Raw genomic sequence first — 115,343 nt, 5'->3', positions numbered from 1 at the left:
TCGTGAAGCCTGAACGGGCGGCTCAGCCTCCAGGAAGGCAGCGACACATGCGAACAGCGCCGTTCCTGGCGGGTGCCACCCGACAGGATCAGATGGCCTTCAGCGTGCCCTTGGGCAGGGTCGCTACGATGGCGGCCTTCTGGAACTTCAACTCGACGTTGTCGGCCACTTCCAGCACCACGAAGTCATCGGCAACCTTGACCACCTTGCCGGTCATGCCGCCGCCGGTGACCACTTCGTCGCCCTTCTGCAGGCCGGCCAGCAGGTTCTTGTGCTCCTTGGCACGCTTGGCCTGGGGGCGCCAGATCATCAGGTAGAAGATGACCACGAAGCCCACGAGCATCAGAATGCCCATCATGTCGGAACCCGGAGCTGCAGCGCCCGGTGCGGCCTGGGCGTAGGCGGCGGGAATGAAAAAGCTCATGTAACACTCCTGTTGCAGGGATGGTTTCTACGGTTTCAATACGGATTCATTCAGTCCAGCGGCGGGGTTGGCAGACCGCGCCGGGCATAGAAGGCATCGACAAAGGCGGCCAATGTACCTTGTTGGATGGCGTCGCGTAAACCGGCCATCAGACGCTGGTAATAGCGCAGATTGTGGATGGTATTCAGCATGCTTCCGAGCATTTCCCCGCATTTGTCCAGGTGATGCAGGTAGGCGCGAGAGAAGTGTTTGCAGGTGTAACAGTCGCAACCCGGATCCAGCGGCGAGTCGTCATGGCGATGCACGGCGTTGCGGATCTTGACGATCCCGCCAGTGACGAACAGGTGGCCGTTGCGTGCGTTGCGGGTCGGCATCACGCAATCGAACATGTCCACGCCACGGCGCACGCCCTCGACCAGGTCTTCAGGCTTGCCGACGCCCATCAGGTAACGCGGCTTGTCGGCCGGCATGTGCGGCGGCAGGAAGTCCAGCACACGGATCATCTCCTCCTTCGGCTCGCCCACCGACAAGCCGCCGATGGCCAGGCCATCGAAGCCGATCTCCATCAGGCCCTCCAGCGAGCGCAGTCGCAGGTCTTCGTGCATGCCGCCCTGCACGATGCCGAACAACGCCGAGGGATTGTCGCCATGCGCCACCTTCGAGCGCTTGGCCCAGCGCAGCGAAAGCTCCATGGAGCGGCGCGCGGTGTCATGGTCCGCCGGGTACGGCGTGCACTCGTCGAAGATCATCACGATGTCCGAACCCAGGTCGCGCTGCACCTGCATCGACTCCTCGGGCCCCATGAACACCTTGGCGCCGTCCACCGGCGAGGAGAAATACACCCCCTCCTCCTTGATCTTGCGCATCTCGCCGAGGCTGAAGACCTGGAAACCGCCGGAGTCGGTGAGGATCGGTCCCTGCCATTGCATGAAATTGTGCAGATCACCGTGTGCCTTGATGACCTCGGTACCCGGACGCAGCCAGAGGTGGAAGGTGTTGCCGAGAATGATCTGCGCGCCGATGGCCTCGATATCGCGCGGCAGCATACCCTTCACGGTGCCGTAGGTGCCCACCGGCATGAACGCCGGTGTTTCCACCGTGCCACGCGGGAAGGTCAGGCGCCCGCGCCGGGCCTTGCCCTCGGTGGCGAGCACGTCGAAGTTCATGTGACAGGTACGGGTCATGGGTGATCCTCGGGACCGCGCGGGGCGGGATTGCGGGTGATGAACATGGCATCACCGTAACTGAAGAAGCGATAGCCTTCTTCCACCGCCGCGCGGTAGGCCGTCATGGTTTCCGGATAGCCGGCAAAGGCGGAAACCAGCATCAGCAGGGTGGACTCCGGCAAGTGGAAATTGGTGACCAGGGCATCCACCACATGGAACGGCTTACCCGGGTACAGGAAGATGTCGGTGTCGCCACTGAACGGCTTGATCTTGCCCTCGCGCGCCGCGCTTTCCAGGGAACGCACGCTGGTGGTGCCCACGGCAATGACGCGACCGCCGCGCGCCTTGCAGGCGTTCACCGCGTCCACCACATCCTGACTGACTTCCAGCCATTCGCGGTGCATATGGTGCTCCTCGATGCGCTCGACGCGCACCGGCTGGAAGGTGCCGGCTCCGACGTGCAGGGTCACGAAGGCGGTTTCCACGCCTTTCTCGCGAATCGCATCGAGCAATGGCTCGTCGAAGTGCAGCCCGGCGGTCGGCGCGGCGACCGCGCCGGCACGCTCGGCGTACACCGTCTGGTAACGCTCGCGGTCGGCCGTGTCATCGGGCCGATCTATATAAGGAGGCAACGGCATGTGGCCGATCCGCTCCAGCAGCGGCAGCAGCGGCTGGTCGAAACGTAGCTCGAACAGCGCGTCATGGCGCGCGAGCATCTCGGCCTCGCCGCCACCCTCAAGCAGAATGCGACTGCCGGGCTTGGGGGACTTGCTGGCGCGCACATGGGCCAGCGCACGGTGCTCGTCGAGCACCCGCTCGATGAGGATCTCCAATTGACCGCCGGTCGCCTTGCGCCCGAACAGGCGTGCGGGAATCACCCGGGTATTGTTGAACACCATCAGGTCGCCGGGACGCAGATAGCCAAGCAGGTCTGCGAACTGGCGATGAGCCAGGGCTCCACTCGGGCCATCCAGCACCAACAGGCGACTGGCGCGGCGCTGCGCGAGCGGATGGCGGGCGATCAGAGCATCGGGAAGGTCGAAATGAAAGTCGGAAACGCGCATGGTGAGGCCGTCTTGCAGGGGCGCAAAGCTTAACGGAAATGCCTGGAGCTGGCCATGCGAGCCGATTGACCGGCTGGCTTGGCCTCCCTATACTGCGCGCCCATTGCCTTGGTGGCGGAATGGTAGACGCAGCGGATTCAAAATCCGCCGTTGGCGACAACGTGAGAGTTCGAGTCTCTCCCAAGGCACCAGTCCGATAAGAAAATGCCCTTTTTCTATCCCCCGGCCGGGCCTGCCCGACCGTCCTTCCGCGTCAAGTCTCGACCCCGATACGACCGCCTCGACGGCCCAGTTGTAGCTTTTTCCCCGGAGCATTCCGGCCGTCGTCATAAAGGTGCCGAGCGGGGGGGTTGGCATTTGCCCGAAACTTCCGTAGAGTGCGCTCACTGTTTGCATGGGTCGCTGTTGAATCGTGACCTGGTGCGGTAGATCTTGACGATTTGCTTCATCCCGCTCGACTTCTCTTATCTCCTGCAACCAGTTCCAGCTCCCTGTTGTCACAGGGACTGCCATCCACTCTAGTTTCAAGGAAATAAAGACATGTCGAATCGTCAAACCGGCACCGTCAAATGGTTCAACGATGAGAAGGGCTTCGGCTTCATCACCCCCGAAAGCGGTCCGGATCTGTTCGTGCACTTCCGTGCTATCGAAGGCAGCGGCTTCCGCAGCCTGAAGGAAGGCCAGAAGGTTACCTTCGAAGCCGTCCAGGGCCAGAAGGGCATGCAGGCTGACAAGGTCCAGGTTCTGGGCTAAGCAGCACGCAACACCCGAAGCCTCCGATGGAAACATCGGGGGCTTTTTTGTTCCCGCCGTAAACGCAGCCAAGCAGCCAGGCGACTCGCCACCGGGCGCCGACAGCCCCTAGAATGGCGGTCGTTTTTTCATCGACGAGCTTCCCATGGCAACTGCAAAACGCATGCTCCAGCCCAGCGGCGCGTTCCCGGCCGCCGGCTTCGGTCGCCGAATGGCCGCACTCTTCTACGATTTCCTGCTCTGCGTGGCCCTGGTGATGGTGGTCACCCTGCTCTACCAGCAAGGCGTGCTGCGCCTGATCCATGGCGGCGACCAGCTCAAGCTGCTGGCGGAAAGCGGCGGCTTGGACAACGATCCCCTGCTGGCCACGCTGCTGCTGTTCAGCCTGTTCGGCTTCTTCGCCAAGTTCTGGACCTGGAACGGCCAGACCCTCGGCATGCAGGTCTGGGGCATCCGCGTGCAGAACGCCGACGGCTCCGCCATCGATCTCTGGCAGGCGCTGCTGCGCTTCATCGTCGCCATCGGCTCCTGGTTGATCTTCGGCCTGGGCTTCATCTGGATGCTGTGGGACAAGCAGTCGCGCACCTGGCACGACATCTATTCGGAAAGCCGCGTGGTGCAACTGCCGAAGAACGCGCACAAGAAGTGAGGCACGCGGTCTTCCGCGCCCAGCCTCGCAGGGTGGTCAGCGCGCTACCTGGCCACCATCAAGCCGGGACGGCGCGCCTGGCGGCACGATGAAGCGCGATCCACCCTACACCCAACCGCCCCACTGCAGCACGAACAACCCGAGGTTGGTGCTCAGCACCGCCATCAGCGTAGTCATCACGATGATCGCGGCCGCCAGTTGATAGTTGGAACCCACCGCCTTGGCCATCACGAAACTGGCGGCGGCCGTCGGACTGGCAAAGTAGAGAAACAGGATGCCCAGCTCCGGCCCTCGAAAACCGAGCCACCAGGCACCCAGGGTGGACAACGCCGGCAGCCAGATCATCTTCATCAGGCTGGCGCTCAGCGCGGTGGCGCCGCTTTCGCGCAACGAGGCCAGCGACAGCGTGGCGCCGATGCAGATCAGCGCCAGCGGCAGGCTCATCTGCGCGAAATACCCGGTGGAGGTCAGCAGCCAGTCCGGCAGCGGGATCCGCCAATAGGCGAATGGGATCGCCGCCAGCACGGCCAGCACCAACGGGTTACCGAGAATGCTCTTGGCGATGCTCCACGGATCGGTCTTGCTGCTCGGGCTGTAGAGCGCCAGCACCAGCGCCGAGAGCGCGTTGTAGCAGAGGATCACCAAGCCAGCGAGTACACCGCCCAGCGACAGGCCGAAGTCGCCATACAGGCTGCTGGCCAGCGCCAGGCCGACGATGCCATTGTTGCCGCGAAACGCCCCCTGCACATAGACGCCGCGATCCGCATGCGGACAGCGCCAGATCGCCCATGCCCAGGCGAGCAGGAAGCCGCCTACCGTGGCGAGGGTGAAGTAGATCAGCAAGCGCGGCTGCAAGGCGGCACTCAGATCGGCGCGCAGGATGGCGAGGAACAGCAGCGCCGGCAGGGTGCCCTTGAAGACCAGACTGGAGGCGGTGTTGACGAAGGCGCTGTCGATCCAGCCGAGCCGCTTGAGCAGGACACCAAGGAACAGCATGGCGAAGACCGGGGCGGTCACCGCCAATGTTTGCTGAATGAGAGCGAGCACGACTACTACCTACTGCGACAGCGAGAAGGCAGCATGGTAACGCGGCGCCCCGTCGCTCGCGAAGCGGGGCGCCGGGAAAGCTCAGCGGCGGACCGGGCGCTTCTGCAGCTTGCGCTGCAAGGTGCGGCGGTGCATGCCCAGTGCGCGGGCGGTGGCCGAAATGTTGCCCTGGTGCTCGGCCAGCACGCGCTGGATGTGCTCCCACTGCAGGCGGTCGACCGACATGGGGTTTTCCGGCACCAGCGAACTGAGCTCCACGTGCTCGGACATCAGCGCCGCCAGCACATCGTCAGCATCCGCCGGCTTGCACAGGTAGTTGCAGGCGCCACGCTTGATGGCCTCCACAGCGGTGGCGATGCTCGAATAGCCGGTAAGGATCAGCACGCGCATCTCGCTGTCCAGATCCAGCAGCTTGGGCAACAGGGCAAGCCCCGAGTCGCCTTCCATCTTCAGGTCCAGGACCGCGTAGTCGGGGCTGTCGCGCGTCGCGATCATCAGCCCTTCCTCGGCACTGGAAGCCACACTGACACGCAGCCCGCGACGCTCCATGGAACGCGCCATCACCCGGGTGAAGGTCGCATCGTCATCCACCAGCAACAGATGAGGCTGCTCATCTCCCTCGAACAGGACTTCTTCAGACATGCAGGCTCCTTGGCTGCGGCATGGTCAATCAATGCAAACCGTAGAGGCGCGGTAAACGCAGCTCGGTGAGCGTACCACCCTCTTCGTGGTTATACAGTTTTACGGTTCCGCCGGCACGCGTCACGCTGGCCTGACTGAGGAACAGGCCCAGGCCGAACCCCTTCCCCTTGGTGGTGAAGAACGGCTTACCGAGCTGCTCGGCAATCGCCAGCGGCACGCCGGCTCCGTGATCTCGAATGGTCACCTTGATCCATTGGTGGTCCCAGTCCAGACGGATGGCGAGGTTGTCCGGCGAGGCATCGGCAGCATTGTTCAGCAGATTGAGCAACGCCTGGGTCAGTTCGGCCGGCGGCATCAGGCTCGGCGGCGTCCCCTTGCCGGTGCACTCATAGCGATAAGTGGCTTCGGGGCGCATCAGGTGCCAGCGCTCCAGCGCTGCTTCCAGCCATTCCCGCACGGTCTGCTCGACGATCTCCTGGCGCCGCTGCGCCTCGGCGGCGCGCACCAGGCTCTGCAGCGTGCCTTTGCAGAGCATCACCTGATCCTGCAGCACCTTCAGGTCATCCTGCAGGGACGACTGCCCCTGGCAATCCTGGATGAGGTCCTTGAGCAGCACGCTCATGGTCGCCAGCGGCGTACCCAGCTCATGGGCCGCGCCGGCGGCCTGGGTGGCCACCGCCAGCAACTGCTGATCACGCATGTCCGCCTCGCGGCGCTGCGCCTGCAGCTGTTCCTGGAAACGCAGCGCCTCGGCCATGCGCGCGACGAACACGGTGATCAGCAAGGCGGCGAGCGCGAAACTCAGCCACATGCCGTAGACCATGATTTCCGCAGGCAGGGTAACCAGCAGGGTCAGTGGGTGATGGGCAAACAGCAGCAAGCTGTAGCTGGCCAGCGCCAGAGCGGCCAGCACCAGCGTATACAGCCAGGGCAGGGTCGCCGCAGCGATGGTCAGCGGCACCAGGTAATAGGACACGAAGGGGTTGCTGGAACCCCCGGAGAAATACAGCAGCACGCTGTGGATGATCAGGTCGCAGGCCAGCTGCACGGCATACTCCTGCTCGGTCACCGGCCATTGCTGGCGCAGCCGCAGGGCCGTGAACAGACACAGCAGCGTGGAGATGCCCAGGATGATGGCCAATGCCAGCCAGGGCAGCACCACCACCCCGGACAGCCAGGCAACGCCTACGGAAGCGGCCTGGGCAGACAGCACCAGGACACGGATAAGAACCAGCCGGCCCAGGTTCTGGCGGTTGGCGGAAAGCAGGAAAAGTGGGGCTCGCATAGTGGCTCCGGGCAGTTGCCCGAGTATAACCAGCGACTTTTCCACGCCGCTGCGGCATAGCGCCGCAAGCGCAGCCGCGCCACCCTTGCGCACAGCGGTTGTTCGGGCCAAAGTCTCAGGCCCCGCCGCTGTGCCGGCGACCTCCGGCCCCGCACTGTCAGGAGTCATCATGTCCCGCTTGCCTCACCTGTCCCTGCTTGCCCTGTTTGCCTGTGCCAGCCTGCCCGCGCTGGCCGAGGAACCCCGCTTCAACCAGGTCTCCCTGCGCAGCGAAGTCAGCCAGGAAGTCAGCCATGATCGTATGCACGTGACACTGTACACCGAGTCCCAGGACAGCGATCCCGCCCGTCTCGCCCAGAACGTCAGTGAAACCCTCAACGCCGCGATCCGCCAGGCGCGCCAGGCCAAGGGCGTGACCGTCAGCCAGGGCAGCCGCAGCAGCTACCCGGTATACGAGGAAAAGAGCCAGAAGATCCGCGCCTGGCGCGAGCGCGCCGAGCTGCGCCTGGAGAGCGCCGACTTCCCCGCCCTTTCACAACTGACCGGCGAACTGCTGAAGACCCTGAGCATGGGCGGCATGAGCTTCAGCGTTTCCGACACACTGCGCAAACGCCACGAGGATGAGCTGCTGCGAGAGGCCGTGCAATCCTTCGGCGCACGCGCCAGGCTGACCAGCGAGGCGCTGGGCGGCACCGGCTACCGGCTGGTCAACCTCAACTTGCACAGCAACGGTTTCCCGCAACCGGTGTACCGCGCGCCGGCCAAGATGATGATGGAAGCCGCCAGCGACAGCATCGCGCCGCAGGTGGAAGCCGGCACCACACGCATCAGCATCCAGGCCGACGGCACGATCGAAGTGACCATGCCCTGAGACGGAACGGCAGCTAGCGAAAGAACCGATAGAACTCGCGTAATTCGCGCTGCACATCTTCAAGCGACACGGGCTCAAAGCGCAGCGAGGTGTGCGCCGTGCACTGCGCCAGCCGCCCCAGGTCCAGCGAGTGCACCCAACCCAGCACCGGATAGCCGCCCATGGTCTGCCGATCGGCCATCAGCACGATCGGCTGACCATCCGGCGGTAACTGGATCGTGCCGGTGACCACACCCTGCGACCATTCCCGAGCGCTGGCCGCCAGGGGCTCGCCCTCCAGTCGCATGCCCATACGATCAGCGCGCGGACTGAGCGTCCACGACTGCGCAAATAGTCCGGCCAGCGCCGCTTCGTGGCCAGGCGCCGCCATCACCCGCAACTCGCACGCCTGGCCATAGTCCGGTCGGAAGCGCCAGGGCACGCTGCGCCCGCCGCTCGACCGCGCCGGCCGGCAGCCCAGCGTGTCTCCGCGCAGCAAGGGCCGGCCATCCCCGCGCACACCGCCGAGCCCCTCGCGCAGGTGCGCCGCCACACTGCCCAGCACCGGCCGGGCCAGAAAGCCACCGGCCGCAGCCAGATAGCAACGTTGCCCCTGCCGCGCATAACCCAGACGCACGACCTGCCCAGCCTGCACCGGGAAGCTCGACCAGCCGGGCCGTGGCTTGCCGTCCACGCACACGTCCATCTGGGCGCCACAGACTGCCAGCCAGGTATCCAGCGTCGCCAGCAACTCCAGCCCGCCCAGCGCCACCTCCAGCAACGGCGCGCCCCAGGGATTGCCCAGCAGGCGGTTGGCCCAAGCCGCCGCCTGGATATCCAACGGACCGCCCGGTGACACACCCAGATGCTGCCAGCCGAAGCGCCCGCCATCCTGCAACACGCTCAGCGCGCCGGGGCGCAGGACGCGCAAGCCGTTCATGGGTCCACCGCGCCAAAGGACACGAAGCGCACCCGGTCGCCTACCCGCAACGGACAGGGCGGGTCGCGTCGCGCGTCGAACAACCGCCACGAACAGCGCCCAATCAGGTGCCAGCCGCCCGGCGACGCTTGCGGATAGATCGCCGTCTGCCGTTCGGCGATGGCCAGACTGCCGGCCGGCACCCGCGTGCGGGGTGTGGCCCGGCGCGGCAGGGCCAGGCGCGGGTCCAGCTCGCCGAGGTAGGCGAATCCCGGGGCGAAGCCGATGGCGCCGACGCGGTACTCGCGTCCGCTGTGCAGCGCGATCACCTGCGCCACGCTCAACCCACAGGCCTGCGCCACCCACGGCAGGTCCTCGCCGTCGTAACTGACGGGAATTTCATGCAAACGGGTCGATTGGGCAACGCCAACCGAACGCTCCCAGGCCGCCAGCACGGGCTGCAGACGCGCGCACAACTGCGCATGGTCGGTGCGCAACAGGTCGTAATGCAGCAGTAGCGTGGTCCACCCCGGCACCAGGTCCACCACCAGCGGGCCCAGTTCGGCGTGGATGCGATCGACCAGCGCGGCCAGCCGCGCAGGCAGTCCGGCGTTCGGCTGCTCGGCCAGCGTCAGCAGCAGCGCCTCGGCGCCGGCCGGCTCGCAGCGGATCATGCCGCGTCGAGCAGCGCGCGCAGCCGACGCAGCACGCCCAGGGATTCCGGATTGTCGCCATGCACGCACAGGCTGTCGGCCTGCAGGCGTATCGGCTTGCCGTCGATATCGGCAAACGGCTGCCGCCGGGCGATGGCCAGTGCCTGCCCGAGAATCCGCTCCGGATCCTGGTGCACGGCCCCGGCCACACGACGCGGCGCCAGCTGGCCGTCGGCCTGATAGGCGCGGTCGGCGAAGGCTTCGAAGAGCAGCGGCACACCGGCCGCCTCGGCCAGACGCGCCTCGCGGCAATTGTCGGGCAACGCCAGCACCATCAGTGGCAGGCCGGACCGGAAACTGCGACAGGCGTCGAGCACCGCCTCCAGCAACGCATCGTTACGCACCAGATCGTTGTACAGCGCGCCATGAGGCTTCACGTACGCAACCTGCGTGCCCGCCGCCCGGCAGAACGCTTCCAGCGCACCGAGCTGGTAAAGCACCAGTGCGCGCACCTCTTCCGGCGAGCAGCTCAGCGAGCGGCGACCGAAACCCTGCAGGTCGGGATAGGCCGGGTGGGCACCGATGCTCACGCCATGCCGCACCGCCAGCGCCACGCTGCGCTGCATGGTCAACGGATCACCCGCGTGATAGCCGCAGGCCAGGTTGGCCTGATCGATCAGCGGCATGGCCAGCGCATCGTTGCCCATGGTCCAGGCACCGAAGCTTTCACCCATGTCGCAATTAAGCAGAAGCGTTGCCTTGTTCATGCCCGCAAGCTTCCGGGTTTGCCCCCGCTACCGCAAGCCCGGACACCCCGCGCCGCAGCGCGAATCAGGCTTAGACAGTTTCGCAATTGAAAATACTTCTCAAGCTAATCGCAAATCATTATCATGCGCCGCATCTGCCTTTACGAAACCTTTACCGCCCCACAAGGAGAGTTTCCGATGTCGCTGCCCTTTGCCCGCACCGCGCTGGCCACCGCCCTGCTGAGCGCCAGCGCTGCTGTATTCGCCCAAGATCCACTGGTCCTCGGCGATACCGTTGTCAGTGCTGCCGGTTATGAGCAGAAGATTACCGATGCGCCAGCCAGTATTTCCGTGGTCAGCGGCGAGGAGCTACAGAAGAAGCGTTACAGCAACCTCGCGCAAGCGCTGGAAGACGTGGAAGGTATCGACGTTCGTCAAGGCACCGGCAAGACCGGGGGCTTGAATATCAGCATCCGCGGTTTGCCCAGCGACTACACCCTGATCCTCATTGACGGCCGCCGCCAGAACACCGCCGGCAACGTCACCCCGAACGGTTTCAACGAAACATCCACCAGCTTCATGCCGCCGCTGTCGGCCATCGAGCGCATCGAAGTCATCCGCGGTCCGATGTCGACCCTCTACGGCTCGGACGCCATGGGCGGCGTGGTCAACATCATCACCAAAAAGGTCGCCTCCGAATGGGGCGGCTCGCTGAGCCTGGACCACACCTTCCAGGAAAACCGCGACTACGGCGAAGCCAGCAAGACCAGCCTGTACGCGAGCGGCCCGCTGGTCGACGGTCTGCTGGGCCTGGCGGTGCGCGGCAGCCTGCAGGACCGTGGCGAATCCGACCTTACCTTCGACAATGACAGCAATGTCAGCAAGCGCGGCGCCGCTCCAGTGGAAGGCCGCAACAACACCCTGGGCGCTCGCCTGACCCTGACCCCCCACCAGAATCACGACTTCAGCCTGGATGTCGAGCGCGGCCGCCAGGTCTACGACAATGACAACTGCCAGCTCGGCACGCTCGATGGCAAGACTGGCGGCAATGCCGTGTCTGGTTGCACCACCGACGCCCCCACGAAGGTCAACGGCTATGCGGATGAGCTTCGCTTCGAGCGCGAGCAGTTCGCCTTGAGCCACACCGCGCGCCTGGGCTTCGGCACCCTGGACAGCAGCCTGACCCACAACACCACGGAAACGCTCGGCCGGACCATTCCCGGCACGCTCGGCGTGGCCTACACCGGCTACCCCTCCATCGTTGCGGGCGCCGATCGCGAACTGAAATCCACTGACCTCGTATTCGACACCAAGCTGGTCAGCCCCATCGGCGAGTCCCATATCGCCACCCTGGGCGCCCAATGGTGGGACGCCGAAGTCATCGACGGCATTGCGTCCGAGAAATTCGAACAGTCCACCTGGTCGCTGTTCGCAGAAGACGAATGGCGCCTCCGTGACGACCTGGCACTGACCCTCGGCGCCCGCTACGAAAACCACGACGCCTTCGGTGGCCACGTGAGCCCCCGCGCCTATCTGGTGTGGAACACCAGCGACCACTGGACGCTGAAAGGCGGCGTCAGCCGTGGCTACAAGACGCCGACCCTCAACCAGCTGCATGACGGCATCAACGGCGTTACGGCCCAGGGCCAGACCATCACCATCGGCAGCCCGAACCTGGATCCGGAGATCACCACCAATACCGAGTTCGGGGTGTACTTCGACAACTATGCCGGCTTCAGCGCCAATGCCACGCTGTTCCATAACAAGTTCAAGGACAAGATCGACGACGGCACACCGCTGGCCAACTGTTTCTACACGGCCAACCCCAACCAGCCCGGCTGCGTGAGCTTTGGCAGTGGCTTCACCCAGGAAAGCTTCGCGCAAAGCATCAACATCGACGAGGCCGTCACACGGGGCCTGGAACTGGCCAGCCGCTGGCAGTTCGCACCGCGCTGGAGCCTGAGCGGCAACTACACCTACAGCGACAGTGAACAGAAAAGCGGCATCAACAAGGGCGCTCCGCTGACCAACACGCCCGAACATATGCTCAACGCCAGCCTCAACTGGAACGCCAGCGAGCGGCTGACCCTGTGGATCAAGGGCGAATACCGTGGCGAGCGTGCCCGCTTCACCGACAAGTACGAAAACCTGACTGCCGCCAACCAGGCCCTTCAGGATGAAGTCGGGGACCTGAAGGCTTACGAGGTATTCCATCTTGGCGGTTCGTATAAGGCCTCCGAGAACGTGACCTTCAACGCGAGTATCTACAACCTGTTCGACAAGGACTTCCTCGACGGCGAAACCTATACCACCGACACGGGTGCGGTAGGCTGGGCGTCCTACTACACCCAGTCAGCTGCTGCCACCACCGGTACGCTGGAGGAAGGTCGGCGCCTCTGGCTCTCCGCCACGGTCGACTTCTAAGTCAGCACCCAAAGGCCCGCCCTTCCAAGGGCGGGCCTTTTTGCGAATGTATGTTATTGGTAAATCCCTAACATCTACGGCCCGAAGCGCCTTAGAATCCCGCCCCATTCCTACTGGCCTTGTGCCGCAACCTATTACCGGAACCAGTCTTCCATGCGTCTCTGGCTCGGCACCCTCCGCCAATGGCACTGGATCAGCTCGGCGCTCTGCCTGGCCGGCATGCTGCTGTTCGCCGTCACTGGCATCACCCTGAACCATGCCGGCCAGATCGAAGGCAAGGCGCAGGTCTCCAGCAGGATCGAGCAGTTGCCCGAATCCCTGCAGGAGCGCCTGCTGGCGGACACGCCGGCAGACGGCATGCCGGCCGAACTGGCCGCGTGGCTGGAAGACCGCCTCGGCATCCGCCTGGCCGGTCGCGAGGCCGAGTGGTCGGAGGGCGAGCTGTACGTCGGCCTGCCGCGCCCCGGCGGCGACGCTTGGCTAAGTCTGGACCTGGCCTCCGGTGAACTCGAGTACGAAGTCACCGACCGCGGCTGGATCGCCTATTTCAATGACCTGCACAAGGGCCGCCACACCGGCATGGCCTGGAGCTGGTTCATCGATCTGTTCGCCGTGGCCTGCGTGGTGTTCTGTGTCACGGGACTGCTGTTGCTGCAACGCCATGCCGCGGGGCGCCCTGGCACCTGGCCGCTCACCGCGCTGGGCGTGGTGATCCCCGTGCTGCTGGCCCTGCTGTTCATTCATTAAGGAAACGCACATGCGCAAACACCTGCTGCCTCTGCTTGTTCTGCTCAGCCCGGCCGCCTTCGCGGCCGACCTGGACATCAGCGTGGAAATCCCGCGCCTGGACGTCGCCGAGTACCACCGCCCCTACGTGGCCCTGTGGCTGGAAACACCGGACCAGAGCCACGTGGCCAACCTGGCCGTGTGGTACGACCTGAAGATGAAGGACAAAGAAGGCGAGAAGTGGCTCAAGGACCTGCGCCAGTGGTGGCGACGCAGCGGGCGCAGCCTGGAAATGCCGGTCGATGGCGTCTCGGCAGCTACCCGTGCCGTGGGCACTCATCAGCTGAGCTACAAGGGCAGCGACGCGCCGCTGAAGGCCTTGCCGGCCGGCGAATACAACCTGGTGGTGGAAGCCACCCGTGAAGTGGGTGGTCGCGAGCTGCTGCGCGTGCCCTTCACCTGGCCGCAGGCTTCGACCGCCAGCGCACAGGGCGCCAGCGAGCTGGGCGCCATCACCCTTACCGTCAAACCCTGATCAAGGAAGCCGAACATGAATCGCATGCTGAAATGGACCGCCCTGACGCTGGCCGTCACCCTGCCCCTGTCCGCCCAGGCGCACCGGGCCTGGATGCTGCCGTCGGCCACAGTGCTGTCGGGTGAGGCCCCCTGGGTGACCGTGGACGCCGCCGTGTCCAACGACCTGTTCTATTTCGAGCACTTCCCCCTGCAGCTCGAAGGTATCGGCAAGCCGCTGGCCCTGCCCGCCCGCGGCCCGCAGGCCGCACCGGCTGCTGGGCAAGCTGACCAGCCGGCCGCGCCGGCGCCGATGCGCCGCCCGGCCAACACGCTGGTCGTGACCGCGCCGGACGGCAGTGAAGTGCAGGCGCAGAACGGCGCTGTCGGCCGCTACCGCACCACCTTCGATGTGCAGCTCACCCAGAAGGGCACCTACAAGCTGGCCGTGGTCAGCCAGGGCCTGATGGCCTCCTGGAAGGAAAACGGTGTCGCCCACCGCTGGATGGGCAAGCTGGAGGACCTGGAAAAGAGCCTCCCGGCCAAGGCCGAGGAACTGCGCGTAACCCAGGGCAGCAACCGCATGGAGGTTTTCGTCACCTCCGGCGATACCACCACCAGCGTGCTCAAGCCCACCAAGGCCGGCCTGGAAATGGTGCCGGTCACCCACCCCAACGACCTGTTCGCCGGTGAAACAGCCACCTTCGACTTCCTGCTCGACGGCAAGCCGGCGGCGGATGTGGACGTGACGGTGATTCCCGGCGGCAACCGCTACCGCGACGCTACCGGCGAGTTGAACCTGAAGACCGACAGCAAGGGGCGTTTGACCGTGACCTGGCCGGCGCCGGGCATGTACTGGCTGGAAGCCGAGCTGCGCACCGACAAGGGCGTGAAGAAGCCGGTCACCGAGCGTCGCGCCTCCTACAGCGCCACCCTGGAAGTGCTGGCGCCCTGAGACACCGGTGTCTGGCCTCGTAGGGTGGTCAATGTTTTCCATTGGCCACCAACGCGCCGGCCAGCCCGGCGCGCCTGGCGGCGCGCATGGTGGCTCGATACAGCGCGAACCACCCTACGATCGCGCCTGGCGCTTGGCGAAGCTTAGGGTGGTCGTCCTTTTCCTTGGCCGCCCCGCCCTTGCCCACCGGAACCCTGACATGCGCGCCACCCCGAATACCCCGCTCGCCTACTGGCCACTCGCGGCCTGCCTGCTGCTGGCTGCGCTGTTGTTTGCCTGGCAGCCGTCGCGCGAGCTGTCCGCCGCCCTGGTAGCCGCGGCCTGGCTCGGCCTGTGCGGCCTGGCCTGGCGGCGCGCACGTGTACCACCTGCCCTCCCCGCAGCAGACAGCCTGCTGGTTGCCTATGCCAGCCAGGGTGGCCAGGCGCGGCGGATTGCCGAACGCAGCGCGGAGCAACTCACCCTGGGTGGATTGCCGGCGGCCGCCGTGTCGCTGGATGCGCTGACGTCCGAGGCTCTCGCCTGCCAGCGCCGCCTGCTGCTGGTGCTGTCCACCTATGGCGAGGGCGAGGCACCGGACAATGGCGCGCGCTTCCTGCGCCTGCTGGATAGCCTGGCGCCGCTGCATGATCTGGAGTACGCCCTGCTGGGCCTGGGCGACAGCGACTACCGGCAGTTCTGCGGCTTCGCCCGCGCCGTGGATGACCGCCTGCGCCAGCGGCAGGCCATCCCGCTGTTCGAGCGGCTGGAGGCGGATCGGCTGGCACCGGCCACGCTGAGCCGCTGGCAGTGGCAGCTGGCCCAGCTGAGCGGCCAGCCGGATTACGCGGAATGGGCTGCTCCCGAGTTCAGCCCCTGTCGGCTGGTCGAACGCAGCTGCCTGAACCCCGGCAGCCAGGGTGCGCCGGTCTACCGCATCCGCCTGGAGCCCCTGGACGGCCCCGCCCACTGGCAGGCCGGCGACATCGCCGAGATCGCGCCACGCCTGCCGGTGGCGACCATCCGCCAGAAGCTGCGCGCGCTGCAGCTGGGCGAGCCGGACGGCGCGCTCCTCGACGAACTGGCCAGTCGCCGCTGGCCAGCGGATCACCATGCCCTGGCAGGAATGAATGTGGATCAGTTGCTGGAACAACTCCCGCGCCTGAATCACCGCGACTACTCCATCGCCTCGCTGCCCGCCGACGGCGGCGTGGAGCTGCTGGTACGCCTGACCCACACCCCGGACGGCTGCCCGGGCCTGGGCTCCGGCTGGCTGTGCCGGCACGCCGAAGTCGGCGAGTGCATCGATCTGCGCCTGCGCGCCAACCCGTCCTTCCAACTGCCGGCGGCCTGCGGCCCGCTGATCATGATCGGCAACGGCACCGGCCTGGCCGGCTTGCACGCCCACCTGCGCGAGCGCGAAGCCCTGGGCCAGCACGGTCACTGGCTGCTGTACGGCGAGCGCAACGCGGCCCATGACAGCCTGCTGGCACAGGAGCTGGAAGGATGGCTGGCCAGCGGTCATCTGGCCCGGCTGGACCGGGTGTTCTCGCGGGACCAGGCCGAACGCCGCTACGTGCAGCACGTGCTGCGTGACCAGGCCGAGACGCTGCGCCAGTGGCTCGCCAATGGCGCCAGCCTGCTGATCTGCGGCAGCCTGGAGGGCATGGGCCGCGAGGTGGATGCCCTGCTGCGCGGGTTGCTCGGCGCGGAACGGGTCGATGAGCTGGCCAGGAATGGACGGTATCGGCGGGATCTGTATTGAAGGGTTTGAAGCCCTGATCCACTAGCCCGCCGGCCATTATTCTGTGGGAGCGGACTTGTCCGCGAGCTTTCCAGCAGGCCCCACCAAGAAGCTCGCGAACAGGTTCGCTCCCGCCAGCGGGGAGCGAACTGTCCGCGGCGGGACTCAGATGTAGTAGGCCTTCAGCGGCGGGAAGCCGTTGAATTCCACCGCGCTGTAGCTGGTGGTGTAGGCGCCGGTGGAGAACCAGTACAGGCGGTCACCGCTGGACAGGTTCAGCGGCAGGCCGTACTTGTAGTTCTCGTACATGATGTCGGCGCTGTCGCAGGTCGGGCCGGCGATGATGACTTCTTCCATCTCGCCCTTCTTCTCGGTCCAGATCGGGAACTTGATGGACTCGTCCATGGTTTCGATCAGGCCGGAGAACTTGCCCACGTCGGTGTACACCCAGCGCTCCACGGCGGTGCGCGACTTGCGCGCCACCAGCACCACTTCGCTGACCAGGATGCCGGCGTTGGCGATCAGCGAACGGCCCGGCTCGAGGATGATTTCCGGCAGCTCGTCACCGAAGTCTTCCTTGAGGAAGCGGGTGATTTCCTCGGCGTAGGTCTGCAGGTCGTTGGTCTTGGCGATGTAGTTGGCCGGGAAACCGCCGCCCATGTTGATCATCTTCAGGGTGATGCCGTCTTCTTCCTTGAGACGCTCGAAGATCACCTTGACCTTGGCGATGGCGGCGTCCCACACGTCGATGTCGCGCTGCTGCGAGCCGACGTGGAAGGAAATGCCGTAGGGCTCGAGCTTGAGCTGCTTGGCCAGGATCAGCAGGTCCAGCGCCATGTCCGGGTTGCAGCCGAACTTGCGCGAGAGCGGCCAGTCGGCGGAGTTGGAACCCTCGGTGAGAATGCGCACATAGATCTTCGAGCCCGGTGCCGCCTTGGCGATGTTGCGCAGGTCGGCTTCCGAGTCGGTGGCGAACAGGCGCACGCCCTTCTCGTAGAAGTAGCGGATGTCACGCGCCTTCTTGATGGTGTTGCCGTAGCTGATGCGGTCGGCACTCACACCGGCCTTCATCACCTTGTCCAGCTCGTAGATGGAGGCGATGTCGAAGTTCGAGCCCTTGTCGCGCAGCAGCTCGGTGATCTCGGTGGCCGGGTTGGCCTTCACCGCGTAGTAGATCTTGGCGAACGGGAAGCAGCTGACCAGTTGGTCGTAGGAATCGGCGATGGTCTGCTTGTCGATGACGACAAACGGGGTTTCCTGCTGGTCGGCGAACGCCTTCATCTTCTGGAATGTGGCGCGCGGGTAATAGTCTTCGACCTTGATCGACATGCGTTGGGACTCCAAATGGCAAAACAAACAGAACAAATGTGTGGAATGGCCTCAGAGGCCGCGAACGCCGGACAGTTTCCCCACTTTGGTTCGCCTACTTCCCAAGGCATGTCGCCGAGAATTGCCGCGCGGGGCGCCGCAACCTCTCGTCGTCAGTACTTGAGCCGGATGGATCGTTTCCAGCATGGGCGTTCGGGCGCGCACTTTAGGACCAAGGCGGGCCGAGATCAATCGAAAATTGCCCAGGGGTGGCCACGCTTTTTCGATTGTCAAGTTTTCTCCACAAAGCGGCCGGAATGCTGCACAAACGAGCGTATGGCCGACGATCACGACGCCCACGCAACGCGCCGTTTGCCGCTATAATCGCGCCCTTTTCTGACAGACCGACTCACACGTCGACGGGTTCCTTTCCGATGACCACTCAGGCCGCCGAAGTCGCGAAGCGCCGCACGTTCGCGATCATCTCCCACCCCGACGCGGGTAAGACCACCATCACCGAAAAGCTGCTGCTGATGGGCAAGGCCATCGAAGTGGCCGGCACCGTGAAGTCGCGCAAGTCCGACCGCCATGCCACCTCCGACTGGATGGAGATGGAAAAGCAGCGCGGCATCTCCATCACCACCTCGGTGATGCAGTTCCCCTACCGCGAGCACATGATCAACCTGCTCGACACCCCCGGCCACGAGGATTTCTCGGAAGACACCTACCGCACCCTGACTGCCGTGGACAGCGCGCTGATGGTGCTTGACGGCGGTAAAGGCGTCGAGCCGCGCACCATCGCGCTGATGGACGTCTGCCGCCTGCGCGACACGCCGATCGTCAGCTTCATCAACAAGCTCGACCGCGACATCCGCGACCCCATCGAGCTGCTCGACGAAATCGAGGCGGTGCTGAAGATCAAGGCCGCGCCGGTCACCTGGCCGATTGGCTGCTACCGCGACTTCAAGGGCGTGTATCACCTCAAGGGCGACTACATCATCGTCTACACCCCGGGCCACGGCCACGAGCGCACCGAGGTGAAGATCATCGAGAAGCTCGATTCCGCCGAAGCGCGCGCGCACCTGGGCGACGAGTACGAGCGCTTCATCGAGCAGCTGGAACTGGTGCAGGGCGCCTGCCATGAGTTCGACCAGGAGGAGTTCCTCAAGGGCCAGCTGACCCCGGTGTTCTTCGGTACCGCGCTGGGCAACTTCGGTGTCGATCATGTGCTCGACGCCATCGTCGACTGGGCACCCATGCCGCTGGCGCGCACCGCCAATGAGCGCGTGGTCGAGCCGGTCGAGGAGAAGTTCACCGGCTTCGTGTTCAAGATCCAGGCGAACATGGACCCGAAGCACCGCGACCGCATCGCCTTCATGCGCATCTGCTCGGGCAAGTACGAAAAGGGTATGAAGCTGCGCCATGCCCGCCTGGGCAAGGATGTACGCATCGCCGACGCGCTGACCTTCTTTTCCAGCGAACGCGAGATGCTCGAAGAAGCCTGGGCCGGCGACATCATCGGCCTGCACAACCACGGCACCATCCAGATCGGCGACACCTTCACCGAAGGTGAGAGCCTGGGCTTCACCGGCATTCCGCACTTCGCGCCGGAACTCTTCCGCCGCGTGCGCCTGAAGGACCCGCTGAAGTCCAAGCAGCTGCGCCAGGGCCTGCAGGAACTCGCCGAGGAAGGCGCCACCCAGGTGTTCTTCCCCGAGCGCAACAACGACATCATCCTCGGCGCCGTGGGCGTGCTGCAGTTCGACGTGGTCGCCAGCCGCCTGAAGGAGGAATACAAGGTCGAGTGCGCCTACGAGGCCATCAATGTCTGGTCGGCACGCTGGATCGAGTGCCGCGACGAGAAGAAGCTCAAGGAGTTCAAGGACAAGGCCTTCGAGAACCTGGCCATCGACGGCGGCGGTCACCTGACCTACCTGGCGCCGACCCGCGTGAACCTGAGCCTGATGGAAGAGCGCTGGCCGGACGTTAAATTCCGCGCCACCCGCGAGCATCACTAGGACGGATGGTCGACGGTAGGGCGGTCGGAGTCTTTCCGGCCGCCGGCGCGAGCCGCGCGGTGGCCAACGCCGTGCGTTGACCACCCTACATCTGCGGGCGTCACAGGCTCCCTAGGTCTCCTGCAGATCTGCGCACCTCACGCACAGCGAGGCCATAGGCAAGGCCTCCAGGCGCGCCTCGCCGATGGGCTCGCCACAGCGCGAGCATTCACCGTAGCTGCCCTCCTCCAGACGTTCCAGCGCGCGGTTCACTTCCCGCAGTCCCACCTCGGCTTCCAGCAACAGCCCCCGCAGCACATCATCGTTCTGCCGCTCCTGAGCCTGCTCGGCGAAATCGGGGTCGCGCTGGCTGGCCAGGTCACGGCGGATCGCCTCGGCGCGGGTGCGGTATTCCTCCGCCAGTTGCTGCAGTCGCTCGCTGGGTTCGACGCTATTCATGCTTGGAACTCCTGTCAGGGTGATCGCTGAAGTGTGGTCGCTCTTGGCCGCGTATGTGGTGACATCGATCAGCACAGCGAACCGCCTTGCACGCCAGAACTTGAACTAGGCTGTTCCCATAGCCTTTCAGCGCAAGGACTGCCATGCCCAGGGCGATTCGGATATTCGTGCGCGGCGTCGACGCCATCACCCGCTTCGTCGGGCGCTGCGCCATGTATCTGATCTTCGCCATCATCGGCGTGCTGTTCTATTCCATCTTCAGCAAGTCGTTCGCCAACCCGGCGATCTGGACCCTGGAAATGGCACAGTTCCTGATGGTCGCCTACTTCCTGCTGGGCGGCGCCTACGCGCTGCAACAGGGCGAACATGTGCGCATGGACCTGTTCTACAGCCGCTGGTCGCCGCGCACCCGCGCCATCGTCGACCTGTGCACCGTGGGCCTGCTGCTGGTGTACCTGGGCTTCCTGCTCTACGGCGGCCTTTCCTCGACCCTCTACGCCCTGGAATACAACGAGACCAGCTACTCCGCCTGGTCGCCGCGCATGGCGCCGATCAAGGTCATCATGTGCCTGGGCGTGCTGCTGATGCTGCTGCAGGTGCTGGCCACCTTCTTCAAGGACCTCGCCACCGTGCGCGGGGAGACGCTGTAGATGGCCTACGAACACATCGCCCTGCTGATGTTCTCCTCGATGATGGTGCTGCTGATCACCGGCAAGCGGGTGTTCGGAGCCATCGGCTTCGTGGCCGTAGTGGCAGCCTTCTGGCTGTGGGGCCAGGGCGGTTCGGAAATGGCCTTCAGCGCCGCCATGAAGCTGATGAAGTGGTACCCGCTGCTGACCCTGCCGCTGTTCGTGTACATGGGCTACATGCTCTCCGAGTCCGGGCTGGCCGAGGACCTGTACCGCATGTTCCATGTGTGGATGGGGCCGCTGCCCGGCGGCCTCGCGCTGGGCACCCTCGGCCTGATGGTGGCCATCTCGGCGATGAACGGCCTGAGCGTCGCCGGCATGGCCATCGGCGCCAGCATCGCCCTACCGGAACTGCTTCGCCGCGGCTACGACAAGCTGATGGTCACCGGCGTGGTGCAGGCCGGCAGCTCGCTGGGCATCCTGGTGCCGCCCAGCGTGGTGCTGGTGCTCTACGGCATGATCGCCCGCCAGCCGGTCAGCCAGCTGTGGCTGGCCGGCGTGTTCCCCGGCCTGCTGATGGCCGGTCTGTTCGCCCTCTACGTGGTATTGCGCTGCCGTTTCAATCCACGCCTCGGCCCACCGATGGCCGCCGAGGAACGCCGCACCATTACTCGTCGCGAGAAACTCGCTTCGCTGCGCGCCGGCATCGCCCCGCTGTTCATCTTCTTCAGCATGACCGGGCTGTTCCTGCTCGGTTTCACCAGCCTGGTGGAAAGCGCGGCGGTCGGCGCGGTGGCCGCCACCCTGGTGGCGCTGTTCAAGCGCCGGCTCAGCGCTGCCGTGCTGGAAAGCACCCTGCGCAAGAGCCTGGGCATCACCTGCATGTTCATGTGGATCATCCTCGCCGCGCTGTGCTTCGGCGCGGTGTTCGACGGCCTCGGCGCGGTGACAGCCATCGAGAACCTGTTCGTGGAAAGCCTGCACCTGAGCCCCTGGCAGATCCTGGTGCTCATGCAGCTGTCCTTCATCGTCATGGGCATGTTCCTCGACGACACCGCCATGCTGGTGATCGTCGCGCCGCTGTACATCCCGCTGGTCGGCGCGCTGGGCTTCGACCTGGTGTGGTACGGCGTGCTCTACACCATCACCTGCCAGATCGCCTACCTGACGCCGCCGTTCGGCTACAACCTGTTCCTGATGCGCGCCATGGCGCCACCCGGCATCGACCTGGCCGACATCTACCGCTCGGTCCTGCCCTTCGTGCTGGTGATGCTGCTGGCCCTGGCGCTGGTGATGCTCTTTCCACAGATCGCCCTGTGGCTGCCGCAGTGGTATTCGGCCTCGGGAGGTGGCGACCTGTAACGACGCGGCTGCTCGCCGCGCCTGCAGTTGGAGTTGTTCACCCCACTTTCCGGAGAACGCCATGACAACACGACGCAGTTTCCTCACCGGCGCCACCGCACTGGCCGGCACCGCCGCCCTGGGCTCGGCGCACATCTACGCGCAGGAGCCGAAGAAGATCACCTGGCGCCTGCAGACCTACGCCGGTCCGGCGCTGGGCGAGCATGTCATCAAGCCGTCCATCGAGGCCTTCAACAAGGCCGCCAACGGCGAAATGGAGATCAAGCTGTACTACGCCGACCAGCTGGTGCCCACCGGCGAGCTGTTCCGCGCCATGCAGCGCGGCACCATCGACGCGGTGCAGAGCGACGACGACTCCATCGCCGCGCCGGTGGACGTCTCGGTGTTCGGCGGCTACTTCCCCTTCGCCACCCGCCACAGCCTCGACGTGCCGGCGCTGTTCCACAACTGGGGGCTGAACGAGATCTGGGCCGAGGCCTATGGCGAGGTGCAGGGCGTCACCTGGCTGGGCAGCGGCGCCTGGGACCCCTGCCACTTCGCCACCCGCGAACCGATCCGCCGCCTGGCCGACCTCAAGGGCAAGCGCATCTTCACCTTCCCCACCGCCGGCAAGTTCCTCACCCGCTTCGGGGTGATCCCGGTGACGCTGCCCTGGGAAGACGTCGAGGTGGCATTGCAGACCGGCGAGCTGGACGGCATTGCCTGGTCGGGCATCACCGAGGACTACACGGTGGGCTGGGCCAACGTCACCAAATACTTCCTCACCAACAACATTTCCGGCGCCTGGATCGGCTCCTACTTCGCCAACTCGGCCAAGTGGAACGAAATGCCCGAGCACCTCAAGACCCTGTTCCGCCTGTGCATGGACAGCTCGCACTACTACCGCCAGCACTGGTACTGGGCCGGCGAGGCGCGCCTGCGGGTGGAAGGCCAGAAGCTGGAGCTGACCTCCATCCCCGCCGAGGAATGGAAGACCGTGGAGGACGAGGCGCAGAAGTTCTGGGACGAGATCGCCAAGACCAGCCCGCGCTGCGCCCGGGTGGTGGAGATCTTCAAGCAATACAACGCGCTGATGGCCAAGGCCGGTACGCCGTACCGCTAGCCGCCACGGTGCTGGGCACTCAACCACTTCCGCAGCCGGGGGGCCGCATGCTCGATCCACGCAACGTGAAGACCGTCGAAGACGCCAGGCGCATCGTCGAGGAGCGCGGCCTCAGCCACGTCAAGGTGGGGCTGTTCGACATCGATGGGGTGATGCGCGGCAAGTACATCAACCGCAGCAAGTTCTTCTCGGCGCTGGAGCACGGCAGCGGCTTCTGCAACGTGGTGCTGGGCTGGGACGTCAAGGACAAGCTCTACGACAACACCACCTACACCGGCTGGCACACCGCCTACCCGGATGCGCCGGTGCGCATCCTCCCGTCCAGCTGCCGGGAAATCCCCTTCGAGAACGGCATGCTGCTGTTCCTTGGCGAATTCGCCGAACAGGCCGAGGCCGTCTGCCCGCGCAACACGCTGTTGCGGGTGATCCAGCGCTGCCAGGCGATGGGTTTCGATCCCCTCGCCGCGCTGGAATACGAGTTCTTCCTGTTCGACGAAACACCACACTCGGTGCGCAACAAGGGCTTTCGCAACCTCAAGCCGCTGACCCCGGACTGGTTCGGCTACTCGACCATCCGCAACTCGGTGCATGCCGAGCTGTACCACGAGATTCTCGACCTGGGTCAGCGCATGGACTTCCCCATCGAGGGCCTGCATTCGGAGACCGGCCCCGGGGTGGTCGAGGCCGCCATCGCCGTCGACCACGCCGAGGCCGCCGCCGACAAGGCGGCGCTGTTCAAGACTTTCATGAAGGTGCTGGCCCAGCGGCGCGGCTGCATGGCCACCTTCATGGCCAAGTGGTCGGAGCACTACCCCGGGCAGAGCGGGCATATCCACCTGTCGCTGCGCGAGCAGGCCAGCCAGCAGTCGGCGTTCCATGATCCGGCCGCCCCCCATGGCATGAGCACCCTGCAACGCCAGTTCATCGCCGGCCAGCAGCGGCTGATGCCGGAATTCCTCAGCCTGCTGGCGCCCACGGTGAACAGCTACCGGCGGCTCGTTCCCGGTTACTGGGCGCCCACCGACGCCACCTGGGGCGTGGAGAACCGCACCACCGCCCTGCGGGTGATTCCCGGCGGGGCCAAGTCGCAGCGCGTGGAGTACCGCCTGGGCGCGGCGGACGCCAATCCCTACCTGGCGCTGGCCGCCGCGCTGGGCTCGGGGCTGTACGGCATCCAGCAGGGCTGGGAACCCACCGCGCCAATCAGCGGCAACGCCTACGCAGTCGAACATCCGGCCGAGCTGGCCTTGCCGCACACCCTGTGGGACGCGGCGCAGCGCCTGAAAGCCTCCCAGGCCGCCCGCGAGCTGTTCGGCGACGCCTTCGTCGAACATTTCGCCGCGACCCGCGAATGGGAGGAACGCGAGTTCCGCAAACATGTCAGCGATTGGGAGCTGGACCGCTACTTTGAAATCATCTGATCGCCACGAGCCCCTTCCATGAAAACATTGCAATGCGTGTCCCCCATCGACGAATCCGTGTATGTGGAACGTCCCCTGGCCGAGGCACGCGACATCGCCGCCGCCCTGGAGCGTGCCGAAGCCACGTGCGCCAGCTGGAAGGCCACGCCGCTACCCGAGCGGATCGCGCTGACCCGTGAGGCGCTGCGGCTGTTCGCCGCCCGCGAGGACCAGCTCGCCGAGGAGCTGTGCTGGATGATGGGTCGCCCGATCCGCTACGCCCCCGGCGAGATTCGCGGCTTCGTCGAGCGCGCCAGCCACATGGCGGATATCGCCGAACAGGCGCTGGCCGATATCCGCCTGCCGGAGAAACCCGGTTTCACGCGCTTCATCCGCCGCGAGCCGCGCGGCCCGCTGCTGGTCATCGCGCCCTGGAACTACCCGTACCTGACCGCGGTAAACGCCGTGGCGCCGGCGCTGCTGGCCGGCAACCCGGTGATGCTCAAGCACTCGGCGCAGACGCCGCTGTGCGCCGAACGCATGGTCGAGGCGTTCCAGGAAGCGGGCGTGCCCTCGGGGGTCTTCCAGTTCCTGCACCTGGATCACGCCGACACCGAGCGGCTGATCCAGGCGCCGCAGATCCGCCACGTGGCCTTCACCGGCTCGGTGGCCGGCGGCGCGATGGTCGAAAAGGCGGCGGCGGGACGCTTCATCGCCACCGGCCTGGAGCTGGGCGGCAAGGACCCGGCCTATGTGCGCGCCGATGCCGACCTGGCCCATGCGGTGGAAACCTGCGTGGACGGTGCCTTCTTCAACTCCGGCCAGTCCTGCTGCGCCATCGAGCGCATCTACGTGCACGAGGCGCTGTACGACGACTTCCTGGAACGCGCCATCGCCCTCACCCGCCACTACCGGCTGGGCCGCCCGGACACGCCCAAGACCAGCCTGGGCCCGCTGGTGCGTCCGGCTGCGGCGGATTTCGTGCGCGGGCAGATCGCCGAGGCGGTGGCCGAAGGCGCCATCGCCCATATCGACCCCGCCGACTTCGACCTGGACTGCCCCGGCACGCCCTACCTGGCGCCGCAGATTCTCAGCAACGTGCACCACGGCATGCGCCTGATGCGCGAGGAAACCTTCGGTCCGGCGGTGGGCATCCAGAAGGTACGCGACGACGGCGAGGCCCTGGCGCTGATGAACGACAGCGTCTACGGCCTGACGGCGGCGATCTTCAGCCGCGACGTCGACGCCGCCCTGGCGCTGGGCGACCGCCTGGAGGCCGGCACGGTATTCCTCAACCGCTGCGATTACCTGGATCCCGGGCTGGCCTGGACCGGCGTCAAGCAGTCCGGGCGCGGCTGCACGCTATCGGCGCTTGGCTACGAGCAGCTGACCCAGCCCAAGTCCTTCCACTTCAAGATCGAGACCTGAGCCATGGACGCATCGCGCTACCGGATGAATTGGAATTACCCGACCGCCATCCGCGTCGGCCCCGGCCGTTTGGCCGAGCTGCCGGATGCCTGCCGCGAGCTGGGCATGCATGCGCCGCTGCTGGTCACCGACCCCGGGCTGGCTGGCCTGCCGATGGTCGAAGAAGCCCTGGCGGGATGCCGGGCCTTCGGGTTGCGCCCGGGGTTGTTCTCGGCCATCAAGGGCAACCCGACAGGGCAGAACGTCAGCGACGGCGTGGCCGCCTTCAAGGCCGGACGCCACGACGGGGTGATCGCCTTCGGCGGCGGCTCGGCGCTGGATGCCGGCAAGGCGGTGGCGCTGATGGTCGGCCAGGACCGGCCGCTGTGGGATTTCGAGGATGTGGGCGATAACTACCAGCGCGTCAACGTGACCCGCATGGCGCCGGTGGTGGCGGTGCCGACTACCGCCGGCACCGGCTCTGAGGTCGGCCGGGTGGCGGTGATCACTGACGAGCAGGCGCAGCTCAAGCGGCTGATCTTCCATCCGCGCCTGCTGCCGGCCATCGTGATCCTCGACCCCGAGCTGTGCCTGGGCCTGCCGCCCAAGGTGACCGCCGCCACCGGCATGGATGCGCTGTCCCATTGCCTGGAAGCCTACTGCTCGCCGCTGTTCCATCCGATGGCCGAAGGCATCGCCCTGCAGGGCATGCGCCTGATCCATGACTACCTGCCACAGGCGGTAGCCAATGGCAGCGACCTGGAGGCACGCCTGCACATGCTGGTCGCCTCGACCATGGGTGCCACCGCTTTCCAGCGCGGCCTGGGCGCCATGCACGCGCTGGCCCATCCGCTCGGCGCGCTGTACGACTGCCACCACGGCCTGCTCAACGCCATCCTCATGCCCTACGTGCTGGAGGCCAACCGCACCGCCATCGAACGGCCGCTGTCGCGCCTGGGCCGCTACCTGGGCCTGGCGCGCTGCGATGCCCAGGGGGTGCTGGAATGGATTCTGCGCCTGCGCGAAGAGATCGGCATTCCCCACAGCCTGGCCGAGATCGGCCTGGATGACAGCCAGGCCGAGCGCATCGCGCAGATGGCCGAACTCGACCCGTCGGCGGCCACCAACCCGATCGCCTTCACCCGCGCGGAATATCGGCAGCTGTTCGAGCGGGCGCTGCGCGGGAGCTTGTGAATTGCCGTCAATGGCGGGCAAGCGGATAATTTCCAGCCTGCGCCGAGCGAACCCACGCCCGGTGCGAGCCGCCCGGACGCACTGCGACGCCGACCCCTCCGTGCATTGATGCAGAACAGAATGACTGTTGCGTCAGCCTCTCTATAATCGCCTCCCTGCAAAATGGAGGCACTATGACATCACGCGCATTACTGAGCCAAGCCGCCCTCAGGGAACGCTTGCGCCAGCTTGACCACGGCGAACTTCGCAGCTCGGGCTACTGGCTGACCAATTTCCTGATGGTAATTTCCACTGTGCTGGGCGTTTATCTGGCCGCGAAGGTGGGCCTGCAGCAGGCAATCACCTTCGACGAGATCAGCGACCTGAAGTACAGCTACAACCTGCAAACCGCCCTGGCGGACGAACTGGCCGAGAATGCGACGGTGCTGCGCCAATACAACAGCAGCTACCTGTCCCGAGCGCTGCCGCAAGAGGAGCTGCTGCGCAACAACCCCGGCATCAGCCATTTCGTCTGGGACACCATGAAGTCCTCACCCCAGTCCCTGGAAACCCCTGGCTACTTTCTCAACGAAATCCAGCGCTTCTACCGTGCCTCCCAGCGCATCATCACCGCGCGCGAGCGACACCAGTACAGCGCCCTGCAGGCCAGTCAGCTACTGACCGAGCAGCTGGATTACCTCGAGCATCAGGTCTTGCCCCGCCTGCGCAACAACATCGCGCGTCTCCGCCAGACCCTGGAAGCACTCGACGTTCAGGTTGCCGAGGAGATTCAGCATGCGCCGTAAGGTTTGCCCGCACTGCACGACAGCCTTTCTCACCCCGACGCGGTATCAGGACACCGATATCGAGCTGTGCCAGACCTGCGGCGGTCTGTGGTTCGAAAAACAGGCACTTAACGAGCTGCTTGCCGAACAGACAGCGGACGCCGGAATGGACTACACCCAACGCCTGGGCAACAAGGTGGGACCGACCGATCTCAAGTGCCCGGACTGCCGCGGCGTTCTCAAGCACTACCATCTGCTGCAGGATTTCACGCTGGAAGTGGATGTCTGCGCGAAGTGCGAAGGCGTCTGGGTGGAGCATGACGAGGTCGAAGCCGTACAACATTCCCCGCGCCTTCAGGGCGCGCTTGCGCGGGTCAACAAGAAAACCCACGCCGGCACCTGGCTGTTCCAGTTCTTTTCACACCTGCCCGTGGAATACAACATCCCGCCGCACCGCACCCCCTGGGTGACCTGGGCATTGATGCTGCTCAACGTCCTCATCTTCGCCAGCTACGCCGCCTATCCGGCGCTGGCCGAAAACACCATCGCCCAGTTCGCCAGCCGCCCCGACCTGATCAGCCGGGGCGACCACCTGTGGGGCTTGCTGACCTCGACTTTCCTGCACGGCAACCTGATCCACCTGGCCGGCAACATGTACTTTCTCTGGCTGACCGGCGACAACCTCGAGGAAGCCCTGGGTCACTGGCGTTTCCTGGCCCTGTACCTGCTGTGCGGAATCGGTGCCTCCGCGGTGTCGCTGTTCTTCAACTGGGGCAGCGACATTCCCAGCCTGGGTGCCAGCGGCGCCATTGCCGGCCTGTTCGCCATGTATGGCCTGTGGTTCCGCCATGCCAGCCTGACGTTCATGGTGATCATCTACCAGGTCAAACTGGCGCCGATGTACTACATGCTCATCTGGCTGGGTCTGAACTTCCTCGGCATGCTGATAGGTGGAGACGGTGTCGATTACTGGGGCCACATTGGCGGCTTCGCTGTCGGCATGATCATCGCGCTGCTGCTGCACCGCTGGGTCATCGAGCACAACCCGCTGGTGCGACTGATGTCCTCCCCGCACGCCCGCCTCGTGCGCTGAGCATGAAAAAAGGCCCGTGCATCGCTGCACGGGCCTTTTCGCTTACCGGCGGGGAGTGGCGATCAGACCACGCCCTGGGCCAGCATGGCGTCGGCAACCTTCACGAAGCCGGCGATGTTGGCGCCCTTCACGTAGTTGACGAAGCCGTTCTCTTCGCGGCCGTAGCTCACGCAGGCGTGGTGGATGGACTGCATGATGGCATGCAGGCGCTCGTCCACTTCACCGGCGGTCCAGGACAGACGCATGGCGTTCTGGGTCATTTCCAGGCCCGAGGTGGCCACGCCGCCGGCGTTGGAAGCCTTGCCCGGCGCGTAGAGGATGCCGGCCTCGATGAACAGGTCCACGGCTTCCAGGGTCGAAGGCATGTTGGCGCCTTCGGCGACGCAGAAGCAGCCATTCTTCAGCAGGGTGCGGGCGTCGTTGGCGTCCAGTTCGTTCTGGGTGGCGCACGGCAGGGCGATGTCGCACGGCAGGTTCCACGGGCGCTGGTCGGCCAGGAACTGCAGACCGAAGTGTTCGGCCATTTCGCGAATGCGACCACGACGGACGTTCTTCAGGTCCATCAGGTAGTCCCACTGCTCGTCGGTCAGGCCGGCCTCGGCATACAGGGTGCCTTCGGAGTCGGACAGCGAGATCACGCTGCCGCCCAGGTCCATGACCTTGCGCGCCGCGTACTGGGCAACGTTGCCGGAGCCGGAGATGGCCACGCGCTTACCGTCCATGCCGCCCTTGTCCTGGTCCTTGAGCATTTCCTCGGCGAAGTACACGCAGCCGAAGCCGGTGGCTTCCGGACGGATCAGGGAACCGCCGTAGCTGATGCCCTTGCCGGTGAACACGGAGGTCGCCTCGTTGGCCAGGCGCTTGTACTGGCCGTACAGGTAGCCGATTTCACGCGCACCCACGCCGATGTCGCCGGCCGGCACGTCGGTGTCGGCACCGATGTGGCGGTACAGCTCGGTCATGAAGGACTGGCAGAAGCGCATCACTTCATTGTTGCTCTTGCCCTTCGGGTCGAAGTCCGAACCGCCCTTGCCGCCGCCCATGGGCAGGGTGGTCAGGGAATTCTTGAACACCTGCTCGAAGGCCAGGAACTTCAGCACGCCCAGGTTCACCGAGGGGTGGAAGCGCAGGCCGCCCTTGTACGGGCCGATAGCACTGCTCATCTGTACGCGGAAACCACGGTTGACGCGGGTGCGACCCTGGTCGTCGACCCACGGCACCCGGAACAGGATCGCGCGTTCCGGCTCGACGATGCGTTCGATGATGCCGGCTTCGAGGTAATGCGGGTTGGCCTCCAGGAAAGGCCACAGGCTGCGCAGGACTTCCTCGACCGCCTGGTGGAATTCGGGCTGGTCAGGATCGCGGCGCTTAAGACGCTCAAGGAAGGAATCTACAGTGATGCTCATAATGCGACGTCCGATGGAAAGGCAAGGCGTGAAAATTCGAGGGGCGTGACTTTATCAAGCGCATCAGCACCACGGAAGTGCGAAATGTCGTTTTTATGAAACTTTTTGGTGCGAACTTATAAATCGCCGCCAGCGCCTGCCTTGCGGAGCAACGCCACATGCGCCGTGACGAAGAAGTGTAGCGAGGGTGCGACAAAAGCGCACATCAGCGGCGAACACACCAAAATGGGGCCTTATCGGCCCCATTTCCGTGCGCCCCTGACGGGCGTCAGGCGAGTTTCTTGTAGCGCACGCGGTGCGGCTGGGCGGCCGCTTCGCCGAGGCGCTTCTTGCGGTCGGCTTCGAACTCGGTGTAGTTGCCTTCGAAGAAGAACACCTTGCCGTCGTCCTCGTAGGAGAGGATGTGGGTGGCGATGCGGTCGAGGAACCAGCGGTCGTGGGAGATCACGATGGCCGAGCCGGGGAAGTCCAACAGCGCCTCTTCCAGCGCGCGCAGGGTTTCCACGTCCAGGTCGTTGGACGGTTCGTCGAGCAGCAGCACGTTGCCGCCCTGCTTGAGGGTCAGCGCCAGGTGCAGGCGACCGCGCTCACCGCCGGAAAGGTCCTTGACGAACTTCTGCTGGTCGGCGCCCTTGAAGTTGAAGCGCCCCACGTAGCCGCGCGACGGCACTTCGTAGTTGCCCACCTTGATCATGTCGAGGCCGTCGGAAACCTGCTCCCAGACGGTCTTGTTGCCGCTCAGGTGCTCACGGCTCTGCTCGACGCTGGCGATCTGCACGGTTTCGCCGATCTCGATGCTGCCGCTGTCCGGCTGTTCCTTGCCGGTGAGCATGCGGAACAGAGTGGACTTGCCCGCGCCGTTGCCGCCGATCACGCCGACGATGGCGCCCTTCGGGATGCTGAACGACAGGTCGTCGATCAGCACGCGGTCACCGTAGCTCTTGCACAGGTTCTTGACCTCGATGACCTTGTCGCCCAGGCGCGGACCGGCCGGGATGTAGATCTCGTTGGTCTCGCTGCGCTTCTGGAATTCCTGCGACTGCATTTCCTCGAAGCGCTGCAGGCGGGCCTTGGACTTGGCCTGACGGCCCTTGGCGCCCTGGCGCACCCACTCCAGCTCGGCCTTCATGGCCTTGGCGTGGGAGGCTTCCTGCTTGGCTTCCTGAGCCAGGCGCGCGGCCTTGGATTCCAGCCAGCCGGAGTAGTTGCCCTCGAACGGAATGCCATGGCCACGGTCGAGCTCGAGGATCCAGCCGGCCACGTTGTCCAGGAAGTAGCGGTCGTGGGTGATGGCCACCACGGTGCCGGGGAAGTCGTGCAGGAAGTGCTCCAGCCAGGCCACCGAGTCGGCGTCCAGGTGGTTGGTCGGCTCGTCCAGCAGCAGCATGTCGGGCGCCGACAACAGCAGGCGGCACAGCGCCACGCGACGCTTCTCGCCACCGGACAGGTGTTCGATCTTGGCGTCCCAGGCCGGCAGGCGCAGCGCGTCGGCGGCGACTTCCAGCTGGCGCTCCAGGTTGTGGCCGTCGGCGGCCTGCAGGATGGCTTCCAGCTTGGCCTGCTCGGCAGCCAGGGCGTCGAAGTCGGCGTCCGGCTCCGCGTAGGCGGCATACACCGCGTCGAGGCGCGCCTGGGCGTCCTTGATCTCGCCTACCGCTTCCTCGACGATCTCGCGCACGGTCTTCTGCGGGTCGAGCTGCGGCTCCTGGGGCAGGTAGCCGACCTTGATGCCCGGCATCGGACGGGCTTCGCCGTCGATCTCGGTGTCCACCCCGGCCATGATGCGCAGCAGGGTCGACTTGCCCGCGCCGTTCAGGCCCAGCACGCCGATCTTGGCGCCGGGGAAGAACGACAGGGAAATGTCCTTGAGGATTTCACGCTTCGGGGGGACAACCTTGCTGACCCGATGCATGCTGTAAACGTACTGAGCCATGACTGACCTTGAATGAAAGAGGAGATGTTCAGGGAGGTTAGGCGGCGGTTGGGACCTGGCTTCGGCCCTCCGCCCGGATACGGCGCTTGCCACCGCATCTGCTGGCCGGCTCGTGGCGCCGGCAGGGGCTATGCGCGTGGCGGCAAAGCTACCGGAATGCGGCGGCCAGAGCAAACCAGCCGGGATACTGGCAGTTAGCCGGTAGTCAGTGCATTCTAACCCCTTCGCATCCGCCATACAGTCTGCGCCGTGCCCGACGATCGCCCGTTCCCTCGCCTCGCCGCTCACCTGTTCCGCGACCCCTTCCGTCGCCTCGGCTGGTTTCTACTGCTGATCGCCCTGCCCGCCGCGTTTCTTCCCGAGGCGGCGGCGCTGCTCAGCGGCGGGATTCTGGGTCTGACCGGGCTGGCCCTGCTGCTGCGCCGGCCGGCGCCCACCTGGCAACAACTGGACGGGGTGCTGGGTGCAGTCGAGGAACGGCTGCTGGTCAGCGATCTGAACGGCCGCCTGGGTTATGCCAACCGACCGGCTGCCGCGCTGTTCGGCCTGTCACCCCGGGAGATCAGCGGGCGCCAGTTGGCCGAGCTGATCCCCCAACTGCACGACCTGCTGAAGAACCCCGAGGAACAGCATCTGTGTGCCTCGCAGCTGCTGCAGTTCAACCTGGACGGCGAATCACGCCGCTTTGCCGCCAGCCGCAGCCGGCTACCCAACGATAACGGCCAGAGCGGCTACGTGTGGGTCCTGCGCGACGTTACCACCGAGCAGCGCGACCTGCGCCTGCTCACCGAAACCCGCCAGCGTTACCAGGGCATCTTCGCCAGCACCGGGGTCGCGCTGTGCGTATTCGACCTGCGGTCCCTGCGTGATTACCTGCGCGCGCACCGGGTGCACAATGCCGACGACCTGGCCGCCTGGCTGGACGCCGACCCCGGCGAGCGCCACCAGGCCCTCAGCCGGCGGTTGCAGCTCACCGAGGTCAATCGCATCGCCCTGGACCTGCTGGGCGTCGACGATGTCGAGCGCGCCTGGGAGTGCCTGGTGGGCAATCATCCGATCCAGCGCTCGGGCAACCGCTTCAGGTTCATCGCTGCGCTGCTGGAAGGCCGGGCCTACCTGGAGCTGGATGCCCACCTGATCAACGGCCAGGGCGTCGAGCGCCATCTGTGGATGGTCGCCAGCCTGCCAGCCAGCGGCGCGCCACTGGACGCCATTCCGCTGAGCATCGGCGACATGACCACGCGCAAGCGCTCGGAACTGTCGCTCGCCGAACGCGAGCGCTACTGGGCGCAGATGTTGCGCGCCATTCCCGACGCCATCTACGTGCTGTCGGCCAGTACGCGGCAGCTGCTGTTCAGCAACGAACGCTTCAGCCAGTTGCTGGGCTACACGGACAAGGAGCTGCTCGGCGGCAAGCGGGCGGATCTACAGGCGCTGGTTCACCCGGACGATACCGAGCTGTACCAGCGCCTGGGCGGCCTGCGTCAGGTGCTGAGGCCGGGACGGCTGCTTTCCGCCCAGTTGCGCGCGCGCCACCGGGACGGCTCCTGGCGCTGGCTGGAACTGCGCATGCAACCCCTCACCCAGGAGGAAGGCCGTACCGAACAGCTGCTGTGCATCGCCAAGGACGTGACTGGCCAGCTGGAGTTCAGCGAGTCGCTGCGCGACAGTGAACGCCGCTACCGGCTGCTGGCGGAGAACATGCGCGACGTGCTGTTCATCCTCGATGACGAGATGCAGACCAGCTACATCAGCCCGTCGGTGCAACAGCTCAGCGGTTACAGCGCCGACTGGCTGTTGCGCAACGGCGTACAGCGCCTGATGGCCCACCCCGAGCAACTGGCGGAACTTCGCCAGCGCCTGGCGGAGCTGCGCCGCCAACTGGCCAACCCGCACGAGCAGGCCGCATTGCGCCAGGAAAACCCGCAGCAGCGCTATCTGTTCGATTGTCAGTGCCACGACGGACGCATCCTGCCCATCGAGCTGCGCACCAGCCTGATGTGGAGCGCCGCCGGGCGCTTCGAGGGCGTGCTGGGCGTCTGCCGGGATGTCAGCCAGCAGCGCCAGACCGAGCAGGAACTGCGCATGGCCGCCACGGTGTTCGCCAACTCCACGGCGGCGATCCTGGTCGCAGACCGCCAGGGCAACATCGTGCAGGTCAACGAAGCCTTCAGTCGCATCAGCGGCTACACCAGCGACGAGGTGCTGCGCCGCCACGCTACCCTGCTGACCGCCAACCGTCACGAAGCCGAACACCTGGCCGAACTGCTCGAACGCCTCGACCAGGACGGTCGCTGGGAGGGCGAGCTGACCCTGCAGCGCCGCTCGGGAGAAAGCTATTCCGCCTGGCTGGGCATCGCCGCGGTGCCCGACGGCGCGGGCGCGCTGGCCAACTACGTGTGCTTCTTCAACGACATGAGCGAGCGCAAGGCCAGCGAACAGCACATCCACCGCCTGGCCTACTACGACGCCCTGACCCTGCTGCCCAACCGTACGCTGTTCCAGGAGCGCCTGCAGCAGGCCCTGCAGGCCGCCGCCCGGCAGCGCCACTGGGTGGTGCTGATGTTCCTCGACCTGGACCGCTTCAAGCCGATCAACGACTCCCTCGGCCACGCCGCCGGCGACCTGCTGCTCAAGGATGTCGCCCTGCGCCTGTCGGCCTGCGTGCGCCACGACGACACCGTGGCGCGCATGGGCGGCGACGAGTTCACCCTGCTGCTCAGCCCGCTGGACGACGAGACCGAGGCGCGCCGGCGGGCCATCGCGGTGGCGCAACGTATCCTCGCCAGCCTGTCCCACCCGTTCCTCATCCACGGCCGCGAGTTCTTCATCAGCGCCAGCATCGGCATCGCCCTGAGCCCGCAGGACGGCAGCCTGTCCAGCCAGCTGATGAAGAACGCCGACACCGCGATGTACCACGCCAAGGACCAGGGCAAGGACAACTACCAGTTCTACCAGGCCAACATGAACGCCACGACGCTGCAGCGCCTGGAGCTGGAGAGCGACCTGCGCCACGCCATGGAGGAAGGCCAGTTCCTGCTCTACTACCAGCCGCAGCTCGATGCCCGGGCGCACCGGCTGACCGGCGTCGAGGCGCTGCTGCGCTGGCAGCACCCGCGCCGCGGCCTGGTCTCGCCCGGCGAGTTCATCCCGGTGCTGGAAGAACTTGGCCTGGTGGTGCAGGTGGGCGAATGGGTGCTGGCCGAAGCCTGCCGGCAGATCCGTGCCTGGCAGCTGCAGGGCCTGCCGGTGCCCAAGGTGTCGGTCAACCTGTCCGCCCGGCAGTTCGCCGACGGCATGCTCGGCGCGCGCATCGCCGACATCCTCGCCAGCAGCGGCCTGGCGCCCTCGTCCCTGGAGCTGGAGCTCACCGAAAGCATCCTGATGCGCGACGTCGGCGCCGCCATGCAGGTGCTCACCGTGCTCAAACAGATGGGCCTGTCGATCGCCGTGGACGACTTCGGCACCGGCTATTCCTCGCTCAACTACCTCAAGCAGTTCCCGATCAACGTGCTGAAGATCGACCGCAGCTTCGTCGACGGCCTGCCGGACGGCGAACAGGACGCGCAGATCGCCCGCGCCATCATCGCCATGGCCCACAGCCTGAACCTCTCGGTGATCGCCGAGGGCGTGGAAACCCGCGAACAGCTGGAGTTCCTGCGCGAGCACGGCTGCGACGAGATCCAGGGCTTCCTGCTGGCCCGGCCGCTGAGCGCCCAGGCACTGGAGGACAAGCTGCGCAACGGCGTGGTCACCCGCCTGGAACAGCACGCCGAACCGGCGCTCTGAGCCAACCCGGACGGAATTGATACGCAACGTGAGCCCCGCTCACGATGCTCCGCCAGCGCATACCCGAGGGCGCGCGGATGGGTTAGAATCCGCGCCTTCCTTACACCGCCCAGCTGATTCCCAGGGGACCGCCATGTTCAGCCGTGATTTGACCCTCGCCCGTTTCGACGCCGACCTGTTTGCCGCCATGGAGCAGGAAGCCAAGCGTCAGGAAGAACACATCGAGCTGATCGCCTCGGAAAACTACACCAGCCCGGCGGTCATGGAAGCCCAGGGCAGCGTGCTGACCAACAAGTACGCCGAAGGCTACCCGGGCAAGCGCTACTACGGCGGTTGCGAATACGTCGACGTGGTCGAGCAACTGGCCATCGACCGCGCCAAGCAGCTGTTCGGCGCCGACTACGCCAACGTCCAGCCGCATGCCGGTTCCCAGGCCAACGCCGCCGTCTACCTGGCCCTGCTGAACGCCGGTGACACCATCCTGGGCATGAGCCTGGCTCACGGTGGTCACCTTACCCACGGCGCCAAGGTCTCCTCCTCCGGCAAGCTGTACAACGCCATCCAGTACGGCATCACCGACGAAGGCTTCATCGATTACGACGAAGTCGAGCGCCTGGCCGTCGAGCACAAGCCGCGCATGATCGTCGCCGGCTTCTCCGCCTACTCCCAGGTGCTGGACTTCGCCCGCTTCCGTGAAATCGCCGACAAGGTCGGTGCCTACCTGTTCGTCGACATGGCCCACGTGGCCGGCCTGGTGGCCGCTGGCGTGTACCCGAACCCGGTGCTGTTCGCCGACGTGGTCACCACCACCACCCACAAGACCCTGCGCGGTCCGCGTGGCGGCCTGATCCTGGCCAAGGCCAACGAAGAGATCGAGAAGAAGCTGAACTCCGCCGTGTTCCCGGGCGCCCAGGGTGGCCCGCTGGAGCACGTGATCGCCGCCAAGGCTGTGTGCTTCAAGGAAGCCCTGCAGCCCGAGTTCAAGGCCTACCAGCAGCAGGTCGTGAAGAACGCCCAGGCCATGGCCGAGGTGTTCATCCAGCGCGGCTTCGACGTGGTGTCCGGCGGCACCCAGAACCACCTGTTCCTGCTGTCGCTGATCAAGCAGGACATCACCGGCAAGGATGCGGACGCCGCCCTCGGCCGCGCCTTCATCACCGTGAACAAGAACAGCGTGCCGAACGACCCGCGTTCCCCGTTCGTCACCTCCGGCCTGCGCATCGGCACCCCGGCCGTGACCACCCGCGGCTTCAAGGAAGCCGAGTGCCGCGAGCTGGCTGGCTGGATCTGCGACATCCTGGCCGACCTGAACAACGAGGCGGTGATCGACGCCGTGCGCGAGAAGGTCAAGGCCATCTGCGCCAAGTTCCCGGTGTACGGCAACTAAGCATCCACGCAATGCAAAAAGCCCGGCAAATGCCGGGCTTTTTGTTTGCGGTTTGCATGGAGGCGGCATTACGCCAGTTCGACGCTGCACCCGAGACGGCCAGCGCCATTCGCCAGGCCACAGACGCAGGGCAGACAACGCACCCACCAGGCGTAGGGCGGACAACGCTTTATTTGTCCGCCAAACAGGCAACTCCGAAGCACCAAGCACGACGCCGTGCGGACCGCCCGGCGGACAGGTGAAGCGATGTCCGCCTTTACCGGATGATGCGGCCCGCCTTGCTTGGCATTACTCGAACAACGCATCCAGCGCCTGCTCCAGGCGCGTCACGGCGATCACCTGCAACCCAGCCGGCGCTTCCTTCGGTGCATTGCCCTTGGGCACGATGGCGCGCTTGAAGCCGTGCTTGGCGGCTTCCTTCAGACGCTCCTGGCCGCTGGGCACCGGGCGCACCTCGCCGGACAGGCCGATCTCGCCGAACACCAGCAGGTCGTGGGGCAGCGGGCGGTTGCGCAGGCTGGACATCACCGCCGCCATCAGCGCCAGGTCGGAGGCCGTCTCCAGCACCTTCACGCCACCCACCACATTGAGGAACACGTCCTGATCGTGGGTGGGAATGCCGCCGTGGCGGTGCAGCACCGCCAGCAGCATGGCCAGGCGGTTCTGGTCCAGGCCCAGAGTGACGCGGCGCGGGTTGGCCAGGTGGCTGGTATCGACCAGTGCCTGCACCTCCACCAGCATCGGTCGCGAGCCTTCCCAGGTGGCCATCACCACGCTGCCGGGCACGGATTCCTGGGCACGGGTCAGGAAGATCGCCGAGGGGTTGGAGACTTCCTTCAGGCCGCGGTCGGTCATGCCGAACACGCCCAGCTCGTTGACCGCACCAAAACGGTTCTTCACCGCGCGCAGCAGGCGCAGGCGGCCGTCGGACTCGCCCTCGAAATACAGCACCGTGTCGACCATGTGCTCCAGCACGCGCGGGCCGGCCAGCGCGCCTTCCTTGGTGACGTGGCCGACCAGGAAGATCGCCGTGCCGCTCTGCTTGGCGAAGCGCACCAGCAGCGCCGCGCTCTCGCGCACCTGGGCCACGCCGCCGGGGGCGGACTGCAGCTGCTCGGTGAAGATGGTCTGGATGGAGTCGATCACCATCACCCGCGGCTTTTCCTGGCGGGCGGTAGCGATGATGGTTTCGATGCAGGTCTCGGTCATCACCTTGAGCCTGTCCTGCGGCAGCTCCAGGCGCCGGGCGCGCATGGCCACCTGCTGCTGGGATTCCTCGCCGGTGACGTAGAGGGCGGGCAGCCGCTGGGCGATGTTGCACAGGGTCTGCAGCAGGATGGTGGACTTGCCGATGCCGGGGTCGCCGCCGATCAGCACCACCGAGCCGTCGACCAGGCCGCCGCCGAGCACGCGGTCCAGCTCGCCGGAGGCGGTGGAGAAGCGCGGTACCTCCTCGACGCTGACCTCGGCCAGGGTCTTGAGCTGCGCCTGATCGCCAGCCCAGCCGCTGCGCCCGCTGGCGCCGCTCGGCGCGCTTTCCACCAGGGTCTCGACCAGGGTGTTCCAGGCGCCGCATTCGCCGCACTGCCCGGCCCACTTGGGGAAGGTGGCGCCGCACTCGGTGCAGCCGTACATGCGTTTGGCCTTGGCCATGAGACCGATCTCCCTCGTCAGCGATGACGGGGGATCATACGAAAAGACTGGATATATTTACAGCGGTCAAAGGACCTGAAAATGCGCACTGGCGACAAACAGCACGACCAGACCGGCCAGGGAAAGGTAGTTACGCATGGCAATTCTCCTCGGGATGGATCAACGGAACGCAGCCTATGCCGCGTAATATCTCGATGCCATTAAGAATTCCCAAAGTGCCCAATAGTCACATCGTATGCACCGCAACGGTCGGCAACGGCGCAACGCAACGGCTATAACCAACACATTCCACGTTACTTCGAGGAGATGCCCGCATGAGCTTCATCAGTGAATTCAAGGCGTTCGCCGTTCGCGGCAACATGGTGGACATGGCCGTGGGCATCATCATCGGTGCCGCGTTCGGCAAGATCGTCTCCTCGCTGGTGGGCGACGTGATCATGCCGCCGCTCGGCGTGCTGATCGGTGGCGTGGACTTCAGTGACCTGGCCATCGTGCTCAAGGAAGCGGTCGGCGACACCCCGGCGGTGGTGCTCGCCTACGGCAAGTTCATCCAGAGCATCATCGACTTCCTGATCATCGCCTTCGCGATCTTCCTGGCCATCAAGTTCATCAACCGCCTGCGCCGCCAGGAAGAGGCCAAGCCCGAGGCCCCGCCGGCGCCGACCAAGGAAGAAACGCTGCTCACCGAGATCCGCGACCTGCTGAAGAGCCGGCAAGACAGGCTCTGAGGAGTCCGTAGGGCGGATCGCGCTTCACCGATCCACCAAGGCGCCGCCAAGCGGCGCGCCCTGCCGGCGCGATGGTGGACAAGGAGAACGTTGTCCACCCTACGAAGTTGTGACCGCCCTGCACCGTCGCCGGGCGATTCCGCCATCAACCGGCCTCTGCCGCCAGCGGCCGCAACTCCACCTTGCTGACCCGGCGATCGCGTACCTCGCCTACCGACACCTCCCAGCCCTCGGCTTCCACCCGATCACCCACCACCGGCAGGCGGTTCAGCAAGCTCATCACCAGTCCGGCCAGGGTCTGATACTCCTCGGTGGGATCGATGGGGAAACCAACCGTCTGGCACAGCACCGCCAGGTTCATCGAGCCGCTGACCCGGTATCCGCCTTCCAGCGTTTCAATGTCCGGACTGTCCATTTCACTGGCGTCGGGCAGCTCGCCGGCGATGGCTTCGAGGATGTCGGTCAGCGTGACCATGCCTTCGAAGGCCCCCAGCTCGTTGATCACGAACGCCACGTGGGTCGAGGCCTGGCGCATCTGCTCCAGGGCGCTGAGCACCGAGACGCTTTCCGGCAGGCTCAGCGGCGTGCGCAGCAGGGCCTCGATATCCGGCTCCTGGCCGGCCAGCAGCGCATTGAGCAGCTCCTTCTTGTGCAGGTAGCCCAGCGGCTCGTCCACGGCGTTGCCGCGAATCACCGGCAGGCGCGAATGCGGCGATTCCAGCAACACCTGGCGGATGGTCTCGCGATCCTGGTCCAGGTTGATACGGTCCACCTGCATGCGATCGGTCATCGCCGTGCGCACCGACTGCTCGGCGAGGTTGAGCACGCCACGGATCATCAGACGCTCGCGGCGCTGGAACGGCTGGGTTTCCGACGAGCCGTCACCCACCAGGTCGACGATAGCCTCGCCCACCTGATCAGCCTCGACACGCCCGCCCAGCAGGCTGAGCACCGCATCGGCGGTGCGCTCGCGCAGCGGGCGCTCGCTCTGCAGGTTGCGCTGGCGGCGCGAACGGGCCAGCTGGTTGAACACCTCGATGAGAATCGAGAAGCCGATGGCCGCGTACAGGTAGCCCTTGGGAATGTGGAAGCCCAGGCCTTCGGCAGTCAGGCTGAAGCCGATCATCATCAAAAAGCCCAGACACAGCATGATCACCGTGGGGCGGGCGTTGACGAATGCCGTCAGCGGCTTGCTCGCCACCATCATCAGGCCCATGGAGATGATCACCGCCGCCATCATCACCGGCAGCTGCTCGACCATGCCCACGGCGGTGATCACCGCATCCAGGGAGAACACTGCGTCCAGCACGATGATCTGCGCCACCACCGGCCAGAAGCGCGCGTAGCCCTTGCTGCCGCCCGCCTGGTGCATGCGGCCTTCGAGGCGCTCGTGCAGCTCCATGGTGGCCTTGAACAGCAGGAACACGCCGCCGCCCAGCATGATCAGATCACGCCCGGAGAAGCTCTTGCCGAGGATGTCCACCAGCGGCTCGGTGAGGGTCACCAGCCAGGCGATGCTGGCCAGCAGGCCCAGGCGCATCAGCAGCGCCAGGCTGAGGCCGATCAGGCGCGCGCGGTCGCGCTGATGCGGCGGCAGCTTGTCGGCCAGGATGGCAATGAAGACCAGGTTGTCGATACCCAGCACGATCTCGAGGACGATCAGGGTCAACAGACCGAGCCAGACGGTGGGGTCGAGGAACAGTTCCATCAGGGGTTAACGCTCATGTGACAGGAAACGGGAACGCGCAGACGCACGCCGGCGGCAGCCGGCGCGCGAAAGACACGGTATACGGGAAGATTGCCGAACGGGCGGCACGGCAGCGTCAGGTGCGCTGCGCGGGGAGGCTGATCCCCCGGCGAGGCCGGGGGAGGTCGAGAGTCGGTGTCCATATAACCCGAGGGTTGGGAAACGAACGGCGGAATTTACGGCAAGCGCGGCACCGTGCAAACAGCCATTCGTAACCAGTTCTTACCAGTAGTTCTCGACCGCCACCTGGCCGGGGCGGCGGGTGAGGCTCAATTGCAGGTCGCGCGCCTTGAGCAGCAGGCGGGTGTCCTCAATCATCTGCGGGTTGCCGCAGAGCATGATGCGCGAGTGCTCGGGGCTGAGCGGCAGACCGGCAGCGCGTTCCAGCTCCCCGGTTTCCAGCAGCGTGGTGATGCGCCCGTGCAACGCACCGGGCCGCTGCTCGCGGGTGATGGTCGGCAGGTAGGTGAGCTTGTGGGCGTGTTCGGCCAGGTAGTCGCGCCGTGCGAACCCGTTGATCAGGTCCTGATAGGCCAGCTCCCGGGCCTCGCGCACGCTGTACACCAGCACAATGCGCTCGAAGCGCTGCCAGGCCTCGAAGTCCTGCAGGATCGACAGGAACGGCGCCACCCCGGTGCCGGTGGCCAGCAGCCAGAGGTCACGACCGTCCGCAAAGCGGTCCAGGGTCAGATACCCATAGGGCTGGCGTTCCACCAGCAGCTCGTCGCCCGGGCCGAGGCGGCGCAGCTCGCTGGTGAACTCGCCGTCCGGAACCACCACGGAGAAGAAGTCCAGGAACTCGTCGTGGGGCGCGGAGACCATCGAGTAAGCGCGCCACACCAGGCTGCCGCTCGGCTTGCGCACCCCCAGACGGGCGAACTGCCCGGCCTGGAAGCGGAAGCCGGCATCGCGGGTGGTGCGCAGCGTGAACAGGCTGGGCGTCAGGGTCTCCACGGCCAGCAGCCGCTGGCGGGTGAACTTCTCTTCGCTGGCCGTCATACTTCGCACCTCCACGTGGCTCCGGTTCGCCGCCAGACTACGCCTAATCCGCTTTCGGGAAACCCGCCAGTTTTCATGCCTATTCTCGACACGCCCTTCGCCCGCCTCGACCTGATCCGCCAGCCCGAGCAACCGAACGACCCCCTGCAGGCGTTCGACGCCGCCGACGAGTACCTGCTCACCCATCTTCATGAACAGGGGCTCGCTGCCGATGAGCGGGTGCTGGTCCTCAACGACAGCTTCGGCGCGCTGGCCTGCAGCCTGGCGCCCCATGCCCGGGTGACCAGCAGCGGCGACTCGCACCTGGGCCATCTGGCCCTGCAAAAGAACCTGGAACGCAACGGCCTCAGCGCCGCGCCGCTGTTCGTGCCGGCCAGCACCACCCCCGAGGGGTCGTTCGATGTGGTGCTGATCCGCATCCCGAAGACCCTGGCCTTGCTGGAGGAGCAACTGATCCGCCTGCACGGCCGCCTGGCGCCGAATGCCCGGGTGATCGCCGCAGCCATGATCAAGCACCTGCCGCGCGCCGCTGGTGACCTGCTGGAGCAGTACATCGGTCCGGTACAGGCCTCGTTGGCGGTGAAGAAGGCGCGCCTGCTGTTCGCGACACCCGAGACGCGCCCGGCGCCGAGATCGCCCTACCCGACCCGCTACCGGCTGGATCAGCCAGCCATCGAGCTGCTCAACCACGCCAACCTGTTCTGCCGCGAAGGGCTGGACATCGGCACCCGGGCCTTCCTGCCGCATCTGCCGAGCGGACTGGGCACGGCACGGGTCGCGGACCTTGGCTGCGGCAACGGCATCCTGGGCATCGCTTGCGCGCTGGCCAATCCCGAGGCACACCTGACCCTGGTGGACGAGTCCTACATGGCCGTGCAGTCGGCCGCCGAGAACTGGCGGGCGATCCTCGGCGAGCGCCCGGTGGAGATCCGCCCCGGCGACGGGCTGGCCGAACAGCCGGCTGGCTCGCTGGACCTGGTGCTGTGCAACCCGCCCTTCCACCAGCAGCAGGTGGTCGGCGACTTCCTCGCCTGGCGCATGTTCCAGCAGGCCAAGCGCGCCCTGACGCCGCGGGGTGAACTGTGGATCGTCGGCAACCGTCACCTGGGGTACCACGTGAAGCTCAAGCGGCTGTTCGAGGGCGTGGAACAGGTGGCGGCGACGCCGAAGTTCGTCGTGTTGCGTGTGCAGAAGTAGCGCTGCGCCGCCCACCAGCACGTCATGCGGCGCCGCTCGTGGAATACAAGTAGATACCCAGCACGATAACGCCGGTCAGGACGACACCCTGCAGCAGACGGTCGCGCTGCCGAGGTGATAGCTTCGAGAGCATTTCTGGCGGAGACACGCCCCAGGAGGCAAACCAGGCGTAGCTGGCGCAAAGCAGGAAAGCCATGAAGGCGGCTGCGTAGCCTTTGTCTCCCCGGAGACTGCTCGCGAAATAGAACAGAGTTGCCAGCACCAGGCATGGGACGACATGGCGCAGAACCGACAACCCACGCCTCCCCACCCGCCAGCCATCCGGCAGAAGCCACTGGTTGAGTTTCACTTCCAGAAGACTGAGCCTGTCGACCAGTGCACTCCAGCCCAGGCCAAAAAATCGCAAGAACCAGGTGCCCAGCCCGGCAATCACAGCCATACCCAAAAGGTTGCCGGCAGTGACTGGCGTGCCGTTCTGTTTCCACATGACCACAGTCCCAAGCAACATCGGGATCAGCAGGACCAGCCAAATCATCCAACTGACATGCGCCCACCCGGACGGGCGGGGCACCAGGTTTTCCCAGGAGTCGAGATCCGGGTGGTTGAACCAGGCCTGCAGGGGCTGGAAACGATGCTTCAACAGGTCGGACAGTCGTGCGCATTCGTGCCAATCCTGGGCGGTAAAACGAGCGCTGAATCGATAGCGCCCGGTCTCGCTCAAGGGCTTGAGCAGGAACCAGGCTGCCTTTCGTTCGGAACTCCACTCGATCTTGCGCATTACGCCCCAATCGTCACGCGTGCGATCAGCAGGCGCGGAGTCCTCCTGCAGATATCCATGCAAACATTCGCCGAATGCGACGGCCTCGGCACGGTGAACAAGCGCCTCCCATTCGGGGATATAAGTAGGGGCCTGGGACCAACCGCAGAGTTCGCTGACGGCGTCGAACAGCGATGCCGACCAGGATTTTGCGTTCAACAACACCCTCATCAGGCATTGCATGAACACCCCACGCCGCTCATAGGCTTGTAACCAGGCTTCCTGTAACAGGCCCTCGACCCACCCCAGAAAGTCCTGCTCATGACCGTTCTCAAGGAGGTATTCCAGATTGGCCAGCGCCCAGTGGAGCAGGACATCCGATAGTGCATTCAACTGATCCAGCGGCAACTCGACACGCTGGTTCACGCTGAACCACTCCAGACGATCCAATGCCCAACGTGCCATCAGGATTGAACCCCTGCGGTCCTTGAGGCACGCCTCCAGCAGAGCCTGTTCGAACTCAGCCTGAAGCCCCTGCCCCCTCACCTCAGCAAGCACCTGATCCAGCGACGCCTCGTTGGGGTCCTGGAAGTACTGCTGCATTTGCGAAAACTCCGCCCGCACATGCGTAGCACCTTCAGGCTCGGACGGGGCGACATGCCTGGCTGCCTCCTCGCACCTACCGGCGGCCCGAACCCTATGCAGCGCCTGCTCATACGCCTCTCGCAAGCGCTGGAACCCATCCAGGTCGTCTTCCGGCCGGTTTTGCTTGAGCAGGAGGGCATAGCGCCGCTTGATAGCCCGTTCATCCAAATCCGTTTCGAAAAGCGCCGAACAATCCATCAAGTCGCTCACCAGTGCCGCTCCAACTCGTCCAAACGCTGAGTAATCTCTACATGTGCCTCACGAATGCGCAGCTCATCCTGGCTTTCCAGCTCACGCTGGAAGTACGCAGCCAACTCGCCAACATAGCTGCGTTGATCCCCCAGGCTCTCCTGAAACAATCGATCCATTCGCGCCACCAGCAGGGAATTCACCTGCCTATCCCGCGGATGAACCTTGAGCGCTTCCAGCGATTTCAAGCGCCGGCCGATCTCCTCCTTGCTTAACACCCCGGGATTGTTCTCTATCACTAACCGTCGGGTCTCGCCTGTAATACCCGTGGTGACCTCGGCTTCCAGCACGCCATTGATGTCGTAGGTGAAGCGCACGGACAGCGACACCTCCCCCGCCTTGCGGGGAGGCACAGCAATCCGCAGTTCACCAAGCAGGATGTTGTCTTTCACCAGTCGGCTCTCGCCCTGGAAGATCCGCACCAGAACCTCTGACTGCTGGTCATGCAACGTGACGATTTCCCGGGTGCGACTCAGAGGAACGACGCTGTTGCGCTCGATGATGGGCAGGTAATGGCCAGGATCGATCTGTCGACCGTACTGCTCGGATGTCTCGATTCCCAGGGTGTAGGGACAAACATCAGTCAGAACGATTTCTTCTAGCGCGGCATCGCGCTGCTTGAGTGCGGCCTGGATCGCTGCGCCCTTGGCGACCACTTCATCCGGATTGATGTTCATGAGGGGTAATCGCCCGAAGAGACTGACGACCAGTTTCCGCGCCAGCGGCATTCGCGTCGCCCCGCCAACGAGCACGATCTCATCCAGATCGCCGACCTTCAGGCGTGCATCATGCAAAGCCCTGTCCAACGGCGCGCGCAGACGCTTGATCAGCGGCTCGGCAATCTGCTGGAAACGCTGCGTATCAATGACAATCGAGCCTTCCTGCCGTCCCATGACGAAGCGAAACGGAACTTCCTCATGCTGGCCAAGCGCGTGACGAACCCTTTGCGCCTCCCGACTGAGTCGCTGTACACCTTCGCCACTCTCGGCGTGCCAAGTGGCCAATTCGGGGCAGTGCGCGAGTACATGCTTCACTAGAGCGCTGTCGAAATCCTCGCCGCCGAGGAAGTTGTCGCCGGCGCTGGCACGCACCTCCATCACGCCATCGAAAAGCTCCAGGATGGAGACGTCGAAGGTGCCGCCACCCAGGTCGAAAACTAGGAAGGTGGTCGCCGACTTTTGCTCGAGGCCATAGGCGAGGGCGGCGGCGGTGGGCTCGTTGATCAGCCGCTCGACCTTCAGGCCGGCCAGTTCGCCCGCCACCCGAGTGGCTTTGCGCTGAGCATCGCTGAAATAGGCAGGGACACTGATGACCGCTTCGGTAACAGGCTCGCCGAACGCACGCTCCACATCCTCTCGCAAGCTGCGCAGCACCAAGGCGGACAATTCTTCGGGACGAAATGTCCTGTCCCCGAGTCGCCCCTGCCATGTGCTGCCCATATGGCGTTTGAACAGGGCACAGGTCAGATGCGGGTGGGTTTGCAAACGCTCGCGCGCCACCTCGCCAACCACGACCTGTCCCTGGTCATCCAGGCCTACCACACTCGGCGTCAGCACCTGGCCCAGCGCATTTGGAACCAACTGCGCCTGACCCTTTCTCCACACGGCCACCAGACTGTTGGTGGTACCGAGGTCAATCCCTACAAGCATCCGCCGAGCTCCACGACTACGATGATGGCAGAAAGCCTACTGGAAGGACCTCACCGGAAGCCAGCGCCTCCGGGATCAGCGCGAACAGCGTCAGGCCGAACCGACTCGCCCAGCTACAGAGAAACCACCGCGTGCGCGGCCAGCAGCCCCAGCAGGGGCACTTCCAGGGTGATGGCGCGGCGGCCGCCCTTCCCCATGACCGGCCTGCGGCGCCTGGCCCGCCGATTGCATTTCACTGGCCTGCCGGCCCGAACCTCGTGTCGGACCACGAACTGGTATGATGCAGCGCTTTTTTTGCCCCCCCGCACTGCACAGCCGCAAATCGCTCTGGGAGATCCCCATGCTGGAAAAGCTGTTCCAACTCCGCGCGCACAACACCAGCGTGCGCACCGAGATCCTGGCCGGTCTGACGACCTTCCTGACCATGGCCTACATCCTGTTCGTCAACCCATCGATGCTGGCCGCCACCGGCATGGACCAGGGCGCGGTGTTCGTCGCCACCTGCCTGGCCGCCGCCATCGGCTCTTCCCTGATGGGTCTGCTGGCCAACTACCCGATCGCCCTGGCGCCGGGCATGGGCCTGAACGCCTTCTTCACCTACACCGTCGTGCTGACCATGGGCTACACCTGGCAGGTCGGCCTGGGCGCGGTGTTCCTGTCCGGCGTGCTGTTCTTCCTGCTGTCGGCCTTCAAGGTCCGCGAATGGATCATCAACAGCGTGCCGCTGCCGCTGCGCGCCGGCATCGGCGCCGGTATCGGCCTGTTCCTGGCAATCATCGCGCTGAAGAACGCCGGCATCGTGGTCGACCACCCGGCTACCCTGGTGGGCCTGGGCGATCTGGGCGCCGGCGGTCCGCTGCTGGCCTGCCTGGGCTTCTTCCTGATCGCCGCGCTGGCCTACCGCAGGATCACCGGCGCGGTGATGATCGGCATCCTGGCGGTCACCGCCCTGTCCATCCTGCTCGGCCTGTCCGAGCTGCAGGGCGTGGTCTCCGCGCCGCCGTCGCTGATGCCCACCCTGCTGGAACTGGACATCATGGGCGCGCTGGACATTGGCCTGGTCAGCGTGATCTTCGCCTTCCTGTTCGTCGACCTGTTCGACACCTCCGGCACCCTGATCGGCGTGTCGCAGCGCGCCGGCCTGGTCGACAAGAACGGCCACATGCCGCGCCTGGGCCGCGCCCTGCTGGCCGACAGCACCGCCACCATGGCCGGTGCCGCGCTGGGCACCTCGACCACCACCAGCTACGTGGAATCCGCCGCCGGCATCGGTGCCGGTGGCCGTACCGGCCTGACGGCCTGCGTGGTCGCCCTGCTGTTCCTGCTCAGCCTGTTCTTCTCGCCGCTGGCCAGTTCGGTGCCCGCCTACGCCACTGCGCCGGCACTGATGTTCGTCGCCGTCCTGATGCTCAGCAGCCTGGCCAGCATCGACTGGAACGACCTGGCCGTGGCCGCTCCGGTGTCCATCGCCGCACTGGCCATGCCGCTGACCTTCTCCATCGCCAACGGCATCGCCTTCGGCTTCATTGCCTGGACGGCCATTCACCTGCTGGCCGGCCGCTGGCGCGAACTGAGCCCGGCCATGTGGGTGCTGTCGGCACTGTTCGTGGTCAAGCTGGCGCTGTTCTGATCCCTGCCCATCGCGGCTGAAGCCCCCCCTGGCTTCAGCCGCGATGGTTCAGCTACCGACGGCCGGTCCCCCCGGCCGTGCATTCGGCTCCGGATCGGTGGAAAATCGCCGCGCGAATTTTCCATCCTGCGGCCCTGCCGTCCTTACCCACACGAGTTGCCCATGATCCGTCCGCAAGACGCCGCCGCCTATTCCGCCCAGCTTGCCGACAAGCAGGCCCGCCTGCGCGAGCTGCTGGCGCCCTTCGCTGCCCCGGCCCCCGAGGTGTTCGATTCGCCCCTGAGCCATTACCGGCTGCGTGCCGAATTCCGCCTGTGGCGCGACGGCGAGCAGCGCCACTACGCGATGTTCGAGCCGGGCGACAAGCGCGCACCGATCCTGCTCGACGACTTCCCCATCGCCAGCCCGCGCATCAACGAACTGATGCCACGCCTGAAGGCCGCCTGGCAGGCCAGCGAGACCCTGGGCCACAAGCTGTTCCAGGTGGAATTCCTCACCACCCTGTCGGGCGACGCGCTGATCACCCTCGCCTATCACCGCCCGCTGGACGACGCCTGGGAGCAGGCGGCCGAGCCGCTGGCGGCGATCCTCGGCGCCAGCATCGTCGGCCGCTCGCGGGGCCAGCGCCGGGTGGTCGGTCGCGACTACGTCAGCGAAACCCTCCACGTGGCGGGCCGCGAGTTCCGTTACCGGCAGCCGGAAGGCGCCTTCAGCCAGCCCAACGGCGCGGTCTGCCAGAAGATGCTCGGCTGGGCCTACGACGTCCTGGGCGAGCGCGACGACGATCTGCTGGAGCTGTACTGCGGCAACGGCAATTTCACCCTGCCGCTGGCCACCCGCGTGAACAAGGTGCTGGCCACCGAGATCAGCAAGAGTTCGGTGAATGCCGCGCTGGCCAACCTGGCCGACAACGGCATCGACAACGTCACCCTGGTGCGCCTGTCCGCCGAGGAGCTGACCCAGGCGCTCAACAAGGTCCGTCCGTTCCGCCGCCTGGCCGAGGTGGACCTGGACAGCTACCGCTTCGGCACCGTGTTCGTCGACCCGCCACGCGCCGGCATGGACCCGGACACCTGCGAGCTGACCCGCCGCTTCGAGCGCATCCTGTACATCTCCTGCAACCCGGAGACCCTGGCGGCCAACATCGCCCAGCTACACGACACCCACCGCGTCAGCCGCTGCGCGCTGTTCGACCAGTTCCCCTGGACGCATCACATGGAAGCCGGGGTGCTGCTCGAGCGGCGTTGAGGCCTCCGCACGCGGTACAGGCACAAAAAAGCCCGCCAAATGGCGGGCTTTTTTGTGTCCGGGAATCGCTTACTGCTGCGGCGGCAGCAGGGTGATTTCCACGCGACGGTTCTGCTGGCGACCGGCGGCGCTGTCGTTGCTGGCGATCGGCTGGTTCGGGCCGGCGCCATAGGACGAGATGCGGTTGGCCGCCACGCCGTTGGCGGTCAGGTAGTTGGCCACGCTTCTGGCGCGACGGTTGGACAGATCCTGGTTCAGCTGCAGCGAGCCGGTGCTGTCGGTGTGGCCGACGATCTGGATGCCGTTCTTGTTGAACTCCTTGAACACCAGAACCAGCGAGTTCAGGGTGTCGTAGAAGCTGGCGGAGATGTCGGCGGAGCTGGAGGCGAAGGTAATGTTGCCCGGCATGATCAGGATCAGGTTGTCGCCCTGGCGCTGCACCTGCACTCCGCTGTTGACCAGGGTCTGACGCAGCTTGGCTTCCTGCTGGTCGACATAGGCACCGTAGCCGCCGGCGGCCAGGCCGCCCACGGCTGCGCCGATCAGTGCGCCCTTCTTGCGATCCTTCTTGCTGGAGGTGGCAGCGCCGACTGCTGCGCCGGCCACGGCGCCAAGGCCGCCATAGACACCCACCTTGCCCGCCTGCTGTTCGCCGGTATAGGGGTTGGTGGTACAACCGGCCAGCAGTGCCACGCTGGCAGCAACGACGGTCAGGGTACGCCAGTTCTTCATAACGACTTCCTTCGGATTCGTGTGGTTGGATTTTGGCATCGCCCTTCGAGAACGGGCGCCGCCAGAAGTTCCGCGCCAGATTATCAGCCTGGCCAGCGAAAGACAGCCGGTGCGCTTGCTCCCTCGCGCGCCTGAGGCGCGATTCACGCCGTCACGAACGGGTTGGCGCGCATCTCTTCGCCCAGTTGCGTATCCGGGCCGTGCCCGGTGACCACCGTGGCCTCCTCATCAAGCACGTACAGGCGCTCGCGGATCGAACGCTGGATGGCGGCGAAGTCGCCGCCCCACAGGTCGGTCCGCCCGATGCCGCGACGGAACAGGGTGTCACCGGCGATCAGCAGCTTGTCCTGGGGGAACCAGAAACTCATCGAGCCGGGCGTATGCCCCGGCGTGTGCAAGGCCACACCGCAGCCGCAGGCCAGTTCCTCGTCGTCGGCCAGCCACTGGTCCGGGTCCGGCACCGGCTGGTAGGGCACGCCGAACAGCCGGCACTGCATCTCCAGGTTGTCCCAGAGAAACTTGTCGTCCTTGTGCAGGTGCAGCGTGGCGCCGGTCAGCTCCTTGAGCCGGCCGGAAGCGAGGAAGTGATCCAGGTGCGCATGGGTATGGATGATCGCGACCAGCGTCAGCCCGTGGGCGTTCAGCCGCGCGAGGATCATCTCCGGCTCGCCGCCCGGATCGACCACCAGCGCCTTCTTCGAGACGGGGTCGCCGATCAGCGTGCAGTTGCACTGCAGGGGGCCGACGGGGAAGGTTTCGCGGATGAGTGCGGGCTGGGTCATCGGAACGCTCTGGACGGAAATGGCACGGCGCAGAGGGTGGCTCAGACAGGGAGGATGATCAACCCACCGGCCGTTGACGGGCGTAGGGCACGGTTCCGGCCGCCACGGTGGCCAACGCGTTGCGTTGACCATCCTACGGCTGCCGTAACGGGCGGAGGCACGCAGCCGAAGACTACGATTCCCGCGCGGTGTCATGCCTGGGTAAGCCCAGCGACACCAGCGCCGCCAGCAGCACGAACGCGCTGGACACCCACAGGCAGGCCTCCAGGCCGTAGGCCTGGAACACCCCGCCGGAGAGCAGCGTGCCGATCAGCCGGCCCAGCGCGTTGGACATGTAATAGAAGCCCACGTCCAGCGACACGCCGTCCTCCTTGGCATAGCTGACGATCAGATAGCTGTGCAGCGAGGAATTGATGGCGAACAGCGCGCCGAACAGCAGCAGGCCGCCGATCAGTACCGCCTGCGCCGGCAGCGCGCTGTGCAGGCCCAGGGCGATGGCGGCCGGCAAGCCGGCCAACAACAGCGCCCAGACGAAGGCGGCGCGGCCGTCGGGAACCCGGCCGCTGCGTTTGCCGGTGAAGTACGGGGCAACGGATTGCACGATGCCGTAGCCGATCACCCAGCTGGCCAGGAAGCCGCCGACCTGCCAGAAGTCCCAGCCAAAGCGGCTGGCCAGGAACACCGGCAGGGCCACCACGAACCACACGTCGCGGGCGCCGAACAGGAACAGCCGCGCGGCGGAAAGAATGTTGATCGCCCGGCTCTTGGACAGCAGGTCGCGGAACTTGGGTTTGCTCTTCGCCTTGCCGAGGTCCTTCTTCAGCAGCACCAGGCTGGCCAGCCAGACCAGCGCCAGCACCGCGGCCATGGCCAGCACCGCGCCGGTGAAACCCAGCCCGGTGAGCAGCAGGCCGCCGAGGAAGAAGCCGACGCCCTTGAGGGCGTTCTTCGAGCCGGTGAGCACCGCCACCCACTGGTACAGGGTGCCCTGCTGGCTGTCCGGGACCAGCAGCTTGATGGAGCTCTTGGCGCTCATCTTGTTGAGGTCCTTGGCGATGCCGGACAGCGCCTGCGCCGCCATCACCCAGGGCACGGTGAGCATGCTGGCCGGCACGGTGAGCATCAGCAGCGCCGCGACCTGCATCCCCAGACCGATGTTCATGGTGCGGTTCAGCCCCAGGCGCGCGCCCAGCCAGCCGCCGACCAGGTTGGTGACCACGCCGAAGATCTCGTAGAACAGGAACAGCGCGGCAATCTGCAGCGGGCTGTAGCCCAGGCCGTGGAAGTGCAGCACCACCAGCATTCGCAGCGCGCCGTCGGTGAGGGTGAAGGCCCAGTAGTTGCCGGTGACGACCAGGTACTGGCGGATTTCGGGGGGAAGGCGGGTCAGGGCGTGCATGGAAGACCTGGGTGGGAAATCGTAGGGTGGGTTAGCCGCATAGCGGCGTAACCCACCGGGGATGCCGGCGGCATCCCGATGATCGGCCTCGTGGCCAGTTGGTGGGTTACGGCCTGTGGCCTGACCCACCCTACGCAAGCTTTGCGGGCCCTATGCGCCGCCCACCAGCCGGGCCAGTTCCACGGTGCGGTTGGCATAGCCCCATTCGTTGTCGTACCAGGCGTAGATCTTCACCTGGGTGCCGTTGACCACCATCGTCGACAGCGCGTCGATGATCGACGAGCGCGGGTCGGTGCGGTAGTCGATGGATACCAGCGGGCGCTCTTCGTAACCGAGAATGCCCTGCAGCTCGCCGTCGGCGGCGGCCTTGAGCAGCCGGTTCACCTCCTCGACCGTGGTGGCGCGCTCCACCTCGAACACGCAGTCGGTCAGCGAGGCGTTGGCCAGCGGCACGCGCACCGCGTGGCCGTTCAGCTTGCCGCGCAGTTCCGGGAAGATCTCGGCGATGGCGGTGGCCGAGCCGGTGGTGGTCGGGATCAGGCTCATCAGCGAGGCGCGGGCGCGGCGCAGGTCCTTGTGGGGCTGGTCGAGCAGGCTCTGGGTGTTGGTCAGGTCGTGGATGGTGGTGATCGAGCCGTGGCGGATGCCCAGGTGCTCGTGGATCACCTTGACCACCGGCGCCAGGCAGTTGGTGGTGCAGGAGGCGGCGGTGACGATGCGGTGCTGTGCCGGGTCGAACAGCCGGTCGTTGACGCCCATCACCACGTTGAGCACGCCCGGTTCCTTGACCGGCGCGCTGACCACCACGCGCTTGACGCCCTGGTCCAGGTAGCCCTGCAGCACGGCCACGGTCTTCATCTTGCCGCTGGCCTCGATCACCAGGTCGCAGCCCGACCAGTCGGTGTCGGCGATCGCCTTGTTGTGGGTCACGGGGATGCGCTTGCCGTCGATGACGATGGCGTCGCCGTCGCTGCCCGCCCCGTGCTGCCAGCGGCCGTGCACCGAGTCGAAGTTCAGCAGGTGGGCGTGGGTCGCCGCATCGGCGGCCGGGTCGTTGATCTGCACGAATTCCAGCTCCGGCCAGTCCCAGGCGGCGCGCAGCGCCAGACGTCCGATGCGACCGAAACCGTTGATGCCTACTTTGATGGTCATGGGTGTGCTCTCCGGAAAAGATTCAGTGTCTGGGCGCCAGCGTGACGATTGCCATGCCGGCACGGGTCATGGGATTTCAGCATGTGAGGCCCGCAGTACAGGGCGGTTCGTTCAGGAGCAGATCGTGGCCCGCTCGGGGCGGTTGCGCATGCCTTCCAGTCGCTGCATGTCGGCCTCCAGCCAGGGACGGTTGGCGTCCAGCACGCCGTTCAGCAGTTCCCGCACCCAGGCGGGCAACTGCGGATGCACGCGGTAATAGACCCACTGGCCCTGGCGGCGGTCTTCGAGAATGCCGCAACTGCGCAGCTGGGCCAGGTGGCGGGAGACCTTCGGCTGGCTCTGCTCCAGCGCGGCGGTCAGCTCGCAGACGCACAGCTCGCCTTCGCGCAGCACCAGCAGGCTGATGCGCGCCCGGGTCTCGTCGGCCAGACATTTGAAAACGGTGGTGGGGGTCATGGGCATTCGCCGTCAGAAGATATGGCTCGGCGAATATATTCATGCCCAGATATGAAGTAAAGCGGCGCGCCTCGACCCTCTGGCATCCTGCCGGAAGGTCGAGGCGCGCCGGCGGGGCTCAGACCGCCAGCTCGCCACCGTCGGTGCGCTGGATCACCACAGTGGCGGCCCGCGGGCGCACCTGGGTGCCGGCCGGTGCGGCTATCGTGGCGTCGTCGGCGTAGGGCCAGTTCCCCGGGTGCTGGATGTTGACGAACATCGTGCGGTTATCCGGGGTGAAGGCCAGGCCGGTCACTTCGCAGCCATTGGGACCGACGAAGAAACGCCGCAGTTCCCCCTGGTTCTGCACGTTAACCGGCACCTCGCGACCCTGCGGGTCGGTCAGGTTGGCGGGGATCACCGCCAGCATCTGGTCGTTGGTGTAGTCGGTGAGGGTCTTCTCGCCGTTGTCGGTCTGGATCCACAGCACGCCGCGACTGTCGAAGGCCATGCCATCCGGGCTGGCGAACTGGTTCAGGTCGGTAAGGCCGGAACGGTTCAGGGCCGGGTCGGCACCGGCGTTGGCGCCGAACACGAAAATGTCCCAGGTGAAGCTGCGCTGATCGGCGCTGTCGTGCCAGCGGATGATGTGGCCGTGGCGGTTCTGGGTGCGGGGGTTGGCGGCATTGGCCTCGGTACGGCTGCTGTTGTTGGTCAGCGTCAGGTACACATCGCCGTTGAGCGGGTTCACCGCCGTCCATTCCGGGCGATCCATGGGCGTGGCGCCCAGGGCGTCGGCGGCGCCACGGGTGTTGAGCAGGATGCCGGCCAGGTCGTCGAACAGGGCGCTGAGCGGGATGCCCTCCGGCGTCAGGCTGTCCGGGGTCAGCGACAGCCAGACACCGCTGCCGTCGTCATTGAAGCGCGCCACGTAGAGGGTGCCGCGATCCATGTACTTGGCGCCGGTGGCCAGACGGTCGAGGGGGTTCGCGTCGGCCGGGTCCCACGGGGCGGCGGAAACGAACTTGTAGAGGTATTCGTTCTGCGCGTCGTCGCCGCTGTAGAACACCACCGGCTTGCTGGCCTCGGTCAGGCCCGGCCAGCAGCCTTCGTGACGGAAGCGGCCCAGGGCGGTGCGTTTCACCGCGCGAGTGGTCGGATCGTGCGGGTCGATCTCGACGATGTAGCCGTAGGTGCTGGCCTCGTTGCGGTAGTCGTCCCGCGCGCTGGCGCCGCGCGGGGTGATGTCGAAGCGGGCGAATTCCTCGTCCACCTCGCTGGCGTCGCCCGCGGCGGTTTCCCAGGCGTAACTGGTCCTGGCGGTGGAAATGCCGATGCGGCGCTGATCCTCCGGCAAGCTGGCGTCACGGTTGATGAACACGTTTGGCCAGTTTTCCTCGCAGGCCAGGTAGGTGCCCCACGGGGTGAAGCCGTTGCCGCAGTTGTTGTTGGTGCCGCGCGTTACGGTGCCATCGGGCGAGAAGCGCGTCTGCACATGGGTGCTGCCGCGCAGCGGGCCGGACAGCTCCATCACGCTGGCGGTGGTGAAGCGGCGGTTGAGCGGGTCGTTGTCCATCACCTGCCAGCGGCCGCCGACCTTGCGGATGCGCAGCACGCCGACGCCGTGGGCGTTGATCTCCTTGCGCACTTCCTCGGCGGGCCGCCGGCCCTCGGCATCGCGGGTCGGGCCGCTGGGATGCAGGGCCTTCTGGTCGATGTACTCGTAGTTCACCACCAGCAGACCGTCTTCAGCGCTGCCGTTGAGGGGGAAGAAGTGCATGCCGTCGTGGTGCATGCCCACGGCGTTGGCCTGGTCGTCGGCGCTGTTGCCGCCATCGGCCTGCCAGGCACGCGCGGCGCTGTTCAGCGGCGTGCCCCAGGGCGCCAGCACGTAGGCGCTGTAACCGGGCGGCACCACGCAGGCATCGGTGCGCGAGCCGGGAATGGAATCGAAGCCGAGCCGCACGGGGTCGGGCTGGGTGAGTTGCGGCTGCGGCGGACGCGGGCGGCCGTCCTTGTCGAGACAACCGCTCAGGCCGACGCCGGCCATCATGGCAATCGCAGCGCCCAGGCTGCCACGCAGCACGCTACGGCGGCTGAGGTAGCGATCCACGACCCGGTCCATGGGCTCGTTGTGGCTGTGATTGCGCTGCAGGTTATCGCCGGTTTCTCGACTCATGGGGAGATCCTTCCAGGTTGGAGCCCAGACTGTAGGACGCCCGTGTGACGGCTGCGTGTCAGCGCGATGAACCCTCTCGAGGCCTGCTGCGCTCATGCGGCCTGCTGCATATTCGCCAGGGCGCATGTTAAGGTGGCGCCCGCCCCGTGTTCCGTAGGAAAACCCTTGTATGTCCAGTCCCTGTGAAGTGGCGGCCAAGCAGGCCGCCGGCGCCCCGCTCGGTGTGTTCGAGCACTATCTGACCCTCTGGGTGGCCCTGTGCATCGTCGCCGGCACCCTGCTCGGCCTGTACGCACCCTCCGCCGCCCAGGCCATCGGCGCGCTGGAGGTGGCCAAGGTCAACCTGCCGGTGGGCGTGCTGATCTGGGTGATGATCATCCCGATGCTGATGAAGATCGACTTCGGCGCGCTGCACGAGGTGCGCCAGCAGAAGGCCGGCATGGGTGTCACCCTGTTCGTCAACTGGGCGGTCAAGCCGTTCTCCATGGCGCTGATCGGCTGGCTGTTCATCAAGGTGCTGTTCGCCGACTGGCTGCCGGCCGGCGAGCTGGACAGCTACATGGCCGGGCTGATCCTGCTCGGCGCCGCGCCCTGCACGGCGATGGTGTTCGTGTGGAGCAACCTGTGCAACGGCAACGCCAACTTCACCCTGACCCAGGTGGCGCTCAACGACCTGGTGATGGTGTTCGCCTTCGCCCCCATCGTCGCCCTGCTGCTCGGCGTGTCGTCGATTCCGGTGCCCTGGGACACCCTGCTGCTGTCCGTGGTGATGTACATCGTCATCCCGCTGGCGATTGCCCAGTTCCTGCGCGCCCGGCTGATGACGCGTGGCGAGGCGGCCTTCCAGGCGGCGCTGGCGAAGATCTCGCCGTTCTCCATCGTCGCCCTGCTCGCCACCCTGGTGCTGCTGTTCTCCTTCCAGGGTGAAGCCATCGTCGCCCAGCCGCTGGTCATCGGCCTGCTGGCGGTGCCGATCCTGCTGCAGACGCTGTTCATCGCCGCCCTCGGCTACGCCCTGAACCGCGCCCTCAAGGTCCGGCACGAGGTCGCCGGCCCCTCGACAATGATCGGCGCCTCCAACTTCTTCGAGCTGGCAGTGGCGGTGGCCATCGTGCTCTACGGCTTCAACTCCGGCGCCGCGCTGGCCACCGTGGTCGGCGTGCTGATTGAGGTGCCGGTGATGCTCTGGCTGGTCCGGTTGATCAACAACAGCCGCAGCTGGTATGAACGCGCGCTGCCGCGCCCCTGACGAAAACGCCCCGGACGCACATGCGAGACACGCCCATGAGCGATTGCTGCAAGACTTGTGGTTGCACCGCGGAGGAAACGCCCAGCCCGCCGCCGGCCGAGGCGCGGGCCGGCCTGGTCAGCCAGTTCAGCGTGGCCAAGATGGATTGCGCGGCCGAGGAACGCCTGATCCGCATGGCCCTGGAACCGCTGGCCGAGGTGCGCGGCCTGCACTTCGATCTGGGCAACCGCCGGCTGCGGGTGTGGCACGACGCCGATATCGCGCCGGTGGCCCGCACCCTGGAAGCACTCGGCCTGGGCGCACGCCTGGACGGCACCACGGTAGCCGGCGAAGCGGCGCCCGTCGCGCCGGATGCCGGCCACCAGGCCAGGGTGCTGCGCTGGTTGCTGGGCATCAATGCGCTGATGTTCGTCGTCGAGCTGACCAGCGGCTGGCTGGCGCAGTCCACCGGGCTGCTGTCGGATTCGCTGGACATGTTCGCCGACGCCGCCGTGTACGGCGTGGCGCTGTACGCGGTCGGGCGCGCGGCACACCTGCAGCTCGGCGCCGCCCGGCTGGCCGGTGTCATGCAGGTGCTGCTGGCACTGACCGCGCTGGCGGAAGTGGCGCGGCGCTTCCTGCTCGGCAGCGAGCCGCAGTCACTGTCGATGATGGGCATCGGCCTGCTGGCGCTGGCGGCGAACGTCGCCTGCCTGCTGCTGATTCACGGCCAGCGCGACGGCGGCGTGCACATGCGCGCCAGCTGGATCTTCTCCGCCAACGACGTGCTGGCCAACCTCGGTGTGATTCTCGCCGGCGCCCTGGTGGCCTGGACCGGTTCGGCCTGGCCGGACCTGCTGATCGGCACCGCCGTGGCGCTGCTGGTGCTCAACGGCGCGCGGCGCATCCTGGCGCTGAAGGCCTGAGGACGGCGGCGGCCGTCTCAGGCCCGCCGCCACGGCCGCCGGCGGGGCGGCGGCTCGGGCCAGTTCACCGTCTTGCTCTCGCAGCGCACGATGCCGCCCGCGCCCAGGCGCAGGGTCCAGCGCTGCGCCACGCCGGCGGCTTGCCCCGGCTCGCGGTGCACCAGCAGCAGGTTGTAGTCATGCTGCCTCTCGATGGCGTGCACCTGCACGCCATCGCCTTCCTTCCACTCGAACAGTTGCTGGTGGCTGGCCTGGATCATCGCGCAGAGCGGTTCGCAGTCCAGGGTCAGGCGCTCCTGGATTTCGTCCTGGGTCAGCGCTGCCTTGTCCAGATGCAGCCGTGAGCGGTAGCAGATGATCTGCCGCTCCTCGTTGGTGGCCCATTTGCCGGCATGCTCGCGCACCGTCACGTCCAGCTCGGGCAGCCGCCGGTAATCCAGCCAGACCAGTTGCTGGGCCAGCAAGCGCTGGGTGAACGGCATCTGCTGGCGGATCCTCCAGCGCGGCTTGCCCTTGCGCAGCCAGCGCGTGACGGCGTCGATCAGGTCGTCGCGCAGCAGGTCGCGGACCGCGTAGATCAGCGCGATGCCCAGCAGCAGGGCCAGCGACAGCTGCTGGCTGGCGTCGCGCACGTTGAACAGGAAATAGGTGAACAGCGACATGATCAGCACCGTGGAAGCTGCCTTCACCAGCTTGCGCGTGCCGGCGCCCAGTTCGGTGATCTTCTGACGCAGCACCACCGGGTATTCCAGCAACCGCTGGTACAGGCTCATGCGGTTCCACACGCGGGTCGGCGTGCCCTGGAAATCGCCCAGGTAATCGCGCTCCCGGCGATAACGGCGTTCCTGGGCAAGGAAGTCCTCCACGGATTGCCGCAGCTCCTCGTCGAGCTCAGCGAAGCCTTCCAGGGTCATGCATTCCAGCAGGAACTGCTCGGCCAGCCAGGAAAAGTACACGTCGAGCTGGCGGAAATAGCGCAACTGCTTGCTCTGCTTCGGCTCCGCCTTGCGCAGGCGCTGGGCGAAGTTCTGGCTTAGGCGCAGGGCGCGCGCCAGCGGCTCGGCCAGCGCCTTGCCCTGCAACTGCTGGCGCAGCCGGTCCAGCGACGCCAGGTACTGGTAGAACCAGGCGCCATGCATGATTTCGTAGTGCGGCGAAAGCAGCGAATAGGAGGTGTCCAGCTTGCTGGCGCGGTCCTGGGCCGGCAGCCCGAGCAGGCCGAAGCGGTGGCTCAGGGCCGAGAAGAAGAACTGCTCCTCGGCCAGGGTGCGGGGGGAAAGCGTGCTTTCGTGCGGCGTGAACAGATACAGGTCAAGCTGATGGCGGCCCGGCGTCTTCAGCGTGCGGGTCAGTTGCAGGCGAAAATCGCCCTGGCGCTTCAATGAGAACACGACACCTCCGACAACAATGGCCCAGCGAGCATATCCGAAGCCGGACCGGTTGGGTGCGGGCACTCCCTCCGGCACCACCCCTGGGGTGCCGGCTTGAACTCACCCAGCCGGCCATTACACTGTGCCTCCCCTTCGCGGCCCTGCCCTTCCATGACCGACGCCCCCGCCAAGCCCTGGTTCGTCTACCTGGTGCGCGCCGCCAACGGCGCGCTCTATTGCGGCGTCAGCGACGACCCGCAACGGCGCTTCGCCCAGCACCAGAGCGGCAAGGGCGCGCGCTTCTTCCATTCCAGCCCGGCGCAGGCGCTGGTGTACGTGGAAGCCTGCGCGGACAAGAGTGCGGCCCTCAAGCGCGAGCGGGCCATCAAGGCGCTGCGCAAACCGGCCAAGGAGATGCTGGCGGCTGGCAGCTCGGCAATGTCGGCGGCCGTCAGGGACTGCTAGTTTCGCCCCGCACCTTTCCAGCGGAGCCTGACCATGCACAACACCCTGATCCTGCACCACTACCCCGAGTCGCCCTTTGCCGAGAAGGCCCGGCTGATGCTCGGTTTCAAGCAGTTGTCCTGGGGTTCGGTGTACATCCCGCGCATCATGCCCAAGCCTGACCTCACCGCACTGACCGGCGGCTACCGCAAGACCCCGGTGCTGCAGGTCGGCGCCGATATCTACTGCGACACCGCGCTGATCGCCCGCCGCCTGGAGGCCGAGAAGGCCACGCCGACGCTGTTTCCGGAAGGCAAGGAACTGGTGGTCAGCGCCTTCGCGCAGTGGGCCGATTCGCTGGTGTTCCAGACCGCCATCACCCTGGGCTTCCAGCCGCAGGCACTGAGCGACCGCCTGGGCAGCCTGCCGGAAGCCGCCGTGCAGGCCTTCGTCGCCGACCGCGCCGCGCTGTTCAAGGGCGGTACCGCGCCCCGCGTTTCGGTCGAACAGGCCCGCAGCACCTGGGCCGTGCTGATGGCGCGACTGGAGCAGCAACTGGCGCGCGAGGACAGTGATTTCCTGTTCGGCGCGCCGTCGCTGGCCGATTTCGCCCTTGCCCACCCGCTGTGGTTCCTCAAGAGCAACCCGGTGACCGCATCGCTGGTGGATGCTTCCCCGTCGATCCGCGCCTGGCTGGCGCGTGTGATGGACGTTGACCATGGCTCCGCCCAGCGCATGGATGCGCAGCAGGCGCTGGACATCGCCCGCGAGGCCGAACCGGCGCCGCTGCCCGCCGAGGCGTTCGCCGACCCCAACGGCTTCCAGGCCGGCCAGCGGGTGAGCATTCGCGCCGAGGACTACGGCGTCGATCCGGTGCAGGGCGAGCTGCTGTACGCCGGCACGGAGGAACTGATCCTGCGCCGCGAGGACGAGCGCGCCGGCCTGGTGCACGTGCACTTTCCACGGCTGGCGTTCCGGATCGAGGCGCTGTAACGGCCAGAGGTCCGCGCGGCGCCGCTTTCGTGGGAGCCGCTTCAGCCGCGATGCTTTGTGCAGGCCGTGGCCAGAAGCTCGCGACTGAAGCCGCCCCTACAGGTTTCGAGCTGACCGCCCACGTCCTCAATGCAGCGCCGAAGTCACCAGGAAATTTACCAGCGTCGGGTCGTCGGGCAACTCGATCTCGCGGGACGGGCGCGGCAGCTCCTCGACCACCGCCTGCCAGAACGCCTGCGCCACCTCGTCCTGCTGGTGGAAACGCACCAGCCAGGGGAGGCGGGTGTCGCTCAGCGCATGCAGCGCCACGGCCAGGCCGATGCCCTGGCGCCGGTACTTCTTGAGAATGAACAGGTCGGCCAGCTCCAGCGCGTCGAGGCCCGGCACCTCGCTGCGCTCGATCAGCAGGAAGCCGGCAATGGCGCCTTCCACCATCACCAGTTGCGCGCTCCAGTCCGGCTCCTCCCAATAGCGAGCAAGGTACTCGTCATGCACGTAGAAGCGCCCGTCGGCGTCCACATCCTCGTGCTCCCAGTCGGAAGTTTCGTAGGCGTAGAACTGGTAGAGGTTGCGGATCAGGGGCGCCTGGTCCGCCTCGGTGGCAAGCAATTCGAGGGTTACGGTCATGGGCTACACGGCGTGAATCGGGGCGCGACGCGCCGCGAAGGAAAACGAAAGCGCCCCGGCAGCCGGGGCGCATGAACGAGCGGGGCGGACTCAGCGACGCTTGAGCTGATCCTTCAGCTGAGTGGGCACCTGGCGGATGGTCAAGGTGTCGGTCGTCTCGTCGTACTCGACCCGCGAGCCCAGCAGGTGCGCCTCGAAGCTGATCGACAGCCCCTCGGCGCGGCCGGTGAAGCGGCGGAACTGGTTGAGGGTGCGCTTGTCCGGCGGAATCTCCGGCGCCAGGCCGTAGTCGCTGTTGCGGATGTGGTCATAGAAGGCGCGTGGCTTGTCCTCGTCGAGCAAGCCGGAGAGTTCCTCCACGGTGATCGGCTCGCCCAGGCGCGCCTGGGTGCTGGCGTAGTCCACCAGGGTCTGGGTCTTCTCGCGGGCCTGCTCCTCGGCCAGGTCCTCCTGCTCGACGAAATCGCTGAAGGCCTTGAGCAGCGTGCGGGTTTCGCTCGGCGCATCGACGCCTTCCTGGCAGCCGATGAAGTCGCGGAAGTAGTCGGAGACCTTCTTGCCGTTCTTGCCCTTGATGAACGAGATGTACTGCTTCGACTGACGGTTGCTCTGCCATTCCGAGAGGTTGATGCGCGCCGCCAGGTGCAGCTGGCCGAGGTCCAGGTGCTTGGCCGGCGCCACGTCCAGCGCCTCGGTGACCGTCACGCCCTCGCTGTGGTGCAGCAGCGCGATGGCCAGGTAGTCGGTCATGCCCTGCTGGTAATGGGACAGCAGCACGTGCCCGCCGGTGGACAGGTTGGATTCCTCCATCAGCTTCTGCAGGTGCTCGACCGCCTGGCGGCTGAAGGCGGCGAAGTCCTGCTGGTTGTCCAGGTAGCCCTTCAGCCAGCCGCTGAACGGGTAGGCGCCGGACTCGTCATGAAAGAACCCCCAGGCCTTGCCCTGCTTGGCGTTGTAGCTGTCGTTGAGGTCGGCCATGAGGTTCTCCATGGCCTGATTGACCGGCAGCTCGGCGTCGCGGGCATGCAGCACGGCGGGCGAGCCGTCGGGTTTCTTGTCGATGAAATGGACGATGCAGTGACGAATCGGCATGGAACTCTCGGGGCGGGCGAAACAGGCGCGCTAGTGTAAAGCATCGCGGCAGAAGCCCCTCCCACAAAAAAACGAACCTGTGGGAGCGAATTCATTCGCGAGCTTTTTGGGGGCCACAGCAATGAGCTCGCGGACGAGTCCGCTCCCACGGGCCTTGGCTCAGTCGATCAGCTCCGGCTGCGCCAGCGCCTTGCCGCTCTTCGGCTGGTCGCGCAGGAATTCCAGGCGCTTGATCATGTAGCGCACGTGCACGTGCAGGTCATACAGCTCGCCGGAATAGGACAGCGGCACCTCGATGCGCGCCAGTTCCAGGCCCAGGGCGATCAGGTGGTCGATCTCCTTCTGCGGGTCCTGCAGCTTGCCCAGGTACAGCTGGCGGTCGATCTCGCGCAGGTGCTTGTACCAGCGATAGATGCGCGAGCGGATCTGCCAGCGGTACAGCGGGCCGACCACCTTGATCAGCGGAATCAGCAGCACCAGCAGCGGAATGGCGAGGATGATGTAGCGGTCGGCCAGCGAGGCGATGCGGAACGGCAGGTAGCGCTGCAGGATCGGCAGGCCCTTGCTGTAGAAGTACTCCGCCTCGTCCAGCGTGGCGAAGTTCGACGAGGCCGGTGCCGGGAAGCGCCCGGCGGCGTCCAGCAGGTTGCCGTCCTTGAGCACTTCGCGGGCGGCGGCCAGGATCAGGGGGGTCAGCGAGGGATGGAACGCTTCGCTGGCCACCAGCGTGGCCAGCGGGCCGACGGTTTCCAGCGATTGATCGGGCACGTTGCGTTCCAGGCTGACCAGCCCTTCGCCCACGTCGATGCGGTTCAAGTACGGCAGGCGCGCCTGGTAGGCGGCGCTGCGACCCAGGTTGAGCAGTTGGAGGTTCGGATCGCCGGCCAGGCGCTGCACCAGGCCGTTCTCCGCCGGGCCGATGAAGAAAGCCGCGTCGAGGTTGCCGGCCTGCAGCTCGCGGGCCGCACGGGCACCGCCGGCTTCCTGCCAGCCCGCCGGCAGCTGCTGCAGGTCGATGCCGTTGGCGCCGAGCAGGGCATCGGTCACCGAGCGGGTGCCGCTGCTCGGGCTGCCGATCGCCACGCGCAGCGCCGCCAGCTCGCCGAGGCGGGCAATCGTCACGTCCTGGCGGGCGAACAGCCACACCGGCTCCTGGAACAGCACACCCAGGCCGTACAGCTCGGCGCGCTGTTCGCTGTTCAGGCTCAGTTCCTGGCCGCTCTGCACCAGCGCCAGCTCCACCTCGCCGGCGCGCAGCTTGGCGAGGTTGTCCACCGAACCCTGGCTGTTCACCAGTTCCAGCGTGAAACCTTCCTTGGCCAGCTCGGCCTGCAGGCGCAGGCCGAAGCTGTGATAGCCGCCGCTCGGGCCGCCGGTGGCCAGGCGCGCGTCCATCGGCGGCGGTGGCGCCACGAAGGAGAACAGTGCCCAGACCAGCGCGGCCACCACCGGCACGATCCACAGGTTGGCGAGCACGAAGATTTTCAGATCGTTGAAGACGCGGCGCATGGCGGATTCCCGAAGCGGTTTCGGCGGCAGAGGATAGCCGCTGCGCTCTCACTCGCGCGAGAACCGTTCCTCGCGCCAGTAGCGCCACAGCGCCAGCACCGCCAGCAGGCCGAGCGCGTACAGCGCATCCCGGCCGAGGGCTGCCAGCACCAGCAGGCAGAGCAGCGTGGCCAGCGCCGCGACCCCGCGCCAGAGCCCGCGCAGCAGCAGGACCCCGGCGGCCATGCTGAGCAGGTAGACGATGATGAAGTTGCCGTTGGCGTAGCGGATCAGGTCGTCCACCGACAGCTGCAGCGCCTGGGCCAGCGCGGCGCACAACGCGCAGACCGCCACCACCAGCAGCAACGCCGGACCCGGCACGCCATGCCGGTTGCGCCCGGCCAGGCGCGCGGGCAGCTTGCCCTCGTCGGCCAGGCTCCAGATCAGCCGGGCGAAGCCCTGCACATAGACGTTGATCGAGGCGAAACAGGCCAGGTAGCCGAGCAGCGCCACCAGCCAGCGGCCGCGCTCGCCGAACAGCTGCTGCATCAGCTGCGGCAGGGCGGTGGCGTCGCGCTGCGCGTCGCCGTACACGCCGAAGCTCAGCACCGCCACGGAGAAGGCCCAGTACACCAGCCCGGCCAGCAGCACGCCGACCAGCAGCGCCAGCGGGAAATCGCGGCGCGGATTGCGGAATTCCTCGCCCAGGTGGGTGAACGCCTCGATGCCGACGAAGCACCAGAACATCACCCCGAGGGCCGCCGGCAGGCGCGACCAGTCCGCACCGATGGTTGGCAGCAGTGGCTGGCTGGCGCGCGGCAGCTCGCCGGCCCACCAGATCAGCGCCACCGCACCGATGATGGCCACGGCAATCAGCGCCTGCACCGCGCCGGAGGCGCGCGGCGGCCGCTGGCCGAGCAGCAGCATGGCGCCGAGGGTGGCCAGCTGGATCAGCAGCACCTCGCCCGCACTGAGCGGCAGCACCGCCTGCCAGAAGCCGGTGGCGATGTTCAGCGCCGCCGGCAAACCGACCGGCAGCACGGCCAGGAACAGCAGCGCGATCAGCCGTTCGCTGCGCGCGCCGAAGGCCAGGCCGATCAGGTGCGGCGCGCCGCCGGCATGGGGAAAGCGCCGGCCGAGCTGGGCGAAGGTGAAGGCCACCGGCAGCACCAGGGCGATGAGGATCAGCCAGGCCCACAGTGATACGGAACCGGCGGCGCTGGCGGCCAGCGCCGGCACCACGAAGATGCCGGTGCCCAGCAGCGAGGTGCTGAGCAGCGCGACGCCCTGCCCCAGCCCCAGTTCCTTGTTCAAACGACTCATCGGGTATGCTCGCGCCCATTCGAAAGGGTCGCCATGATACGCCCGCGATCGCTTCCCCACCCGCTTCCGGAACCCGACACCCGTATGAGTCTGCGTCTGCTGCACACCTCCGACTGGCATCTCGGTCAGCATTTCATGGGCAAGAGCCGCCAGGCCGAGCACCAGGCCTTCTGCGCCTGGCTGCTGGAACAGGTGCGCCTGCATCGGGTGGATGTGGTGCTGATCGCCGGCGACATCTTCGACACCGGCGCGCCGCCCAGCCATGCCCGCGAGCAGTACAACCGCTTCGTGGTGGCGTTGCGCGACACCGGCGCGCGGCTGGTGGTGCTGGGCGGCAACCATGACTCGGTGGCCATGCTCGGCGAGTCCCGCGAGCTGCTGGCCTGTCTGGACACCTGGGTGGTGCCGGCAGCGATGGAGAATCCCGCCGACCAGGTGCTGGTGCTGCCGAACCGCGACGGCGAGCCGGGCGCGTTGCTCTGCGCGATTCCCTTCCTGCGCGCCCGCGACCTGCTGCGCAGCGAGGCCGGCCAGAGCGCCGAGGACAAGCAGCGCTCGCTGCAGGACGCCATCGCCGCGCACTACCGGCGCTGCCACGAGCAGGCCGTGGCCCTGCGCCGCCAGCACGGCCCGCTGCCGATCGTCGCCAGCGGCCACCTGACCACCGTGGGCGCCAGCGCCAGCGAGTCGGTGCGCGAGATCTACGTGGGCAGCCTGGAAGCCTTCCCCACCCGCGACTTCCCGGATGCCGACTACATCGCCCTTGGTCATATCCATCGCCCGCAGAACGTCGGCGGCCATGAGCACATCCGCTACAGCGGCTCGCCGATCCCGCTGTCCTTCGACGAGGCCGGCCAGCAGAAAGCAGTGCTGCTGGTGGATCTGGACCGCATCGGCCTGTGCGGCATCACCGCCCTGCCCGTGCCCTGCTTCCAGCCGCTGCTGACCCTGCGCGGCACGCTGGAGCAGATCGCCGCGCAACTGCCCGAGGCCGCCGCCCAAGGCACCCCGGAGCGCCCGGCCTGGCTGGAGGTACAGGTGGTCAGCGACGACTACCTGAGCGACCTCGGCACGCGACTGGCCGACCTCACCCGCGAACTGCCGGTGGAAGTGCTGCGCATCCGCCGCGAGCGCAACGGCGCCAGCGCGGCGCTGCACAGCGAAGCCCGGGAGACCCTGGACGAGCTCGACCCGCTGCAGGTGTTCCAGCGCCGCCTGGAGCAGGAAGCCCTCGACGACGCCCTGCGCGAGCGCCTGGCCCAGTTGCACCAGCAGGTGCTGGCCGACCTGCGGGAGGTGCAGGCATGAGAATCCTCACCCTGCGCCTGAAGAACCTGAACTCGCTGAAGGGCGAGTGGAGGATCGACTTCACTGCCGAGCCGTTCAGGGACAACGGCCTGTTCGCCATCACCGGTCCCACCGGCGCGGGCAAGACCACCCTGCTGGACGCGATCTGTCTGGCGCTTTACCACCGCACGCCGCGCATGGACACGGTGAGCGCCGGCGGCAACGAGCTGATGACCCGGCACACCGCCGACTGCCTGGCCGAAGTGGAATTCGAGGCGCGCGGCGAACGCTACCGCGCCTTCTGGAGCCAGCGCCGCGCCCGCGACAAGGCGGATGGCGCCCTGCAGCAGCCCAAGGGCGAGCTGGCCAAGGCGGACGGCACGTTGCTGGCCGAGAAGCTCAACGACAAGCTGGCCCTGGTCGAACAGCTCACCGGCCTGGACTACGCGCGCTTCACCCGCTCGATGATGCTGGCCCAGGGCGGCTTCGCCGCCTTCCTCAACGCCAAGGCCGCCGAGCGCGCCGAGCTGCTCGAGCAACTGACCGGCACCGAGATCTACGGGCAGATTTCCATGCAGGTGTTCCAGCGCGCCCGGGAGCAGAAGGACGTCCTGGAACGGCTGCAGGAGCGCGCCGAGGCGGTGGAGCTGCTCGACGAGGCCGCGCGCGCAGCGCTGGAGGCCGAGGCGACCAACCTTGCCGCCGACGACACCGTGCGACGCGACGAACAGCAGACCCTGCGCGCCCAGCAGCAGTGGCTGCAGCAGCGCGACCAGGCCCAGCGCCAGCTGGACAGCGCCCAGGCCCGCGAACAGGCCGCCCGTGCGCAACTGGAACAGGCCGCCGCCGACCTGCGCCGCCTGGCCGCCAGTGAGCCGGCCGAACAGTTGCGCCCGGTCTTCGACGCGCGCCTGCAGGCCGAACAGGCGCTGCAGGCCACCGAAACCAACCTGCGGCACCTGCAGGACGAACAGCACCAGCACGAACAGAGCCGCCAGCAGGCGCTGTGGCACGGCCACTGGGCCAGCGAACAGCAACGCAGCCGAGAACACGCGGCGCTGACCGCCCTGGAGGAACGCGGCATCGCCCTGGAGCAGCGCCTCAAGGAAACCGCCAGCCATGCGCTGCTCGCCGGCCAACTGGGCGGCTGGAGGCTGCGTTTCGCCGAGTGCGATCAACTCGGCAGCGATCTGGCGCAACTGGACAAGCGCCACCAGGCGATCCAGCAGCGTCTGGCCACGCATGCCCAGCGCCACGTGGAAGCCGAGCAGCAGTTGCACGCCGACCAGGCGGAGCTGGAAACGGCCCGCTCGCAACTGGCGCAACGCGAACAGCAGCATCAGGCCCTGCTCGGCGAACGTGATGAAGCCGGTTGGCGCGCCCACTGGCAGGCGCTGCTGCAGCGCAAGGGCCAGCTGGAGCAACTGCAGCAGCTGCTCGAGCAGCGCGCGCAGCAGGCCGCGCTGCTGCACAAGCACGGCGCGCGCCAGGAGAGGGCGCAGGCCGTGCAGGCCGCCCGGCAGACCGAGCTGGCCGCCCTGCGCGAGCTGTACCGCCGGGTGAAAAGCCAGGTCGACGACAAGGAGCGCCTGCTGCAACAGGAGCATCTGCTGCAGGCGCGCGCCCAACTGGTACCCGGCGCGCCCTGCCCGGTGTGTGGCGCGTGCGAGCACCCCGCCGCCGGGCATTACGACCCACTGGATATCACCAGCACCCAGCAGGCGCTGGCGGAGCTGAAGGCCGAACAGGAACAGCTGACCCAGCAAGGCCAGACCCTGAACGCCGAAAAGGCCCGGGTGGAAGGCGAGCTGGAGGAAATCCGCCACCAGTTGCAGGCCGCCAGCACGCAGCAGGCGCAGCTGGACGCCGGCATCGGCCGGCTGCTCGTCCAGCTGGGCCTGAGCGAGCCGCTGGACCTGCAGGGCGAGCACACCCGCCTGCTGGCCGAGCAGGCACAGACCCAGCAGCGGCAAGCCGAGCTGGAGGCGCTGAAGAAAGCCCTGAACGAGGAGCAGCAACGGGTCTTCGCCCTCACCCAACGGGACGGCGAACAGCGCCAGCAGCTGCAGCTGATCGACAAGGACCAGCAGGCCGACACCCAGGCGCTGGGCGAGCTGGATGGCGAACGCCAGCGACTGCTGGCGCGCCGGCAGGACGTGCAGCAGGCGCTGCGCGACGAACTGGCCAGCCTCGGCTATGCCCTGCCCGACGACACCGCCGCCTGGCTGGCCGAACGCGAGGCCGACGCCCGGCAATGGCAGCAGGCCCAGGCGCAGCAGCAGACCCAGCGCGATGAACTGCGTGAGCAGGAGCACCGCCTGGACGACGCCACGGCGCTGGCCCAGCGCTGGCTGGAGCGCTGGCAGGCGGCCGAGCAGCCGCGCTTCGACACGCCCAGCGGCGCGTGCGCCGCGCTGCTGGCCGCCGCCGAACAGCAACTGGAAGCCGCCGAACGCGCCCTGCTGCAGCTGGCCGGCCAGCGCCGCAGCCTGGGCGAACGCCGCGAACAGCAGACCCAGCAACGGACGGAGCAGCAGGCGCGCTGGGAAGCCGCGCTGCGCGACAGCCCGTTCGGCAGCGAAGCGGACTATCTCGCCGCCTGCCTGCCGCTGGCCGAACGCCAGGCGTTGCAGGCCCGCAAGCAGCAGCTGGACACAGCGCTGACCGAAGCGGCCGCGCTGCACCAGTCCGCCCGCCAGACACTGGACCAACTGCTCGCCCAGCCGCAGACCGGGCAGGATGCCGACGCCCTGGCTGCGCGCCTGGCGGAACTGGACGCCGAGCTGCGCCGCATCGGCCTGCGCCAGGGCGAGCTACACGCCGTGCTGCAGGGTGATGCCCAGCGTCGGCAGAGCCAGCAGGCCCTGCATGAGCAGGTCGCCCGGCAACGGGAACAGAGCGACCTCTGGCAGCACCTGGCCAGCCTGATCGGTTCCGCCGACGGCACCCGCTACCGCAAGTTCGCCCAGGGGCTGACCCTGGATCACCTGGTGCATCTGGCCAACCGCCAACTGCTGCGCCTGCATGCCCGCTATCAGCTGGCCCGGCGCAAGGGTGGCGACCTGGAACTGGACGTGCTGGACACCTGGCAGGGCGACATCGCCCGCGACACACGCACGCTGTCCGGCGGCGAGAGCTTCCTGGTCAGCCTGGCGCTGGCCCTGGCGCTGTCGGATCTGGTCAGCCAGCACACGCGCATCGACTCGCTGTTCCTCGACGAGGGCTTCGGCACCCTGGACGGCGAAACCCTGGAGGTGGCGCTCGATGCGCTCGACCAGCTCAACGCCAGCGGCAAGATGATCGGCGTGATCAGCCACGTCGAGGCGCTGAAGGAGCGCATCCCGGTGCAGATCCGCGTCGACAAGGGGGTCGGTCTGGGGCACAGCCGCCTCGATCCGACCTTTGCGGTGGGCAGATAAGAGGCTCCGTCCAGCGGGGGGAGGCGCCCCCTTCTCCGCTCGTCATCGCTAAGCCTTTGAGGGATAAATGAATTTTCTCGCCCCTCGAAGAAAAAAAATCGCACGGATGTGTTGACAGGGAAATCTCGCTGCGTAAAATGCGCGCCACTGCAACGGGGTTTCCGGTTCGGCTGGAAGTTGCAGGATTTGGAAGACCGAAGTTCCGCGATAGCTCAGTCGGTAGAGCAAATGACTGTTAATCATTGGGTCCCTGGTTCGAGTCCAGGTCGCGGAGCCAACTTTCAACCGGGGTATAGCGCAGCCCGGTAGCGCGCCTGCTTTGGGAGCAGGATGTCGGGAGTTCGAATCCCCCTACCCCGACCATATTTTTGGGTCGTTAGCTCAGTGGTAGAGCAGTTGGCTTTTAACCAATTGGTCGTAGGTTCGACCCCTACACGACCCACCATACAAGGCTTCATCGAAGCCCAAGAAAACGGGAAGTTCCGAATAGGACTTCCCGTTTTTTTATGCCCGGAAAAAGTCGTGCCGGTACGGCGCGCCTGACGGCGCATGGTGGATCGGTGAAGCGCGATCCACCCTACGACAGCAAGCCCTTGCCCACCTGCGCAATAACCGTAGGGTGGACAACGCCTTTCTTGTCCACCATGCGCACCGGCACGGTGCGCCCCGGCCATCAGACCATCAGCACCAGCTGCGCAATGCTGTAGCCGAGCAGCGCACCGCAGAGCACATCGCTCGGGTAGTGCAGCCCCAGCACCGGCCGCGACAGCGCCACCAGCGCGGCGAACGGCACCAGCAGCACCGCCAGTTGCGGAAAGTCGGCCAGCGCCAGGGTGGTGAAGGACACCGCGTGCAGTGTATGCCCGGACGGGAAGCTGAAGCGGTCCAGCGGCGGGCAGCCGCAGCGGATGTCCTGGAAGGTGATGAAGGGCCGTTCGCGCACCAGGCGATGCTTGAGCTGCCGGTAGATGAGCAGGCCGCCCAGCCCGGCGATACTCATGCGCAGCGCCGCCTCGCGCCCCGCCTCGCCGCCGAGCAAAGCCAGTGCCGCCATCAGGCAGTACCAGAACACGCCGTCACCCAGCCGGCTGACCGTGCGGAACAGGCGGTGCATGGCCTGCCGCCGCGAGAGGCGGTTGATGGTGATGCAGAGTCGATATTCCAGCCGTCCCAGGCGGGCGAGGACCGGCAGGGTCAGGTCTTCCGTTTTCAGCGCGATCTTGTCCATGCCTGGCAGCCTAGGCTGCCCGTTCGACAACACCGTGAATCTCTCATGGCAGTTCAATGACCGCGTTGTTGTCATCGAAACGTCACGCAGCCGTCACCACACCTTAAAAGCGGTGGCGCCCAATGGCGCCCATGAAGATTGTCATCTGCAGCGATGCCTGGCACCCCCAGGTCAATGGCGTGGTCACCACCCTGAGCCGCACCCGCGACGCCCTGCGAGCCATGGGACATGCGGTCACTGTCATCGGCCCGGACCGTTTTCGCAGCGTGGCGCTGCCCGGCTACGCGGAAATCCGCCTGGCGCTCCTGCCGTACCGCCGGCTGCGGCGCCTGCTCGACGCGCTGCAGGCCGACCATATCCACATCGCCACGGAAGGTTCGCTGGGCTGGGCGGCGCGCCGCTACTGCCTGCAGCGCGGGCTGCCCTTCAACACCTCGTACCACACGCAGTTTCCGGAATACGTGCATGCCCGCTATCCGTTCGTGCCGCTGGCCGTGGGTTATGCGCTGATGCGCCGTTTCCATCGGCCGGCGCAGCGCACGCTGGTGGCCACCGAGCACATGGAGCGGCTGTTGCAGGAGCGGGGCTTCACGCACCTGGCGCGCTGGGGACGCGGCGTCGACATCGCGCTGTTTCGCCCGCAGGCTCGCCAGCCCGCGGAGCTGCCGACGGACCTACCGCGCCCGCTGTGGGTGTACGCCGGGCGCCTGGCGGTGGAGAAGAACCTGCCGGCATTCCTGGAACTGTCGTTGCCCGGCAGCAAGCTGGTCATCGGCGACGGCCCGGCGCGCCGCGACTTGCAGGCACGCTTTGCCGAGGCCCATTTCGTTGGCTATCGCTTCGGCGAGGAGCTGGCCGCCTTCCTTTCGGCGGGCGACGTGTTCGTCTTTCCCAGCCGCACCGACACCTTCGGCCTGGTCATGCTGGAAGCCATGGCCTGCGGCCTGCCGGTGGCCGCCTTCCCGGTGACCGGGCCGCTGGACGTGGTGCGCCACGGCGAAACCGGTTGCCTGCACGAGGACCTGCGGCAGGCCTGCCTGGGCGCGCAGAACCTGTCCGCGGAAGCCTGCCGGCGCCAGGCCGAGGCGATGAGCTGGGAGGCCTGCACGCAGCAGTTCCTGGCGGCGTGCAGGCCCACGCCGGACGCTCGCAAATGAATTCGCCCCCACCAGACATAGGGTGGACAACGCTTTCCTTGTCCGCCGTCGCGTCGGCACGGCGCGCCTCGCCGGCCGCACCTCGCCGGCCGCGCCTAGCCGGCCGCGCCTAGCCGGCCGCGCCTGACGGTGCGATGGTGGATCGGTGAAGCGCGATCCACCCTACGACCGTTCCCGGCTCTGCGCCGCCCAAACAAAAACGCCCCGCTAAAAGCGGGGCGTTTCGTTCAACGCGGCGCCAATCAGGCGTTACGCAACTGCAGGTTCTCGTCGCAGCGCGCGGTGACCTCGCGGTACAGCGCGGCGTTTTCCTGCAGCGCCTTCTCGCGTGCCGGGAAGATCTCTTCCAGCTTGCCCGCCCAGGCGGCCGCCTGCTCGGGGAAGCAGCGCTCGATCAGCTGCAGCATGATCGACACGGTCACCGAAGCGCCCGGCGAAGCACCCAGCAGCGCGGCAATGCTGCCGTCCTCGGCGGACACCAGCTCGGTACCGAACTGCAGGATGCCGCCCTTCTTCGGGTCCTTCTTGATGATCTGCACGCGCTGACCAGCCACTTCCAGACGCCAGTCGGCCGGGTCCAGCTCGGGGTAGAACTTGCGCAGGGCATCCAGGCGCTGCTCCATGGACTGCATCACTTCCTTCACCAGGTAGCGGGTCAGGTCCATGTTGTCGCGGGCCACGGCCAGCATCGGGCCGATGTTGCCCGGACGAATCGACAGCGGCAGGTCGAGGAACGAGCCGTTCTTCAGGAACTTGGTGGAGAAGCCGGCGTAGGGCCCGAACAGCAGGGATTTCTTGCCGTCGACCACACGGGTGTCCAGGTGCGGCACGGACATCGGCGGAGCACCGACTTCAGCCTGGCTGTAGACCTTGGCCTGATGCTTGGCCACCACCTCGGGGTTGTCGCAGCGCAGCCACTGGCCGCTGACCGGGAAGCCGCCGAAGCCCTTGCTTTCCGGAATGCCGGACATCTGCAGCAGCGGCAGCGCACCGCCACCGGCGCCGAGGAACACGAAGCGGGCCTTGAGCGCGCGCTGGCTGCCGTCCTGGGTGTTCTTGACGGTGACACACCAGCCCTCGCCGTCACGCTCGACGCTCTTCACGCGCTGGTTGTAGCCGACATGGGCGCCATCCAGGCTCTGCAGGTGCTTGAGCAGCTCATTGGTCAGCGCACCGAAGTTGACGTCGGTACCGCGCTCCACGCGGGTGGCGGCGATCTGCTCGTCGGCGTCGCGGCCGGGGATCAGCAGCGGCGCCCACTTGGCGATCAGCTCGCGATCCTCGGTGTACTCCATGGTTTCGAACGCATGGTGGGCGCTGAGCTGCTGCTGGCGGGTCTTCAGGAAGGCCACGTCCTTGGCGCCACGCACGAAGCTCATGTGCGGAACCGGATTGATGAAGGTGCGCGGTGCATCCAGCGCGCCCTTGGCCACCAGGTAGGACCAGAACTGCTTGGACACTTCGAACTGGCTGTTGATCAGCACGGCCTTCTTGATGTCCACGGAGCCATCGGCGGCCTGCGGGGTGTAGTTCAGTTCGCACAGACCGGCATGGCCGGTACCCGCGTTGTTCCAGGGATTGGAACTTTCCACCGCGCCGGAGGGCATCTGCTCGACGATTTCCAGCTTCAGCCCGGGATCCAGCTCCTTGAGCAGGACCGCCAGGGTGGCACTCATGATGCCGGCGCCAACCAGCACCACATCCAGAGCTTCGTTTTCGTTGTGCGCCATTAACGCTTCTCCAAATCTGCAACACCTAGGTTCAACGGCAGACGCTCCTGGCGCAAAGCGCGTTCAGGGCCGGGGAGAATCGCAAGGGGAGTCCCGAAACCTGACAGGGGCGGATGCCCAATGGATAGGACCGGCGCTCAGGCCTGGGTCCCGGCGACCAGCAGGCCGCGCGTCAGGTGTGCATATCCGAGTCGTTTGGCAGGTGTACCAATGCCAGAGTCTTCATTTGCTCGCCACACTCTCGTGAAGTAGTGAAAAACCGTCTTCTCACGCTCTTTTGGAGACGTGAACCTCAAGGGGTCGGCTGCCGCAGACACACACTTCTCGTCACTGACCGCAACACGCTGCTATCCATGGACAGGTGTTTCAGTCACTGAACGAACCGTTCGGGTGACGGGGCATTAGGGCAGCACCTAGCGGGCGTCTCTCTGGCGTGGGACATGCCGGTGGGCAGTCACGCAGGAGGCGACCTTTATAATTGGGCGGGGATTATACCGATGGTTTTCGGAAAGAGGGGCCGTTTAGCGGCGACTTTCTTACCCCGCCGGCGAGTATGCCGTGAACCTGTCACGCCGGGCATCCGACCATCGGCGCATGGGCCATGCACCGCGCCCGCGTGAGCAGAAGCGCAGCGGCCGCTCGCGTATACTGCCCGGCCGCGGACGCCATCGCGTGTCCTGAACATTTCTTATGGAGAGCCAAACCATGTCGAAGCGTTTTCCGCTGGTGCTTTGCGCTGTTGTCAGCCTGGCCCTGACCGGCTGCGCCCTGAGCCCGCAGCAACTCACCCCGCAACCCAAGCTGAAGACCGAGCTGGCCGCGGTCGGCCAGGGCCAGCCGGTGGTGGTGCATGTCGCCGACGGACGTGCCTCGCCGGACCTGGGCACCCGCGGCGGTCTGTACGCGGAGACCAGTGCCATCAGCGTGCCGAGCGCCAACGTCCTGCCGCAGCTGCAGGCCCAGGCCGAAGCCGCCGTGCGCCTGCTGGGCTTTACGCCGACGCCGGACGCCCGTGACGTGCCGCGCCTGACCGTGACCCTGGCCGAACTCAAATACCAGTCGCCCAAGGAAGGCGTGTATGTCACCGAGGCGGATATCGCCGCCGTTATGCAGGCCGAGGTGCAGAACAGCGGGCGCCGCTACACCGGTCGCTACACCGCCACCCTGAACCAGCGCTTCGGCATGGCGCCGAACCAGGAAACCAACACCCGCCTGGTCAGCGATGTGCTGAGCGACGCCCTGACCCGCCTGTTCAAGGACCCGACCATCGGGCAGATGCTCGCGGAGTAAAACCGACGCACCTGTAGACGTAGGTGGATCGCGCTTCACCGATCCACCAACGCGCCGCCAGGTGCGGCCGGCTAGGTGCGGCCGGCCAGGTGCGGCCGGCCAGGTGCGCCGTGCCGCGCATGGGTGGACAAGAAAGACGTTGTCCACCCTACGATTCCCGGCCCGGGAAGTCGGGCCGATGCACCGTCGCACGGATCGACGCCGGTCGGAAAACACCCCGCCCACCGCTGCGCCTGATTAAAATCCCCCGCTTTTTACAACCTTCGGGTTTACCTGAAGCGGGAGTGAACGATGTCGCTGCAGGCTCTTTGGAGCGTTCCCCTCACCTATCCGGCGCAGATTCTCAATGCCCTGGCCCTGCTCATGGCGCTGGCCGGTTCCTGGCTGCTGCTGGCGACCCAGCGGCGTCGGTCGCAGTTCAAGTTGCGCCTGGTCCAGGGCAATTTCCAGGAAGCCCTGATGCTCGCCGCCCGCCACCGCGTGGACGGCTTCTTCACCCGCTTCGGCGCGCTCAGCCTGGCGCTGGCGGTGACCCTGTCCTGGGTAAGCACCGGCCTCTAGCGGTTGCAGACTACCTGCGTTGGCAATCCTTCGTTAGAAACAGCCTCGGCCTGCTCATTTAGAACACCTAAACTGCGCGTCCTCGGCTGTTTCTGCCTCGTCTTGCCGGCCTCGCCTACGTTTTCGACGGCCTGTTAATTACCCGCCTCCTTCGCCTTCTCGCTCTGCTGCAGGCGCCACATCTGCGCGTAGTGACCGTCGCGGGCCAGCAGTTCGGCGTGGCTGCCGCGCTCGACCACCTGGCCGGCATCCATCACCAGGATCTGGTCGGCATTCATCACCGTGGACAGCCGGTGGGCGATCACCAGCGTGGTGCGCCCCACCTGGATACGATCCAGCTCGGCCTGGATGGCGCGCTCTGACTTGGAATCCAGCGCCGAGGTCGCCTCGTCGAAGATCAGGATGCTGGGGTTCTTGAGGATCGCCCGGGCGATGGCCACCCGCTGCTTCTCGCCGCCGGAGAGCTTGAGACCCCGCTCGCCCACCTGGGTGTCGTAGCCATCCGGCAGGCTTTCAATGAAGCGGTGGATGTGCGCGGCGCGGGCGGCGGCCTCCACCTCCTCGCGCGTCGCCTCGGGGCGGCCGTAGCGGATGTTGTAGTAGATGCTGTCGTTGAACAGCACGGTGTCCTGGGGAACGATGCCGATGGCGCCGCGCAGCGAGGCCTGGGTCAGCTGGCGCAGGTCATGGCCGTCGATGGTGATGCGCCCCTCGCCCACGTCGTAGAAGCGGTACAGCAGGCGCGCCAGGGTGGATTTGCCCGAGCCCGAGTGACCAACCACCGCCACGGTGCCGCCGGCGGGGATCTCGAAGTCCACGCCATGCAGGATCTCGCGGCGCGGATCGTAGCCGAAGCGCACGCTTTCGAAGCGCACCGTCGGGCGGCGGCTGTCCAGGGCGACTGCATCCGGGGCGTCCTGCACGTCCTGGCGCTCGTCGAGCAGGCCGAACAGGCGCTCCATGTTGGTCAGCGCCTGTTTCACCTCGCGGTACATCATGCCGAGCAGGAACAGCGGCGCCGACAGCTGCAGCAGGTAGGCGTTGACCAGCACCAGGTCACCCACCGTCATGTTGCCGGCCACCACGCCGGCGGCGGCCAGCCACATCATGGCGGTGACGCCTATGGAGACGATGGCCGCCTGGCCCAGGTTGAGCACCGCCAGGCTGGTGGTGGCCTTGACCTTGGTTTCCTCCAGGGTGCGCAGGTTCTCGTCGTAGCGCGCCGCCTCGTGGGCCTCGTTGTTGAAGTACTTGACCGTCTCATAGTTGAGCAGCGAGTCCACCGCGCGCTCGTTGGCCCGGGTGTCGGCCTCCACCGAGGCGCGGTAGTAGCGGGTGCGCCACTCGGTCACCGAGAAGGTCCACACCGCATAGGCCACCAGCGTGGCCAGGGTGATGGCTGCGAAGCGCCAGTCGTAGACCCAGACCAGCACCAGGGTGACCAGCAGCACTTCCAGCAGGATCGGAATGATCGAATACAGCGTCCAGTCCAGCAGGTCGGCGATCGCCGAGCCGCCGCGCTCCACATCGCGCGCCACGCCGCCGGTGCGCCGGCCCAGGTGGAACTTCAGGGAGAGCGCGTGCAGATGACGGAACACTTGCAGGGTGACCTGCCGCGAAGTGCGTGCCATCACCCGAGCGAACACCACCTGGCGCAGCTCGGTGAACAGCGTGACGCCGATACGCGAGGCGCCGTAGGCGAGCAGCAGGCCGACCGGCAGCAGGAGCAAGCTGGGCTCGACGTTGAGGTCATCGACGATGTACTTGAGAACGAACGGCACCAGCAGGTTGAGCAGCTTGGCGGCGAACACCAGACCCAGCGCCAGCAGGATGCGGCCGAGGTAGGGTTTCAGGTAGGGCAGCAGGTCGCGGATCACGGCAACGTCGCCGCGCGCCTGCTCGGCGCGCTTGACGGGCGCGACCGTAGCGTCGGTGGACATGGGAAGGAATCCTTGGGAACAGCGAAAAAACAGGGGCCCTATGCTGGGCCCGCGCCGGGCAACACGCAAGCCGGCCGGCCCCGTGAGGTTGCCGTAGGGCGGCCGGCGCTTTTCCGGCCGCCAATGCGGCATACACGATGCACCATCCGGTGGCCAACGCGTTGCGTTGACCACCCTACGGTCATGCCGCAGCCGACGCCAGTCAGCCAGCCCGGACGAACTTTGCAGCATCCGCGCCGGTCGTTTTCCTTGGGTTCAGGGTTTACGGACGATCTCCATGCCGGCTCAGGCGCTTCACACACAGAACGATCCCGACGTGGCGCTGCAACGCCTGCGTGAGCGCTTTCGCCAAGTGCGCGCCACCAGCGAGGCGCTGTGCGCGCCACTGGCCATCGAGGACTACGGCATCCAGGGCATGCCTGACGCCAGCCCGCCGAAATGGCACCTGGCGCACACCACCTGGTTCTTCGAAACCTTCCTGCTGCTGCCCTATCAGCCCGGCTACCGCACGCCGGACCCGCGTTACGACCTGCTGTTCAATTCCTATTACCTGACCCACGGCCAGCCGTTCCCGCGCCCGCAGCGCGGGCTGCTGTCGAGGCCCACGGTCGCCGAGGTGCTCAACTGGCGCCGGGTAGTCAACCTGGCGATGGAGGACCTGCTCGACCATCCGCCGCCCGGCAAGCTGGAAACCCTGTGTCAGCGGCTGGAGCTGGGCCTGCAGCACGAGCAGCAGCACCAGGAACTGCTGCTGATGGACCTGCTCTACAACTTCTCGCTCAATCCGCTAGCGCCGGCCTACCGGGATGACTTGCCGGCCGTCTCCGAGCAACCGCCCGCGCCGCTGCGCTGGCACAGCCATGCCGGCGGGCTGGTGGAGATAGGCCACGCCGGCGACGGCTTCGCCTTCGACTGCGAACGACCGCGTCACAAGGTCTGGCTGGAACCCTTTCGCCTGGCCAGCCGCCCGGTGAGCAACGCCGATTACCTGGCCTTCCTGCTGGACGGTGGCTACAGCCGCAGCGAGCTGTGGCTCTCCGACGGCTGGGCGACGCTGCGCCAGGCGAACTGGCAGGCGCCGCTGTACTGGCGACACGACGAGGAGCGCGGCTGGCGAGAGTTCACCCTGACTGGCCTGCAGCCACTGAACCTGTCCGCGCCGGTCTGCCACCTGAGCTTCTTCGAAGCCGATGCCTACGCACGCTGGGCCGATGCGCGCCTGCCCAGCGAGGCGGAGTGGGAAGCCGTGGCCCAGACGCTGCCGGTGAGCGGGCATTTCCTCGACGCCGGCCTGCTGCGCCCGCAACCCTCGCCCGGCGTGCCTGGCACCCAGCCGGCGCAGCTGTTCGGCGATGTCTGGGAATGGACGGCCAGCGCCTTCCTGCCCTACCCCGGCTTCCAGCCCCTGGGCGGCAGCCTCGGCGAATACAACGGCAAGTTCATGTGCGGCCAGCAGGTGTTGCGCGGCGGCTGTTGCGTCACCCCGCCGGATCACCTGCGCGCCAGCTACCGCAACTTCTTCTATCCACACATGCGCTGGGCCTTCAGCGGCCTGCGCCTGGCCCGGGACGAAACCGCATGACAGCAACCGCCACGGTGCGTTACCACGACCATCACCCGCGCAGCGCCAGCCTGTGCGATGAAATCCTCGCCGGCTTTGCCGCCACCCCCAAGCAAACCTCGCCCAAGCACTTCTACGATGCCGTGGGCTCGCGGCTGTTCGAGCAGATCTGCGAGCAGCCCGAGTACTACCCGACCCGCACCGAGGAGGCCATTCTCGCCGAGGCCTGCGACGAGATCGCCCGCCTGGCCGGTCCGGAAGCGCCGCTGCTGGAGCTGGGCAGCGGCGCCAGCCGCAAGGTGCGCCTGCTGCTGGAAACCCTGCAGCCGAGCCGCTACCTGGGCATCGATATCAGCCGCGAATTCCTCATCGACAGCACCCGCCGGCTGGCTGCCGACTACCCCTGGCTGGAAGTGCATGCCGCCTGCGCCGATTTCTGCCGCCCGCTGCGCCTGCCCCAGGCCTTCAAGCGGGCGAAGCCGCTGGCGTTCTTTCCCGGCTCCAGCATCGGCAACTTCGAACCCGCCCAGGCACTGGACTTCCTGCGTCACCTGCGCCGGCTGCTGCCGGACGGCAGTGGCTTGCTGATCGGCGTGGACCTGCTCAAGGACCGTGACCGCCTGGAGGCCGCCTACAACGACCGTGCCGGCGTCACCGCCGCGTTCAACCTCAACCTGCTGGAACGCATCCGCCGCGAACTGGACAGCGATATCCAGCCGCGCCGCTTCCGCCACCGGGCGTTCTTCAACCCGGTCGAATCGCGTATCGAGATGCACCTGGTCAGCCCGCTGGCGCAGCAGGTGCGCATCGAGGGCCACACCTTCAGCTTCGCACCGGGCGAGAGCCTGCACACCGAGAATTCCTACAAGTACAGCCCCGAGGGCTTCCTGCGCCTGGCCGAGCGCGCCGGCTTCCAGGGGCAGGCGTTGTGGATGGATGCGGAGCAGCTGTTCAGCGTGCACTTCCTGCGCAGTGCCTAGAAACGCCCGTCACCCGTCACGAACGACTGGGCTGCGGGGCACTCCACTGCGAAGGCACCATCTCGAAGTACGGAGGAACTGCCATGAAACACCTCACCGCACTGGCCGCCGCCATCCTGCTGGGACTGAGCGGGCCGACCTGGGCCCAGGAGCGCGACTGTACCCCGCGGGACACCCGCGAACGGGCCGGCGAGCTGGCGCAGGAAATCCACGAATCCACCGGCGGCGATCCGCAAAAGGCGCAGCAGATTCACGAGGAGCTGAAGGACATGGAGCTCAAGCGCCGCGAAGACAGCCTGGCGCGCACCGACCAGGGCCTGCAGGACGAATGCGCCCGCTATGAACAGCGCATGGAGGAGGTGGAAAAAGCCACCGACAAGGTGGAGTAGCGCCTGATGCGAATCTGCCTTTGACAAGCCGCGCCATTTGCGTAGAATGCGCGGCCTCGAAGGCACATAGCTCAGTTGGTTAGAGCACCACCTTGACATGGTGGGGGTCGTTGGTTCGAGTCCAATTGTGCCTACCAGACAGATGAAAAAAGGGTCGCGAAAGCGGCCCTTTTTTTGTTTGGGCGTGAGCGCTTTCACCCCTCTCCCCTGGCCCTCCCCCGCGAGGGGAGAGGGGCCAGGGGAGAGGGAGAGCCTCCCTCAGCCCTCGGTCGTACGGCGCTTCAACGGCGCCATGCCGTCCGCACTGACCAACCCCGACGGCGCCGCCGGCTTGCGCTTGGCGGCCGGTTTGGCCGGTTTCTTCGCCGCCGTCTTCTTGGCGCCCTTGCCATCCTTGTCGGTCTTTTTCTTCTTGGTGCCGGCGGCCTTGCCGGACGCCTTGACGTTCTTCGGGCCCTGGTAGCTGCCCTTCAGTTCCTTGATCACGCGGCGCTCGAAGCTCTGCTTAAGGTAGCGTTCGACACTGGACATCAGGTTCCAGTCGAAGTGGCAGATCAGCGAGATGGCCAGCCCCTCGGCACCGGCGCGGCCGGTACGGCCGATGCGGTGCACGTACTCGTCACCGGAGCGCGGCATGTCGAAGTTGATCACCAGGTCCAGGCCTTCCACGTCCAGGCCGCGGGCCGCCACGTCGGTGGCCACCAGCACCTTGTTGCCGCCCTGCTTGAGGCGCTCGATGGCCTGCTTGCGTTCGGCGTGTTCCTTGTCGCCGTGCAGGATGAAGGCCTTCACCCCTTCAGCCACCAGGCGACCATAGATGCGGTCGGCCTGGGCGCGGGTGTTGGTGAAGATGATCGCCTTCTGGTAGGTCTCGTTGGCCAGCAGCCAGTGCAGCAGGCGCTCCTTGTGGGCCACGTCGTCGGCGCAGATGATCTGCTGGCGGGTGTTCTCGTTCAGCTCGCTGACCCGGTTGAGCATCAGGTGCAGAGGCTCCCTGAGCACCTTGCCGATCACCTCGCGCATGACCGCGCCGCCGGTGGTGGCGGAGAACAGCAGGGTCTGCTGGCGATTGGCGCACTCGCCGGTCAGTCGCTCCATGGCTTCGGCGAAACCCATGTCGAGCATGCGGTCGGCCTCGTCCAGCACCAGCACCTCCACCTCGTCCAGGCGCAGGTTGCCGGCATCCAGGTGCTCGATCAGCCGGCCCGGCGTGCCAATCAGGATGTCCGGCGTCTTGCGCAGCGCCGCCGCCTGTTCCTTGAAGCCCTCGCCGCCGGTGATCAGCATCGACTTGATGAAGGTGTAGCGGGAGAACTTCTCCATCTCCTTCAGCGTCTGCTGGGCCAGCTCGCGGGTCGGCAGCAGGATCAGCGCCCGCACGCGCACGCGCGGCTCGGCGTCGCCGATCAGACGGTTGAGCAGCGGCAGCGCGAAGGCGGCGGTCTTGCCGCTGCCGGTCTGGGCGATGACGCGCAGGTCCTTGCCAGCCAGCGCCGGCGGGATGGCCTCGCGCTGCACGGGGGTCGGCTCGGTGAAGTTAAGCTCGGCGACAGCCTTGAGCAGGCGTTCGTGCAGGGCGAAATCGGCAAACACGGGTATTCCTCTTTACAGCGAATGGGGTGACGGCGCCGGCGGGCGGCTCAGTCCTTGCGCTCGGGCGACAGCAGCTCGATCTTGTAGCCGTCCGGGTCTTCCACGAAGGCCAGAATGCTGGAACCGTGCTTCATCGGACCCGGCTCGCGGGTGATCTTGCCGCCACGGGCGCGAATGTCCTCGCAGGCCTTGTAGACGTCTTCGACTTCCAGGGCGATGTGGCCGTAGCCGGTGCCCAGCTCGTACTTGTCCACGCCCCAGTTGTAGGTCAGCTCGATGACGCTGTTCTCGGCCTCGTTGCCGTAGCCGACGAACGCCAGGGTGAACTGGCCGTCCGGATAGTCCTTGCGGCGCAGCAGGGTCATGCCCAGCACTTCGGTGTAGAAGGCGATGGACTTGTCCATATCGCCGACGCGCAGCATGGTGTGCAGCAGTCTCATGGGATGTTCTCCTGACAGGTGAATCGGCCCCCGTGAAAACGCAAGGGCTCTGGAATGCCGGCTAGTTTAACAGCCGCCCGGTGCGCGGTCCCGAAACGAAACCGCCCCCGCGCAGGCTGCGACGGGGGCGGCGGTCAGGTCACGCGTCGCGTTACAGCGGCGAGCGGCCCTTGTTGGCGGCAATACGCATGCGCAGGGCGTTCAGCTTGATGAAGCCACCGGCATCGGCCTGGTCGTAGGCGCCGGCATCGTCCTCGAAGGTGGAGATGCGGGTGTCGAACAGACTGTCGTCGGACTTGCGGCCGGTGACGATGACGTTGCCCTTGTACAGCTTCAGGCGCACCACGCCGTTCACGTGTTCCTGGGAGGCGTCGATCATGGTCTGCAGCATCTGGCGCTCGGGGCTCCACCAGTAGCCGTTGTAGATTAGGCTGGCGTACTTGGGCATCAGCTCATCCTTCAGGTGAGCGACTTCGCGGTCCAGGGTGATCGACTCGATGGCGCGGTGAGCCTTGAGCATGATGGTACCGCCGGGGGTCTCGTAGCAGCCGCGGGACTTCATGCCCACGTAGCGGTTTTCCACGATGTCCAGACGACCGATGCCGTTGGCGCCGCCGATGGCGTTCAGCTTGGTCAGCACCTGGGCCGGGGTCATCTCGACGCCGTCGATGGCCACGATGTCGCCCTTGCGGTAGGTCAGCTCGATGTAGGTGGGCACATCGGGAGCCTTCTCCGGGGAGACGGACCAGCGCCACATGTCTTCCTCGTGCTCGGTCCAGGTGTCTTCCAGCACACCGCCCTCATAGGAGATGTGCAGCAGGTTGGCGTCCATGGAGTACGGGGACTTCTTGCCGGCCTTGGCGAAATCGACCGGGATGTTGGCCTTCTGGGCGTAGGCCATGAGGGTTTCGCGGGAGGTCAGGTCCCACTCGCGCCAGGGGGCGATCACCTTCACGCCCGGCTTGAGCGCATAGGCGCCCAGCTCGAAGCGCACCTGGTCGTTGCCCTTGCCGGTGGCGCCGTGGGAGATGGCGTCGGCGCCGGTTTCGTTGGCGATCTCGATCAGGCGCTTGGCGATCAGCGGACGGGCGATGGAGGTGCCCAGCAGGTATTCGCCTTCGTAGATGGTGTTGGCGCGGAACATCGGGAACACGAAGTCGCGGACGAATTCTTCGCGCAGGTCGTCGATGTAGATTTCCTTGACGCCCATGGCCTTGGCCTTGGCGCGGGCAGGCTCGACTTCTTCGCCCTGGCCCAGGTCAGCGGTGAAGGTCACCACTTCGCAGTTGTAGGTATCTTGCAGCCACTTGAGAATCACCGAGGTGTCCAGGCCACCGGAATAGGCCAGAACCACCTTCTTAACGTCCGACATGCCATCAGCTCCACGGGTAGTACGGGAAAGCCCGCAATTCTACTGATGACGGGCCGCAAATGACAGGCCCGCAGCGCCCTCGGTGGCCCGCAATGCCTCGCTTCAGGCCGGCTGGGCGGAGTTGCCGCGGGCCAGGCGCTCCTGCTCCGCGTCGGATTCGGTCAACCGCTCCAGGTAGAGGGTGACACGGCGGTTCTTGCCGCGATTGGCTTCGCTGTTGTTGGGCACCAGCGGGTAGCGCTCACCGTGGAAGCGGATGCTGATCTGTCCCTCGGGAATGCCCTTTTCCTTCAGGTAGGCGGCCACCGCCATCGCCCTGCGGCGCGACAGGTCGCGGTTGGTCAGGCGGTTGCCGGTGTTGTCGGAATGGCCTTCCAGGCGAATGCTGTTGATGGTCGGATCGGCCTTGAGCAACAGCAGCACGCGATCCAGCTCCCGGCGGGCAGCGTCGCCCAGGTCGATACCGCTGTTGGCGAAACTCAGCTGCAGGTATTTGACCTGGTCGAAGTTGACCGGCAGCAGTTGCGTGGTGCACTGCTGGAACTCGCGGAACGCCTGGCCGAAGCGCGCCGGCAGGAGGCGTACTTCCATGTATTCGTTGGTCTGCCGGGTGCGATGGCGCACCAGCGGCGAACGCCCCTCCATCAGGCCGGTGAGCAGGCGCGCCGCCTGCTGGTTGTCGCTCTTGAGCAGCACCTGGTCACCGTCGACCTTGACCTTGCCAATGCTGACGTCGCTGTGCTCCGGGCGCCAGGGCGCGGCGGCCACCAGCAGCGTGGCGGCGCCATTGCCCAGCCAGCGCTCGCGACTGATCAGCTGGAAGGTCGGCTGCTCGCCGGCGCGGCGCACGAACTGGCCCACGCCACCAAAGGTCTTGATCGGCTGGATCAGCCGGCATTCGAACTGATCACCCTCGGCGCGCCACTCCGCATGCTCCAGGCGCGGCTGGAAGGTCAGGGCGACCGACGGCAGACTGACGAACAGGCTGAGCAGAGCGGCATACTGCAGGCGCACGATGGGAGGGCTCCAGGGATTTACGGCGTTCCCCCGGCATATCGGAGCCGCGGGCGAAAACTTGAGGGGCTTCCTGTGCGACGTTTCACAGAACGCCACCGATCGAAACCTGCGCAACGCCGCGGTTCATCGTCTTGCCGGGCAGCCGGCGAGCGCATTTTCCGGTAGCATTCGCGCACGTTTCATCGCCCGGATCCTCTTCATGACCGACCGCCTTACCCTGCTGCGTCCCGACGACTGGCATATCCACCTGCGCGACGGCGCCGCCCTGGCGCAGACCGTAGCCGATGCCGCCCGTACCTTCGGCCGCGCCATCGTCATGCCCAACCTGGTGCCGCCGGTACGCAACGCGCAGGAAGCCGACGCCTACCGCCAGCGCATCCTGGCCGCACGCCCGGCGGGCAGCCGCTTCGAACCGCTGATGGTGCTGTACCTCACCGACAACACCACCGCCGAAGACGTCCGTCAGGCCAAGGCCAGCGGCTTCGTCCATGCCGCCAAGCTCTACCCGGCCGGCGCCACCACCAACTCCGCGTCGGGCGTGACCAGCATCGACAATATCTTCCCCGTACTGGAAGCCATGGCCGACGTCGGTCTGCCGCTGCTGGTGCATGGTGAAGTGACCCACAGCGACATCGATGTGTTCGATCGCGAGAAGGCTTTCATCGACACCCACATGATCCGTGTCGTGGAGCGATTCCCGACCTTGAAGGTGGTCTTCGAGCACATCACCACCGGCGACGCCGCGCAGTTCGTGCGCGAAGCCTCGGCCAACGTGGGCGCCACCATCACCGCCCATCACCTGCTGTACAACCGCAACCACATGCTGGTCGGCGGCATCCGCCCGCACTTCTACTGCCTGCCGATCCTCAAGCGCAACACCCATCAGGAAGCCCTGCTGGATGCCGCCACCAGCGGCAACCCGAAGTTCTTCCTGGGCACCGATTCGGCACCGCACGCCCGCCACACCAAGGAAGCCACCTGCGGTTGCGCCGGCTGCTACACCGCCTACGCCGCCATCGAGCTGTACGCCGAGGCGTTCGAGTCGCGCAACGCGCTGGACAGGCTGGAAGGCTTCGCCAGCCAGTTCGGTCCGGACTTCTACGGTCTGCCACGCAACACCGACCGCATCACCCTGGTGCGCGAAGACTGGCAGGCACCGGCCGAACTGCCGTTCGGCGACCACCGCCTGATGCCGCTGCGCGCGGGCGAAACCCTGCGCTGGCGGGTACTGGAGGAACGCGCGTGAGCGAAGAGCTGTACGAAGACGACGAACTGGAAATCCGCTCCAGCGGCCCGAAGCATCCCATGGCCCGCCGCTTCCGCGGCTACCTGCCGGTGGTGGTCGACGTGGAGACCGGCGGCTTCAACTGCCAGACCGATGCGCTGCTGGAGATCGCCGCGACCATCATCGGCATGGACGAGCAGGGGCTGCTCTATCCGGAGCACACCTACTTCCACCGCATCGAGCCGTTCGAAGGCGCCAACATCGAGCAGGCGGCGCTGGAGTTCACCGGCATCAAGCTGGACCATCCGCTGCGCATGGCGGTCCAGGAAGAGCCGGCGCTAGCCGACATCTTCCGTGGCGTACGCAAGTCGCTGAAATCCTACGGCTGCAAGCGCGCGGTGCTGGTCGGCCACAACAGCAGCTTCGACCTCGGCTTCCTTAATGCCGCGGTGCTGCGCACGGGCCTCAAGCGCAACCCGTTCCACCCGTTCTCCAGCTTCGACACCGCTACCCTGGCCGGCCTGGCCTACGGACAGACGGTGCTGGCCAAGGCCTGCCAGGCTGCCGGCATTCCGTTCGACGCCCGCGAAGCCCATTCGGCCCGCTACGACACGGAAAAGACCGCCGACCTGTTCTGCGGCATCGTCAATCGCTGGAAGGAAATGGGCGGCTGGGACACCTTCGGGGAAGACTGATCCTCATCGAGCTGGCCGGCGCGTTCGTAGGGTGGACAACGTTTTCCTTGTCCACCACCGCGCCGCTACGGCGCGCCTGCGGCGCGTCGGTGGATCGATGAAGCGTGACCCCCCCCTACGGAGTGACCGCTCCGCTCAGCAGCAAATTTTGACAATCGTTCTCATTAACATTAGTATCCGCCGCATCCCGATTTCAGTGCGACGAGCCCCCGCCATGTACGTCTGTCTTTGCCGAGGTGTCACCGACAACCACATCCGCGACGCGATCTACGAAGGCTGCTGCAGCTACCGGGAGGTGCGCGAGAACCTGGGCGTGGGTACCCAGTGCGGCAAATGCGCCTGTGTGGCCAAGCAGGTGGTGCGCGAGACCTTGAGCGAAGTGCAGGCCGGCCAGGCCGCAATGCTGGGCGGCGTGGCCCTGTTCTCTCCGGCCTGAATCGATCCGTCGAATTCCCGAGCCGGGCAGTCGCCCGGCTTTTTCATGCCTGCGCCATGCAGCAAGCCCCTTCGCAGCCTGGCTAAAACCGTAGGCGAGACGCCTTTTCATTCCGTTTGCCATCAAGGGCTTAGGTTTGACACCCGGGGACACTGCGGCCAGACTCGCCAACACGCATTTCCTCTCAGGCGGAGCATCATGAAAGGCGATACTCAGGTCATCCAGCACCTCAACAAGATCCTTGGCAACGAACTGGTGGCCATCAACCAGTACTTCCTGCACGCGCGGATGTACGAGGACTGGGGCCTGAACAAGCTCGGCAAGCATGAGTACGATGAATCCATCGACGAGATGAAGCATGCCGACAAGCTGATCAAGCGCATCCTGTTTCTCGAAGGCCTGCCCAACCTGCAGGACCTCGGCAAGCTGCTGATCGGCGAGAACACCAAGGAAATGCTCGAATGCGACCTGCGCCTGGAACAGATGGGCCTGCAGGACCTGCGCGCCGCCATCGCCTATTGCGAACAGGTCGGCGACTACGGCAGCCGCGAGCTGCTGGAAGACATCCTCGAGTCCGAGGAAGAACACGTCGACTGGCTAGAAACCCAGTTGGGCCTGATCAAGGCCGTCGGCCTGGAAAACTACCTGCAATCGCAGATGGACGAGTAATTCTCCCGTCCGCAACGAAAAAGCCCCGGCAGTGCCGGGGCTTTTTGTTCAGAGGCCGGATCAGGCGTCCTTGCGGGCCGCCGCGGCTTCCTTGATCAGGGTCTGCAGCTCACCCTTCTCGAACATCTCCAGCATGATGTCGCTGCCACCGACCAGTTCGCCGTTGACCCACAGCTGCGGGAAGGTCGGCCAGTTGGCGTACTTGGGCAGCTCGGCGCGGATTTCCGGGTTCTGCAGGATGTCCACGTAGGCGAATTTCTCGCCGCAGCCCATCACGGCCTGGGCGGCACGGGCGGAGAAGCCGCACTGCGGGGCATTGGGCGAGCCCTTCATGTACAGCAGGATGGTGTTGTTGGCGATCTGCTCTTTGATGGTTTCGATGATATCCATGAGGGGCACCTCGGCTACAAATGACCTGCCGGCCCCCGGGCCGGCATTTGCGCGGCATTGTAACGGAAAGCCTAGTCCTGCGCTCAGGCTTCTTTACGCACCCTCCCGACGCCCATCACCTATGCTGCTTGCGGCGCCGGACACCGGGCAATTTGCGCCATTGCGACATTTCCCGATAACATCCGGCCCTTTCCATTTCGTCGCCCTCGGCGACCTTCTAGCAGGTCCCTCCTCTGACGTTGGCGCTTATTTTCTTTCGCCACAGGGCCTGACAACGTGATCAAGGTAACGACAATGAGCGTACGGCACTTTCTCTCGCTGATGGACTGCACCCCCGCGGAGCTCAACGGGCTACTGCGACGAGCCATCGAGCTGAAGGACCTGCGCAATCGCGGCATCCTCTACGAACCCCTGAAGAATCGCGTACTGGGCATGATCTTCGAGAAGGCCTCGACCCGTACCCGGGTCTCCTTCGAAGCCGGCATGATCCAGCTCGGCGGCCAAAGCCTGTTCCTCTCGCCGCGCGACACCCAGCTGGGTCGCGGCGAACCGATCAGCGACACCGCCATCGTCATGTCGCGCATGCTCGACGCCATCATGATCCGCACCTACGCCCACGGCACCCTGACCAACTTCGCCGCCCATTCCCAGGTGCCGGTGATCAACGGCCTGTCCGATGAGCTGCACCCCTGCCAGCTGCTGGCCGACATGCAGACCTACCTGGAACAGCGCGGCAGCATCGCCGGCAAGACGGTGGCCTGGATCGGCGATGGCAACAACATGTGCAACTCCTATATCGAGGCGGCCATCCAGTTCGACTTCCAGCTGCGCATCGCCTGCCCGGAGGGCTACGAGCCGAGCGCCGAGCTGCTGGCCAAGGCCGGCGACCGCGTGACCCTGCTGCGCGACCCGCGTGCGGCGGTGGCCGGCGCCCACCTGGTGAGCACCGACGTCTGGGCCTCCATGGGCCACGAAGAAGAAGCCCAGGCACGCCTGGCGAGCTTCAAGGGTTACCAGGTCAGTCGCGCATTGCTCGATCTGGCCGACCCGGGCGTGATCTTCCTGCACTGCCTGCCGGCGCACCGTGGCGAGGAAATCAGCCACGACCTGCTGGATGACCCGCGCTCGCTGGCCTGGGACCAGGCCGAAAACCGTCTGCACGCCCAGAAGGCGCTGCTCGAATTCCTCGTCGCCCCCGGCTACACCAAGAACGCATGACGTCCAAACTGCTGCTTCAGCTGCACAACCTGGCCTGCGGTTATCAGGGCCAGATGATCGTCCAGGAGCTCAACCTGCACCTGAACGCCGGTGACATCGGTTGCCTGCTCGGCCCCTCGGGCTGCGGCAAGACCACTACCCTGCGCGCCATCGCCGGCTTCGAACCGGTCAGCCACGGCGAGATCCGCCTGGCCGGCGAGGTGATCTCCCGCGCCGGCTTCACCCTGGCGCCGGAGGCGCGCCGCATCGGCATGGTCTTCCAGGACTACGCGCTGTTCCCGCACCTGACCGTGGCGGAGAACGTCGCCTTCGGCATCCGCAAGCACCCCGAGCGCGAGCGCATCACCGGCGAGCTGCTCGATCTGGTCAAGCTTGGCCACCTGGGCAAGCGTTACCCGCACGAACTCTCCGGTGGCCAGCAACAACGCGTCGCGCTGGCCCGCGCCCTGGCTCCGGAGCCGCGCCTGCTGCTGCTCGACGAGCCCTTCTCCAACCTGGACGTGGAGCTACGCCGCAGTCTCAGCCGCGAGGTGCGCGACATCCTCAAGGCGCGCGGCACCAGCGCCATCCTGGTTACCCACGACCAGGAAGAAGCCTTCGCCGTCAGCGATCAGGTGGGCGTGTTCCGTGACGGTCGCCTGGAGCAGTGGGATACCCCCTACAACCTCTACCACGAGCCACTGACGCCCTTCGTGGCCAGCTTCGTCGGCCAGGGCTATTTCATTCGCGGACAGTTGCAGGACCCGGAATCGGTGCGTACCGAACTCGGCGATATCCACGGCAACCGTGCCTACAGCTGGCCAAGCGGCAGTGCCGTGGACGTACTGCTGCGCCCCGACGACCTGGTCTACGCGCCGGACAGCGACCTCCAGGTGCGCATCACCGGCAAGACCTTCCTGGGCGCTTCGACGCTGTACCGCCTGCAACTGCCCACCGGCACCCAGCTGGAAGCCATCTTCCCGAGCCACATCGACCATTTGCCCGGCGAAACCGTGGGCATCCAGGTCAGCGCCGACCACCTGGTGCTGTTCCCAGCCCAGGGCAGCATCGCAGCCAATGCCACGCTGCCAAACGCCGGTGTACGGCGCTACAGCAGCGCCAGCTGAACCATCGGAAAGGCGGCCCTCGGGCCGCTTTCTGTATTTCAGCCCACCAGCAATTCGCCCCGACTGACCAGCACCGCATGCCCGGCCAGGCGCACGCGCTCGCCTTCCACCCGGCACAAGAGTTCACCGCCGCGCTGCGAGCACTGGTACGCGCGCAATTCGGCACGGCCCAGGCGCTGCGCCCAGTAGGGCACCAGCATGCAGTGCGCGGCACCGGTGACCGGGTCTTCGTCGATGCCGATGGCCGGCGCGAAGTAACGCGACACCACATCGTGATCAGTCCCGCGCGCAGTGACGATCACCCCGAGCCAGGGCAGCGCCGCCAGCGCCTTCAGGTCGGGCGCGCAGGTGCGCACGGCGGTCTCGTCGGCCAGCACCACCAGCAGGCTGTCGCGACCGGACAGCACCGTCTCGGGTTCGTGGCCCAGCGCCTTGGCCAGCCCGGCCGGCGCGGTAATCGGCTCACCGGCCAGCGCCGGGAAATCCAGTTCCAGCCGCTCGCCGAGCCTCCGCACGCGCAGCTCGCCGGACTGGCTCTGCAGGCTCAGGCAGTCACCCGGCTCCTGGTAGGCGTCGAACAGCACCTTGGCCGCCGCCAGGGTGGCGTGGCCGCACAGCGGCACCTCCTCCTGGGGCGTGAACCAGCGAATCCGCCAGCCCTGCCCCTCGCGCACCACGAACGCGGTTTCCGCCAGGTTGTGCTCGGCGGCGATCTGCTGCATGCGCGCGTCAGGCAGCCAGGCATCGAGGCGGTAGACGATCGCCGGGTTACCGGCGAACGGACGGTCGCTGAAGGCGTCGACCTGGTGGAACGGCAGTGTCTTCATCGCATTCTCCAATCGTTCATGACGCTTCGCTGCGCACCCGGCGCACCGCGCTCAGCCAGCCGGCATAGAGTGCCTCGCGACGCTGCGCCGGCATGCACGGCTCGAAGCGCCGCTGCTGTTGCCAGTGGCCGGCGACCTCGTCCAGGTCGCGATACAGCCCGGCCTGCAGGCCCGCCAGATAGGCGGCGCCCAGCGCGGTGGTCTCGTTGACCTGCGGGCGCTCGACCGGCACGCCGAGGATGTCGGCGAGAAACTGCACCAGCCAGTTGTTGACCACCATGCCGCCATCCACGCGCAGCGCGCTGAGCGGCGCGGCGCCGTCCTGGCCCATGGCTTCGAGCAGGTCGCGGGTCTGGTAGCACACCGCTTCCAGGCCGGCGGTGACGATTTCCTTGATGCCGGTGTCGCGGGTCAGGCCGAAGATCGCGCCGCGCGCCTTCGGGTCCCAGTAGGGCGCGCCCAGGCCGGTGAAGGCCGGCACCAGGTACACGCCGCCGGCGTCGCCGGCCTGCAGGGCCAGCGCTTCGCTCTCGTGGGCGTGCTCGATCAGCCGCAGGCCATCGCGCAGCCACTGCAGGGCGGCGCCGGCGACGAAGATGCTGCCCTCTACCGCATAGGTCGTTTCGCCGTTCAGCCGGTAGGCCACGGTGGTCAGCAGGCGGTTGCGCGAGATCAGCGGCTCGGCGCCGGTGTTCTGGATCAGGAAGCAACCGGTGCCGTAGGTGCTCTTCACCATGCCCGGCGCGAAGCAGGCCTGACCGATCAGCGCGGCCTGCTGGTCGCCGGCCATGCCCAGCACCGGCAGCGCCGCGCCCAGCCAGTGGGCGTCGGTCTCGCCGAAGTCCGCCGCGCAATCCAGCACCTCGGGCAGCAGGCTGGCGGGGATGTCGAACAGCGCCAGCAGCGTCTCGTCCCACCGCTGGGTGTGGATGTTGAACAGCAGCGTGCGCGCCGCGTTGCTGGCGTCGGTGCGGTGCGCCCGGCCGCCGGTCAGGCGCCAGAGCAGGAAGCTGTCCACGGTGCCAAAGCGCAGCTCGTCGCGCGCGGCGCGCGCGCGGGCGCCCGGCACGTTGTCGAGGATCCAGCGCAGCTTGGTGGCCGAAAAATACGGATCGATCAGCAGCCCGGTGCGCGCCGCCACGTCCGCCTCATGGCCGGCGGCCTTGAGCTCGGCGCAGTAATCGGCGGTGCGCCGGTCCTGCCAGACGATGGCCGGGTAGATGGCTTCACCGGTGGCGGCGTCCCACACCAGGGTGGTCTCACGCTGGTTGGTGATGCCGACGGCGCGGATGTCCGCCGCCCGCAGCCCGCCGTTGGCCAGCGCCTGGCGGCACACGGCGAGCGTGCTGTCCCACAGGTCCTCGGCGGCATGCTCGACCCAGCCGTCCCGCGGGAAATGCTGGGCGAATTCCTGCTGCGCGCTGGCCACCGCGCCGCCGCTGGCCGAAAAGATGATCGCCCGGCTACTGGTGGTGCCCTGGTCGATGGCGAGGAGGTAGTCGCTCATGAAGACTCCGTTATCCACGGCCGATGGGGGCGAACGTCGCCTGGGTCTGCTGCGCCAGCGCCTCGGCGCTCAGCTCCACCTCCAGCCCGCGCCGCCCGGCGCTGACATGGATGGAGGGCTGCTGGCGGGCCGATGCGTCGATGAACGTACGCAGGCGCTTCTTCTGTCCCAGCGGGCTGATGCCGCCGACCAGATAGCCGGTGGCGCGCTGCGCGGCGGCCGGGTCGGCCATGTCCACCTTCTTCACGCCGGCCGCCTGGGCCAGCGCCTTGAGGTCGAGGCTGCCGGCCACCGGCACCACCGCCACCAGCAGCTCGTTCTTCTCGGTAGCCGCCAGCAGGGTCTTGAACACCCGTTCCGGCGCCAGGCCGAGCTTCTCCGCCGCCTCCAGACCGTAGGACGGCGACTTGGGATCGTGTTCGTAGCTGAGGACGCGGTGCTCGACGCGGGCTTTCTTGAGCTGATCGATGGCTGGAGTCATGGTGCTTTGCTGTGCAGGGATCGACGAAAGGCTACGTTAGCGGCCGCCGCGCGCCAGCGCTACAGTGTTCCGGCAATCCTGGCCCTTGAGCGTGGCATGAACGAACCCTGCGAAGACCCCTACGACCTGGCCGTGATCGGCGGTGGCATCAACGGTGTCGGCATTGCCGCCGACGCCGCCGGACGCGGCCTGAAGGTCTACCTCTGCGAACAGCACGACCTGGCCAGCCACACCTCCTCGGCGAGCAGCAAACTGATCCATGGCGGCCTGCGCTACCTGGAACACCGGGAGTTCCGCCTGGTGCGCGAAGCGCTGGCCGAACGCGAAGTGCTGCTGGCCAAGGCGCCGCACATCATCAAGCCGCTGCGCTTCATCCTCCCGCACCGCCCGCACCTGCGCCCGGCCTGGATGATCCGCTTCGGTCTGTTCTGCTACGACCACCTGGGCCGCCGGCGCACCCTGCCCGGCTCGCGCGCCCTGCGTCTGGGCGCCGACAGTCCGCTGCGCCCGGACATGACCCGGGGCTTCGAGTACGCCGACTGCTGGGTGGACGACGCCCGCCTGGTGGTGCTCAACGCGATGGCCGCCCGCGAGCGCGGCGCCCGGTTGGACACCCGCACCCGCTGCCTGTCCGCCCAGGTCCGCGATGGCCTCTGGTATCTGGAACTGCAGCGCGTCGACGGAAGCCGTTCGGTGGTGCGCGCCCGCGCGCTGGTCAATGCCTGCGGCCCCTGGGTGGCGGATTTCCTTCGCGACGGCTTGCATCGCCAGCCACGCCACGGCGTGCGCCTGGTGCAGGGCAGCCATATCGTGGTGCCGCGCCTGTACCCCGGCGAGCAGGCCTACATCCTGCAGAACGAGGACCGGCGCATCGTCTTCGTCATCCCCTGGCTGGAGCGTTTCAGCCTGATCGGCACCACCGACCGCGAGTACCACGGCGACCCCGAGCAGGTGCGCATCAGCGAGCAGGAAACCGAGTACCTGCTGGACGTGGTGAACCGGCATTTCCGCCAGCCGGTGGAGCGCGACGACATCCTGCACAGCTTTTCCGGCGTGCGTCCGCTGCTCGACGACGAGTCCGGCGACCCGTCGGCGGTGACCCGCGACTATTTCCTCGAGCTGCACGGCGCGGCTGATCAGGCTCCGTTGCTCTCGGTGTTCGGCGGCAAGCTGACCACCTACCGGCGCCTGGCCGAGTCGGCCCTGGAGCTGCTCAAGCCCTGGCTGCGAGACATGGGCCCGCGCTGGACCGCCGGCGCGCCATTGCCGGGCGGCGAAGAGATGAGCGACCCGCAGCGCCTGGCCGCGCAACTGCTCGACCAGGCGCCCTGGCTGCCAACCGACCTGGCCCGGCGCTGGGCGGTCAGCTACGGCAGCCGCAGCTGGTGCTTGCTGGGCAGCGCAACGGGGCTGGGCGATCTGGGCGAACACTTCGGTGCCAACCTGTACGCCCGGGAAGTGGACTACCTGCGTCGCGAGGAATGGGCGCAAACCGCCGAGGACATCCTCTGGCGGCGCAGCAAGCTGGGGCTGTTCCTCGACCCGGAACAGCACGCGGGGCTGGAGGCCTACCTGCAGCGGGAGCCGTTGAGGATGCGCTGACCGGACATGCGCTGCCAGCGGTGGACAAGAAAACCGTTGTCCACCCTACGCGGCTGAGCCGTAGGGTAGACAACGGCGAAGCCTTGTCTGCCGCCGGTGCGCACGCAGCCCGGGCCGGTGGAAAATCGCTACGCGAGTTTTCCACCCTACGGATTGAGATCACGTGCGGGGCCGCTGGTGGACAAGCAAGAGGTTGTCCACCCTACGCATCGGTCGGGATCCACCCGCCAGCCTCAGCCCGCGTGCCGCTCACGCAGCCGGCGCGCCGCCGCCACCATGTTCACCAGCGCGGCCTCGGTCTCGGGCCAGCCGCGGGTCTTCAGGCCGCAGTCCGGGTTGACCCACAGCCGCTCGACCGGAATGCGCTCGGCGGCCTTGCCCAGCAGCGCGACCATCTCCTCGACGGTCGGCACCCGGGGCGAGTGGATGTCGTACACGCCCGGGCCGATCTCGTTCGGATAGTCGAAGGCGCGGAACGCCTCCAGCAGTTCCATCTGCGAGCGCGAGGTCTCGATGGTGATGACATCGGCGTCCATCGCAGCGATGGAAGCGATCACATCGTTGAACTCGCTGTAGCACATGTGGGTGTGGATCTGCGTCTCGTCGCCCACGCCGCTGGCGGTCAGCCGGAAGGCCTCGGCGGCCCAGTCCAGGTAGGCCTGCCAGCGGGCCTTGCGCAGCGGCAGGCCTTCGCGGAAGGCCGCCTCGTCGATCTGGATGACGCGGATGCCGGCGGCCTCCAGATCGCACACCTCGTCGCGGATCGCCAGCGCCAGTTGGCGCGCCTGCTGTTCGCGGGATATGTCGTCGCGCGGGAACGACCACATCAGCATGGTCACCGGGCCGGTCAGCATGCCCTTCATCACCTTGGCGGTCTGCTCCTGGGCGTAGCGGATCCATTCCACGGTCATCGGCCGCGGCCGGCTGATATCGCCGTAGATGATCGCCGGCTTCACGCAGCGCGAACCGTAGCTCTGCACCCAGCCGAAGCGGGTGAAGGCGTAGCCGTCCAGCTGCTCGGCGAAGTACTCGACCATGTCGTTGCGCTCGGCCTCGCCGTGCACCAGCACGTCCAGTCCCAGCTGTTCCTGCACCCGCACCGCGTGGCGGATCTCGGCGCGCATGGCTGCGGCATACTCGGCCGCCGGTAACGTCCCCTGCCTGAAGGCCTGGCGTGCCTGGCGGATTTCGGCGGTCTGCGGGAAGGAGCCGATGGTGGTGGTCGGGAACAGCGGCAGTCCCAGGTGCTCGCGCTGCGCGGCGATGCGCCAGGCGAACGGCGACTGGCGCCGGCTGTCCTCGGGGCGGATGGCCGCCAGACGCGCCTGCACCGCCGGATCGTGGATGCGTGGCGAGGCCGCGCGCGCCGCTTGCACGGCGCGGCTGTCGGCCAGCGCCTGTTGCACGCGCGCCGACTGCGGATCACGCAGGGCCTCGGCCAGCACGGCGATCTCCGCACATTTCTGCACGGCGAAGGCCAGCCAGCCCTTCAGCTCGGCATCCAGCCGATCCTCGCGGGCCAGATCGACCGGGCTGTGCAGCAGCGAACAGGAAGAGCCCACCCACAGCCGCTCGCCCAGGCGCGCCTGCGCCTGCTCAAGCACGGCCAGGGCCTTGTCGAGATCGGTGCGCCAGACGTTGCGGCCATCGACCACGCCCAGCGACAGCACCTTGTAGGCCGGCAGCCAGTCGAGCACCACCGGGAACTGCTCGGGAGCGCGTACCAGGTCCACGTGCAGGCCATCCACCGGCAGGCCAGCGGCCAGCGCCAGGTTGTCCTCCAGGCCGGCGAAGTAGGTGGCGATCAGCTTCTTGCCGGGCTCGCGCTGCAGCAGGTTGTAGGCACGCTCGAAGCCGGCCTTCCAGGCCTGCGGCAGGTCGAGGCCGAGGATCGGCTCGTCGATCTGTACCCAGTCCACGCCCAGCGTCTTCAGGCGCTGGAGGATTTCTCCATACACTGGCAGCAGGCGTTCCAGCAGGTCGAGGCGCTCGAAGTCGCCGCCCTTGCACTTGCCCAGCCACAGATAGGTCAGCGGGCCGATGATCACCGGCTTGACCGCATGGCCCAGCGCACGGGCTTCGGCGACTTCCTCGAACAGCTGCTCCCAGCTCAGCCGGAACGTCTGGTCGGCGGTGAACTCGGGGACCAGGTAGTGGTAGTTGCTGTCGAACCACTTGGTCATTTCCTGGGCATGGGCGCCGCCGCAGCAGCCGCCGCTGACACCGCGCGCCATGGCGAACAGGGTGTCCAGGCTCGGCAGGCCGCCATCGTGGGGGCGGAAGCGCTCGGGGACCACGCCGAACATCAGCGAATGGGTGAGCACCTGGTCGTACCAGGCGAAATCGCCGACCGGCAGCAGGTCGATGCCGGCGTCCTTCTGCAGTTGCCAGTGTTCGGCGCGCAGCTGGCGGCCGACCTGGCGCAGGCCGGCCGCGTCCAGCGCGCCCTTCCAGTAGGCTTCGAGGGCTTTCTTCAGCTCGCGGTCGCGGCCGATGCGGGGGAATCCGAGGGTGTGGGCAATAGCCATCTGTGCTCTCCAGTAACCGTGGCCGGCATTCTCGGCGCGCTGGAAAGCTGAAACAAACTCAAGATTCTATTGAGCAACACGAAATTAATTCATGAACGTAGGGCGCTCCGCGCTTTATCGGGCCGCCGATCGAGGCCACGCGGGGACAATCCATGGTTTGGTGTTCCGCCGTGGTCATCGCGGCCGACGCCGCTACGTAGGGCGGACAACGCCGTTCCTGTCCGCCGTTACGCGCACAGGCTGGCGTGAGTTACTTCTTCAGCAGATCCGCCAGTCCGGCGAAGGCCTTGAAGGTTTCCTTCGGACCCTTGTCGCCGCCCGGGGTGGCCTCGGCGAAGTACTGGTTGTCGGTATAGCGCGAGTGCTCGTTGTCGTGGCAGTACAGGCAGAGCAGCTCCCAGTTCGAGCCGTCCTCGGGGTTGTTGTCGTGGTTGTGGTCCTTGTGATGGACCGTCAGCTCGCTCAGGCGCTTGCCGGAGAATTCGCGGGCGCAGCGGCCGCACACCCAGGGGTACATCTTCAGGGCCTTTTCCCGGTAGCCCTGCTCGCGCTGGCTGTAGGGAATGTTCGATTTGCTGGTGCTCATGCGCAGTGCTCGATCAGGTGACGGAAACCGCCGCCCGGGCGGGGGGCGGCGGCTCTAGTTGACGTCTCTCGGCCGGCGGCGTCAATCCGTCTTCAGATCATCTTGCGCAAGCGGTTCAGACGTTGTTGGCCGGCGCTCAGCCAGTGCGGCAGTGCCGGGCCGGTGCCGGCCTCGCGCAATCCGGCGTGGCGCGCCATCACCACGCGCAGGGGCACCTCCTGCTCCGGCTCCACGTCGACGAACAGCACATGGCGACCCTCCTCCAGGGTTTTCTGCAGGGCCTGAAAATGCTGGTTGCGCCGCTGGAAACCGAAGAAACCGCTCTCCCACACCGAGAAACCGAACAGCACCAGCGCCAGGAACACGAACGGCGCCCAGCCGGCGCGGGTGGCGGTCCAGCCGGCCCACCAGGCCACCAGCAGCACCAGCACGGCGAGCGCCAGGCCGACCAGCGCGCCGCGCCAGCCCAGGTTGAACACGTCGGTCTTCATCACCGAGGGCACGCCATGCACCCGGTGCCGCTCGAGCTCTGCGTCCTGCTCGCTGAGCACGTGGATCTGCTCCGTGGGAATGCCGCTGGTTTCCAGCTCCCGTTCCAGGAGCTCCAGCTCATCGAGGGTGTCGCTGATGTAGTAGTGGCGGTTCATAGAGGCCTCCCAGAGCGGTTGCGAAAGCCTCCCTGCGGCAAATCGACACGCGGCCATGCCCAGCCCGCGCTCACGGTCGGACAGGCCGCTGGACTATCCTGTGCCTATAGACACAACAGGAGACGGAATAATGCGCAACGTACTGGTGGCATTCGACGGGTCGGACAGTTCCAAGCGGGCAGTCCAGTACCTGATCGACTTCGCGCGCGAACATTCGGCCACGCTGAACGTGCATCTGCTCAACGTGCAGCAGCCGCCCATCGTTTACGGCGAATACGTGACCGGTGAGCTCATCGAGCGCATGGAGCAGTCGGCAACCAGCCAGGCCCAGCACCTGCTCGACTGGCCGGCCGCGCAGCTGCAGGCCGCCGGCATCACCCATAGCCGCCACACCGCACAGGGCAACATCCCCGAGCAGATCGGCCTGGCCGTCGAGAAGCTGAGCTGCGACACCGTGGTGATGGGCACCCGGGGCCTGGGCAACTTCTCCGGCCTGCTGATGGGCTCGGTCGCCACCCGCGTGGTGCATGAAGTGCCGGTGCCGGTGCTGCTGGTGAAGTGATCGAGAGGGCCGACAAATCGTCGGCCCTTTTTGGTTCAGGGCTGCTCGCCGCGAGCCGCCAGACTGGCCTGGTGCACCCGCTCGGCCGGTACCCGCAACTGGGTCAGCAGGTACTCTGCGAAAGCCGGCGCATAATCCTGCCGCGCAATGGCCCAGGCCATGCAGGCCAGCCAGGCTTCCCGCTCCTCTTCACCGACCCGCCAGCGCGTGTGGAACGCCGGGATGCTGATCGGCCCGAAGCGCGCCGCATATTCCCTCGGCCCGCCCAGCCAACCGCTCAGGAAGGTCGCCAGCTTGTCCTTGGCCAGCTCCAGCGACTCGGGGTACAGCTGCCGCACGCAGGCGGCTTCGGGCAGCGTGTCCATCGCCCGATAGAAATCCTCGACCAGGCGCCGCAGGCCGGCCTGGCCGCCGGCGGCCTGGTAGGACGCGTCACCGACGCCGAAAACAGGGGTAGCAGTGTTCATTGAGTGTCCCGCTCAAAACAGTCAGGGGCGCATGGTAGAGTCCCGGCGTCGCTCCACCAACCGGTTCGTCCGCCTTGCCTTCGGAGATGCCCATGCCCGCTGCGCCCGACTTCCGCCAGACGCTGTCCGCCCAACGCCCCTACGAACGCCGGGCAGCGAGCGACGACCTGGCCTACCTGATCGACCAGCTGGAAAGCGATCGGGGGCGCATTGTGCACAGCGCGGCGGTGCGCCGCCTGCAGCAGAAGACCCAGGTGTTCCCGCTGGAACGCAACGCCGCCGTGCGCAGCCGCCTGACTCATTCGCTGGAGGTGCAGCAGACCGGTCGTTTCATCGTGCGCACCCTGTACAAGCAGCTGGGTTCGCGCGCGGCGGACTACGGGCTGGACGGGCTGGAATCCGTGCTGGAAAGCCTGGTGGAGATGGCCTGCCTGCTGCATGACATCGGCAATCCGCCGTTCGGGCATTTCGGCGAGTTCGCCATCGGCGAATGGTTCGAGCGCAACCTGGATACCCTGCTGGACGCTGCCCTGCCCGGCACCGCTGCGCAAGAGGAGCGGGTGGCCCGGCTGCTGCACGACCTGAAGACCTTCGAGGGCAACGCCCAGGGCATCCGCCTGGTGTTCCGCCTGCTGCGCCTGAACCTCACCTACAGCCAGACCGCCGCCATCCTCAAGTACGTGCGCTGTGCGGACACGCCCCGTCCGCCCAGGGGCACGCCTGGCGCCTACCTGCACAAGAAGCCCGGCTTCTATGTGTCCGAACAGGCCTTCATCCAGGACCTGTGGGCGGCGCTGGGACGCGCACCGGGAACACGTCACCCGGCCGTGTACATCATGGAAGCGGCCGACGATATCGCCTACTGCCTGGCGGACATCGAGGACTCGGTGGAAAAGGGCTTCTTCGATCTCGACCAGCTGGCAACCGCGCTGCTGGCCCGCTACCGGGAACTGGCCGACCCGGAGTCGCCCCTGGATGGCGGGCAATCCTTCCGCCAGCGCCTGGACTACGCGCTCAAGCGCGCCGGCCAGGAGCCGGTCAACCCGACCGACGAGTTCTTCATCTGGCTGCGGGTGAACATGATCCACCCACTGGTGAAGCACGCCGCCGCGCAGTTCATCGCGCAGATCGAGGCCGTGCATGCCGGCACGCTGGACCGCGCCCTGCTGGAGGACGGCAGTGCCGAGGCGGCCATCGTGCAGACCTTCAAGAGCGTGGCCGCCGACAAGGTGTTCTGCCACCGGGAAGTGGAGACCCTGCATCTGCAGGGTTATCGCATCCTGCAGGGACTGCTGGATTTCTACGCGCCACTGCTGCGGGCGCGGGCCGAGGAGTTTCGCGCGCTGGCCGCCGGCCGGCCATGCGGTTCGCCGCTTTTGCAGATGCTCACGCGCCGCCTGCCCAGCCAGCTACTGCGTGCCTACCTGGCGGCGGTGGAGGAAAGCGCCGGCGAGCCGCTGTGGGAGTTCTACCACCGCTGCCGGCTGCTACAGGATTTCGTCAGCGGCATGACCGACCAGCTGGCGCAGGACGAGTACCACACGCTGGCGGCGTTGTAGGGGAGCCACTCCCACAAACCCGGCCGCCCCGGTACACCGCGGCGGTGCCCGACGGCGGTCCTGGCCGCCGTCGCAGCGCGGCGTCACCTGCCTACGCCTTGAACTGGTCCATCAGCGCCTGTTGCTGGTTGGCCAGGCCGTTGAGGGTCTGGCTGATACGTGCCGACTCCTCGGCCTGGCCGGTGAGGGTTTCGGTCACGCCGCGTACGCCGGCGACGTTGCGACTGATCTCATCGGCCACTGCACTCTGTTCCTCGGCGGCGCTGGCGATCTGCAGGGTCATATCGTGGATCACGCCGACCGCCTCGCCAATGCGACCGAGCGCCGTGACCGCCTCGGCCACCTGGCCGACGTTCTCCTGGGCCTGTTCGAAGCTGTCCTTCATCGAACCGGCCAGGCCGCGGGTATCGGTCTGCAGGGTCTCGATCACCGACTGGATCTCGCCCACCGACTCCTGGGTGCGCTGGGCCAGGCCGCGCACCTCGTCGGCCACCACCGCGAAGCCGCGTCCGGCCTCGCCAGCGCGGGCCGCCTCGATGGCAGCGTTGAGCGCCAGCAGGTTGGTCTGTTCGGCAATGCCGCGAATCACCTCCAGCACGCTGCCGATCTGTTCGCTGTTGGCGGTCAGCCCGCTCATGTGCTGCATGGCGCCATCCAGATCGCGCATCAGCGTCTCGAAATCGCGGGTGGTGCGGGCAATCACCTCGCGGCCCATGCGCGAGGCCTCCTCCGCGCCGCGGGTGGCCTCGGCGGCCTTGGCGGCGTTGCTGGCCACGTCCTGGGCGGTGGCGCTCATTTCCTGGGCGGCGGTGGCCAGCATGTCCACTTCGCGGAACTGGCGCTGCATGCCCTCGTTGGTCTGCGACGCCAGCGCCAGCGACTGGTCGGCGGTGGCGCGGGTCGCCTGCGCCGCCTGCTTCACCTCGGCGATGATCGGCTGCAGCTTGTCGAGGAAGCGGTTGAACCAGCCGACCAGCGTGCCCAGCTCGTCCTGCCGCGCGTAGTCCAGGCGGCGGGTCAGATCGCCCTCGCCGCTGGCGATGTCCTTGAACATGTCCGCCACGGCGAGGATCGGCCGGGTCACGCTGCGCGCGGTCAGCCAGATCAGCAGCAGGCCGACGCCGGTGGCCAGCAGGCCGAGCATCAGCGACACCAGGCTGTCGCTCAGCCGGCGCTGGTCCAATTGACGCTCCAGGTCGAGCACCGGGGCCTGCACGATGCGCTGGGGAATCTCCAGCAGCACCGACCACGACGGGCTGTCGGGGATGGGCGCGAAGGGGTGCATGACCTCCAGCATCTCGCCGTACTGGCTGACCCGCGGCCGGCCCTGGGCGATGCGCTGCAGCAGGTCATCATGGCCCGGATAGGCGGTCGCGAAGCCCTCGCCGAGCAGCCCGGCGTTGCCGCTGTAGCCGGCCAGCAGGCCTGCGGTACTGATCACGCCCATGTGGCCCTGGCCGCCATACAGCGTCTGGTTGGCGGAGCTGGCCAGCGTCTGCAGGCGGTTCAGGCTGATGTCCACGCCGAACACCCCGACCACCTTGCCGTCGCGCAGCAGCGGGAAGGCAATCGAGGTCATGAGGATGTTCTTGCCGTCCACCGCGTCCAGGTAGGGATCGATCACGCACACCCGCTGGCGCTCGTGCGGACAGCGGTACCAGCTGTTGTAGGGCAGGCCGTTCTTGCCGGGCGTGGCGTCATTGATCAGCGCTTCGCTGATGGTCTCGTGCTCCAGCGTCTCGCCGTCGCGGGACCAGTAGATGCTGAAACGCCCCGTCTCGTTGGCGCCGAACTCGGCGCGCTCGGCGAACAGCGCGTCCTTCTCGTCCAGCGCATCGGGCTCGAAGACCAGGTAGAGGCCGAACAGGTCCGCGTTGTTCTGCAGCGCGTTACCGGCCAGGCGAACGAGGTCTTCACGCAAATCGAACGCGCTGTCCATGCGGGCAATGGACTGTTCGCGCATCAGCTGCACCTGGCCGAGGATGCCGCTGCCGTACTGATAGGTGTCCATGAACAGACGCTGGATGCGCAGTGCCTGGGTCTGGCCATAGGCGCTGATGCGCTCGCCGGCCGCCTCCTGCAGCATGGCGCTGCCGGCCTCCTTGACCAGCACGCTACTGCGCTGGGTCTGCTGCAGCGAGGCGCCGATCAGCACGGCAACGATCAGCACCAGGCACAACCCCGCCAGCAGGGTGATTTTCCAGGCAATGGACAGACGCGAAGGGGACATGGCCAACAACTCCCTAACAGGACCACTTTTTTCCTGGCCGAACTCCACCAGGCCTTTCGGGGTTATCGGCACCCTTGGCCGTCACCTGAGCGAATCGGGTGCATTGACGTCATTTTTTTGTAACACCAGCCCCGCCGCGGTGCGTCATCTCCTGCCTGCGCTCAGGCTCGCGCCTGGCGGCGCGGCCAGGTCAACGTGAAACGGGCGCCGCCCAGCGTGCTGCGGCCCACCGAGGCGCGCCCGCCATGCCAGTGGATGATGCGCCGCACGATGGACAACCCCAGACCGTGGCCGCCCAGGGAACGGGCGCGACTGTCATCCAGGCGCAGGAAGGGCGTGAAGATGCGCTCCCAGGCCTCGCGGGGCACGCCGGGGCCGTCATCCTCGACATCCACCCGGCAGACGTCGCCGGCAATGCTGTAGTTCACCCGCACCCGTCGCTCGGCATGGCGCAGGGCGTTGCTGACCAGGTTGAGCACCGCCCGTTGCAGATAACGCGGCTCCGCTTCAATCAGCCCGCCATCGGGCGCCGGGCGCCAGACGCCGCGCTCCAGACGCACCTCGACGCGCAGCGGCGACGCCTCGTCCATCACCCGCTCCAGCAGCGCCGGCAGATCGACGTCCTGGAAATCCAGCTGCGGCGAGCCCTGCTCCAGACGGGCGTAGACCAGCATCTCGTCGACCAGACGGTCCAGCTCCTGGATGTCGTGGTCCATGCCGGCCAGGTACTTGCGCCGCTGCGCCGCGTCCTCGCTGTCCTCGACCATCTCCAGGCCGAAGCGCAGACGCGCCACCGGCGTGCGCAGCTCGTGGGAGACGGCGCGCACCATCTCGCGCTGCACGCTGATCAGCCGCTGCACGTGCTCGGCCATGGCATTGAAGGCCGCGGCCAGCCGCCCCACCGAGTCGCCCTCGCCTTCCGGCACCCGCGCCTCCAGCTTGCCGGCGGCGATCCGCGTGGCCGCCGCCTCCAGGCCGCGCAGGCGGTATTCCAGGCGGCGCACCAGGGCGTACAGGGTCAGGCCGATCAGGCTCAGCCCGAGCACGGTGAACAGCACCAGCAGTTGCGGCGGGTAGGGATTGAGCGGGTACAGCGGGCCGATCTCCAGAATCCACGGCGTATCGACCTGGCCGACCATCACGCGGATCGAGTCGCCGCCCCTGGCCAGCGCCATCACCGTATCGCCCTCGACCAGGCGCCGGCGCTGGTCGGCGTCCAGCTCCATCTGGTCCATGGCGCGCAGGTGCACGGGGTAGCCGAAGCCCTTGGCCTCCGCCAGCTCGGCCAGGCGCTGGCGCTGCTCGGGGGCCGGGTAGCGGCGCAGCTCGTCGCTGATCAGGAACAGCGTGGCGCGCGCCAGCTGCTCGCTGACCTGCTCCACGGTCGCGGTGAGCACCAGACGCTCCTTCTCGCTGACCAGGCTGTAGATCAGCGAAGGATTCAGCCGCTCGACCAGCACCTGACCGCGCAGCAGGCGCGTGCGGCCACGGCTATCCAGCTGCACGTCGGCCAGGCTCTCCAGATGCAGCGGCGTGCCCAACAGTCGCCCCCATAGCGCCATGGCGCGGGTGCGCTCCACCGCGTCCATGCCGGCCAGGTTGTCGGCCATCAGCCGGAACGAGCCCTGGGCCAGGCGCTCGCGGTAGTGGTCGTGGCGCAGCGCGTTGACCAGCTGAAGACTGCCCACCGCCAGCAGTGCCACCAGCACCAGGGCGGCCAGCATGCCGGCGTAGATACGCAGGAAGATGGAATTCACAGGGCGCGTTCCTGACCAGAATGGGCAGGAGTCTAACCGGCCTGCCCCGCAAGGGGGATCGTAGGGTGAACAACGCTTTTCTTGTCCACTGCCACACCGCTGCGGCGGCGGCCGGCCGCCGAATCAAAGCTCCTCCGCCACCTCGCGCACGAACAGGTAGCCCTTTCCGCGGATGGTCTTGATCAGGCGCGGGGTGACCGGGTCGTCGCCGAGCTTGGGGCGGATGCGGGAGATGCGCACGTCGATGGAGCGGTCCTGGCCGTCGTATTCGATGCCGCGCAGCTGGGTGAAGATCTCCTCGCGCGACAGCGTGCGTCCGGCGTTGAGCGCCAGCAGCCAGAGCAGGTCGAACTCGGCGCCGGTCAGGTCGACGCGTTCGCCGCCCAGGGTGGCTTCGAGGCGCGCGTGGTCCAGCTGCAGCGAGCCAAAGCTCAGGCGCTGCACCGCCTCGGCGGGCGCCTCGTGCCGGCGCAGCAGGGCGCGGATGCGTGCCAGCAGCACCACCGGACGCACCGGCTTGCACACATAGTCGTCGGCGCCCATCTCCAGGCCCTGCACCTGATCGAGGTCGTCGGTACGCGCGGTGAGCATCAGGATCGGGCCGTCGTAGCCCTGTTCGCGCACCCGCCGGCAGATGGAAAAGCCGTCCTCGCCCGGCAGCATCAGGTCCAGCACCACCAGCGCGGGACGCTCGGCGAGGATCTGGTTGACCGCCCGCCGGCCATCGGCCTGCACGCTCACCGCCAGCCCCTGGGATTCGAGGTAGTCGCGGGTCAACTCCGCCAGGCGGGCGTCATCCTCGACGATGAGGATGTGACAGCGGTCCGGCATGACATCTCTCCTTGGCTTGCGAATGGCCGGCATTGTATCGGGTTTGCCGCGCCGGGCCGACACGGCCCTGGCTTGCCAGTGAGCGGCTTCGGCCGCGATCAGGGCGCACCTTGAAAAGCACTGAGGCTGACGCGGCTCCCCCGGGTTTCCCCGCCACTACATATAGGGGGAGAAATCCCTCACAAAACGATGAAAAGCGCTGAGCGAGCCGCCATGCCCATTGCAGCGGGGTGTGCAAAGGAAACCCACAGGCTTATCCACAGAAGGGCTCGGCGGGGTGGCTTGTCTTTCCCGTCGGCTGCCATTATCTTGCGCCGCATCAAGCAGAACACACTACATGTTGTGTTTCGGCGGAACCCGAGAGAACGAAAGGAATCCAACCCGTCAAGGGCCGAACAGGCCGGACGGGCAACGCCACGGGCGAGGAATCGCCGCTGTCGACAGACGACGCCCCTGCGGGCACGAACTGAGGTCAGTCACCAGGTGTTGCGAGCGAGGCGCGTGCCTCGATCAATCCGGGAGCCAGGGAGGCGTTTACGCCGTATGCCACCCCATCCCCTTGTCACGCCAATTTGCCGGCGATTTTTCCCCGGCATGGCGTTTTTTTGCCCGGCGAGCGGCCATAGCCGTTACGCGGAAGAAGCATTGGAAACGTGGAGCAGCCCATGCAAACCGACAATACCGCCATCAGCCCGGAACTGAGCGCCACCGCGCCCGGCAGCCTGAAGGTCATCAAGCGTAACGGCACCGTGGTGCCCTACACCGACGACAAGATCAGCGTGGCCATCACCAAGGCCTTCCTGGCCGTGGAAGGCGGTCAGGCAGCGGCGTCGAGCCGTATCCACGACACCGTGGCCCACCTCACCGCGCAGGTGACCGCCACCTTCACCCGCCGCATGCCGTCGGGCGGCACCATCCATATCGAAGACATCCAGGACCAGGTGGAACTGGCGCTGATGCGCGCCGGCGAGCAGAAGGTCGCCCGCGACTACGTGCTGTACCGCGAAGCCCGTTCCCAGGAACGCAAGCGCGCCGCCGAGGCCCACAACGTGGCCCAGCCGCACCCGAGCATCCGCGTCACCCTGGACGACGGCAGCCAGCGCCCGCTGGACCTGGGCCGCCTGCAGACGCTGATCCGCGAAGCCTGCGAAGGCCTGGCCGAGGTGGACGGCGCACTGATCGAGCGCGAGACCCTGAAGAACCTCTACGACGGCGTGTCCCTCAAGGACGTCAACACCGCGCTGGTGATGACCGCGCGCACCCTGGTGGAACGCGAGCCCAACTACAGCCAGGTGACCGCCCGCCTGCTGCTCGACAGCCTGCGCGCCGAAGCCCTCTCCTTCCTCGGCGTGGCCGACAGCGCCACCCACCACGAAATGGCCGACCTGTACGCCAAGGCGCTGGCCGCCTACGTGGAAAAGGGCGTGGAGTTCGAGCTGCTCGACCCGCAGCTGAAGACCTTCGACCTGGCCAAGCTGGGCGCCGCGCTGGATCACGAGCGCGACCAGCAGTTCGCCTACCTGGGCCTGCAGACCCTCTACGACCGCTACTTCATCCACAAGGGCGGCGTGCGCTTCGAGCTGCCGCAGGTGTTCTTCATGCGCGTGGCCATGGGCCTGGCCGTGGAAGAGCCGCAGAAGAACGAGCGCGCCATCGAGTTCTACAACCTGCTGTCGTCGTTCGACTACATGGCCTCCACGCCGACCCTGTTCAACGCCGGCACCCTGCGCCCGCAGCTGTCCTCCTGCTACCTGACCACCGTGCCGGACGACCTGGGCGGCATCTACAGCGCCATCCGCGATAACGCCCTGCTCTCCAAGTTCGCCGGCGGCCTGGGCAACGACTGGACCCCGGTGCGCGCGCTGGGCGCCTACATCAAGGGCACCAACGGCAAGTCCCAGGGCGTCGTGCCGTTCCTCAAGGTGGTCAACGACACCGCCGTGGCGGTCAACCAGGGCGGCAAGCGCAAGGGCGCGGTGTGCGCCTACCTGGAAACCTGGCACCTGGACATCGAGGAATTCCTCGAACTGCGCAAGAACACCGGCGACGACCGCCGCCGCACCCACGACATGAACACCGCCAACTGGGTGCCCGACCTGTTCATGAAGCGCGTGTTCCAGGACGGCCCCTGGACGCTGTTCTCGCCCTCCGACGTGCCCGACCTGCACGACCTGACCGGCAAGGCCTTCGAAGAGCGCTACGAGTACTACGAAGCCCTGGCCGGCTACGGCAAGCTCAAGCTGCACAAGGTCGTCCAGGCCAAGGACCTGTGGCGCAAGATGCTCTCGATGCTGTTCGAGACCGGCCACCCGTGGATCACCTTCAAGGACCCGTGCAACCTGCGCAGCCCGCAGCAGCACGTGGGCGTGGTGCACAGCTCCAACCTGTGCACCGAGATCACCCTGAACACCAACGCCGACGAGATCGCCGTGTGCAACCTGGGCTCGGTGAACCTGGTGAACCACATCGTCGATGGCGCGCTCGACCTCGCCAAGCTGGAGCGCACCGTGCGCACCGCCGTGCGCATGCTCGATAACGTCATCGACATCAACTACTACAGCGTGCCGCAGGCGCGTAACGCCAACCTCAAGCACCGCCCGGTGGGCCTGGGCCTGATGGGCTTCCAGGACGCCCTGTACCTGCAGCACATCGCCTACGGTTCCGACGCCGCCGTGCAGTTCGCCGACCGCTCCATGGAAGCGATCAGCTACTACGCCATCCAGGCCTCCTGCGACCTGGCCGACGAGCGCGGCGCCTACCAGACCTTCGAGGGTTCGCTGTGGAGCCAGGGCGTGCTGCCGCTGGATTCCCTGCAGCGCCTGATCGACGCCCGTGGCGAGCAGTACATCCAGGTCGACCGCACCGAGAGCCTGGACTGGGCGCCGCTGCGCGAGCGCGTGAAGAGTGGCATCCGCAACTCGAACATCATGGCCATCGCGCCGACCGCGACCATCTCCAACATCGTGGGCGTGTCGCAGTCCATCGAGCCGACCTACCAGAACCTGTACGTGAAATCGAACCTCTCGGGCGAGTTCACCGTCATCAACCCCTACCTGGTGCGCGATCTCAAGGAGCGCGGCCTGTGGGACCCGGTGATGGTCAACGACCTCAAGTACTACGACGGCTCCGTGCAGCAGATCGAACGCATCCCGGCCGACCTCAAGGCGCTGTACGCCACCGCCTTCGAAGTGGACACCAAGTGGATCGTCGAAGCCGCCAGCCGCCGCCAGAAGTGGATCGACCAGGCCCAGTCGCTGAACCTGTACATCGCCGGCGCCTCGGGCAAGAAACTGGACGTCACCTACCGCATGGCCTGGTACCTGGGTCTGAAGACCACCTACTACCTCCGCGCCCTGGCCGCCACCAGCACCGAGAAGTCGACCATCACCACCGGCAAGCTCAACGCCGTGAGCTCGGTGATCGATGAGAGCCTGCAAGCCGCCCCGGCCCCCGCGCCGGTGCCCAAGGCCTGCAGCATCGACAACCCGGATTGCGAGGCTTGCCAATAAGTGAATCGCGCGCATCTGAACGGCGTCTGCGGCGTTGCCCGCCGGTTCGGCCCCCATCGCGTACAACAGTACGCGATGGGGCTCCTCACCGACGGGCGCCTTGCATCCACTCGCTCAGCTGCACGCTAGGCAGGAACGAACCCCTCCCCTCTCCCCTCGCGGGAGAGGGGCCGGGGGAGAGGGGGCAACCCCAACAAGATTTCGCTTTTGCGTGCCCACCAAAAGCCACCCTTTACCGACCGGCCCCACCCCGGTCCCCCCATCAGGAGCACACCTCATGCTGAGCTGGGACGAATTCGACCAACCTGAAGAAACCACCCCCGCCGCCAAGGCCGCCGCGCAAGCCACCGCGCAAACCGACGCCCTCGACAGCGCCGTCGGCGGTTCCGTCGAGCAGGCCCGCACCGTCAGCGCCGGCGACTCCGACGCCGTGGCCCGCGCCAAGCGCGCGCTGGACGAGCTGGACATCCAGGAAGGGCTCAACGAACTAGAAGGCGAAAGCGCCCGCGTGCGCGTCGACGAGAAGCGCATGATCAACGCCCGCGCCGACCTCAACCAGCTCGTGCCCTTCAAGTACGAATGGGCCTGGCAGAAGTACCTGGACGGCTGCGCCAACCACTGGATGCCGCAGGAGGTCAACATGACCGCCGACATCGCCCTGTGGAAAAGCGCCGACGGCCTGACCGAGGACGAGCGCCGCATCGTCAAGCGCAACCTGGGCTTCTTCTCCACCGCCGACAGCCTGGTGGCCAACAACCTGGTGCTGGCCGTGTACCGCCTGATCACCAACCCCGAATGCCGCCAGTACATCCTGCGCCAGGCCTTCGAAGAAGCGATCCACACCCACGCCTACCAGTACTGCATCGAATCGCTGGGTATGGACGAAGGCGAGATCTTCAACATGTACCACGAGATTCCCAGCGTCGCGAAAAAGGCCAGCTGGGGCCTCAAGTACACCCGCTCGATCTCCGACCCGACCTTCACCACCGGCACCGTCGAGACCGACAAGCAGTTCCTGCGCAACCTGATTGCCTACTACTGCGTGCTGGAAGGCATCTTCTTCTATTGCGGCTTCACCCAGATTCTTTCCATGGGCCGCCGCAACAAGATGACCGGCACCGCCGAGCAGTTCCAATACATCCTGCGCGACGAATCCATGCACCTGAACTTCGGCATCGACATGATCAACCAGATCAAGATCGAAAACCCGCACCTGTGGGACGCCGAGATGAAGGACGAAGCGACCCAGATGATCCTGCAGGGCACCCAGCTGGAAATCGAATACGCCCGCGACACCATGCCGCGCGGCGTGCTGGGTATGAACGCAGCGATGATGGAGGACTACCTCAAGTTCATCGCCAACCGCCGCCTGACGCAGATCGGCCTGCCGGAGCAGTATCCGGGGACGACCAATCCGTTCCCGTGGATGTCGGAAATCATGGATCTGAAGAAGGAGAAGAACTTCTTTGAGACGCGGGTGATTGAGTACCAGACCGGTGGGGCGCTTTCGTGGGATTGATGTCAGTTTGCGTCGGACGACACATAAGCTTCCATAAACGACGCATGAACTTACATTCAACGACGTGCAAGTTACACGTCAGCTTAGAAAACTGATGTCCAATATAAAGGCCGCGTAAGCGGCCTTTAAATCTATATTTTTGTTTTCCAGCGTTTACTGAATTTTGTTCACTGAGCAAACACGCCAGAACGGTGCAAAGCTGCTGATTGGCGAGGCGGCGATGTCAGCTCTCAAGACAAGGTTAAATTGACAGCGTAAGCCCAGAGCCTTAGGGGAACCTGAGTTAGAAAGCAAGTCACAAGACCCTGTGAGCATAACTCACAGGCTCTTTTCGTTGAAGGTATGGAGTTGTCCCTGCTGAGAGAGACGCAGAATTAGAGGCTTTTTAGTTGCTACCGAAGGCTTTAAGGACCTCATATGATGGCATGATGGCGGAGCCATAGGACTTTCCATGCATCGACAGCATGTTTACCCATCAATAGATTCTACTAACAGTGAAACCTCAAGTAGAATTCGACTTGAAAGTTCGTCAACCGGAACTGCAGAGTCAACTCTCAGAATAAAATCATTATCTCGGTAAGAATGGCTGCCATTCAATGAAAATTGAGGCTCATTGAGAGTAGTGAGGCAACGACTTAATTTAGCATCAATCTGAATATCTAAAGCAGCAGAGCGTTCCGAAATCTGGCGATTAACCCAATCTTTGAATTTGTCAGATAATACGACTGTGGGTGAAAGCTTTCTTTCATTACCTTTCATTTGCTCTGAGTAGCTCAGCACAGCAGAGATAAAATCCCCAGCTGGAGTTTCATTAACGTAAGTCTCTCCGTTGAGCCGCCAGCGAATGACAGCATTCAGCGCGAAAGGAGGGGCAGGATTAATAGAGGTTCCCACTCTGCCCAAATTGCGCAATACTTCTTCTTTTACCTCGTGAGCAAAAATCTCATTCATCAACCCAACTCGTTCAAAAGCCTTCCCACAAAGCTCTGAATACTTGAAGGTGTGAATCGAGTCTTTTTGCCAAGTCAATAATAGTGAACGCTCAGATTCACCGGCCCCGACTTTCAGCAGGTGCCGCAGTCCCGCATCATGCTTTCCAAACAGCTTTTCTTTGGACTGATTTCTCGGATCACTATAATCCTGAACTTTTGCTTCAACACAAAGTATATTTTTATGTGCCTCACACCTGATGAGATCACAGGCAGGTGTCAAAACTAGCAGATATCTCCCGTCCTCCGATTTAAGGATATCACCAAAACGAGCCCCATCGTTTGAGCAAGCTGGCGAGAATACTATCTCTGAAAAGAAATCATAAAGGACTTTTTTCTGAAGAATATCACCAGTAAAAGTAGCCTCATCCGAGCGTATTGTACTACTGGCGACTTTGGGTAAACCCAACCGCCTGGTCTTAGCAGCCAACGCTTCAGAAAAAAGCCACGTTAGATATTCAGGAAGCGTTTGATTCTCAGCATTTAATCGGAATAGTTCTAAAAATTGCAGATCATGAATTTCCAATGTCTTTGATTGGTGCTCAAACTCAAGAGCAGCTTCCTGAGCAGCAGTCATGAGCCCTGCAATTACGTTCTGAAGAGCCCAATTACCATCAAATGCTTTAGCCTTATGCTGAATACGGGTTTCAACAAAGCCCTCATTAATTTGGGACTTAGTCATAACCTCAAAAAAAGCAGTTCGAATGCCTAGTATCTCCCTAACCTGCTGCTGCATTTCGATCGAGGCACGAGAAGACATAAAAAACACAAGCTTTGCTCTACTAAGAATAGAAGCCGAAGACTTTATTCTCGCGACAGCCTGGGCCTCGCTTTCATTATCACTCATAAAAAAGTCGACGAAAGCAATATCAGCACCGGACAAAAATTCTGCAGCACTTTGAATGTCCGCAAATTGCTGAACACAATTCGGATCATCAACGATCCGTCGCAACACACTAGTAACAAGTTCTGCCTTCTCGGACTTCCCTATTCTATTCAAGCGCTCAGCCTTAAATAGAAGCTCCAAGCCTAACACATCGGACAGATCTACCTTACCGCTCATCTCCCACAGTAATGATAGATGCTCATGCTTGGAGGTTATTTCAGTGAAAAGTTCTCCAAGATCGGCACATTCGAGCTCCGCGAACAACTCTAGAAGTTTCTTCTGAGCCTCCTCTTGTTCCAGCAGAAAGTCTAGCCAAGAATTTTTATCTTCACTCTCTACTGTACCCGCTGCGGGCGCGCCCAATGAATCATCTATAATCGCAGCTTTGGATATCTTAAAAGCCATAGCATCCCTTCAACTCAATTGAACGAAATTACAAACTTCCTGTACATGCCGTCTTCATCCGGCTGCACCAATTCCAAGGAGGCATCGTTTTCTTCCGCCAAACGACGGGCAATATACAAACCTAAACCACGCCCCTCCCTAGGAGGCTTAGTAGTAACAAACTGATCAAAAATAGACTCAACCCGCTCCTCAGAAATACCAGGTCCGTTATCTGAGAAGTAGACTTTCTGATCTGAAGAGTCAACCTCAATTACTATTTTTGCCGGCTCACGCTGATCATATCTGTTAACCAACCAATAGAAGGAGT

The 115,343-nt window shown here is 66.0% G+C and carries 95 protein-coding genes and 5 tRNA genes (1 of these 100 only partly in view); 51 read left to right on the top strand and 49 right to left on the bottom strand.

Going from position 1 to position 115,343, the window contains the following annotated elements; all coding sequences use genetic code 11:
* Positions 1-88: 88 nt before the first annotated feature.
* From yajC to queA, 3 genes are read right to left on the bottom strand one after another with little or no spacing between them, the layout of a single operon-like run.
* Positions 89-424: a preprotein translocase subunit YajC gene (yajC, locus tag SF06_RS02415; protein ID WP_027589558.1), complete on the bottom strand. Its 336-nt coding sequence runs from the start codon at positions 422-424 to the stop codon at positions 89-91.
* A gap of 50 nt (positions 425-474) precedes the next feature.
* Positions 475-1,590, bottom strand: coding sequence for a tRNA guanosine(34) transglycosylase Tgt (gene tgt, locus SF06_RS02410; RefSeq protein WP_027589559.1), 1,116 nt, complete (start codon positions 1,588-1,590; stop codon positions 475-477).
* Positions 1,591-1,604: 14 nt separating this feature from the next.
* Positions 1,605-2,654 carry a tRNA preQ1(34) S-adenosylmethionine ribosyltransferase-isomerase QueA gene (queA, locus tag SF06_RS02405; RefSeq protein WP_039559736.1) on the bottom strand — a complete coding sequence of 350 codons (1,050 nt, stop codon included), beginning with the start codon at positions 2,652-2,654 and terminating at the stop codon, positions 1,605-1,607.
* Between the two features lie 105 nt (positions 2,655-2,759).
* Here queA and SF06_RS02400 point away from each other — a divergent pair.
* The 3 genes from SF06_RS02400 (at position 2,760) to SF06_RS02390 (ending at position 4,056) form a co-directional block, all read left to right on the top strand.
* A tRNA-Leu gene (locus SF06_RS02400) sits at positions 2,760-2,845 on the top strand.
* A 349-nt stretch (positions 2,846-3,194) separates the two neighbouring features.
* Positions 3,195-3,407, top strand: a complete 213-nt coding sequence (locus tag SF06_RS02395) for a cold-shock protein (protein ID WP_021700367.1) — start codon at positions 3,195-3,197, stop codon at positions 3,405-3,407.
* Between the two features lie 145 nt (positions 3,408-3,552).
* Entirely contained in the window at positions 3,553-4,056 is a 504-nt protein-coding gene (locus SF06_RS02390) for an RDD family protein (RefSeq protein ID WP_037008539.1), read from the top strand.
* A 105-nt stretch (positions 4,057-4,161) separates the two neighbouring features.
* Here the strand turns inward: SF06_RS02390 and SF06_RS02385 are convergent, their stop codons facing one another.
* The 3 genes from SF06_RS02385 to SF06_RS02375 all read right to left on the bottom strand — a co-directional run bounded on the left by SF06_RS02385 (position 4,162) and on the right by SF06_RS02375 (position 7,030).
* Positions 4,162-5,103, bottom strand: coding sequence for an AEC family transporter (locus SF06_RS02385; RefSeq protein WP_039559733.1), 942 nt, complete (start codon positions 5,101-5,103; stop codon positions 4,162-4,164).
* Between the two features lie 81 nt (positions 5,104-5,184).
* On the bottom strand, positions 5,185-5,745 hold the full coding sequence (locus SF06_RS02380; protein WP_027589562.1) for a response regulator transcription factor: 561 nt from the start codon (positions 5,743-5,745) through the stop codon (positions 5,185-5,187).
* A 28-nt stretch (positions 5,746-5,773) separates the two neighbouring features.
* Positions 5,774-7,030, bottom strand: coding sequence for an ATP-binding protein (locus tag SF06_RS02375; RefSeq protein WP_039559730.1), 1,257 nt, complete (start codon positions 7,028-7,030; stop codon positions 5,774-5,776).
* Positions 7,031-7,199: 169 nt separating this feature from the next.
* Here SF06_RS02375 and SF06_RS02370 point away from each other — a divergent pair, with 169 nt between their 5' ends.
* Entirely contained in the window at positions 7,200-7,901 is a 702-nt protein-coding gene (locus SF06_RS02370) for an SIMPL domain-containing protein (protein WP_039559729.1), read from the top strand.
* 13 nt (positions 7,902-7,914) lie between these two features.
* Here SF06_RS02370 and SF06_RS02365 read toward each other — a convergent pair whose 3' ends face one another.
* Genes SF06_RS02365 through SF06_RS02355 form a run of 3 tightly spaced genes read right to left on the bottom strand, consistent with a single transcriptional unit; the run spans position 7,915 to position 10,219 of the window.
* Entirely contained in the window at positions 7,915-8,820 is a 906-nt protein-coding gene (locus SF06_RS02365; RefSeq protein ID WP_039559728.1) for a 5-oxoprolinase subunit C family protein, read from the bottom strand.
* Positions 8,817-9,473, bottom strand: coding sequence for a 5-oxoprolinase subunit PxpB (pxpB, locus tag SF06_RS02360; RefSeq protein WP_039559725.1), 657 nt, complete (start codon positions 9,471-9,473; stop codon positions 8,817-8,819). The genes SF06_RS02365 and pxpB overlap by 4 nt, the downstream gene beginning before the upstream one ends.
* Complete coding sequence (locus SF06_RS02355; protein ID WP_027589567.1) at positions 9,470-10,219, bottom strand: 5-oxoprolinase subunit PxpA; 750 nt, start codon at positions 10,217-10,219, stop codon at positions 9,470-9,472. The genes pxpB and SF06_RS02355 overlap by 4 nt, the downstream gene beginning before the upstream one ends.
* A 177-nt stretch (positions 10,220-10,396) precedes the next feature.
* Between SF06_RS02355 and SF06_RS02350 the strand changes: the two genes are divergently transcribed.
* The 5 genes from SF06_RS02350 to SF06_RS02330 all read left to right on the top strand — a co-directional run bounded on the left by SF06_RS02350 (position 10,397) and on the right by SF06_RS02330 (position 16,560).
* The gene (locus SF06_RS02350) at positions 10,397-12,622 is read left to right on the top strand and encodes a TonB-dependent receptor domain-containing protein (protein ID WP_039559724.1); all 2,226 of its coding nucleotides are present in this window, start codon (positions 10,397-10,399) and stop codon (positions 12,620-12,622) included.
* A gap of 96 nt (positions 12,623-12,718) precedes the next feature.
* Positions 12,719-13,369 (top strand): PepSY-associated TM helix domain-containing protein, encoded by a 651-nt coding sequence (locus SF06_RS02345; protein ID WP_267882098.1) that lies wholly within the window; start codon positions 12,719-12,721, stop codon positions 13,367-13,369.
* A gap of 10 nt (positions 13,370-13,379) precedes the next feature.
* On the top strand, positions 13,380-13,883 hold the full coding sequence (locus SF06_RS02340; protein WP_039559720.1) for a DUF2271 domain-containing protein: 504 nt from the start codon (positions 13,380-13,382) through the stop codon (positions 13,881-13,883).
* A gap of 15 nt (positions 13,884-13,898) precedes the next feature.
* Positions 13,899-14,816 (top strand): DUF4198 domain-containing protein, encoded by a 918-nt coding sequence (locus tag SF06_RS02335; protein WP_039559718.1) that lies wholly within the window; start codon positions 13,899-13,901, stop codon positions 14,814-14,816.
* 199 nt (positions 14,817-15,015) lie between these two features.
* Positions 15,016-16,560, top strand: a complete 1,545-nt coding sequence (locus tag SF06_RS02330; protein ID WP_027589572.1) for a sulfite reductase subunit alpha — start codon at positions 15,016-15,018, stop codon at positions 16,558-16,560.
* Between the two features lie 144 nt (positions 16,561-16,704).
* On the opposite strand, the gene SF06_RS02325 is transcribed toward SF06_RS02330, so the two are convergent.
* Positions 16,705-17,868 (bottom strand): type III PLP-dependent enzyme, encoded by a 1,164-nt coding sequence (locus SF06_RS02325; protein WP_027589573.1) that lies wholly within the window; start codon positions 17,866-17,868, stop codon positions 16,705-16,707.
* A gap of 413 nt (positions 17,869-18,281) precedes the next feature.
* Here SF06_RS02325 and SF06_RS02320 point away from each other — a divergent pair, with 413 nt between their 5' ends.
* Positions 18,282-19,865 (top strand): peptide chain release factor 3, encoded by a 1,584-nt coding sequence (locus SF06_RS02320; RefSeq protein WP_027589574.1) that lies wholly within the window; start codon positions 18,282-18,284, stop codon positions 19,863-19,865.
* Positions 19,866-19,976: 111 nt separating this feature from the next.
* On the opposite strand, the gene SF06_RS02315 is transcribed toward SF06_RS02320, so the two are convergent.
* Positions 19,977-20,303: a TraR/DksA family transcriptional regulator gene (locus SF06_RS02315; protein WP_027589575.1), complete on the bottom strand. Its 327-nt coding sequence runs from the start codon at positions 20,301-20,303 to the stop codon at positions 19,977-19,979.
* 143 nt (positions 20,304-20,446) lie between these two features.
* On the opposite strand from SF06_RS02315, the gene SF06_RS02310 reads away from it, so the two are divergent.
* The 8 genes from SF06_RS02310 (at position 20,447) to SF06_RS02275 (ending at position 29,254) form a co-directional block, all read left to right on the top strand.
* Positions 20,447-20,953, top strand: a complete 507-nt coding sequence (locus tag SF06_RS02310; protein WP_039559717.1) for a TRAP transporter small permease subunit — start codon at positions 20,447-20,449, stop codon at positions 20,951-20,953.
* Positions 20,954-22,294, top strand: a complete 1,341-nt coding sequence (locus tag SF06_RS02305; protein ID WP_039559713.1) for a TRAP transporter large permease — start codon at positions 20,954-20,956, stop codon at positions 22,292-22,294.
* A gap of 61 nt (positions 22,295-22,355) precedes the next feature.
* Entirely contained in the window at positions 22,356-23,396 is a 1,041-nt protein-coding gene (locus tag SF06_RS02300) for a TRAP transporter substrate-binding protein (RefSeq protein ID WP_039559709.1), read from the top strand.
* A gap of 47 nt (positions 23,397-23,443) precedes the next feature.
* Positions 23,444-24,817, top strand: coding sequence for a glutamine synthetase family protein (locus SF06_RS02295; protein WP_039559707.1), 1,374 nt, complete (start codon positions 23,444-23,446; stop codon positions 24,815-24,817).
* Between the two features lie 18 nt (positions 24,818-24,835).
* Positions 24,836-26,224: an aldehyde dehydrogenase family protein gene (locus SF06_RS02290; protein WP_039559704.1), complete on the top strand. Its 1,389-nt coding sequence runs from the start codon at positions 24,836-24,838 to the stop codon at positions 26,222-26,224.
* A 3-nt stretch (positions 26,225-26,227) separates the two neighbouring features.
* Positions 26,228-27,397, top strand: a complete 1,170-nt coding sequence (locus SF06_RS02285) for an iron-containing alcohol dehydrogenase (protein ID WP_039559701.1) — start codon at positions 26,228-26,230, stop codon at positions 27,395-27,397.
* A 173-nt stretch (positions 27,398-27,570) separates the two neighbouring features.
* Positions 27,571-28,182: a hypothetical protein gene (locus SF06_RS02280; RefSeq protein WP_139326676.1), complete on the top strand. Its 612-nt coding sequence runs from the start codon at positions 27,571-27,573 to the stop codon at positions 28,180-28,182.
* Positions 28,172-29,254: a rhomboid family intramembrane serine protease gene (locus tag SF06_RS02275; protein ID WP_039559700.1), complete on the top strand. Its 1,083-nt coding sequence runs from the start codon at positions 28,172-28,174 to the stop codon at positions 29,252-29,254. The genes SF06_RS02280 and SF06_RS02275 overlap by 11 nt, the downstream gene beginning before the upstream one ends.
* Positions 29,255-29,316: 62 nt before the next feature.
* Here the strand turns inward: SF06_RS02275 and gdhA are convergent, their stop codons facing one another.
* Together gdhA and ettA are read right to left on the bottom strand one after the other, a co-directional pair.
* On the bottom strand, positions 29,317-30,660 hold the full coding sequence (gene gdhA / locus SF06_RS02270) for an NADP-specific glutamate dehydrogenase (RefSeq protein WP_027589584.1): 1,344 nt from the start codon (positions 30,658-30,660) through the stop codon (positions 29,317-29,319).
* 268 nt (positions 30,661-30,928) lie between these two features.
* The gene (gene ettA / locus SF06_RS02265) at positions 30,929-32,593 is read right to left on the bottom strand and encodes an energy-dependent translational throttle protein EttA (protein ID WP_027589585.1); all 1,665 of its coding nucleotides are present in this window, start codon (positions 32,591-32,593) and stop codon (positions 30,929-30,931) included.
* Between the two features lie 249 nt (positions 32,594-32,842).
* Between ettA and SF06_RS02260 the strand changes: the two genes are divergently transcribed.
* Entirely contained in the window at positions 32,843-36,382 is a 3,540-nt protein-coding gene (locus SF06_RS02260) for an EAL domain-containing protein (protein WP_052199679.1), read from the top strand.
* Between the two features lie 133 nt (positions 36,383-36,515).
* On the top strand, positions 36,516-37,769 hold the full coding sequence (gene glyA, locus SF06_RS02255; RefSeq protein WP_039559699.1) for a serine hydroxymethyltransferase: 1,254 nt from the start codon (positions 36,516-36,518) through the stop codon (positions 37,767-37,769).
* Positions 37,770-38,057: 288 nt separating this feature from the next.
* Here glyA and radA read toward each other — a convergent pair whose 3' ends face one another.
* Positions 38,058-39,422, bottom strand: a complete 1,365-nt coding sequence (radA, locus tag SF06_RS02250; protein WP_027589587.1) for a DNA repair protein RadA — start codon at positions 39,420-39,422, stop codon at positions 38,058-38,060.
* A 314-nt stretch (positions 39,423-39,736) separates the two neighbouring features.
* On the opposite strand from radA, the gene mscL reads away from it, so the two are divergent.
* Positions 39,737-40,150 (top strand): large-conductance mechanosensitive channel protein MscL, encoded by a 414-nt coding sequence (gene mscL / locus SF06_RS02245; RefSeq protein ID WP_027589588.1) that lies wholly within the window; start codon positions 39,737-39,739, stop codon positions 40,148-40,150.
* Positions 40,151-40,295: 145 nt separating this feature from the next.
* Here mscL and SF06_RS02240 read toward each other — a convergent pair whose 3' ends face one another.
* Both SF06_RS02240 and SF06_RS02235 read right to left on the bottom strand, forming a co-directional pair.
* Positions 40,296-41,858, bottom strand: coding sequence for a TerC family protein (locus SF06_RS02240; RefSeq protein ID WP_027589589.1), 1,563 nt, complete (start codon positions 41,856-41,858; stop codon positions 40,296-40,298).
* A gap of 261 nt (positions 41,859-42,119) precedes the next feature.
* Positions 42,120-42,896, bottom strand: coding sequence for a ferredoxin--NADP reductase (locus SF06_RS02235; RefSeq protein ID WP_039559697.1), 777 nt, complete (start codon positions 42,894-42,896; stop codon positions 42,120-42,122).
* A 75-nt stretch (positions 42,897-42,971) separates the two neighbouring features.
* Here SF06_RS02235 and SF06_RS02230 point away from each other — a divergent pair, with 75 nt between their 5' ends.
* Positions 42,972-44,093 (top strand): methyltransferase, encoded by a 1,122-nt coding sequence (locus SF06_RS02230; RefSeq protein WP_039559694.1) that lies wholly within the window; start codon positions 42,972-42,974, stop codon positions 44,091-44,093.
* 22 nt (positions 44,094-44,115) lie between these two features.
* Here SF06_RS02230 and SF06_RS02225 read toward each other — a convergent pair whose 3' ends face one another.
* Positions 44,116-45,705 (bottom strand): hypothetical protein, encoded by a 1,590-nt coding sequence (locus tag SF06_RS02225; protein ID WP_039559693.1) that lies wholly within the window; start codon positions 45,703-45,705, stop codon positions 44,116-44,118.
* Positions 45,702-47,393, bottom strand: a complete 1,692-nt coding sequence (locus SF06_RS02220; RefSeq protein ID WP_039559692.1) for a molecular chaperone HscC — start codon at positions 47,391-47,393, stop codon at positions 45,702-45,704. Before SF06_RS02220 ends, SF06_RS02225 begins: the two co-directional genes overlap by 4 nt.
* Positions 47,394-47,733: 340 nt before the next feature.
* On the opposite strand from SF06_RS02220, the gene SF06_RS02215 reads away from it, so the two are divergent.
* Complete coding sequence (locus tag SF06_RS02215) at positions 47,734-49,023, top strand: NCS2 family permease (protein ID WP_039559815.1); 1,290 nt, start codon at positions 47,734-47,736, stop codon at positions 49,021-49,023.
* A gap of 162 nt (positions 49,024-49,185) precedes the next feature.
* Positions 49,186-50,271 (top strand): tRNA (uridine(54)-C5)-methyltransferase TrmA, encoded by a 1,086-nt coding sequence (trmA, locus tag SF06_RS02210; protein WP_039559690.1) that lies wholly within the window; start codon positions 49,186-49,188, stop codon positions 50,269-50,271.
* Between the two features lie 69 nt (positions 50,272-50,340).
* Here trmA and SF06_RS02205 read toward each other — a convergent pair whose 3' ends face one another.
* From SF06_RS02205 to SF06_RS02180, 6 genes are all read right to left on the bottom strand, one after another.
* Positions 50,341-51,003, bottom strand: a complete 663-nt coding sequence (locus SF06_RS02205; RefSeq protein WP_039559688.1) for a YiaD family glycine zipper/OmpA-like lipoprotein — start codon at positions 51,001-51,003, stop codon at positions 50,341-50,343.
* A 143-nt stretch (positions 51,004-51,146) separates the two neighbouring features.
* Positions 51,147-51,785 carry an MBL fold metallo-hydrolase gene (locus SF06_RS02200; RefSeq protein ID WP_027589597.1) on the bottom strand — a complete coding sequence of 213 codons (639 nt, stop codon included), beginning with the start codon at positions 51,783-51,785 and terminating at the stop codon, positions 51,147-51,149.
* A 172-nt stretch (positions 51,786-51,957) separates the two neighbouring features.
* Positions 51,958-53,184, bottom strand: coding sequence for an organoarsenical effux MFS transporter ArsJ (gene arsJ / locus SF06_RS02195; RefSeq protein WP_039559686.1), 1,227 nt, complete (start codon positions 53,182-53,184; stop codon positions 51,958-51,960).
* Positions 53,185-53,334: 150 nt separating this feature from the next.
* A complete protein-coding gene (locus SF06_RS02190; RefSeq protein WP_039559685.1) occupies positions 53,335-54,336 on the bottom strand; it encodes an ArsJ-associated glyceraldehyde-3-phosphate dehydrogenase in 1,002 nt (333 codons plus the stop codon).
* Between the two features lie 111 nt (positions 54,337-54,447).
* Complete coding sequence (locus SF06_RS02185; protein WP_039559684.1) at positions 54,448-54,798, bottom strand: metalloregulator ArsR/SmtB family transcription factor; 351 nt, start codon at positions 54,796-54,798, stop codon at positions 54,448-54,450.
* Positions 54,799-54,910: 112 nt separating this feature from the next.
* Positions 54,911-56,950, bottom strand: a complete 2,040-nt coding sequence (locus tag SF06_RS02180) for a PhoX family protein (RefSeq protein WP_039559683.1) — start codon at positions 56,948-56,950, stop codon at positions 54,911-54,913.
* A gap of 169 nt (positions 56,951-57,119) precedes the next feature.
* Between SF06_RS02180 and arsB the strand changes: the two genes are divergently transcribed.
* Both arsB and SF06_RS02170 read left to right on the top strand, forming a co-directional pair.
* A complete protein-coding gene (gene arsB, locus SF06_RS02175) occupies positions 57,120-58,199 on the top strand; it encodes an ACR3 family arsenite efflux transporter (RefSeq protein ID WP_039559681.1) in 1,080 nt (359 codons plus the stop codon).
* Between the two features lie 35 nt (positions 58,200-58,234).
* Positions 58,235-59,104 carry a cation efflux transmembrane domain-containing protein gene (locus SF06_RS02170; RefSeq protein ID WP_039559679.1) on the top strand — a complete coding sequence of 290 codons (870 nt, stop codon included), beginning with the start codon at positions 58,235-58,237 and terminating at the stop codon, positions 59,102-59,104.
* Between the two features lie 17 nt (positions 59,105-59,121).
* Here SF06_RS02170 and SF06_RS02165 read toward each other — a convergent pair whose 3' ends face one another.
* Positions 59,122-60,495, bottom strand: coding sequence for a hypothetical protein (locus SF06_RS02165; RefSeq protein ID WP_039559678.1), 1,374 nt, complete (start codon positions 60,493-60,495; stop codon positions 59,122-59,124).
* Between the two features lie 150 nt (positions 60,496-60,645).
* On the opposite strand from SF06_RS02165, the gene SF06_RS02160 reads away from it, so the two are divergent.
* Both SF06_RS02160 and SF06_RS02155 read left to right on the top strand, forming a co-directional pair.
* A complete protein-coding gene (locus tag SF06_RS02160; RefSeq protein WP_039559677.1) occupies positions 60,646-60,939 on the top strand; it encodes a GIY-YIG nuclease family protein in 294 nt (97 codons plus the stop codon).
* A 33-nt stretch (positions 60,940-60,972) separates the two neighbouring features.
* Complete coding sequence (locus tag SF06_RS02155) at positions 60,973-61,911, top strand: glutathione S-transferase family protein (protein ID WP_039559676.1); 939 nt, start codon at positions 60,973-60,975, stop codon at positions 61,909-61,911.
* A 126-nt stretch (positions 61,912-62,037) separates the two neighbouring features.
* Here the strand turns inward: SF06_RS02155 and SF06_RS02150 are convergent, their stop codons facing one another.
* From SF06_RS02150 to yjeH, 4 genes are all read right to left on the bottom strand, one after another.
* Complete coding sequence (locus tag SF06_RS02150; RefSeq protein ID WP_039559675.1) at positions 62,038-62,538, bottom strand: GNAT family N-acetyltransferase; 501 nt, start codon at positions 62,536-62,538, stop codon at positions 62,038-62,040.
* Between the two features lie 90 nt (positions 62,539-62,628).
* A complete protein-coding gene (gene yejK, locus SF06_RS02145; RefSeq protein WP_039559674.1) occupies positions 62,629-63,630 on the bottom strand; it encodes a nucleoid-associated protein YejK in 1,002 nt (333 codons plus the stop codon).
* 159 nt (positions 63,631-63,789) lie between these two features.
* A complete protein-coding gene (locus SF06_RS02140) occupies positions 63,790-65,139 on the bottom strand; it encodes a TAXI family TRAP transporter solute-binding subunit (protein ID WP_039559671.1) in 1,350 nt (449 codons plus the stop codon).
* Positions 65,140-65,187: 48 nt separating this feature from the next.
* Positions 65,188-66,441 carry an L-methionine/branched-chain amino acid transporter gene (gene yjeH / locus SF06_RS02135; protein ID WP_039559669.1) on the bottom strand — a complete coding sequence of 418 codons (1,254 nt, stop codon included), beginning with the start codon at positions 66,439-66,441 and terminating at the stop codon, positions 65,188-65,190.
* Positions 66,442-66,531: 90 nt separating this feature from the next.
* On the opposite strand from yjeH, the gene sbcD reads away from it, so the two are divergent.
* The 5 genes from sbcD (at position 66,532) to SF06_RS02110 (ending at position 71,592) form a co-directional block, all read left to right on the top strand.
* Positions 66,532-67,749 carry an exonuclease subunit SbcD gene (gene sbcD / locus SF06_RS02130; RefSeq protein WP_039559812.1) on the top strand — a complete coding sequence of 406 codons (1,218 nt, stop codon included), beginning with the start codon at positions 66,532-66,534 and terminating at the stop codon, positions 67,747-67,749.
* A complete protein-coding gene (sbcC, locus tag SF06_RS02125) occupies positions 67,746-71,147 on the top strand; it encodes an exonuclease subunit SbcC (RefSeq protein ID WP_039559668.1) in 3,402 nt (1,133 codons plus the stop codon). Before sbcD ends, sbcC begins: the two co-directional genes overlap by 4 nt.
* Positions 71,148-71,348: 201 nt before the next feature.
* Positions 71,349-71,424: transfer RNA gene (locus SF06_RS02120), tRNA-Asn, on the top strand.
* Positions 71,425-71,433: 9 nt separating this feature from the next.
* Positions 71,434-71,510: transfer RNA gene (locus tag SF06_RS02115), tRNA-Pro, on the top strand.
* Positions 71,511-71,517: 7 nt separating this feature from the next.
* Positions 71,518-71,592 (top strand) — tRNA-Lys (locus SF06_RS02110).
* A 228-nt stretch (positions 71,593-71,820) separates the two neighbouring features.
* Here SF06_RS02110 and SF06_RS02105 read toward each other — a convergent pair.
* Positions 71,821-72,375, bottom strand: coding sequence for a phosphatase PAP2 family protein (locus SF06_RS02105; protein ID WP_037009661.1), 555 nt, complete (start codon positions 72,373-72,375; stop codon positions 71,821-71,823).
* Positions 72,376-72,506: 131 nt separating this feature from the next.
* Between SF06_RS02105 and SF06_RS02100 the strand changes: the two genes are divergently transcribed.
* On the top strand, positions 72,507-73,532 hold the full coding sequence (locus SF06_RS02100; protein ID WP_039559810.1) for a glycosyltransferase family 4 protein: 1,026 nt from the start codon (positions 72,507-72,509) through the stop codon (positions 73,530-73,532).
* 242 nt (positions 73,533-73,774) lie between these two features.
* Here the strand turns inward: SF06_RS02100 and mqo are convergent, their stop codons facing one another.
* The gene (gene mqo / locus SF06_RS02095; protein WP_039559666.1) at positions 73,775-75,262 is read right to left on the bottom strand and encodes a malate dehydrogenase (quinone); all 1,488 of its coding nucleotides are present in this window, start codon (positions 75,260-75,262) and stop codon (positions 73,775-73,777) included.
* Between the two features lie 705 nt (positions 75,263-75,967).
* Here mqo and SF06_RS02090 point away from each other — a divergent pair.
* The gene (locus tag SF06_RS02090; RefSeq protein WP_027591639.1) at positions 75,968-76,552 is read left to right on the top strand and encodes a YajG family lipoprotein; all 585 of its coding nucleotides are present in this window, start codon (positions 75,968-75,970) and stop codon (positions 76,550-76,552) included.
* 291 nt (positions 76,553-76,843) lie between these two features.
* Positions 76,844-77,113, top strand: a complete 270-nt coding sequence (locus SF06_RS02085) for a hypothetical protein (protein ID WP_039559663.1) — start codon at positions 76,844-76,846, stop codon at positions 77,111-77,113.
* 134 nt (positions 77,114-77,247) lie between these two features.
* Here SF06_RS02085 and SF06_RS02080 read toward each other — a convergent pair whose 3' ends face one another.
* A complete protein-coding gene (locus tag SF06_RS02080; RefSeq protein WP_052199678.1) occupies positions 77,248-79,053 on the bottom strand; it encodes an ABCB family ABC transporter ATP-binding protein/permease in 1,806 nt (601 codons plus the stop codon).
* A 277-nt stretch (positions 79,054-79,330) separates the two neighbouring features.
* Between SF06_RS02080 and egtB the strand changes: the two genes are divergently transcribed.
* The 4 genes from egtB to SF06_RS02060 all read left to right on the top strand — a co-directional run bounded on the left by egtB (position 79,331) and on the right by SF06_RS02060 (position 82,120).
* Entirely contained in the window at positions 79,331-80,635 is a 1,305-nt protein-coding gene (gene egtB, locus SF06_RS02075; RefSeq protein WP_027591642.1) for an ergothioneine biosynthesis protein EgtB, read from the top strand.
* Positions 80,632-81,594, top strand: coding sequence for an L-histidine N(alpha)-methyltransferase (gene egtD / locus SF06_RS02070; protein WP_039559662.1), 963 nt, complete (start codon positions 80,632-80,634; stop codon positions 81,592-81,594). The genes egtB and egtD overlap by 4 nt, the downstream gene beginning before the upstream one ends.
* Before the next feature lie 83 nt (positions 81,595-81,677).
* On the top strand, positions 81,678-81,983 hold the full coding sequence (locus SF06_RS02065; RefSeq protein WP_039559661.1) for a hypothetical protein: 306 nt from the start codon (positions 81,678-81,680) through the stop codon (positions 81,981-81,983).
* A 60-nt stretch (positions 81,984-82,043) separates the two neighbouring features.
* Positions 82,044-82,120: transfer RNA gene (locus SF06_RS02060), tRNA-Val, on the top strand.
* A gap of 121 nt (positions 82,121-82,241) precedes the next feature.
* Here SF06_RS02060 and SF06_RS02055 read toward each other — a convergent pair.
* From SF06_RS02055 to SF06_RS02040, 4 genes are all read right to left on the bottom strand, one after another.
* Complete coding sequence (locus SF06_RS02055; protein ID WP_027591068.1) at positions 82,242-83,576, bottom strand: DEAD/DEAH box helicase; 1,335 nt, start codon at positions 83,574-83,576, stop codon at positions 82,242-82,244.
* A 47-nt stretch (positions 83,577-83,623) separates the two neighbouring features.
* On the bottom strand, positions 83,624-84,016 hold the full coding sequence (gene gloA / locus SF06_RS02050) for a lactoylglutathione lyase (protein WP_039559660.1): 393 nt from the start codon (positions 84,014-84,016) through the stop codon (positions 83,624-83,626).
* 151 nt (positions 84,017-84,167) lie between these two features.
* The gene (locus SF06_RS02045; RefSeq protein ID WP_027591070.1) at positions 84,168-85,388 is read right to left on the bottom strand and encodes an argininosuccinate synthase; all 1,221 of its coding nucleotides are present in this window, start codon (positions 85,386-85,388) and stop codon (positions 84,168-84,170) included.
* A gap of 102 nt (positions 85,389-85,490) precedes the next feature.
* Positions 85,491-86,402: a flagellar protein MotY gene (locus SF06_RS02040; protein WP_051587475.1), complete on the bottom strand. Its 912-nt coding sequence runs from the start codon at positions 86,400-86,402 to the stop codon at positions 85,491-85,493.
* 202 nt (positions 86,403-86,604) lie between these two features.
* Here SF06_RS02040 and pyrC point away from each other — a divergent pair, with 202 nt between their 5' ends.
* From pyrC to bfr, 4 genes are all read left to right on the top strand, one after another.
* A complete protein-coding gene (gene pyrC / locus SF06_RS02035; RefSeq protein ID WP_027591071.1) occupies positions 86,605-87,651 on the top strand; it encodes a dihydroorotase in 1,047 nt (348 codons plus the stop codon).
* Positions 87,648-88,325 (top strand): ribonuclease T, encoded by a 678-nt coding sequence (gene rnt, locus SF06_RS02030; RefSeq protein ID WP_027591072.1) that lies wholly within the window; start codon positions 87,648-87,650, stop codon positions 88,323-88,325. Before pyrC ends, rnt begins: the two co-directional genes overlap by 4 nt.
* 214 nt (positions 88,326-88,539) lie before the next feature.
* Complete coding sequence (locus SF06_RS02025) at positions 88,540-88,761, top strand: bacterioferritin-associated ferredoxin (protein WP_027591073.1); 222 nt, start codon at positions 88,540-88,542, stop codon at positions 88,759-88,761.
* Positions 88,762-88,959: 198 nt separating this feature from the next.
* Positions 88,960-89,430: a bacterioferritin gene (gene bfr / locus SF06_RS02020; RefSeq protein WP_027591074.1), complete on the top strand. Its 471-nt coding sequence runs from the start codon at positions 88,960-88,962 to the stop codon at positions 89,428-89,430.
* Between the two features lie 60 nt (positions 89,431-89,490).
* Here the strand turns inward: bfr and grxD are convergent, their stop codons facing one another.
* Positions 89,491-89,820 carry a Grx4 family monothiol glutaredoxin gene (gene grxD / locus SF06_RS02015; protein ID WP_027591075.1) on the bottom strand — a complete coding sequence of 110 codons (330 nt, stop codon included), beginning with the start codon at positions 89,818-89,820 and terminating at the stop codon, positions 89,491-89,493.
* 294 nt (positions 89,821-90,114) lie between these two features.
* On the opposite strand from grxD, the gene argF reads away from it, so the two are divergent.
* On the top strand, positions 90,115-91,038 hold the full coding sequence (gene argF, locus SF06_RS02010) for an ornithine carbamoyltransferase (RefSeq protein ID WP_027591076.1): 924 nt from the start codon (positions 90,115-90,117) through the stop codon (positions 91,036-91,038).
* A complete protein-coding gene (locus SF06_RS02005; protein WP_027591077.1) occupies positions 91,035-92,144 on the top strand; it encodes an ABC transporter ATP-binding protein in 1,110 nt (369 codons plus the stop codon). The genes argF and SF06_RS02005 overlap by 4 nt, the downstream gene beginning before the upstream one ends.
* 38 nt (positions 92,145-92,182) lie before the next feature.
* Here SF06_RS02005 and SF06_RS02000 read toward each other — a convergent pair whose 3' ends face one another.
* From SF06_RS02000 to ybaK, 3 genes are read right to left on the bottom strand one after another with little or no spacing between them, the layout of a single operon-like run.
* Positions 92,183-92,971: a PhzF family phenazine biosynthesis protein gene (locus SF06_RS02000; RefSeq protein WP_039559659.1), complete on the bottom strand. Its 789-nt coding sequence runs from the start codon at positions 92,969-92,971 to the stop codon at positions 92,183-92,185.
* 16 nt (positions 92,972-92,987) lie between these two features.
* The gene (glpK, locus tag SF06_RS01995; RefSeq protein ID WP_039559658.1) at positions 92,988-94,478 is read right to left on the bottom strand and encodes a glycerol kinase GlpK; all 1,491 of its coding nucleotides are present in this window, start codon (positions 94,476-94,478) and stop codon (positions 92,988-92,990) included.
* Between the two features lie 10 nt (positions 94,479-94,488).
* The gene (gene ybaK / locus SF06_RS01990; RefSeq protein WP_039559657.1) at positions 94,489-94,959 is read right to left on the bottom strand and encodes a Cys-tRNA(Pro) deacylase; all 471 of its coding nucleotides are present in this window, start codon (positions 94,957-94,959) and stop codon (positions 94,489-94,491) included.
* Positions 94,960-95,055: 96 nt separating this feature from the next.
* Here ybaK and glpD point away from each other — a divergent pair, with 96 nt between their 5' ends.
* A complete protein-coding gene (gene glpD / locus SF06_RS01985) occupies positions 95,056-96,561 on the top strand; it encodes a glycerol-3-phosphate dehydrogenase (RefSeq protein ID WP_039559656.1) in 1,506 nt (501 codons plus the stop codon).
* 233 nt (positions 96,562-96,794) lie between these two features.
* On the opposite strand, the gene metE is transcribed toward glpD, so the two are convergent.
* From metE to SF06_RS01970, 3 genes are all read right to left on the bottom strand, one after another.
* A complete protein-coding gene (metE, locus tag SF06_RS01980) occupies positions 96,795-99,089 on the bottom strand; it encodes a 5-methyltetrahydropteroyltriglutamate--homocysteine S-methyltransferase (protein ID WP_039559655.1) in 2,295 nt (764 codons plus the stop codon).
* Positions 99,090-99,339: 250 nt separating this feature from the next.
* Positions 99,340-99,675: a YajD family HNH nuclease gene (locus tag SF06_RS01975; RefSeq protein WP_027591649.1), complete on the bottom strand. Its 336-nt coding sequence runs from the start codon at positions 99,673-99,675 to the stop codon at positions 99,340-99,342.
* Positions 99,676-99,767: 92 nt separating this feature from the next.
* Complete coding sequence (locus SF06_RS01970) at positions 99,768-100,322, bottom strand: O-antigen ligase family protein (protein WP_027591648.1); 555 nt, start codon at positions 100,320-100,322, stop codon at positions 99,768-99,770.
* Positions 100,323-100,452: 130 nt separating this feature from the next.
* Between SF06_RS01970 and SF06_RS01965 the strand changes: the two genes are divergently transcribed.
* Positions 100,453-100,884: a universal stress protein gene (locus SF06_RS01965; RefSeq protein ID WP_027591647.1), complete on the top strand. Its 432-nt coding sequence runs from the start codon at positions 100,453-100,455 to the stop codon at positions 100,882-100,884.
* A 35-nt stretch (positions 100,885-100,919) separates the two neighbouring features.
* On the opposite strand, the gene SF06_RS01960 is transcribed toward SF06_RS01965, so the two are convergent.
* The gene (locus SF06_RS01960; protein ID WP_027591646.1) at positions 100,920-101,351 is read right to left on the bottom strand and encodes a group II truncated hemoglobin; all 432 of its coding nucleotides are present in this window, start codon (positions 101,349-101,351) and stop codon (positions 100,920-100,922) included.
* A gap of 92 nt (positions 101,352-101,443) precedes the next feature.
* Here SF06_RS01960 and dgt point away from each other — a divergent pair, with 92 nt between their 5' ends.
* The gene (dgt, locus tag SF06_RS01955) at positions 101,444-102,910 is read left to right on the top strand and encodes a dGTPase (RefSeq protein ID WP_039559654.1); all 1,467 of its coding nucleotides are present in this window, start codon (positions 101,444-101,446) and stop codon (positions 102,908-102,910) included.
* A gap of 91 nt (positions 102,911-103,001) precedes the next feature.
* Here dgt and SF06_RS01950 read toward each other — a convergent pair whose 3' ends face one another.
* The 3 genes from SF06_RS01950 to SF06_RS01940 all read right to left on the bottom strand — a co-directional run bounded on the left by SF06_RS01950 (position 103,002) and on the right by SF06_RS01940 (position 107,728).
* Entirely contained in the window at positions 103,002-105,140 is a 2,139-nt protein-coding gene (locus SF06_RS01950; protein ID WP_039559652.1) for a methyl-accepting chemotaxis protein, read from the bottom strand.
* 161 nt (positions 105,141-105,301) lie between these two features.
* Positions 105,302-106,897, bottom strand: a complete 1,596-nt coding sequence (locus SF06_RS01945; RefSeq protein ID WP_039559651.1) for an ATP-binding protein — start codon at positions 106,895-106,897, stop codon at positions 105,302-105,304.
* A 123-nt stretch (positions 106,898-107,020) separates the two neighbouring features.
* Positions 107,021-107,728, bottom strand: coding sequence for a response regulator (locus SF06_RS01940; RefSeq protein WP_027591408.1), 708 nt, complete (start codon positions 107,726-107,728; stop codon positions 107,021-107,023).
* A 665-nt stretch (positions 107,729-108,393) separates the two neighbouring features.
* On the opposite strand from SF06_RS01940, the gene SF06_RS01935 reads away from it, so the two are divergent.
* The gene (locus SF06_RS01935; RefSeq protein ID WP_052199677.1) at positions 108,394-111,237 is read left to right on the top strand and encodes a ribonucleoside-diphosphate reductase subunit alpha; all 2,844 of its coding nucleotides are present in this window, start codon (positions 108,394-108,396) and stop codon (positions 111,235-111,237) included.
* Positions 111,238-111,514: 277 nt separating this feature from the next.
* Positions 111,515-112,756: a ribonucleotide-diphosphate reductase subunit beta gene (locus SF06_RS01930; RefSeq protein ID WP_039559648.1), complete on the top strand. Its 1,242-nt coding sequence runs from the start codon at positions 111,515-111,517 to the stop codon at positions 112,754-112,756.
* Between the two features lie 468 nt (positions 112,757-113,224).
* On the opposite strand, the gene SF06_RS18200 is transcribed toward SF06_RS01930, so the two are convergent.
* Complete coding sequence (locus SF06_RS18200; protein WP_139326675.1) at positions 113,225-115,036, bottom strand: hypothetical protein; 1,812 nt, start codon at positions 115,034-115,036, stop codon at positions 113,225-113,227.
* A gap of 14 nt (positions 115,037-115,050) precedes the next feature.
* Positions 115,051-115,343, bottom strand: partial view of an ATP-binding protein gene (locus SF06_RS17880; RefSeq protein WP_076380799.1) — the final stretch only. It continues 2,104 nt past the right edge of the window; only the last 293 of its 2,397 coding nucleotides appear in the window; the start codon falls outside the window, past its right edge — the gene reads right to left on this strand; its stop codon occupies positions 115,051-115,053.

The organism is Pseudomonas flexibilis (assembly GCF_000802425.1).
Lineage (GTDB): Bacteria > Pseudomonadota > Gammaproteobacteria > Pseudomonadales > Pseudomonadaceae > Serpens > Serpens flexibilis.
Note: the sequence above shows the minus strand (reverse complement) of the source record. Positions and strands in the feature narration are given on the sequence as shown.

Coding starts and splice junctions, on each gene's coding strand:
- glyA (WP_039559699.1), top strand. CDS start 36,516: ATGTTCAGCCGTGATTTGACCCTCGCCCGTTTCGACGCCGACCTGTTT.
- SF06_RS02305 (WP_039559713.1), top strand. CDS start 20,954: ATGGCCTACGAACACATCGCCCTGCTGATGTTCTCCTCGATGATGGTG.
- grxD (WP_027591075.1), bottom strand. CDS start 89,820: ATGGATATCATCGAAACCATCAAAGAGCAGATCGCCAACAACACCATC.
- SF06_RS02100 (WP_039559810.1), top strand. CDS start 72,507: ATGAAGATTGTCATCTGCAGCGATGCCTGGCACCCCCAGGTCAATGGC.
- SF06_RS02155 (WP_039559676.1), top strand. CDS start 60,973: ATGCACAACACCCTGATCCTGCACCACTACCCCGAGTCGCCCTTTGCC.
- SF06_RS02000 (WP_039559659.1), bottom strand. CDS start 92,971: ATGAAGACACTGCCGTTCCACCAGGTCGACGCCTTCAGCGACCGTCCG.
- mqo (WP_039559666.1), bottom strand. CDS start 75,262: ATGGCGCACAACGAAAACGAAGCTCTGGATGTGGTGCTGGTTGGCGCC.
- SF06_RS02045 (WP_027591070.1), bottom strand. CDS start 85,388: ATGTCGGACGTTAAGAAGGTGGTTCTGGCCTATTCCGGTGGCCTGGAC.
- SF06_RS02310 (WP_039559717.1), top strand. CDS start 20,447: ATGCCCAGGGCGATTCGGATATTCGTGCGCGGCGTCGACGCCATCACC.
- SF06_RS02390 (WP_037008539.1), top strand. CDS start 3,553: ATGGCAACTGCAAAACGCATGCTCCAGCCCAGCGGCGCGTTCCCGGCC.
- SF06_RS02280 (WP_139326676.1), top strand. CDS start 27,571: ATGACATCACGCGCATTACTGAGCCAAGCCGCCCTCAGGGAACGCTTG.
- SF06_RS02190 (WP_039559685.1), bottom strand. CDS start 54,336: ATGACCATCAAAGTAGGCATCAACGGTTTCGGTCGCATCGGACGTCTG.
- ybaK (WP_039559657.1), bottom strand. CDS start 94,959: ATGACTCCAGCCATCGATCAGCTCAAGAAAGCCCGCGTCGAGCACCGC.
- SF06_RS01975 (WP_027591649.1), bottom strand. CDS start 99,675: ATGAGCACCAGCAAATCGAACATTCCCTACAGCCAGCGCGAGCAGGGC.
- bfr (WP_027591074.1), top strand. CDS start 88,960: ATGAAAGGCGATACTCAGGTCATCCAGCACCTCAACAAGATCCTTGGC.
- pxpB (WP_039559725.1), bottom strand. CDS start 9,473: ATGATCCGCTGCGAGCCGGCCGGCGCCGAGGCGCTGCTGCTGACGCTG.
- sbcC (WP_039559668.1), top strand. CDS start 67,746: ATGAGAATCCTCACCCTGCGCCTGAAGAACCTGAACTCGCTGAAGGGC.
- gloA (WP_039559660.1), bottom strand. CDS start 84,016: ATGAGACTGCTGCACACCATGCTGCGCGTCGGCGATATGGACAAGTCC.
- SF06_RS02285 (WP_039559701.1), top strand. CDS start 26,228: ATGGACGCATCGCGCTACCGGATGAATTGGAATTACCCGACCGCCATC.
- SF06_RS02335 (WP_039559718.1), top strand. CDS start 13,899: ATGAATCGCATGCTGAAATGGACCGCCCTGACGCTGGCCGTCACCCTG.
- SF06_RS02370 (WP_039559729.1), top strand. CDS start 7,200: ATGTCCCGCTTGCCTCACCTGTCCCTGCTTGCCCTGTTTGCCTGTGCC.
- SF06_RS01950 (WP_039559652.1), bottom strand. CDS start 105,140: ATGTCCCCTTCGCGTCTGTCCATTGCCTGGAAAATCACCCTGCTGGCG.
- SF06_RS02375 (WP_039559730.1), bottom strand. CDS start 7,030: ATGCGAGCCCCACTTTTCCTGCTTTCCGCCAACCGCCAGAACCTGGGC.
- gdhA (WP_027589584.1), bottom strand. CDS start 30,660: ATGAGCATCACTGTAGATTCCTTCCTTGAGCGTCTTAAGCGCCGCGAT.
- SF06_RS02330 (WP_027589572.1), top strand. CDS start 15,016: ATGCGCGCCACCCCGAATACCCCGCTCGCCTACTGGCCACTCGCGGCC.
- SF06_RS18200 (WP_139326675.1), bottom strand. CDS start 115,036: ATGGCTTTTAAGATATCCAAAGCTGCGATTATAGATGATTCATTGGGC.
- pyrC (WP_027591071.1), top strand. CDS start 86,605: ATGACCGACCGCCTTACCCTGCTGCGTCCCGACGACTGGCATATCCAC.
- SF06_RS01960 (WP_027591646.1), bottom strand. CDS start 101,351: ATGAACACTGCTACCCCTGTTTTCGGCGTCGGTGACGCGTCCTACCAG.
- SF06_RS02300 (WP_039559709.1), top strand. CDS start 22,356: ATGACAACACGACGCAGTTTCCTCACCGGCGCCACCGCACTGGCCGGC.
- glpD (WP_039559656.1), top strand. CDS start 95,056: ATGAACGAACCCTGCGAAGACCCCTACGACCTGGCCGTGATCGGCGGT.
- SF06_RS02150 (WP_039559675.1), bottom strand. CDS start 62,538: ATGACCGTAACCCTCGAATTGCTTGCCACCGAGGCGGACCAGGCGCCC.
- SF06_RS02325 (WP_027589573.1), bottom strand. CDS start 17,868: ATGTCGATCAAGGTCGAAGACTATTACCCGCGCGCCACATTCCAGAAG.
- SF06_RS02220 (WP_039559692.1), bottom strand. CDS start 47,393: ATGCTTGTAGGGATTGACCTCGGTACCACCAACAGTCTGGTGGCCGTG.
- SF06_RS02180 (WP_039559683.1), bottom strand. CDS start 56,950: ATGAGTCGAGAAACCGGCGATAACCTGCAGCGCAATCACAGCCACAAC.
- SF06_RS02140 (WP_039559671.1), bottom strand. CDS start 65,139: ATGCGCCGCGTCTTCAACGATCTGAAAATCTTCGTGCTCGCCAACCTG.
- trmA (WP_039559690.1), top strand. CDS start 49,186: ATGATCCGTCCGCAAGACGCCGCCGCCTATTCCGCCCAGCTTGCCGAC.
- SF06_RS02005 (WP_027591077.1), top strand. CDS start 91,035: ATGACGTCCAAACTGCTGCTTCAGCTGCACAACCTGGCCTGCGGTTAT.
- SF06_RS02365 (WP_039559728.1), bottom strand. CDS start 8,820: ATGAACGGCTTGCGCGTCCTGCGCCCCGGCGCGCTGAGCGTGTTGCAG.
- yajC (WP_027589558.1), bottom strand. CDS start 424: ATGAGCTTTTTCATTCCCGCCGCCTACGCCCAGGCCGCACCGGGCGCT.
- SF06_RS02090 (WP_027591639.1), top strand. CDS start 75,968: ATGTCGAAGCGTTTTCCGCTGGTGCTTTGCGCTGTTGTCAGCCTGGCC.
- radA (WP_027589587.1), bottom strand. CDS start 39,422: ATGGCCAAGGCCAAACGCATGTACGGCTGCACCGAGTGCGGCGCCACC.
- SF06_RS02320 (WP_027589574.1), top strand. CDS start 18,282: ATGACCACTCAGGCCGCCGAAGTCGCGAAGCGCCGCACGTTCGCGATC.
- SF06_RS02350 (WP_039559724.1), top strand. CDS start 10,397: ATGTCGCTGCCCTTTGCCCGCACCGCGCTGGCCACCGCCCTGCTGAGC.
- SF06_RS02085 (WP_039559663.1), top strand. CDS start 76,844: ATGTCGCTGCAGGCTCTTTGGAGCGTTCCCCTCACCTATCCGGCGCAG.
- SF06_RS02170 (WP_039559679.1), top strand. CDS start 58,235: ATGAGCGATTGCTGCAAGACTTGTGGTTGCACCGCGGAGGAAACGCCC.
- SF06_RS02230 (WP_039559694.1), top strand. CDS start 42,972: ATGCCTATTCTCGACACGCCCTTCGCCCGCCTCGACCTGATCCGCCAG.
- SF06_RS01965 (WP_027591647.1), top strand. CDS start 100,453: ATGCGCAACGTACTGGTGGCATTCGACGGGTCGGACAGTTCCAAGCGG.
- SF06_RS02200 (WP_027589597.1), bottom strand. CDS start 51,785: ATGACCCAGCCCGCACTCATCCGCGAAACCTTCCCCGTCGGCCCCCTG.
- yjeH (WP_039559669.1), bottom strand. CDS start 66,441: ATGAGTCGTTTGAACAAGGAACTGGGGCTGGGGCAGGGCGTCGCGCTG.
- tgt (WP_027589559.1), bottom strand. CDS start 1,590: ATGAACTTCGACGTGCTCGCCACCGAGGGCAAGGCCCGGCGCGGGCGC.
- dgt (WP_039559654.1), top strand. CDS start 101,444: ATGCCCGCTGCGCCCGACTTCCGCCAGACGCTGTCCGCCCAACGCCCC.
- queA (WP_039559736.1), bottom strand. CDS start 2,654: ATGCGCGTTTCCGACTTTCATTTCGACCTTCCCGATGCTCTGATCGCC.
- arsJ (WP_039559686.1), bottom strand. CDS start 53,184: ATGCACGCCCTGACCCGCCTTCCCCCCGAAATCCGCCAGTACCTGGTC.
- SF06_RS01930 (WP_039559648.1), top strand. CDS start 111,515: ATGCTGAGCTGGGACGAATTCGACCAACCTGAAGAAACCACCCCCGCC.
- SF06_RS02240 (WP_027589589.1), bottom strand. CDS start 41,858: ATGGAACTGTTCCTCGACCCCACCGTCTGGCTCGGTCTGTTGACCCTG.
- SF06_RS02105 (WP_037009661.1), bottom strand. CDS start 72,375: ATGGACAAGATCGCGCTGAAAACGGAAGACCTGACCCTGCCGGTCCTC.
- SF06_RS02295 (WP_039559707.1), top strand. CDS start 23,444: ATGCTCGATCCACGCAACGTGAAGACCGTCGAAGACGCCAGGCGCATC.
- SF06_RS02185 (WP_039559684.1), bottom strand. CDS start 54,798: ATGCCCATGACCCCCACCACCGTTTTCAAATGTCTGGCCGACGAGACC.
- SF06_RS01970 (WP_027591648.1), bottom strand. CDS start 100,322: ATGAACCGCCACTACTACATCAGCGACACCCTCGATGAGCTGGAGCTC.
- SF06_RS02235 (WP_039559697.1), bottom strand. CDS start 42,896: ATGACGGCCAGCGAAGAGAAGTTCACCCGCCAGCGGCTGCTGGCCGTG.
- yejK (WP_039559674.1), bottom strand. CDS start 63,630: ATGCCGATTCGTCACTGCATCGTCCATTTCATCGACAAGAAACCCGAC.
- SF06_RS02275 (WP_039559700.1), top strand. CDS start 28,172: ATGCGCCGTAAGGTTTGCCCGCACTGCACGACAGCCTTTCTCACCCCG.
- metE (WP_039559655.1), bottom strand. CDS start 99,089: ATGGCTATTGCCCACACCCTCGGATTCCCCCGCATCGGCCGCGACCGC.
- egtB (WP_027591642.1), top strand. CDS start 79,331: ATGCCGGCTCAGGCGCTTCACACACAGAACGATCCCGACGTGGCGCTG.
- SF06_RS02065 (WP_039559661.1), top strand. CDS start 81,678: ATGAAACACCTCACCGCACTGGCCGCCGCCATCCTGCTGGGACTGAGC.
- glpK (WP_039559658.1), bottom strand. CDS start 94,478: ATGAGCGACTACCTCCTCGCCATCGACCAGGGCACCACCAGTAGCCGG.
- mscL (WP_027589588.1), top strand. CDS start 39,737: ATGAGCTTCATCAGTGAATTCAAGGCGTTCGCCGTTCGCGGCAACATG.
- SF06_RS02160 (WP_039559677.1), top strand. CDS start 60,646: ATGACCGACGCCCCCGCCAAGCCCTGGTTCGTCTACCTGGTGCGCGCC.
- SF06_RS02025 (WP_027591073.1), top strand. CDS start 88,540: ATGTACGTCTGTCTTTGCCGAGGTGTCACCGACAACCACATCCGCGAC.
- argF (WP_027591076.1), top strand. CDS start 90,115: ATGAGCGTACGGCACTTTCTCTCGCTGATGGACTGCACCCCCGCGGAG.
- arsB (WP_039559681.1), top strand. CDS start 57,120: ATGTCCAGTCCCTGTGAAGTGGCGGCCAAGCAGGCCGCCGGCGCCCCG.
- SF06_RS02380 (WP_027589562.1), bottom strand. CDS start 5,745: ATGTCTGAAGAAGTCCTGTTCGAGGGAGATGAGCAGCCTCATCTGTTG.
- SF06_RS02290 (WP_039559704.1), top strand. CDS start 24,836: ATGAAAACATTGCAATGCGTGTCCCCCATCGACGAATCCGTGTATGTG.
- SF06_RS02340 (WP_039559720.1), top strand. CDS start 13,380: ATGCGCAAACACCTGCTGCCTCTGCTTGTTCTGCTCAGCCCGGCCGCC.
- SF06_RS02215 (WP_039559815.1), top strand. CDS start 47,734: ATGCTGGAAAAGCTGTTCCAACTCCGCGCGCACAACACCAGCGTGCGC.
- SF06_RS02080 (WP_052199678.1), bottom strand. CDS start 79,053: ATGTCCACCGACGCTACGGTCGCGCCCGTCAAGCGCGCCGAGCAGGCG.
- SF06_RS01940 (WP_027591408.1), bottom strand. CDS start 107,728: ATGCCGGACCGCTGTCACATCCTCATCGTCGAGGATGACGCCCGCCTG.
- SF06_RS01935 (WP_052199677.1), top strand. CDS start 108,394: ATGCAAACCGACAATACCGCCATCAGCCCGGAACTGAGCGCCACCGCG.
- egtD (WP_039559662.1), top strand. CDS start 80,632: ATGACAGCAACCGCCACGGTGCGTTACCACGACCATCACCCGCGCAGC.
- SF06_RS02355 (WP_027589567.1), bottom strand. CDS start 10,219: ATGAACAAGGCAACGCTTCTGCTTAATTGCGACATGGGTGAAAGCTTC.
- SF06_RS02205 (WP_039559688.1), bottom strand. CDS start 51,003: ATGAAGAACTGGCGTACCCTGACCGTCGTTGCTGCCAGCGTGGCACTG.
- ettA (WP_027589585.1), bottom strand. CDS start 32,593: ATGGCTCAGTACGTTTACAGCATGCATCGGGTCAGCAAGGTTGTCCCC.
- SF06_RS02395 (WP_021700367.1), top strand. CDS start 3,195: ATGTCGAATCGTCAAACCGGCACCGTCAAATGGTTCAACGATGAGAAG.
- SF06_RS02315 (WP_027589575.1), bottom strand. CDS start 20,303: ATGAATAGCGTCGAACCCAGCGAGCGACTGCAGCAACTGGCGGAGGAA.